Annotated in this window: 80 protein-coding genes and 3 pseudogenes; 39 read left to right on the top strand and 44 right to left on the bottom strand. The window is 74.2% G+C overall.

Annotated features, from left to right (window positions below; translation table 11 throughout):
* The first annotated feature begins 306 nt into the window (after nt 1–306).
* The 3 genes from ABZ117_RS29110 (at nt 307) to ABZ117_RS29100 (ending at nt 3692) form a co-directional block, all read left to right on the top strand.
* Nucleotides 307–2163, top strand: a complete 1857-nt coding sequence (locus tag ABZ117_RS29110) for a M1 family aminopeptidase (RefSeq protein ID WP_356824827.1) — start codon at nt 307–309, stop codon at nt 2161–2163.
* Nucleotides 2164–2248: 85 nt separating this feature from the next.
* A complete protein-coding gene (locus tag ABZ117_RS29105) occupies nt 2249–3088 on the top strand; it encodes a lysozyme (RefSeq protein ID WP_356824825.1) in 840 nt (279 codons plus the stop codon).
* 115 nt (nt 3089–3203) lie between these two features.
* Nucleotides 3204–3692 (top strand): molybdenum cofactor biosysynthesis protein, encoded by a 489-nt coding sequence (locus ABZ117_RS29100; protein ID WP_356824823.1) that lies wholly within the window; start codon nt 3204–3206, stop codon nt 3690–3692.
* Between the two features lie 169 nt (nt 3693–3861).
* On the opposite strand, the gene ABZ117_RS29095 is transcribed toward ABZ117_RS29100, so the two are convergent.
* The 4 genes from ABZ117_RS29095 to ABZ117_RS29080 form a co-directional block, all read right to left on the bottom strand.
* Complete coding sequence (locus tag ABZ117_RS29095) at nt 3862–4908, bottom strand: aromatic acid exporter family protein (protein WP_356824821.1); 1047 nt, start codon at nt 4906–4908, stop codon at nt 3862–3864.
* A 196-nt stretch (nt 4909–5104) separates the two neighbouring features.
* Nucleotides 5105–6304 carry an AI-2E family transporter gene (locus tag ABZ117_RS29090; protein ID WP_356824819.1) on the bottom strand — a complete coding sequence of 400 codons (1200 nt, stop codon included), beginning with the start codon at nt 6302–6304 and terminating at the stop codon, nt 5105–5107.
* A gap of 396 nt (nt 6305–6700) precedes the next feature.
* A complete protein-coding gene (locus tag ABZ117_RS29085) occupies nt 6701–7153 on the bottom strand; it encodes an ANTAR domain-containing protein (protein ID WP_356824817.1) in 453 nt (150 codons plus the stop codon).
* Between the two features lie 112 nt (nt 7154–7265).
* A complete protein-coding gene (locus ABZ117_RS29080) occupies nt 7266–7679 on the bottom strand; it encodes a DUF2267 domain-containing protein (protein ID WP_356824815.1) in 414 nt (137 codons plus the stop codon).
* Between the two features lie 180 nt (nt 7680–7859).
* Between ABZ117_RS29080 and ABZ117_RS29075 the strand changes: the two genes are divergently transcribed.
* On the top strand, nt 7860–8594 hold the full coding sequence (locus ABZ117_RS29075) for an MgtC/SapB family protein (protein ID WP_356824813.1): 735 nt from the start codon (nt 7860–7862) through the stop codon (nt 8592–8594).
* 142 nt (nt 8595–8736) lie between these two features.
* On the opposite strand, the gene ABZ117_RS29070 is transcribed toward ABZ117_RS29075, so the two are convergent.
* Nucleotides 8737–9003: a DUF1360 domain-containing protein gene (locus ABZ117_RS29070; protein ID WP_356824835.1), complete on the bottom strand. Its 267-nt coding sequence runs from the start codon at nt 9001–9003 to the stop codon at nt 8737–8739.
* A 446-nt stretch (nt 9004–9449) separates the two neighbouring features.
* Between ABZ117_RS29070 and ABZ117_RS29065 the strand changes: the two genes are divergently transcribed.
* The 8 genes from ABZ117_RS29065 (at nt 9450) to hypE (ending at nt 18403) form a co-directional block, all read left to right on the top strand.
* Nucleotides 9450–9977, top strand: a complete 528-nt coding sequence (locus ABZ117_RS29065) for a hypothetical protein (protein WP_356824811.1) — start codon at nt 9450–9452, stop codon at nt 9975–9977.
* A 481-nt stretch (nt 9978–10458) separates the two neighbouring features.
* Nucleotides 10459–12168, top strand: a complete 1710-nt coding sequence (locus ABZ117_RS29060; protein ID WP_356824809.1) for a hydrogenase maturation protein — start codon at nt 10459–10461, stop codon at nt 12166–12168.
* Nucleotides 12165–12743, top strand: a complete 579-nt coding sequence (locus ABZ117_RS29055) for a hydrogenase maturation protease (protein WP_356824807.1) — start codon at nt 12165–12167, stop codon at nt 12741–12743. The genes ABZ117_RS29060 and ABZ117_RS29055 overlap by 4 nt, the downstream gene beginning before the upstream one ends.
* A 60-nt stretch (nt 12744–12803) precedes the next feature.
* Nucleotides 12804–13526, top strand: coding sequence for a hydrogenase nickel incorporation protein HypB (gene hypB / locus ABZ117_RS29050; RefSeq protein WP_356824805.1), 723 nt, complete (start codon nt 12804–12806; stop codon nt 13524–13526).
* Nucleotides 13523–15877: a carbamoyltransferase HypF gene (gene hypF, locus ABZ117_RS29045; protein ID WP_356824803.1), complete on the top strand. Its 2355-nt coding sequence runs from the start codon at nt 13523–13525 to the stop codon at nt 15875–15877. Before hypB ends, hypF begins: the two co-directional genes overlap by 4 nt.
* Before the next feature lie 3 nt (nt 15878–15880).
* Nucleotides 15881–16171 (top strand): HypC/HybG/HupF family hydrogenase formation chaperone, encoded by a 291-nt coding sequence (locus ABZ117_RS29040; RefSeq protein WP_356824801.1) that lies wholly within the window; start codon nt 15881–15883, stop codon nt 16169–16171.
* Nucleotides 16168–17310, top strand: a complete 1143-nt coding sequence (hypD, locus tag ABZ117_RS29035) for a hydrogenase formation protein HypD (RefSeq protein ID WP_356824799.1) — start codon at nt 16168–16170, stop codon at nt 17308–17310. Before ABZ117_RS29040 ends, hypD begins: the two co-directional genes overlap by 4 nt.
* A 103-nt stretch (nt 17311–17413) precedes the next feature.
* Entirely contained in the window at nt 17414–18403 is a 990-nt protein-coding gene (gene hypE / locus ABZ117_RS29030) for a hydrogenase expression/formation protein HypE (protein WP_356824833.1), read from the top strand.
* A gap of 26 nt (nt 18404–18429) precedes the next feature.
* On the opposite strand, the gene hypA is transcribed toward hypE, so the two are convergent.
* The 14 genes and pseudogenes from hypA to ABZ117_RS28960 form a co-directional block, all read right to left on the bottom strand.
* A complete protein-coding gene (hypA, locus tag ABZ117_RS29025) occupies nt 18430–18786 on the bottom strand; it encodes a hydrogenase maturation nickel metallochaperone HypA (RefSeq protein ID WP_356824797.1) in 357 nt (118 codons plus the stop codon).
* A gap of 7 nt (nt 18787–18793) precedes the next feature.
* Nucleotides 18794–19006, bottom strand: a complete 213-nt coding sequence (locus ABZ117_RS29020; RefSeq protein ID WP_356824795.1) for a hypothetical protein — start codon at nt 19004–19006, stop codon at nt 18794–18796.
* Nucleotides 19007–19014: 8 nt separating this feature from the next.
* Nucleotides 19015–19221: a hypothetical protein gene (locus ABZ117_RS29015; RefSeq protein WP_356824793.1), complete on the bottom strand. Its 207-nt coding sequence runs from the start codon at nt 19219–19221 to the stop codon at nt 19015–19017.
* Between the two features lie 23 nt (nt 19222–19244).
* Nucleotides 19245–19841: a DUF5947 family protein gene (locus tag ABZ117_RS29010; RefSeq protein ID WP_356824791.1), complete on the bottom strand. Its 597-nt coding sequence runs from the start codon at nt 19839–19841 to the stop codon at nt 19245–19247.
* On the bottom strand, nt 19838–20410 hold the full coding sequence (locus tag ABZ117_RS29005) for a NifU family protein (RefSeq protein WP_356824790.1): 573 nt from the start codon (nt 20408–20410) through the stop codon (nt 19838–19840). The genes ABZ117_RS29010 and ABZ117_RS29005 overlap by 4 nt, the downstream gene beginning before the upstream one ends.
* The gene (locus ABZ117_RS29000; RefSeq protein ID WP_356824788.1) at nt 20403–22196 is read right to left on the bottom strand and encodes a nickel-dependent hydrogenase large subunit; all 1794 of its coding nucleotides are present in this window, start codon (nt 22194–22196) and stop codon (nt 20403–20405) included. Before ABZ117_RS29000 ends, ABZ117_RS29005 begins: the two co-directional genes overlap by 8 nt.
* Before the next feature lie 76 nt (nt 22197–22272).
* Nucleotides 22273–23361: a hydrogenase expression protein HypE gene (locus tag ABZ117_RS28995; protein ID WP_356824786.1), complete on the bottom strand. Its 1089-nt coding sequence runs from the start codon at nt 23359–23361 to the stop codon at nt 22273–22275.
* Between the two features lie 120 nt (nt 23362–23481).
* A complete protein-coding gene (locus tag ABZ117_RS28990; protein WP_356824784.1) occupies nt 23482–24978 on the bottom strand; it encodes a hypothetical protein in 1497 nt (498 codons plus the stop codon).
* A 183-nt stretch (nt 24979–25161) separates the two neighbouring features.
* On the bottom strand, nt 25162–25740 hold the full coding sequence (locus ABZ117_RS28985; RefSeq protein ID WP_356824782.1) for a hypothetical protein: 579 nt from the start codon (nt 25738–25740) through the stop codon (nt 25162–25164).
* 301 nt (nt 25741–26041) lie between these two features.
* Nucleotides 26042–26194: pseudogene (locus ABZ117_RS28980) on the bottom strand (SpoIIE family protein phosphatase); the annotation flags it as partial.
* An 85-nt stretch (nt 26195–26279) separates the two neighbouring features.
* Nucleotides 26280–27353: a type I phosphomannose isomerase catalytic subunit gene (locus ABZ117_RS28975; protein ID WP_356824780.1), complete on the bottom strand. Its 1074-nt coding sequence runs from the start codon at nt 27351–27353 to the stop codon at nt 26280–26282.
* 1 nt (nt 27354) lies between these two features.
* On the bottom strand, nt 27355–27768 hold the full coding sequence (locus tag ABZ117_RS28970) for an SRPBCC family protein (protein ID WP_356824778.1): 414 nt from the start codon (nt 27766–27768) through the stop codon (nt 27355–27357).
* Between the two features lie 128 nt (nt 27769–27896).
* The gene (locus tag ABZ117_RS28965) at nt 27897–28127 is read right to left on the bottom strand and encodes a helix-turn-helix transcriptional regulator (protein ID WP_356824776.1); all 231 of its coding nucleotides are present in this window, start codon (nt 28125–28127) and stop codon (nt 27897–27899) included.
* Between the two features lie 176 nt (nt 28128–28303).
* Nucleotides 28304–29107: a serine hydrolase gene (locus ABZ117_RS28960; RefSeq protein WP_356824774.1), complete on the bottom strand. Its 804-nt coding sequence runs from the start codon at nt 29105–29107 to the stop codon at nt 28304–28306.
* 242 nt (nt 29108–29349) lie between these two features.
* Between ABZ117_RS28960 and ABZ117_RS28955 the strand changes: the two genes are divergently transcribed.
* From ABZ117_RS28955 to ABZ117_RS28935, 5 genes are all read left to right on the top strand, one after another.
* Entirely contained in the window at nt 29350–30372 is a 1023-nt protein-coding gene (locus tag ABZ117_RS28955) for a permease (protein WP_356824772.1), read from the top strand.
* Nucleotides 30373–30386: 14 nt separating this feature from the next.
* Nucleotides 30387–31199, top strand: coding sequence for a TIGR03943 family protein (locus ABZ117_RS28950; RefSeq protein WP_356824770.1), 813 nt, complete (start codon nt 30387–30389; stop codon nt 31197–31199).
* 131 nt (nt 31200–31330) lie between these two features.
* Nucleotides 31331–31933 (top strand): hypothetical protein, encoded by a 603-nt coding sequence (locus tag ABZ117_RS28945; protein WP_356824768.1) that lies wholly within the window; start codon nt 31331–31333, stop codon nt 31931–31933.
* A gap of 107 nt (nt 31934–32040) precedes the next feature.
* On the top strand, nt 32041–33105 hold the full coding sequence (locus tag ABZ117_RS28940) for a YihY/virulence factor BrkB family protein (RefSeq protein WP_356824766.1): 1065 nt from the start codon (nt 32041–32043) through the stop codon (nt 33103–33105).
* Nucleotides 33106–33167: 62 nt separating this feature from the next.
* Nucleotides 33168–33551, top strand: a complete 384-nt coding sequence (locus ABZ117_RS28935; RefSeq protein ID WP_356824764.1) for a VOC family protein — start codon at nt 33168–33170, stop codon at nt 33549–33551.
* Nucleotides 33552–33579: 28 nt separating this feature from the next.
* Here ABZ117_RS28935 and ABZ117_RS28930 read toward each other — a convergent pair whose 3' ends face one another.
* Nucleotides 33580–34551, bottom strand: a complete 972-nt coding sequence (locus ABZ117_RS28930; protein ID WP_356824762.1) for an alpha/beta hydrolase — start codon at nt 34549–34551, stop codon at nt 33580–33582.
* A 400-nt stretch (nt 34552–34951) separates the two neighbouring features.
* Between ABZ117_RS28930 and ABZ117_RS28925 the strand changes: the two genes are divergently transcribed.
* On the top strand, nt 34952–35848 hold the full coding sequence (locus tag ABZ117_RS28925; RefSeq protein WP_356824760.1) for an NAD(P)-dependent oxidoreductase: 897 nt from the start codon (nt 34952–34954) through the stop codon (nt 35846–35848).
* Nucleotides 35849–35971: 123 nt separating this feature from the next.
* Here the strand turns inward: ABZ117_RS28925 and ABZ117_RS28920 are convergent, their stop codons facing one another.
* Together ABZ117_RS28920 and ABZ117_RS28915 are read right to left on the bottom strand one after the other, a co-directional pair.
* Nucleotides 35972–36961 (bottom strand): EamA family transporter, encoded by a 990-nt coding sequence (locus ABZ117_RS28920; protein WP_356824758.1) that lies wholly within the window; start codon nt 36959–36961, stop codon nt 35972–35974.
* 1 nt (nt 36962) lies between these two features.
* A complete protein-coding gene (locus ABZ117_RS28915) occupies nt 36963–37940 on the bottom strand; it encodes a zinc-binding dehydrogenase (RefSeq protein ID WP_356824831.1) in 978 nt (325 codons plus the stop codon).
* A gap of 135 nt (nt 37941–38075) precedes the next feature.
* Here ABZ117_RS28915 and ABZ117_RS28910 point away from each other — a divergent pair, with 135 nt between their 5' ends.
* Nucleotides 38076–38423 carry a transcriptional regulator gene (locus tag ABZ117_RS28910; RefSeq protein ID WP_356824756.1) on the top strand — a complete coding sequence of 116 codons (348 nt, stop codon included), beginning with the start codon at nt 38076–38078 and terminating at the stop codon, nt 38421–38423.
* A 67-nt stretch (nt 38424–38490) separates the two neighbouring features.
* On the opposite strand, the gene ABZ117_RS28905 is transcribed toward ABZ117_RS28910, so the two are convergent.
* The 4 genes and pseudogenes from ABZ117_RS28905 to ABZ117_RS28890 form a co-directional block, all read right to left on the bottom strand.
* Nucleotides 38491–38865 (bottom strand): hypothetical protein, encoded by a 375-nt coding sequence (locus ABZ117_RS28905; RefSeq protein WP_356824837.1) that lies wholly within the window; start codon nt 38863–38865, stop codon nt 38491–38493.
* Nucleotide 38866: 1 nt separating this feature from the next.
* A pseudogene (locus ABZ117_RS28900) lies at nt 38867–39007 on the bottom strand (FMN-binding negative transcriptional regulator); the annotation flags it as partial.
* A gap of 80 nt (nt 39008–39087) precedes the next feature.
* Entirely contained in the window at nt 39088–39354 is a 267-nt protein-coding gene (locus ABZ117_RS28895) for a hypothetical protein (RefSeq protein ID WP_356824754.1), read from the bottom strand.
* 585 nt (nt 39355–39939) lie between these two features.
* Nucleotides 39940–40089 (bottom strand): annotated as a pseudogene (locus ABZ117_RS28890) (carbohydrate-binding protein); the annotation flags it as partial.
* A gap of 194 nt (nt 40090–40283) precedes the next feature.
* On the opposite strand from ABZ117_RS28890, the gene ABZ117_RS28885 reads away from it, so the two are divergent.
* Both ABZ117_RS28885 and ABZ117_RS28880 read left to right on the top strand, forming a co-directional pair.
* Nucleotides 40284–41222, top strand: coding sequence for an AraC family transcriptional regulator (locus ABZ117_RS28885; RefSeq protein ID WP_356824752.1), 939 nt, complete (start codon nt 40284–40286; stop codon nt 41220–41222).
* A 37-nt stretch (nt 41223–41259) separates the two neighbouring features.
* Nucleotides 41260–42159: a carbohydrate-binding protein gene (locus ABZ117_RS28880; RefSeq protein ID WP_356824750.1), complete on the top strand. Its 900-nt coding sequence runs from the start codon at nt 41260–41262 to the stop codon at nt 42157–42159.
* A gap of 70 nt (nt 42160–42229) precedes the next feature.
* Here the strand turns inward: ABZ117_RS28880 and ABZ117_RS28875 are convergent, their stop codons facing one another.
* A complete protein-coding gene (locus ABZ117_RS28875; protein WP_356824748.1) occupies nt 42230–43519 on the bottom strand; it encodes a helix-turn-helix domain-containing protein in 1290 nt (429 codons plus the stop codon).
* Between the two features lie 65 nt (nt 43520–43584).
* Nucleotides 43585–46782, bottom strand: coding sequence for a LuxR C-terminal-related transcriptional regulator (locus ABZ117_RS28870; protein ID WP_356824746.1), 3198 nt, complete (start codon nt 46780–46782; stop codon nt 43585–43587).
* A 467-nt stretch (nt 46783–47249) separates the two neighbouring features.
* Between ABZ117_RS28870 and ABZ117_RS28865 the strand changes: the two genes are divergently transcribed.
* Nucleotides 47250–48026, top strand: a complete 777-nt coding sequence (locus ABZ117_RS28865; protein WP_356824744.1) for a polysaccharide lyase family 7 protein — start codon at nt 47250–47252, stop codon at nt 48024–48026.
* An 18-nt stretch (nt 48027–48044) separates the two neighbouring features.
* Here the strand turns inward: ABZ117_RS28865 and ABZ117_RS28860 are convergent, their stop codons facing one another.
* The 3 genes from ABZ117_RS28860 to ABZ117_RS28850 form a co-directional block, all read right to left on the bottom strand.
* The gene (locus tag ABZ117_RS28860) at nt 48045–48842 is read right to left on the bottom strand and encodes a beta-glucanase (protein ID WP_356824742.1); all 798 of its coding nucleotides are present in this window, start codon (nt 48840–48842) and stop codon (nt 48045–48047) included.
* Between the two features lie 166 nt (nt 48843–49008).
* Nucleotides 49009–49803 (bottom strand): SDR family oxidoreductase, encoded by a 795-nt coding sequence (locus tag ABZ117_RS28855; protein ID WP_356824740.1) that lies wholly within the window; start codon nt 49801–49803, stop codon nt 49009–49011.
* Between the two features lie 878 nt (nt 49804–50681).
* Nucleotides 50682–51281, bottom strand: coding sequence for a DUF4232 domain-containing protein (locus ABZ117_RS28850; protein WP_356824738.1), 600 nt, complete (start codon nt 51279–51281; stop codon nt 50682–50684).
* Between the two features lie 240 nt (nt 51282–51521).
* On the opposite strand from ABZ117_RS28850, the gene ABZ117_RS28845 reads away from it, so the two are divergent.
* Nucleotides 51522–52031, top strand: a complete 510-nt coding sequence (locus tag ABZ117_RS28845) for an SRPBCC family protein (RefSeq protein WP_356824736.1) — start codon at nt 51522–51524, stop codon at nt 52029–52031.
* Between the two features lie 212 nt (nt 52032–52243).
* A complete protein-coding gene (locus tag ABZ117_RS28840) occupies nt 52244–52627 on the top strand; it encodes an ACT domain-containing protein (protein WP_356824734.1) in 384 nt (127 codons plus the stop codon).
* Between the two features lie 97 nt (nt 52628–52724).
* Here the strand turns inward: ABZ117_RS28840 and ABZ117_RS28835 are convergent, their stop codons facing one another.
* Complete coding sequence (locus tag ABZ117_RS28835; RefSeq protein WP_356824732.1) at nt 52725–53201, bottom strand: SRPBCC family protein; 477 nt, start codon at nt 53199–53201, stop codon at nt 52725–52727.
* A gap of 212 nt (nt 53202–53413) precedes the next feature.
* On the opposite strand from ABZ117_RS28835, the gene htpG reads away from it, so the two are divergent.
* Complete coding sequence (htpG, locus tag ABZ117_RS28830) at nt 53414–55324, top strand: molecular chaperone HtpG (RefSeq protein ID WP_356824730.1); 1911 nt, start codon at nt 53414–53416, stop codon at nt 55322–55324.
* 156 nt (nt 55325–55480) lie between these two features.
* Here htpG and ABZ117_RS28825 read toward each other — a convergent pair whose 3' ends face one another.
* Nucleotides 55481–56998: an MFS transporter gene (locus tag ABZ117_RS28825; protein WP_356824728.1), complete on the bottom strand. Its 1518-nt coding sequence runs from the start codon at nt 56996–56998 to the stop codon at nt 55481–55483.
* 142 nt (nt 56999–57140) lie between these two features.
* Nucleotides 57141–58262, bottom strand: a complete 1122-nt coding sequence (locus tag ABZ117_RS28820; protein ID WP_356824727.1) for a PP2C family protein-serine/threonine phosphatase — start codon at nt 58260–58262, stop codon at nt 57141–57143.
* 460 nt (nt 58263–58722) lie between these two features.
* Between ABZ117_RS28820 and ABZ117_RS28815 the strand changes: the two genes are divergently transcribed.
* Nucleotides 58723–61335: a SpoIIE family protein phosphatase gene (locus tag ABZ117_RS28815; protein WP_356824829.1), complete on the top strand. Its 2613-nt coding sequence runs from the start codon at nt 58723–58725 to the stop codon at nt 61333–61335.
* 78 nt (nt 61336–61413) lie between these two features.
* Here ABZ117_RS28815 and ABZ117_RS28810 read toward each other — a convergent pair whose 3' ends face one another.
* Nucleotides 61414–61986, bottom strand: coding sequence for a hypothetical protein (locus tag ABZ117_RS28810; protein ID WP_356824726.1), 573 nt, complete (start codon nt 61984–61986; stop codon nt 61414–61416).
* Nucleotides 61987–62206: 220 nt separating this feature from the next.
* Here ABZ117_RS28810 and ABZ117_RS28805 point away from each other — a divergent pair, with 220 nt between their 5' ends.
* On the top strand, nt 62207–62824 hold the full coding sequence (locus ABZ117_RS28805; protein ID WP_356824725.1) for a hypothetical protein: 618 nt from the start codon (nt 62207–62209) through the stop codon (nt 62822–62824).
* Between the two features lie 154 nt (nt 62825–62978).
* Here ABZ117_RS28805 and ABZ117_RS28800 read toward each other — a convergent pair whose 3' ends face one another.
* Nucleotides 62979–63371: a hypothetical protein gene (locus tag ABZ117_RS28800; protein WP_356824724.1), complete on the bottom strand. Its 393-nt coding sequence runs from the start codon at nt 63369–63371 to the stop codon at nt 62979–62981.
* A 65-nt stretch (nt 63372–63436) separates the two neighbouring features.
* Here ABZ117_RS28800 and ABZ117_RS28795 point away from each other — a divergent pair, with 65 nt between their 5' ends.
* Together ABZ117_RS28795 and ABZ117_RS28790 are read left to right on the top strand one after the other, a co-directional pair.
* Nucleotides 63437–63817 (top strand): hypothetical protein, encoded by a 381-nt coding sequence (locus ABZ117_RS28795; protein ID WP_356824723.1) that lies wholly within the window; start codon nt 63437–63439, stop codon nt 63815–63817.
* 112 nt (nt 63818–63929) lie between these two features.
* Complete coding sequence (locus ABZ117_RS28790; protein WP_356824722.1) at nt 63930–64358, top strand: hypothetical protein; 429 nt, start codon at nt 63930–63932, stop codon at nt 64356–64358.
* Between the two features lie 260 nt (nt 64359–64618).
* On the opposite strand, the gene snpA is transcribed toward ABZ117_RS28790, so the two are convergent.
* Nucleotides 64619–65305 (bottom strand): snapalysin, encoded by a 687-nt coding sequence (gene snpA, locus ABZ117_RS28785; RefSeq protein WP_356824721.1) that lies wholly within the window; start codon nt 65303–65305, stop codon nt 64619–64621.
* 181 nt (nt 65306–65486) lie between these two features.
* On the opposite strand from snpA, the gene ABZ117_RS28780 reads away from it, so the two are divergent.
* Nucleotides 65487–66500, top strand: a complete 1014-nt coding sequence (locus ABZ117_RS28780; RefSeq protein ID WP_356824720.1) for a LysR family transcriptional regulator — start codon at nt 65487–65489, stop codon at nt 66498–66500.
* Between the two features lie 130 nt (nt 66501–66630).
* Here the strand turns inward: ABZ117_RS28780 and ABZ117_RS28775 are convergent, their stop codons facing one another.
* The gene (locus ABZ117_RS28775; protein WP_356824719.1) at nt 66631–67446 is read right to left on the bottom strand and encodes a class I SAM-dependent methyltransferase; all 816 of its coding nucleotides are present in this window, start codon (nt 67444–67446) and stop codon (nt 66631–66633) included.
* A 320-nt stretch (nt 67447–67766) separates the two neighbouring features.
* Between ABZ117_RS28775 and ABZ117_RS28770 the strand changes: the two genes are divergently transcribed.
* Both ABZ117_RS28770 and ABZ117_RS28765 read left to right on the top strand, forming a co-directional pair.
* Nucleotides 67767–68537: a DUF4097 family beta strand repeat-containing protein gene (locus ABZ117_RS28770; RefSeq protein ID WP_356824718.1), complete on the top strand. Its 771-nt coding sequence runs from the start codon at nt 67767–67769 to the stop codon at nt 68535–68537.
* A gap of 114 nt (nt 68538–68651) precedes the next feature.
* Complete coding sequence (locus tag ABZ117_RS28765; protein ID WP_356824717.1) at nt 68652–68828, top strand: hypothetical protein; 177 nt, start codon at nt 68652–68654, stop codon at nt 68826–68828.
* A 204-nt stretch (nt 68829–69032) separates the two neighbouring features.
* Here ABZ117_RS28765 and ABZ117_RS28760 read toward each other — a convergent pair whose 3' ends face one another.
* Both ABZ117_RS28760 and ABZ117_RS28755 read right to left on the bottom strand, forming a co-directional pair.
* On the bottom strand, nt 69033–69626 hold the full coding sequence (locus tag ABZ117_RS28760; protein ID WP_356824716.1) for an acyl-CoA dehydrogenase family protein: 594 nt from the start codon (nt 69624–69626) through the stop codon (nt 69033–69035).
* A 75-nt stretch (nt 69627–69701) separates the two neighbouring features.
* Nucleotides 69702–69953 (bottom strand): hypothetical protein, encoded by a 252-nt coding sequence (locus ABZ117_RS28755; protein WP_356824715.1) that lies wholly within the window; start codon nt 69951–69953, stop codon nt 69702–69704.
* Between the two features lie 767 nt (nt 69954–70720).
* On the opposite strand from ABZ117_RS28755, the gene ABZ117_RS28750 reads away from it, so the two are divergent.
* Nucleotides 70721–71044, top strand: coding sequence for an STAS domain-containing protein (locus ABZ117_RS28750; RefSeq protein ID WP_356824714.1), 324 nt, complete (start codon nt 70721–70723; stop codon nt 71042–71044).
* 63 nt (nt 71045–71107) lie between these two features.
* Here the strand turns inward: ABZ117_RS28750 and ABZ117_RS28745 are convergent, their stop codons facing one another.
* Both ABZ117_RS28745 and ABZ117_RS28740 read right to left on the bottom strand, forming a co-directional pair.
* Complete coding sequence (locus ABZ117_RS28745; protein WP_356824713.1) at nt 71108–71425, bottom strand: STAS domain-containing protein; 318 nt, start codon at nt 71423–71425, stop codon at nt 71108–71110.
* Entirely contained in the window at nt 71425–75576 is a 4152-nt protein-coding gene (locus tag ABZ117_RS28740; protein WP_356824712.1) for a SpoIIE family protein phosphatase, read from the bottom strand. Before ABZ117_RS28740 ends, ABZ117_RS28745 begins: the two co-directional genes overlap by 1 nt.
* A gap of 473 nt (nt 75577–76049) precedes the next feature.
* Here ABZ117_RS28740 and ABZ117_RS28735 point away from each other — a divergent pair, with 473 nt between their 5' ends.
* From ABZ117_RS28735 to ABZ117_RS28715, 5 genes are all read left to right on the top strand, one after another.
* A complete protein-coding gene (locus tag ABZ117_RS28735; protein ID WP_356824711.1) occupies nt 76050–78266 on the top strand; it encodes a SpoIIE family protein phosphatase in 2217 nt (738 codons plus the stop codon).
* A gap of 126 nt (nt 78267–78392) precedes the next feature.
* On the top strand, nt 78393–78563 hold the full coding sequence (locus ABZ117_RS28730; protein ID WP_356824710.1) for a hydrophobic protein: 171 nt from the start codon (nt 78393–78395) through the stop codon (nt 78561–78563).
* Nucleotides 78564–79045: 482 nt separating this feature from the next.
* Complete coding sequence (locus tag ABZ117_RS28725) at nt 79046–79693, top strand: CatB-related O-acetyltransferase (protein ID WP_356824709.1); 648 nt, start codon at nt 79046–79048, stop codon at nt 79691–79693.
* Nucleotides 79694–79867: 174 nt separating this feature from the next.
* Nucleotides 79868–80095 carry a DUF5133 domain-containing protein gene (locus tag ABZ117_RS28720; protein WP_356824708.1) on the top strand — a complete coding sequence of 76 codons (228 nt, stop codon included), beginning with the start codon at nt 79868–79870 and terminating at the stop codon, nt 80093–80095.
* 28 nt (nt 80096–80123) lie between these two features.
* Complete coding sequence (locus tag ABZ117_RS28715; RefSeq protein WP_356824707.1) at nt 80124–80585, top strand: DUF6098 family protein; 462 nt, start codon at nt 80124–80126, stop codon at nt 80583–80585.
* 66 nt (nt 80586–80651) lie between these two features.
* On the opposite strand, the gene ABZ117_RS28710 is transcribed toward ABZ117_RS28715, so the two are convergent.
* Both ABZ117_RS28710 and ABZ117_RS28705 read right to left on the bottom strand, forming a co-directional pair.
* The gene (locus ABZ117_RS28710) at nt 80652–82067 is read right to left on the bottom strand and encodes an FAD-binding oxidoreductase (RefSeq protein WP_356824706.1); all 1416 of its coding nucleotides are present in this window, start codon (nt 82065–82067) and stop codon (nt 80652–80654) included.
* Between the two features lie 87 nt (nt 82068–82154).
* Nucleotides 82155–85364, bottom strand: a complete 3210-nt coding sequence (locus tag ABZ117_RS28705) for a BTAD domain-containing putative transcriptional regulator (RefSeq protein WP_356824705.1) — start codon at nt 85362–85364, stop codon at nt 82155–82157.
* A gap of 183 nt (nt 85365–85547) precedes the next feature.
* Between ABZ117_RS28705 and ABZ117_RS28700 the strand changes: the two genes are divergently transcribed.
* Nucleotides 85548–86288 carry an alpha/beta fold hydrolase gene (locus ABZ117_RS28700; protein WP_356824704.1) on the top strand — a complete coding sequence of 247 codons (741 nt, stop codon included), beginning with the start codon at nt 85548–85550 and terminating at the stop codon, nt 86286–86288.
* Nucleotides 86289–86404 lie beyond the last annotated feature (116 nt).

The raw sequence follows: 86404 nt of genomic DNA, 5'->3' as shown, positions 1-86404 counted from the left end.
GGCGAGCTGCGCCGGCCAGCCACCCGCATCCCCCGGGCCCCCCCCGGGGGGCGGGGGGGCGGCGCCGAAGGGGGGTGGCGCGCACGGCGCCGGGGGAGGGGCGCCCGCTTTATCCATCTGGCATGGACCGGTCAAATCTGTCACTCTTTCGGCAGTCGTCCGGCAGTCGTCGCCCCGACCCCGAGGGGCGCGACGGGCTCTTCGGCACAAGCGATCGCGCAAGCCCCGTACGCGGCCGCCCCGGCGAACCCCGGCCGGGCGGCCTTCGAGCAGGCCGGAACCCCGGCCGCCACGAAGGAGTAGCGTGTGAGAACGACCCCCCACAAGGCCCTCGGCGCCGGTGCGCTCACCGTCGCAGCGGTGGCCGCCCTCGTACTCCCCGGCACCCCCGCAGCCGCCGGCCCGGCCTCCGCCCCCGCCGCCTGCGCCCCCGCCCAGGTCATCACCGACCCGGGCTTCGAGAACGGCACTTCACCGTGGACGCAGTCCCCGTCCACCGTGATCACCAGTCGTTCCGGACAGAGCGCCCACGGCGGCAGCTCCTACGCCTGGCTGGACGGCGCGGGCAGCACCCGCACCGACACCCTCGGCCAGAGCGTGACGATCCCCTCCGGGTGCGCCACCGCCACCCTCGGCTTCTGGCTGCACACCGACACCGCCGAGACCACCACGTCCGTCGCGTACGACAAACTGACGGCCAAGATCGGCAGCACGACGCTGGCCACCTACTCGAACCTGGACGAGAACACCGGCTACGTCCACAAGACCATCGACGTGTCGTCGTTCGCGGGCCAGACGGTGAACCTGTCCTTCACCGGCACCGAGGACTCCAGCCTCCAGACGAGCTTCGTCCTGGACGACATCACCCTCGATACCTCCGGCGGCACCACGCCACCATCGGCCGACTCCACCCGCACCCCCGCGGCACCCGCGTACACCGTGAACCTCAGCAGCGACACGAGCGGCACCGTCTGGACCGGGCACGAGAGCGCAACCTTCACCAACGCCTCCGCCACCGCGCTCGGCGAGGTCTACCTGCGGCTGTGGGACAACTACCACGGCACCTGCGACGCGATGCCGGTCAAGGTCAGCAACGTCACCGGCGGCAGCGCCGGCGCCCTCTCCGTGGCCTGCACCGCCCTCAAGATCGACCTGCCGTCCCCGCTCGCCCAGGGCCAGTCCGCCACCATCGGCTTCGACCTCGGCATCACCGTGCCCAGCGGCGCCGACCGGTTCGGCCACGACGGCGCGTTCAGCTTCGTCGGCAACGCCCTGCCCGTCCTCGCCGTCCGCGACAGCGCCGGCTGGCACCTGGCCCCGTACACCGACAACGGCGAGTCGTTCTACTCCCTGGCCGCCGACTTCAAGGTCACCCTGGACCACCCGACCAGCCTGCTGGTCCCGGCCACCGGCACCTCCACGGAGACGCCCGGCTCCAGCGGCCGTACGGTCACCACGGCGACCGCGGCCAAGGTCCGCGACTTCGCCTGGGCCGCCGGACCGTTCACCAAGATCTCCGGCACCTCGGCCGCCGGCGTCCCGGTGAACGTGTACTCCGTCTCGGGCATCAGCTCCTCCAGCGCCCAGTCGATGCTCAGCACCGCCAAGACCGCGGTCGACGCCCACGCGGCCCGGTTCGGCGCCTACCCCTACGGGGAACTGGACGCCGTCATCGACAACAACTACTGGTTCGGCGGCATGGAGTACCCCGGGTTCGTCCTGGACCTGGTCAGCACCACCGCCCTCACCCACGAGATCGCCCACCAGTGGTGGTACGGCATCGTCGGCGACGACGAGTACACCAGCCCCTGGCTGGACGAGGCGTTCACCGACTACGCCACCGACCTCGCCCAGGGCAAGACCGGCAGCAACTGCTGGAGCAGCGTCTCCTGGGCCTCCAGCACCGAGAAGATCAGCAACTCGATGGCCTACTGGGACGCCCACTCCTCCCGGTACTCCACCGTCGTCTACGGCTACGGCAAGTGCGCCCTGCACGACCTGCGGCGCGTCCTCGGTGACACCGCCATGGCCAAGCTGCTGAAGGACTACGCGAGCGCGCACTGGTACGGCGTGTCCACCACGGCCGAGTTCAAGGCGGCGGCCCAGGCCGCCACGAGCACGGACCTGACCTCCTTCTGGACCCAGCACCGCATCGACGGCTGACGGCCACCCGAACGGCTCAAGGACCGGCCGCGGAAGGCATCGTTGGGCGGTACCCGGGGTGCGGGACGACCCGACCCCGGGTCAGATGGAGTGCGTGCGAAACTCCGTAGCCCCCCTCCGCGGCCGGTATCCCCTGTGCCTCACCGGCACCCTGACCGGCCTCCTCCTGTTCCTGTCCAGCGTCCCGGCCGTGCCCCTGCCGGCCGGCGGCGCTCCCGTACGCGGCAACGCCTACATGGGCATCGGCGTACTCGCCCACGACGGCTCCGACGGCACCCCGCCCCCCGCCCCCCGCGCCTCCCAGGCCGAGGGCGTCGACGTCTCCAGCTATCAGGGAGCCGTCGACTGGAAGGCGCTGTGGGGCGACGGCACCACGTGGGCCTACACGAAGGCCACCGAGGGCACCTCCTACACCAACCCCTACTTCAGCTCGCAGTACACCGGTTCGTACAACACCGGCCTGATCCGCGGCGCCTACCACTTCGCGACGCCGGACACCTCCGGCGGCGCCGCCCAGGCCGACTACTTCGTGCAGCACGGCGGCGGCTGGTCCAACGACGCCAAGACCCTGCCCGGAGCCCTCGACATCGAGTGGAACCCCTACGGCGACGACTGCTTCGGCAAGTCCAAGAGCGGCATGGTCAGCTGGATCCGCGACTTCCTCAACCGGTACAAGTCCCGCACCGGCCGGGACGCGGTCATCTACACGGCCACCAGCTGGTGGACCCAGTGCACCGGCGACTACGCCGGCTTCGGCGCGACCAACCCGCTGTGGATCGCGCGCTACGCCTCCACGGTCGGAGCACTGCCGTCGGGCTGGAAGACACACACCATGTGGCAGTACACCTCCACCGGCAAGACGGTCGGCGACCACGACCGTTTCAACGGCCCCCAGGACTCGCTGCGGGACTTCGCCACCGGCTGAGGGAGATCCGGCGGCCGGGATCGGGCCGTGCCGCCGGCCCGGGCCCGGGCCGGCGGCCGGAGGGGCCAGGAGCAGCAGGCCCACCGCGGTGAGCAGGAGTGACTAGGCTCGGTGCGTGCCGCACGTCGAGATACTTCAGCTGCTGGTCTCCCCGGTCCACCGGCTCTCCGGCCGGCCCGGCGACGGTCCGCCCGAACTGCCGCCCGGGGAACTGGTGACGACGGCCGAGGTCCGCGCGGGTCTCGGCATCGTCGGCGACCGCTACTTCAACCGCCCCGCCCACCGCGACGCGTCGGTCACCCTCATGGCGGCCGAGCGGCTGCCGCAGCCGGGACCCCACCCGGCCGGGCTGCTGCGCACCCGGCGCAACGTACTGCTGCGCGGCGTCGACATCGACGCGTACACCGGGTCGACGGTCTACCTCGACTGCGGTGCCGGACCGGTGGAACTGGAGGTGCGCCGGGCCGCCCGGCCGTGCGCCTGGATGGACACCACCCTGGGTCCCGGTGCCCAGCGCGCGCTGCGCGGCGGCGGAGGAGTGCGCTGCCGGCCGCTGACCGACGGCGTCCTCAAGCTGGGCCCGGCGGTGTTCGGAGTGCGGTAACCCGGACGGACGGCGGCGGCAGGCGGCGCGTGAGTCACGAGGGCCCGAGCGTCCCGTCCCGCGGACCGGGCGCCGGGCCACGGCACCGGCGTTCCGCCCGGCCCGGCGGCGACCCCGAGGGGGGCCCACCGGTCTCGTGGACGACGGTGACCCCCGGCGGCCGAAGCGCTCAGGCATTCGAGGCGGCCAGTTGCCCGGCCAGCCGGTGGGCCTGGGCGAGCAGCGCGCCGTAGGTGGCGACCTCGTCGGGGTCCTCCCTGACGGAGCGGGCCAGGTCCCGGCGCAGTTCGCTGAGCGTGCCGCGCAGCCGGGCCACGGACTCGCCCAGCTCGTCCTCGCACGCGTCGCCGAACCGGCTGTGGCTGTACAGCCGCAGCGCGTGGGCGGTCTGGCGCAGGAACTCGGCGTAGCGCCGGGCCGGACCGGGCCGCGGCCGGGGCGGCGGGCGGTCCTCGGCGGCTGCCTCCATGACCGTGCGGGTCACCCCCGCGGTGTGGACGGACGCGTAGTCCAGGACCAGGAGGGCGTCGTCGTACTCCTTGCCGGGCGGCGGCACGGCGCCGGCGCGCCGGCGGCGCAGGTTGACCCGCAGGCTTTCGCGGCTCCACTCGACCGCCGAGCGGGCCTCCTCCACCAGCCGGCCCAGCCGCAGGGCCCGCTCGTGCCAGGCCCCGGCCTCCTCGGCGTCCCAGCGTCCCCCGGCCAGCCCGTCGGCCACGTCCCGCAGGATGTCGTGGGCCTCCTCGGTCGCGTCCTGGAGCACGGAGCGGGTGTCGCGCAGATACAGCGGCGGCCGTACCAGCGCGTTGACGGCGATGCCGACGACCGCCCCGAACAGGGCCTCGGTGAGCCGGGCCGTGGAGGTGGCGACGCTCACGGGTGGGTTGGTGAGGACGAACAGGGCGCCGGTGGCCGCGTTGATGCCCTGGCTGCCCAGCCGTCGCCACCGGCCGAGCAGCATCGCCGGGGGGAGGACGACCGCCATCGCGGCCACCGTGCTGTGCAGCAGCAGCCCGGCCGCGGTGGCGGCGATCGTGCCAACCCCGATCGCCGCGAGCTGTTGCAGCCCGTGGGCGATCGACCGGTAGACGGTCGACTCCACCAGGACGACCGCCACCCAGGGCGCGACGAACGCCACCGGCGCGTGCAGCCACCACCCGGCCACCACCCAGGCCAGCCACGCGGCCAGCGCGGCCTTCACCGCCTGGAGGGCCATGTCCCGTTCCCGGCCCGGTCCCGTCCAGGCCCGTCGTACCGTCTGTACCGCGTCCGACACATCACGCCGTACACCCTGCAAGGTCACTCCTGTCCCACGCACGGTGACCCGGGTGCCACCGGTCGGCCCCCGTCATGCCGCCCAGCAGTGCCCCGGCATTGTGACGACGCGCACCACCGCGCGGCGCGGCGGGCCGTCAGGGGGGTACCGCGCGCAGGGCGCGCAGCACCGACCAGACCACCGAGACCAGCGGGACCGCCACGATGGCACCGATCACCCCCGCGACGATGCTGCCCGCGATGACGGACAGGGCGACGACCAGCGGGTGCAGCCGTACCGCCCAGCTCATCACCAGCGGATGCAGCACATGCCCCTCGAGCTGGCCGATCACGACGATCAGGACCAGCACGCACGCCGCCGTGAAAGGTCCGCGCCCGGCGAGCGCGACGACCGTGGCGACCGCGAGGGCGACCGGCGAGCCCACCAGCGGCACGAACGCCGCGAAGAACTCCAGCAGGGCCAGCGGCAGCGCCAGCGGTACCCGCAGCACCAGCAGGGCGACACCGACCAGTACGGCGTTGGTGGCGGCCACGATGATGATGCCCCGCGTGTACCCGGCGAAGCTGTGCCAGGCCGCCCGCCCCGCCCGGTCCCAGGCCGCACGGGCACCGGCGGGCATCAGCTGGTCGCGTGCCCAGCCCCACAGGTGCTCGCCGGAGTGGATGAAGAACACCGACGCGAACAGCGCGAGCGCGCCGCCCGCGACCACCTCCACCACCCGGCCGAACTCGTTGACCGCGCTGCTGAGCAGAGCCGCCCGGTGTGCCGAGAGATAACCCGTCAGCTGGTCCTGGAGCGCGGAGAGCCGGGCCGGACTGAGCCGGAACGGCGGCCGTTGCAGCCACTCCTGGATGCGGTGCGTACCGCCGCGCAAGTCGCCCACCAGCCGGCCCGACTCGTCCGCCACCGCGCTGCCCACGAGGGCCAGCAGGGCCAGCAGGAGCAGCAGGCTGCCGATCAGCGCCAGGGCCACGGCGACGGGCCGCGGCAGGATCCGGCCGAGCTGGTCGACGAGCGGGCGCAGGACGGACGTCACGACCAGCGCGAGGAACAGGGCCACGGCGATCAGCTGGAAGCTGCCGAGGACGCTGAAGACGCCGTAGACGACGACGCCGACGAGGATCAGCCGCCAGGAGAAGGCCGCGGCGACCCGCAGCCACGGCACCGTCCGCTCGGCCGGCGGCGCGGGCGGCTCCGGCCGGGGCGGTGCCGGCAGCCGCACCGAGTGCGCCGGCCGGCTGCCGAGCACCCGCCCGCCCGCCCGCCGCCCGCCGCCTCGCCCGGTCACCCGCCCGCGCTCCTCACCCACCACGGCTCGCACCTCCTCGCCACCCATGACGGACGGTCACCTTCACAGCACCGTAAGCACAGGGCGGCGAGGGGGCGCGCCGAGCGCACCCGCCGGACCCGCCACCCGGCGACCGCCGCCACCCGCGCGCACGCCACGGCGCACAGGCGGCACCCGCCGGGTGTGGCCGAACAGGTGCCGGGAGGCGGGCTGGGTCGAACGGGCGGCGCCGCCGAAGAGGCGGTACGGCCGAACGGGCGCCGGTCAGGGCGGGCGGCCGTCGGCCGGCCCGCTCCGTGCCGAGGGGCGGGCCGGTTCCGCGCGGTCACAGAACCTTCACAGCGGGCGAGGGTGGGCACGCCGCGGGAGGGCACTCGCGTCGGTGTCCCCGGCAGGAGGGGGAGCCTCCAGTGATCATCGTCGCGGTTCTGCTGTTCCCGGTCCTCAGCCTCCTGCTGTACGGGCTGGATCAGGTTGAGGACCGGTGGGTGCTGCGGCCTCCGTCCCGTCGCTCCCGTCACCGCCGGGGGAGCCGGGCGGGCCGGCGGTGACCGGCGTCCCGCCGCACCGGCGGTGACGGACGATCGCCTTCCCGAGTTCGGCCCGCTCGGACTCGGGAAGCGCGCCGCCCTGGGCGTAGTCCAGGACGTGCTGGGCGACCGTCCGCAGTTTGGTGTTGGTGTGCTGGGAGACCTCCCGCAGCGCCCGCCAGGCCCCTTCCGGCGTCAGCCGCCCCAGGACGACCACGACACCGATGGCCTGGTCGATCACGGCGTGCGAGGTGATCGCACGCCGCAGCTGCTGGTTCTCCTCGTACATCCGGTGGTGTTCGGTCACCAGGTCGGTGGTCGAGAGTAGGACGAGCGGCTGGTTCCGGGAGACGGCGAAGAAGGCCATTGGAGCACCTTTTCGAAGTGGGGGCGTCACTGCTCCGCCTGCCCCCGGTGAGCGTATGCATACGAATTCAACCAGTACCACCGGTTACGGGCGCGCCGTACCGGTCCGCGTCCTACACGGCCCGGCCCGTCGGCAGCAGCTCACGGATGTCGGCGGGCAGCGCCCCGGCCATCCGTTCGGTCAGTTCCGGGGCGAGGGCGGCGTCCAGCACCTCCAGGACGGCGGCGGCCTCCCGCAGTGCCGTGTCCTCGTCGGTCCCGGCCCGGACGGCGATGCGTCCGGCGAACGCGGTCAGTCCGAACCGTTCGCCCGACGTGCCGGAGTCCGGCCCGGCCGAGGCGTCGGCCGCCTCCCGCATGGCCGCCGCCATGTCGTGCGGCAGCTGGGCCGCCACATGCCGGGCCAGTCCCGACGGCAGCCGTTCCGACAGCGTGGTCACCACCGCGTGCGCGGCCCGCTCGGCCGTTCCCCGGTCGGGCAGCTGGGCCAGCGCCTGCACCTTTCCGATCAACTCGTCGTGCCGCATGATGCCGGTCCCTTCGCGCGAAGTCCTGACGGCAGCGCCGTCCCGCGGGCGTGGCGGCCCCGCACGGGTACCCCCGCACCCGCGCCGCGTCACCGTCACCGGACGCCCGGTGGTGTCGTCGCCGTGGCGCGGGGCGGGCGTCGGCGGCGTAGGATCGGCTGATCATCGTGCGAGGTGCGCATGACAGGAGTGGGACTGGCCGCACCGCTGTGGGACATCCACAACGGGCAGGGGCCGCGGCAGCTGGCCGAACTCGGACTGGCGCTCGTGCTGTCCAGCCTGATCGGCTGGGAGCGCGCGGCCCAGCAGAAGAGCGCGGGCCTGCGCACCCACACACTGGTCGGCATCGCCAGCGCGCTGATGATGGAGGTCTCCCAGCACGGGTTCAGCGCGGTGCTGGGCCTGGAGAACGTCTCCTTCGACCCCTCCCGCGTCGCGGCGCAGATCGTCTCCGGGATCGGCTTCATCGGCGGCGGCCTGATCTTCGTACGACGTGACGCCGTACGGGGCCTGACGACCGCCGCCACCGTCTGGCTGACCTGCGCGGTCGGCATGGCCTGCGGCGGCGGGCTGCCCCTTCTGGCGGTGGTGGTGACGGCCCTGCACTTCCTGGTGGTGCGGGGCTACCCGCGGCTCTCGCGCCGTCTGGTCCCCGGCACGGCCGCCACCTTCGAGGCGCGCCTGACCTACCGGACCGGCTCGGCGCTGCTGCCGCGCCTGATGGAGGCCTGCACCCGGCGCGGCTTCCGGATCGTCCAGGTCAAGGTCGAACGGCTGCCCGACCGCGCCGACGCCGCCGCCCGGGTCCTGCTGCGGCTGGAGGGCACCGCGGACCCCTCCCGGCTGGCGTCGGAACTGTTCCAGGACGACGGCGTCCTCGACATCGAGCTGACCACCGCGGCGGACGACGAATAGCCGGCAGCCGGCACGGGGAGGTCCCGGACCTTTCCGCGCGCGGGACGGACGGCGACGGCCGACCGCCCGCGGCGGACCGTCCACGATGGCCGACCGCCCGCGCGGACGGCGGACCGGCCACGCGGGCGGTGCCGCGGCCGGCTCAGTCCTCGGTCGCCTGCTGGGTCCACGTCCAGGCGTAGTGGAGCCAGTCCGACACGGTCAGCGCGCCCAGGCCCCCGCACACCAGCCGGGTGAACCGGGGCGCCACCGCGTAGGAGCAGACCAGGGCGCCGGCGGCCCGGGCGGCGGTGCAGAACGGGCAGGACAGCAGGTCACCGACGGCCCGCCGGGAGCCGGTGCCCCGGGGTTCGCCCATGACCTCGCCGGCCCCGCCCCGGCCCGTGCGGCGGGTGAACGGCGCCCGCAGAAAGCTGGTGACCCTTGTCTCGGGTCAGCACCCTCGACGCCTTGTACGTCGCCGCGCCGAGCAGGGCGACGTCCCACGGCGGCACCTCCTCCGGCAGCCGGACTCCCCGCTGCCGGGCCACCACCGCGAAAGTGCCGACGCCCGCCGCGAAGACGGAGGCGAGAGCCGCGTATCCCGCGAGGGGAACCTCGCCCTGGTCGTCGTAGCCTGCGGCGTCCGTCGTCATGGGACCTCCCGAACGTGATCACGTGCCCTTCCCGGAGCGCGCACCGAGTGCCCTCGCCCGCGAGGGCGACACGTGGCCTTCCGGCGCGTCACCCGGCACACCGCCTCCGACGTGGGCCAGGACACATATGACCTGGTTCGCACCCCCTCCCCCAGGTGCCCGGTGCCGGGCTACCGTGACGTGGAGCCCCTTTCCCCTGCGTACCTCGGACGGCCCGGCTGTGCTCACCGACCTGTCTCCCCTGATAGCCGCGACGGCACGCTGGCTGACCGTCGCCTACCCGCCGTGCGGCGGAGCGCTGGCCGCCGCGCTGTGCGAGGCGCAGGCCCGGCAGGCCGTGACCGTGGCCGCCTGGCTGCGGTATCCCACCGAGATCGACGCGGCCCTGGTCGCCCTGGCCGGCCCCGGGGGCGCGACCCGCCTCGACTGGCTCAGCGGCGCGGAGCCAGCCGACGGCCACCCGGCCGACGAGCGGGCGTGGCGTACCTGGGTGGACGAGATCGTGGCCAGCTGGGCCGCCGCGCTGCTCACCGACGCCGCACTGGCGGGGGCGGCCGTCGCCGCGCTCGCCGGGGGTGAGCACACCGCGTCCGCGCCGGTCGAGTTCCGCCGGCTGCTCGCCCCGGACGCCGGCGACCGTCGCGCCGCCGCCCTGCTCCGCCACCCCGACCTGCTCGCCCCGGTGGCCGAGCTCCACCAGGACGAGCTCCTCGACCGCCTCGCCCCCGGCCGGCCCCTCGCGGCCTGACCGCCTCCCCGCCGATCCCGACGGACGGCGGCCACCCCCCTGCTCCCGACCCTGCCCGGCGTCGGCGAGCGGTCACCCCAGGCCGTCGAGGTGGCGGGCGGCCGGCACCCGCAGTTCCTCCAGCGCCCGCTCGGCGGACCGCAGGCGCCCGGCGGGGAACAGCAACACGCCCTGCACGCCACGCCACGACGAGCCGGACAGCGCCGTACGGCACCCGCGCGGCTCCGCCGTACGCCGGCGCTGTGCGACCGCCGTACGCCCGCGCCGTAGGACCGCCGTACGCCGGCGCGGTACGACCGCCCTACGACCGCGCCGTACGGCACCTGCGCCGCCCCGCCGTAGGACACCCGCCCGCCTCCGCCGTACAACCGCCGCCCGCCCCCGCCGTGCGCTCCGGATGGCGGAAGCGACCCGGGTGAGGCCGGCGAAACGCCGCGGCGGTTCTTCGCGGCACCGCGGCGAACGGCGAGCATGCCGTGCCATGGACATCCTGCTGGTCGCCAGCGCGTTCAACAGCCTCTCCCAGCGCGTGTACGCCGAACTGTCGGACGTCGGGCACCGGGTGGACGTGGTGCTCGCCGCACACGGCCCCGACCCGGTCCGCGCCGCCGTGCGCGAGCTGCGGCCGGAGCTGATCGTCGCGCCGATGCTCAGGACGGCCCTGCCCGAGGACGTGTGGCGCGACCACACCTGCCTGATCGTGCACCCCGGCCCGCCGGGCGACCGCGGCCCGTCCGCGCTGGACTGGGCCGTCGCCGACCGGGCGGAGCAGTGGGGCGTGACCGTGCTGCGGGCCGAGGCGGCGATGGACGCGGGCGCGATCTGGGCGGCCGAGCCGTTCCCCGTGCCGCCCGTCGGCAAGAGCGACCTCTACCGCAACGAGGCCTCCGACGCCGCCGTCACCGCCGTGCTGACGGCCGTACGGCGCTACGCCGACGGCTCGTACAAGCCCCTCCCGCAGACCGACGCGTCGGTCACGGTCGTCTGGCGCGACTTCTTCCGGCAGGAGCAGCGGCGGATCGACTGGGAGCGGGACGACACCCAGACGGTCCTGCGCAAACTCCGCGGCGCCGACTCCCAGCCGGGCGTCCTGGACGAACTCCTCGGCCGGGAGGTGTTCCTGCACGGCGGGCACCCCGAGGACCGGCTGCGCGGCCGTCCGGGCGCCCTGCTGGCCCAGCGCGCCGGAGCCGTCTGCCGGGCCACCCGGGACGGCGCGGTCTGGATCCCGGAACTGCGTCCCCGCCGCGACTCCGGCGACCCGGCGCCCTTCCGCCGCCCGGCCGCCTCGGTGCTCGCCTCCCACCAGCCCGGCCTGCGCCTCCCGGACGACCCCGCCCCCCTGGAACTCCCGCCCGGCCGGCGCACCTGGACCGACATCCGCTACCACCAGCACGGTGACACCGGCTTCCTCGCCTTCTCCTTCCCGGGCGGCGCCATGAGCACCGACCAGTGCCGCAGACTGCTCGCGGCCTACCGGGAGGCCCTGACCCGTCCCACCCGCGTCCTCGTCCTCGGCGGGGCACGCGACTTCTTCTCCAACGGCATCCATCTGAACGTCATCGAGGCCGCTCCCGACCCGGCAGAGGAGTCCTGGACCAACCTCAACGCCATGGACGACCTCGTGGAGGCCGTGCTGCGCACCACCGACCGGCTGGTGGTGGCCGCCCTCGCCGGCAACGCCGCGGCCGGCGGGGCCATGCTGGCCCTCGCCGCCGACCAGGTGTGGTGCCGCACGGGCGTCGTCCTCAACCCGCACTACCGGCGCATGGGCCTGTACGGCTCCGAGTTCTGGACCTACTCCCTGCCGCGCCGCGTCGGCCCCGGCCACGCCCGCCGGCTGACCACGCAGGCACTGCCGGTCAGCGCCGCGTCCGCCGAACGGCTGGGCCTCGTGGACCGGCTGGTGCCCGCCGTGCCGGGGGACTTCGCGGCCGCGGTGCGGCGGCTGGCGACCGCGCTCGCCGCCGCCCCGGACCTCGACGCGCGGATCGCCGCCAAGGCGGCGGCCCGCGCGGCGGACGAGCGGGAACGTCCCCTGGCCGACCACCGGCAGGCGGAACTGGCCCGCATGCACGCCGTCTTCTTCGACCCCTCGGCCCCCTACCACGCCCTGCGCTCGGCCTTCGTCCGCAAGACACCCGCCGGCTCACCCCGGCCCCTGGACCCGGCCGCCGGAGACGCCCGGTGACGCCCCGGATCCTGGTGGCCGGCGTCGGCAACATCTTCCTCGCCGACGACGCCTTCGGCCCCGAGGTGATCCGCGCACTCGGACGGCGCCCGCTGCCGCCCGGGGTACGGGTGCGCGACTACGGCATCCGCGGCCTGGACCTCGCCTACGACCTGCTGGCCGGCTGTGCCACCGCCGTCCTGGTCGACGCGGCCCCGCGCGGGCACCGCCCCGGCACCCTGTCGCTGATCGAGGCCGAACCCCCCGACGGGACCGTCGCGCCCGAGGCCCACGGCATGGACCCGGCGACGGTACTGGCCCTGGCCAGGCACCTGGGCGACGAGCCGCTGCCCAGGGTCCTCGTCCTGGCCTGCGAACCCGGTGTCCTGCCGGACGGCGACGACCTCCTCGGCTCACTGAGCGCACCGGTGCGCGAGGCGGTCAGCCGGGCCGTGGACGCGCTGCACACGCTCGTCCCCGCCCTGCTCGACGATCCGGCCGTACCCCTGCCTCCGTTGGGCCGCCCGGTGGAATCCGGCACCCCGCCCCCGGCAGCGCTGCCCGTTACGGCGCGCGGCGGCACCCAGAATCGGTGAGATGCCGGGCCGCACGCGATGCGGCCCGCGTCCCGTCACCCCACCCGAGGAGCAGCGCCCATGTGCCGGTCCGACGTCAGACAGGCCGTCCTGGCGAAGAACGACGACCTGGCCGCGAGCCTGCGCGGCGACCTCGCCCGGCAGGGCGTGACCGTGGTCAACCTGCTGTCCAGCCCCGGCAGCGGCAAGACCGAACTCCTCGGCCGGGTCCTGGCCCGCGCGGTGGAGCGCGGCGTCCCGGTGGCCGCGCTCACCGCGGACCTGGCCACCGAGAACGACGCCGTCCGGCTGGCCCGTTCCGGCGCCCCCGTCCAGCAGCTGCTCACCGACGGACTGTGCCACCTGGAGGCCCGTCAGGTCCGGGCCCGGCTGGCGGGCTGGCTGCCGCCGGACACCTCCGTGCTCTTCGTGGAGAACGTCGGCAACCTGGTCTGCCCGGCCGCCTACGACCTCGGTGAGACCCTGCGCGTCGTGCTGATGGCCGTCACCGAGGGCGAGGACAAGCCGCTGAAGTACCCGACCGCGTTCGGCTCCGCCCACCTCGTGGTGATCACCAAGACCGACCTCGCCGGGCCGGCCGGCTTCGACGAGAGCCTCTTCCACGAGAACGTGCACCAGGTCAACCCGGGCGTGGAGATCGTACGATCCTGCGCCCGGACCGGTTCCGGCGTCGGCACCCTGCTCGACCGCGCCCTCGCCGCCCGCGGCGGAACCCCGCCGCACCGCCCGCCGCTCGCCCCCCACCCGCACGTCCACCACCCCGATTCCGCTCCCGTCGCGTGACGGCGCCCGCCGCCGGCCCGGTCCGCCGCCGCATCACCGTGCGCGGCACGGTGCAGGGGGTCGGCTTCCGGCCGTACGTCCACCGGCTGGCCGCCGCCCTCGCCCTGCCCGGGTTCGTGAGCAACACCGCCGACGGCGTGCTCATCGAGGTCGAGGGCCCACCGGACGAGGTGGACCTGTTCGTCCGCCGGCTGGCCGAGCGGCCGCCCCCGCTGGCGACCGTCACCGGCGTCGGCTGGGAGGACGTCCCCGCCACCGGCGCCACCGGACCCTTCGGCATCCGCTCCACCGAGCGCTCCCCGGGCCGCACCCACCTCCCGCCCGACACCGCGACCTGCGCCGACTGCCTGCGCGAACTGGCCGACCCGGGCGACCGCCGCCACCGCCACCCCTTCCTCACCTGCACCCACTGCGGCCCCCGCTTCACCGTCGCCACCGGCATGCCCTACGACCGCGTCGCCACCACCATGGCCGGCTTCCCGATGTGCCCCGCGTGTGCCCGGGAGTACGCGGACCCGGCCGACCGGCGCTTCCACGCCCAGCCCGTCGCCTGCCCCGACTGCGGCCCACGGCTCGCCCTGGTCCCGGCCGACGGGACCGGCGTCCGCCCGGCCCGGGACGCGGCGGCACTCGCGGCGGCCCGCGCGCTGCTCGCCGCCGGGCGGATCGTCGCCGTCAAGGGCGTCGGCGGCTACCACCTGGCCTGCGACGCCACCGACGCCCGGGCCGTCACCGCGCTGCGGGACCGCAAGGAGCGCGGCGGCAAGGCCTTCGCGGTGATGTGCGCGGACCTGTCCACGGCCGAACGGATCGCGGTCCTCTCCGACGCGGAACGCGACGCCCTCACCGGCGCGCACCGCCCCGTCGTCCTGCTGCGCCCCCGCACACCCCCCGACGGCCTCCGCCTCGCCGGCCAGGTCTGCCCCGGCAGCCCGCACGTCGGCGTGATGCTGCCCTACACCCCCGTCCACACCCTGCTGTTCGGGCTGCCCGGCGATCCCCCGGGCCCCCGCGTCCTGGTCATGACCAGCGGCAACCGCTCGGGCGAGCCCATCGTCACCGACGACGCCCAGGCGCTGACCCGGCTGGCCGGCCTCGCCGACGCCTGGCTCACCCACGACCGGCCCATCGCCTCCCCGTGCGACGACTCCCTCCTGCGTGTCCGCCCCGACGGCACCGCCCAGGTCCTGCGGCGCTCCCGCGGCTACGTCCCCCGCCCGGTGCGCCTGCCGGTCCCGGTGCGGCCCACACTCGCCGTCGGCGGTGACCTCAAGAACGTCCTCTGCCTGGGCGAGGGCGATCACGCCTGGCTCGGGCCGCACATCGGCGACATGGGCGAGCTGGCCACGCTGGACGCCGCCGAACGGGCCGAGCGGCACCTCACCCGGCTCACCGGAGTCACCCCCCGGCGGGTGGCCGCCGACCGGCACCCCGGCTACCACTCGACCCGCCGGGCGCACACCCGGGCCGCCCGGCTCGGCCTGCCCGGGCCGGTGCTGGTCCAGCACCACCACGCCCATGTCGCCGCCACCATGGCCGAGCACGGTCTGGACGGCACCGCACCCGTCATCGGCGTCGCCTTCGACGGCACCGGCTACGGCGACGACGGCACGGTGTGGGGCGGCGAGGTCCTGCTCGCCGACTACACCGGCTACCGGCGCTTCGCGCACCTGGCCCCCGCCCCGCTGCCCGGTGGCGACGCCGGCGTGGCCAACCCCTGCCGGACGGCCCTGGCCCGGCTGTGGGCGGCGGGACTGCCGTGGACGCCGGAGCTGCCGAGCGTCGCCGCCTGCTCGGACACCGAACGCGCGGTGCTGCTGCGCCAGCTGGAACGCCAGGTGGCCTGTGTGCCGTCCTCCGGCATGGGGCGGCTCTTCGACGCCGTCTCCTCGCTCGTCGGCGTGTGCCACCGGGCCGGCTACGAGGCGCAGGCCGCACTGGAACTGGAGGCGGCGGCGCTGGAGGCCGCCGGCGCGGACGCCGTGGCCTACCCCTTCGGGCTCAGCGGTACGGACCGCCTCACATGCAGCCCCACACCGATGCTGCGGGCGCTCCTGCACGACCGGGCCCGTGGCACCCCCGCCCCCGTGCTCGCCGCCCGCTTCCACCGCGGCGTCGCGCGGGCCGTCACCGAGATCTGCCGCCGCGCCCGCACGGCCACCGGCCTGGCCACCGTCGCCCTCACCGGCGGCGTCTTCGCCAACGCCCTGCTGGAGGAGGAGTGCGCCGCCCTGCTCGGCCGGGACGGCTTCAGGCTCCTGCGGCACGGCGAAGTCCCCCCGAACGACGGCGGTCTCGCGCTCGGCCAGCTGATGGTCGCGGGAACAGCCGTCCACCACGAGACGGAGTGACCCATGTGTCTGGCAGTGCCCGGCAAGGTCGTGTCCATCGACCATCGCGCCGACCCGCTCACCGGGCTGATCGACTTCGGCGGAGTGCAGAAACAGGCGTGCCTCGAATATCTCCCCGATGTGCGGGTGGGGGAGTACGTCATCGTCCACGTCGGCTTCGCGCTCCAGCGCCTGGACGAGGAGTCGGCCCGGGCGTCCCTGGAACTGTTCGAGCAACTCGGGCTGCTGGAAGAGGAGTTCGGTGACGCCTGGGAGCAGGCGGCCCGGCAGGAGAGCGGAAGTGAGACCCGGTGAAGTACCTCGACGAGTTCAACGACCCCGCCCTGGCGCGCCGGCTGCTGGACGAGATCCGCGCCACCGCCACCCGCCCCTGGGCGCTCATGGAGGTCTGCGGCGGCCAGACCCACTCCATCATCCGCCACGGCATCGACCAACTCCTGCCGGAGAAGGTGGAGTTGATCCACGGCCCCGGCTGCCCGGTGTGCGTCACGCCTCTCGATGTCATCGACAAGGCACTGGAGATCGCCGCCCGCCCCGGCGTGATCTTCTGTTCCTTCGGCGACATGCTCCGCGTGCCGGGCACCGACCGGGACCTGTTCCGCGTCAAGGGCGAGGGCGGTGACGTACGCGTGGTGTACTCCCCGCTCGACGCCCTCGACCTGGCCCGCGCGAACCCGGACCGCCAGGTCGTGTTCTTCGCGATCGGCTTCGAGACGACGGCCCCCGCCAACGCCATGGCCGTGCACCAGGCCCGCAGGCTCGGCCTCGACAACTTCAGCCTGCTGGTGTCCCACGTCCGGGTCCCCCCGGCGATCGAGGCCATCATGACCTCGCCCAGCTGCCGGGTGCAGGGCTTCCTCGCCGCCGGTCACGTGTGCAGCGTGATGGGCACCGCCGAGTACCCCGAGCTGGCCGCGAAGCACCGGGTGCCGATCGTCGTCACCGGCTTCGAGCCCCTGGACATCCTCGAAGGCATCCGCCGCGCCGTCCACCAGCTGGAGCGCGGACAGTACGGGGTGGACAACGCCTACGCGCGCGCCGTGCGCGACCAGGGCAACCCGGCGGCCATGCGCATGATCGAGGAGGTCTTCGAGGTCACCGACCGCAACTGGCGCGGCATCGGACGCATCCCGGCCAGCGGCTGGCGGCTGACCGACGCCTTCCGCGCCTACGACGCCGAACACCGCTTCGACGTCACCGGCATCCGCACGGAGGAACCCGCCGTGTGCCGGGCCGGTGAGGTCCTGCAAGGGCTGATCAAGCCGACCGAGTGCGAGGCGTTCGGCACGGCCTGCACCCCGCGCACCCCGCTCGGCGCCACCATGGTCTCCAGCGAGGGCGCCTGCGCCGCCTACTACCTGTACCGCCGGATGAACGCCCCGGCACAGCAGGGATCCCGTATCCCGCAGGAGGAGATGAACTCCGTTGGCTGACCTCGCCACCGAAGCCACCGAAGCCGCCGCGGCGGGCGCGTCGGCCGTCGACCCCGCGAACTGGACCTGCCCGGCGCCCCTGCGCGATCAGCCGGTCGTCGTCATGGGCCACGGCGGGGGCGGCACCCTGTCCGCCGAACTGATCGAGCAGATCTTCGCCCCCGCCTACGGCAACCCCATCCTGGCCGCCCTCGCCGACTCGGCGGTCCTCGACCTGGGAGGCGCGCGGCTGGCCTTCTCCACCGACTCCTACGTCGTACGCCCCCTGTTCTTCCCCGGCGGCAGCCTCGGCGACCTGGCCGTCAACGGCACCGTCAACGACCTCGCCATGAGCGGCGCCCGGCCCGCGTACCTGTCCACCGCCTTCATCCTCGAGGAGGGCGTGGAACTGGCCGTGGTGGAGCGCGTCGCACGTGCCGTCGGCGCGGCGGCCCGGACGGCGGGCGTGACCGTCGCCACCGGTGACACCAAGGTCGTGGAGTCCGGGCACGGCGACGGTGTCTACGTCACCACCGCCGGCGTCGGCCTCGTGCCCGACGGCGTCGACATCCGCCCGCAGCGCGCCCGGCCGGGTGACGCCGTCATCGTCAGCGGCCCCATCGGCCTGCACGGTGTGGCCATCATGAGCGTGCGCGAAGGCCTGGAGTTCGGGACCGAGATCGCCTCCGACACCGCGCCCCTGGCCGACCTCGTCGCGGCCATGCTGGCGGTCACCCCGGACATCCACGTCCTGCGCGACCCCACCCGGGGCGGCCTCGGCGCGTCCCTCAACGAGATCGCCCGCGCCTCCGGCACCGGGGTCCGGCTGCGGGAACGGGCCGTCCCCGTCCCGGACGAGGTCGCCAACGCCTGCGGCTTCCTCGGCCTGGACCCCTTGTACGTCGCCAACGAGGGCCGGCTCGTCGCCTTCGTACCCCCCGAACACGCCGAGGGCGTGCTGGCGGCCATGCGCGCCCACCCGCAGGGCACCGGCGCGGCCCTCATCGGCGAGTGCGTGGCCGACCACCCGGGCATGGTGGTCGTCGCCACCGGCCTCGGCGGCACCCGTGTGGTGGACCTGCCGCTGGGAGAGCAGCTGCCCCGCATCTGCTGAGCGGCCGGGCGGTGCCGGCCCCGCCGTCAGGGCGGGACCGGCACCGCTTCGACCCCCGTGATCTCCAGCTCCCGCCCGCTGCGCAGCTCCCGCGACGGCCGGTCGCAGCACGGGCACCAGAAGAACGGCGGCATGCCCACCGCGAACTCCTCGGCGCACTCCCCGCACCAGGCCCGGGCGGGCACCCGCTCCACGACGAGCCGGGCCGCCGCGAGGGCCGTACCGTCACGGGCCACCTCGAAGGCGAAGTGCAGCGCGTCCGGCACCACACCCGCCAGCTCACCGACCCGCACGGTCACCGACGAGACGCCGCCGGCGCCGTCCGCCCGGGCGATCTCCCCGGCCCGCTCCACGATCGCGGTCGCGATCGACAGCTCGTGCACGCCGCCCTCACGGATACCGGCGGCGGGCGCGCAGGCCCCCGGTCATCCGGTAGATCCGCACCTCGCGCACGAGACCCGGGAACTCCTTGACGACCAGCGCCGCGACCAGGCCGCCGACCAGCGCGGCCTGGACCAGCAGCAGCCGGCGTCCCGACATCTCCGCGCGCGCGGTGCCTCTTCGCCTGCGGACGTCCATGACGGTCCCTTCCCTCTCTCTCATCCCGGGTCTCATCCCGGCGAGATGTTCGGCATGTCCTTCACCAGGGCGTCGTGCCGCTTCCAGTGGATACCGGTGGAGCGGCGCGCGTCGGAGGTGCCGTCCTCGTGGTGTCCGGTCTGACGGTGGTACGGGCCCCAGTTGCCCTGGTGCAGTCCACGCACGTGGGTGGGTGTGTCGGGCTTCGCCTGGGGGCGGCCCACTCGGATGCTGCCCATGTCCGATCTCCTTTTTCGGGTGTTCACGACCGCTCGGTCAGCTCCTTGAAGAACTGTTCTACGGCCGGCCACACCCGGCCGCCACCGGACAGGCCCCGCCACTCGCGGCGGATCACGGCCGTCATCCGGAAGCAGTCGTCGACCGGCACGATCCAGTGCTCGTCCAGGCCGCGCACGCTGTTCACCAGCAGCGCCTCGACATCGGGTGCCATGGAGGCGAGCTGCGGCACCTCGGCCGCCAGCCGCTGCCAGGCCGCCGCGTCCACCTCCCACCGCATGGCCCCGGCCGGACTCGGCCCCTGCGCGGTGACCGTGCCGTCGGAGCGCGGCACGAAGAACACCAGCCCCACCGGGACGCCCAGCACCGCCGTGTCGACCGGCGGCAGCCGCAGCCGGCGCCGGGGCACGAGCCGGTAGCGGCCCTCGCCGGCCCCGTCGGCGGCGAACAGCACCGAGCAGGGACGGCACACGCAGCGCACCTCGGCGGGACCGGTCTCGTACAGATGGGCGTGTTCGGGGCCCACCGGGGCGGCGCACAGCTCGCAGGACTCGGCCCCGGCCCGCTCCACGCGGTCGGCGGCGGAGCGGATCACCCGCGCGAGCGCCCCGTCCACGCTCACGGCGCCTCCTGGGCCACGGGCCGGCGTCGGATGCTGGTCAGCGGCACGAAAGCGGGCGCCGCGACGCGTTCGGGGGTGGCCTCCACCGTCTCCACCGAGGTCAGCTCGGGAGCGACGGCCAGCACCGCCGCCCGGACCGCCTCGGTGACGTCCGAGGAGCCGCCACCGCCACCGCTGCCGCAGCCGGAGCCGCAGCCGCCGCCACCGGACTTCAGCCGCACCCGCGCCACCTGCCCCTCCAGGCCGGCCCACTCCAGCTCACCGCCGCGCTCGCGCACCGCCGGCCGTAGTTTCTCCACCGCGCGGGCGGCCCGGCGCTCGGGCGGCTCGGGGTGGATGTCGTGCAGGACCAGCAGGTGACCGAGCAGCTCGTCCTCGGCGAGCCGCTCCCGCAGCGGACCCTCCGCGTGGTCCAGCACCCGGGCGAGGGCCTCGCCGTAGACCTCGGTCAGCAGCGCCACCGCCTCCAGCGCCGGGCCGGGCATGGCCTCGAGCCCGGCCAGCGCCTCGTCCAGGCGGGCGAGCCGTGCCTCCACCGCCGGGTCCGCGAGCCGCGCGGCGTCAGCCATGGTCGGCTCCGTACGTCGGCGAGTGCACGGTGGTCAGGGTCTTGCCCTTGCCCATGTACATGTGGACGCCGCACGGCAGACAGGGGTCGAAGCTGCGCACGGTGCGCATGATGTCGACGCCCTTGAAGTCGTCGGGCCCGTTCTCCTCGAAGATCGGCTGGCCCTGCACGGCGTCCTCGTACGGGCCAGGGGTGCCGTAGATGTCGCGGGGGCTGGCGTTCCACGGGGTCGGCGGGTACGGGTGGTAGTTGGCGATCTTCTTGTCGCGGATCACCAGGTGGTGGGAGAGGACCCCGCGCACCGCCTCGTGGAAACCGCAGCCGATGGCCTCGTCCGGCACCTCGAAGTTCTCGTACACCTTCGTGTCGCCGCTGCGGAGCATCTGCATCGCCTCCTCCAGGAACTGGAGGGCCATGGCGGCGGCGTAGGCGATGAAGTACGGCCGGGCGCGGTCCCGTTCCAGGGTGTTGCTCCACTTCGGGATGCGCCACTCCAGGGTCGTCTCCGGCAGCTTCTCGCCCTTGGGCAGGGTGATGCGGATGCCGCCGCCGGTCGCCTTGACGTACGGGGTGTCGACCAGGCCGCTCAGCGCGGTCGACCAGAGCCGGGCGAGGGGCCCGCCGCCGGTGTCCAGGGCGAGGTGCTCACCGGTCTGCTGGTGGTACCAGCGCGGGCTCATCACCCAGCTGTAGTTGCCGTCGAACTTCCGCTTCTGCGGCACCGGGACGGTGGTCTGGTTCCACGGGTGGCGCATGTCGACGGGGTTGCCGAGCGGGTCGTGGGTGACGAAGGGCTCCTCGTTGACCCAGTCCTCGTAGAACGAGCTGCCCAGCATGATGCGCAGGCCGAGGTTGATGTCGACCAGGTTGTTGGTGACGAGTTCGCCGTCCACGATGATGCCCGGGGTGACGTACATCGCCTTGCCCCACTCGTTCATCGTCGCGTAGCGGTAGTCGACGACGTCCGGGTTCTGGAAGGCACCCCAGCAGCCGAGCATGATGCGGCGTCTGCCGACCTCCTCGTAGCCGGGCAGGGCCTCGTAGAAGAAGTCGAAGACGTCGTCGTTCATCGCCACCGCCTTCTTGATGAAGTCGATGACGCGCATCAGCCGGCTGAGGTAGTCGGTGAAGGTGCTGGGCTGCGGCATCGTGCCGACCCCGCCCGGGTACAGCGTGGAGGGGTGCACGTGCCGGCCCTCCATCAGGCAGAACATCTCCCGGGTGATCCGGCTGACCTTCAGCGCCTCTTTGTAGACCTCGCCCTCGAAGGGGTTGAAGGCCTTCATGATGTCGGCGATGGTCCGGTAGCCGTGGATGTCCCCGCGGGGCGCGTCGGTACGCTCGGCGCGGGCCAGGACACCGGGGTTGGTGGCCTTGACCATGGCCTCGCAGAAGTCCACGAAGACCAGGTTGTCCTGGAAGATCGTGTGGTCGAAGATGTACTCCGCGGCCTCGCCCAGGTTGGTGATGTGCTCGGCCAGCTTGGGCGGCTTGACGCCGTACGCCATCTGCTGGGCGTAGTTGGAGCAGGTGGTGTGGTTGTCACCGCAGATGCCGCAGATCCGCGAGGTGATGAAGCCGGCGTCACGCGGGTCCTTGCCCTTCATGAACACCGAGTAGCCGCGGAACAGCGACGAGGTGCTGTGGCACTCCACGACTTCCTGGTTGGCGAAGTCGATCTTCGTGTAGATCCCCAGGTTGCCGATGATCCGGGTGATCGGATCCCAGGACATGTCCACGATCTGGGCGGGTTTGCGTCCTGTGGGCCGGGACTCGGTGGTGGTCATCTGCGGTGCTGCCCCTCGCTGTTCGGATGCGGCGGATAGGTGACGGACTGCGGGACGGTCGCGGCGGCCGGCCGGGTCACGCGCGCCAGTACGGGTCGTAGCCGCTGGTCAGCTTCTGCTTGTTGTGTCGCCACCTGGGCTCGTGGTTCACCATGTCGTTGGTCAGGCCGCGCAGCCGGCGGATGACCGCCCCGTACGGCCTGATCACCATCGACGACAGGGCGCCGCCCGGCGGTTCGTCCATGAACGGCATGAAGGCGTCGGGGAAGCCCGGCATGGTGCAGCCGATGCAGATGCCGCCGACGTTGGGGCAGCCGCCGAGGCCGCCCATCCAGCCGCGCTTGGGCACGTTGCAGTTGACGACCGGGCCCCAGCAGCCGATCTTCACCTGGCACTTGGGGGAGTTGTAGTCCTTGGAGAAGTCGGCCTGCTCGTAGTAGGCGGCCCGGTCGCAGCCCTCGTGCACGGTCTTGCCGAACAGCCACTGCGGTCGCAGCATGTGGTCCAGCGGCGGCGGGGGAGCGGCACCGGCCGCGTGCTGGAGCGTCCAGATCAGGGTCTCCATGAAGTTCTCCGGCTGGATCGGACAGCCGGGCACGTTGACGATCGGCAGTCCCGACAGTGCCGTGAAGTCCCAGCCCAGGTAGTCCGCGAGGCCCATGCAGCCGGTCGGGTTGCCGGCCATGGCGTGGATGCCGCCGAACGTCGCACAGGTACCGGCGGCGACCACCGCCCAGGCCTTCGGCGCCAGTTGGTCGATCCACCAGTTCAGCGTCTGCGGCTCACCGGTGTCCGGGTCGTTGCCGAACGAGGTCCAGTAGCCGTCGCCCTCGATGATGTTCTGGTTGGGGATCGAGCCCTCGATGACGAGGATGAACGGTGCCAGTTCGCCGCGGGCCGCCGCCCGGTACGGGGCCAGGAAGTCCTCCCCGCCCAGGCTGGGCGAGAGGACCTTGTTGACGAGGTTCACCTTCGGCAGACCCGGGATCAGCCCGAGCACCACGTCCTCGATGGACGGCTGTCCCGCCGCGGTCAGCGACACGGTGTCGCCGTCGCAGCTCATCCCCTCCGAGATCCACAGGATCGTGATCTCGTCGAAGCCCTCCCGCGCCTCGGCCCTGCTGGGCTCACCACGCACTTCGGTCGTACCGCTCTGTGTGGTCATGTGTGCGGCCTCCGTTGCAGCCGGTTGCGGAATGGATTGCGGGCCGCGGCCGAGGGGGCCGCGAGGGTCGGTCCGGGGGGTTCTCCGGGGGCGGCCGTCCGGTGGCCGCCCGCCGGTGTCTCACGTGCGGGCATCGGACCGGCCCCTCTCCGGCCGGTCGGCGGGCCGCGCGGGCCGTGGGGCCTGCGGCCGGGGCGGCCCGGGAGGGTGCGGTGCGCCGGCGGTGCCGAGCGGCTCCAGCTCCTCGGGCCGGAAGTAGTGGAACCGGCCGTACCAGCCGTGCAGTTCGGCGGCGGGATCGTCGTCCACGGTGACGGCCAGGTGGACGCTGCCGTCCACGTCGTGGAAGACGGCGGCGACCTGCGCGGTCCGCCCCTCCAGGAACATGTCCTGTGCGTCGGCGCCCCGCCCGCGCGGGCGCAGCCGCACCCGGCTGCCGCCGCCCACCAGCACCCCGCCCACCGGCACGGTGTCCGTCGTCGGGGACAGTCCGTCGTCACCGTGCTCCTGCCACCAGGCGGGCCGCCCGGAGTCCGGTGCCTGCGCGGGGGCCATGGAGCGGATGGTGCCGTGCAGCCGGGCGAAGACCTCCTGGGGCATGGTCTCCACGCGGTCCACGATCCGGGCGGCCCGTGGGTCGGTGGCCCGGGCCTCGGCCTTCTCCTCGTCGGTCAGCAGCATCGTGCGCAGCGTGAGGATCTCGTCGATCTCCGCCGCGTCGTGCAGGTCGCCCGGGCTCTCGGGCGCCACCTGCGGATGGTCGGGGAGGATGATCGGCGCGGACAGCAGGAACGCGCTCGTCGCCCCGTCACCGTCCGCCGACCCCGGCGGCGCGCCGCCGAGCACGGGGAACGTGAAGGCGTTCCGGCAGCCGGCCACGTGCTCCGCGAGCGCGGCGGGCGGATCGATCAGCGACACGAACTCCACCGCCTCCCCGGCGAGGAGCGTGTGGGTGGCGAGCAGCGCCTGCCCCAGCACCGCACCCCGCAGGGCCTGCGGATCCGTGGCCTCGCCGGTGTTCTCGGTGCGCACCCGCAGCCGGTACAGACCCGGCCCGAGCGGTTCGGCCGCGACCGTCGTCGCGGCCCGCACCTCCCGGCGCCGCCGCACCGTGCGTCCGGCTCCCGACGGCAACGGCTCGTACTCCGCCCCGGCCGGCGCGCTCAGGGGCACGGTCCGCCCGCCGCGCAGCAGCTCCGCCAGCGGCAGCACCAGCTCCGTCTCGCGGGGCACCGCCTCCTCGAACGACAGACGGGTCACCCCGTCGGCCGTCCGCAGCGACTCGACCGGGCGGTGCCGCCCGTCGCCGTCGGCGGCCTCCACCTGCTTGTGCTGCATCTGGAGGTAGCGCACCCGCACCCGTAGGGCCGCGGCGTCGCCGTGGACCCGCAGCAGGCACTCGGTCTGCTGGTACCACGAGTCGGCGGAGCCGGAGATCCCCGGCGTGACCGGTCCGTCCCGCTCCACCCAGTTGCGGGGCAGCAGCACCCCGAACTGCCAGCGGACCCGGTTCTTCGCCGAGGACCGGCGATAGGGATAGAGCAGATAGCCCTCGTAGAGCACGGCGTCCGCCACGGCACTCAGCTGTTCACAGCTCTCGCCGATCCTGTTGGCCATGCCCTCTCCTCACCGGAGCGTCCGCGGTTCTTCCCCCACGGTCACACCCGGCGCGCCGGTCCGCCCCTCAGGCGCACCGCCATTGCGCCGGACAGGGGAGGACACGCGTCGTGACCGCCGTACGGCGGCGGGTGAGCGGAACTCCGCCGGCGCGGCAGGGCGCGGCACGGACGGAGGGCTGGTTCAGCGGAGCAGCAGATAGTGGGTGACGAGGGACTGTGCCCGGTCCGCGCCGACGCCCAGGGCCCTGCCGAGGGCCTCCCACCGCCGGTCGGGGTCCTCCTCGATCACGCAGGCCGCCTCCCGGCCGGCGCGCCGGGTCAGCCGGTCCAGCGCGGCGACGGCCCGCAGGGCGGCGGCCGGCGCGTCCTCGGCCAGCGCGAACAGCCTGTCCTCCACGGCGCCGAGCAGCTGGGCCAGCTCCTGGGGCAGCGGCACGGTCTGCCGCTCGACCGCGCGGATGTGCTCGCTCCAGTCCCGGCGCGCACGTGAGACGTCCAGGTCCTCCAGACCGTCCTCGGCCAGTTCCTCCCACGGGACGGGCACGCTGGGGCCGCGCCAGCCGCAGCTGCACGAGGCCCGCACCGCCGCCGCCTTCGGCCGGGTCATGCCGCCGTCGTACGCCCACCACTCGCTGGTCGCGTACATCTCGGCGCCGCTGCCGATGTCGAAACAGGCGGGCTTCGGTTCGCTGCCGTCGGCCAGGACGGCACCCACGATGCCCTCGTGCGACTCCCCGAACTCCTCGGTCGTCCACCCCACGGCCGTCTCCCTCCCCTCGCCGGGCTACGTCCTGCCCATCATCGGTGACACCATGCCCCGCCGGGCCGCGGACGGGAAAAAGGGGCCGAAAGGGGGCCGTACACGGGCCGGGACGGCGGACGTCACCTCCCGTGCGGCGTTCCGGGCAGCCGCTCCGGCGCGACCGGCGCCGCGTCGTCGCCGAGGTCACCGCGCACATGCCGGACGAGGTCCCGGCGCAGGGCCGCCACCAGCGCCGCCGGCGGCCGGCATGGGCCTCGGCACGGGCGGCCAGGCCGAGGAACCGGCCGCGCCGGTCACGGGCCTCGATGAACCCGTCCGTGTACAGCAGCAGGCGGTCGCCCGGGCCGAACGGCACGGTCTGCGCGTCCGGCGCGACGTCCAGCGGGTCACCGAGACCCGGCGGAGCGCCGGGCCGGCCGGGGAGCAGAGCGCGGACCCGGCCGGCGCGCACGAGCAACGGCTCGGGGTGGCCGCAGTGCACGACGCGGGCGACGGCCGCAACGGGCGGGAATCCGATGCCGGCCGGTGCCGGTGCGTCAGAGGCCCTCGCCGAGCGCGGCGATCGCTGCGGGCCCGTGTCCTGCGGCCGTCAACGGGGCCCGGATGTCGGCCTCCAGGTCGGGGAGGAAGCCGAACAGCACGTCGGCGGGTCCGTCCACCCGCACCTGGCCGAGCGCGGCCGGCAGCAGCAGTGTCCGCGCCCGGCCGAGCCGCCCGGTCCGGTCACCGGAGGTGACGGTCACCGGGGCGCCCGCGTTGCTGAGGATCTGCGCCGTGGAGAACGTCCGGCTGACCGGCGCCGCCGTGCCCGCGGTCCACCGCTCCAGCGCGAAGTACGGCCCCGCGCACAGCACCGTGCGCACGACCGCGTCATCGACCGTGACGCTCAGCCCGGGCTGGAACTCCGGCCGCGGCCCGGGCCGCCACTCGTCGAGCAGCCGCGCGATGTTCGCCTCGCGTTCCCGCTCGCCCAGCGGCGCCCCGTCCTCCATCCGCCAGGGCATGGCGTGCTGCTGGATGTCGGAGGTCTGCTCGATCTCGTAGACCAGGGTGTCCGGCCCGAAACTGTGCAGGGTCCCGCCCGGTACGTAGACGGTCTGCCCGGCGCGCACCGGCAGACGGCGCATGACCGCGTCGAAGTCCTGCGCGAGCAGCGCCCGGCGCAGCCGTTCCCGGCCGACCCCGGGCCGGACCCCGACCAGGGCGGTGGCCCCGGGCGCCGCGTCCAGGACGTGCCACGCCTCCGTCTTGCCGTTCGGCTCCCCCTCCAGGCGGCGGGCCGTCTCGTCGTCGGCGTGCAGATGCACCGGCAGCGGTCGCCTGCCGTCGATGAACTTCGTCAGGAGCGGGAAGCGCGGCCCGTGCGGGCGGTCGCCCAGCAGGCCGCCGGGGTCCTGTGCCATCAGCTCGCGCAGGGTCCGGCCGCGCAGCGGCCCCTCGGTGACGGCCGCACCCTCCCCGTCGACATCGCTGACCTCCCAGGTCTCGGCGACCGGGCCGGACGGCAGCCCGGAGCGGCCCAGCCGGTCGGCGAGGGCACGGCCGCCGAAGACGTGCTGCTTGACGGGCGTGGTCAGGGGCAGCGGATACCAGTGCGCCGGCCCCGCCATGTCAGCCGGCCGGGTTGTCGACCCGCATCCGGACCTGTTCCTCCAGTCGTTGCAGACTGCCGTCCAGGGCCTCGTACACGGCCTGCTCGCCCGGGTCGTGGCCCCCGGCGAAGAAGGACAGGTGCACGGTGACCTCGCTTGCACCGCTGCCGATGCCCGCCACCTGGAGCCAGCCGGTGTAGCTGCCCTGTCCGCGGGTGCCCCACTCCAGACGCATCTGGTCCGGCTGGGACCGCAGCAGGGCGGGAGTGTCCTGTCCGGTGCCGTCCTCGTGCACGGTCACGGCCGGCGGGTCCCCGGCATCCACGTGGAGGCGTTCCGGGAGCCAGGCGTCGAGCTGGGCGACGTTCGCGGCCTGGTCGAAGACGTGCTCGGGCTGCGCGGGCATCGTGCGGGAACGTTCGTACTCGGCCATCGTGGTACAGCTCCTCCGGTTCGGAAGTCGTACCCGGACCGCGTGCCCCGTCCACGCCGGCCGAAAAGCCCCGGCCGCGCCACGGCCTGCGGGTCGCGCCACGGCGTGCCGTCACCGGCCCATGACGGTCACAGACCCATGGCGATGGCCGTGCGGGTCAGCTGGGCCGTGTTGGTGATGTCGAGCTTGGCCCGGATGCGGCGCAGGTAGGCGTCGACGGTGTGGGTGGAGAGCCCCATGTGGCGGGCCGTTTGCAGGTAGGTGCGGCCGGCGGCGATGTGCCGGAGCGTCTCCCGCTCCCGCGGAGCCAGCGTGGGGGCGGGGGCTTCGGTGGGCGACGGGGCGAGAGTGGCGCTCATGGTGGTTCCTCCGGCAGAACGGCGGGGGGTTCCGATTAGGGCGTTTTGCCCTTGTTCCACCAGATTGGTTGCCGGACTTCATCGGGGTGTCCGCCGACTGTCACAGGCGTGTCACAGGGGTCCGGGCGTGGGTGGGAACCACTTGGGCGGGCGGCCCCCGCCGGCCGGCGGGGGCCTCAGGCCACGGCCGCCCGCGCCGTCCGCTCCACCAGAGACACCCCGTCGCTCATGGACGCGCTGCCGTCCGTCAGGACCGCGACGAGACACCGGTGGCCCCCGACGGTGACCTCGCCGACGCTGTTGACGTCCCACCGGCCGGTCGTGGTGCGCTCCAGCCAGCCGTTCTTCAGGATCCGCCCGGCGCCCTCGGCCCCGGCCGCGGAGACGCCCCAGGACTGCTCGGGCAGGACCTGGCTCATCAGGGTGCGGACGTAGGCGCGGGAGTCCGCGTCCAGCGCGGTGGGTGCCGGGCCGCCCGCGTCGAAGATGTTCCGCAGCAGTCGTACCTGGTCGCTCGCGGTCGTCCGGGTCAGCCCCCACCTGACTCCGGGCCCGCCCGTCGTGGCGGTGAGCCCCAGCCGCCTGTTGGCCGCCGCCAGCCCGGAGGCCCGGCCGATCTGCCGCCACAGCGTGCCGGCCGCCGCGTTGTCGCTGCGCCGGATCATCGGCTCGGCCAGTGCCCGCTCCCGCGCGGTGAGCTGCCGTCCCGCGTCCTGCGCCTGGAGCAGCAGCGCCGCGAGGATGTCGACCTTGACGATGCTGGCCGTGTCGTACGCCCGGTCCTCGCCGTGGATGACGGGCGTGCGGCCGGTGCCGTCCAGGTCGAGGACGGCGGCCGTGGCGTGCGCCGCGTCCGTGGCGGGGGACGACGCGGCGGCGGCCGTCGCCGGCTGGAGGAGGCCGGCGGACAGGAGGGCCGCCGCCGAGGCCAGGAGGGCGCCGGTGCGGACACGTGCGGTGGGGGAGAGGAGGGACGGCATGGGTCACGAACGTAGCCATCCCGCGCGTCCGGCGACGTGGCAGCCGTCACTCCCGGGCCCTTTCGCGCCGGATTGTGAGAAGAGCCACCGACGCGCGCATCATGCCGTTCGGTCACCTCCCGGCGGCGTGTACGCGCGCCCGGGCGGCCCTCGCGCGGCGTGTACGCGCATCTGAGCGGCCTCGCTCGCCTATCGTCGGCCGGACACCGACATCCGGAGCGATCATGGAAAAAACGGATGAAATGGTTGTCGTGACGGAACGTCCGGCGGTCGTATCCGCCGGCCCGCCCGTGCGCCGCGTCCGGCCCCGGCCGCCCGGCGCCGCCGTCCTCGCGCTCGCCGCCGGCGCCGCGGCCGTACTCCTGGCGGCGGGCACGCGGTGGCTGGACCAGCCGGCCGTCCAGGCCTGGCGCACCGTCTGCCTGGCCATCACCGTCCAGGCGCTGCCGTTCCTGCTCCTCGGCACCGCCCTGTCCGGCGCGATCAACGCCTTCGTCCCGGCCGAGCTGTTCACCCGGGTGCTGCCGAGGCGGGCGGCTCTCGCCGTACCGGTCGCCGGTGTCGCCGGCGCGGTCCTGCCGGGCTGCGAGTGCGCCTCCGTGCCCGTCGCGAGCAGCCTGATCCGCCGGGGCGTCACCCCGGCCGCCGCCTTCGCCTTCCTGCTCTCCGCGCCGGCGATCAACCCCGTCGTCCTCACGGCCACCGCCGTCGCCTTCCCCGGCAACCCGGCGATGGTCGCCGCCCGGCTGCTGGCCTCCCTCGCCACGGCGGCCGTGATGGGCTGGCTGTGGCTCTGGCTCGGCAAGGAGGAGTGGCTGCGGCCCCTCCTGCGCCCCGGGCACACCGGTCACCGGGACGGACACAGCCGCTGGACGGAGTTCCGGCTCGGCTTCCAGCACGACTTCCTGCACGCGGGCGGCTTCCTGGTGCTCGGCGCCATGGCCGCCGCCACCTTCAACGTCGCCGTGCCCCGCGCCGTCCTCGACGCCTTCTCCGGCACCCCCTGGTCGGCGGTGCTCTTCCTGGCAGCCCTCGCCGTGCTGCTGGCCGTCTGCTCGGAGGCCGACGCGTTCGTCGCCGCCTCCCTCACCGGCTTCCCGCCCACCGCCCGGCTCGCGTTCCTGGTGGTCGGCCCGATGGTCGACCTGAAGCTGATCGCCCTCCAGGCGGGCACCTTCGGCCGGGCCTTCGCCTGGCGGTTCTCCGCGGCGACCACCGTCGTCGCCGTCGTCCTGAGCGTCCTGACCGGAGGCGCGCTGCTGTGAGACGCCATGTCCCTGTGGGACGCCATGTCCAGACCCTGCTCCTGAGCCTGACCGGCGCGGGCCTCCTGCACACGGCCCTGCTCACCGACACCTACCTGCGGTACGTCAGGGCCGGACTGCGCCCCATGCTGATCACCTCGGGGGTGGTCCTGCTGCTGCTCGGCCTGGCGGCGGCGGCCACCCGGGGCGGACGCCGGCCCGCATCCCACGACGGCCACGGGCAGGCGCACGGCCACGGACAGCCGCACGGCCACGGACAGGCGCACGGGAACGGCCACAGGCACGCGCAGGGGGGCGGACACGCGCACGACCACACCGCCACCCCCCGCATCGCCTGGCTGCTGTTCCTCCCGGCCCTGAGCCTGCTCTTCTACGCGCCGCCCCCGCTCGGCGCGTACACGGCGGCCCGCGCGAACGGCAAGCCCGTCGCCGTACGGACGGGGTTCGCCCCCCTGCCCGCGACCTCGCCCCTGCCCCTGACCCTCACGGACTTCACCAGGCGCGTCCAGCAGGACCACAGCCACGCCGTCCGCGGCCGCACCGTTCGGCTGACGGGCTTCGTCACCCCGGCCGGCGAGGACGACGGCTGGTACCTGACCCGCATCGTCTTCTCGTGCTGCGCGGCCGACTCGCAGACCGTCAAGGTGCGCGTGTACGGCACCGAGGCGCCCCCCGCCGACACCTGGCTCGAGGTGACCGGCACCTGGCACCCGCGGGGCACCCTCGGCACGAGGACCGCCGAGGCGGCCCTCGACGTCATGGACGTCCACCCCGTCGCCCAGCCCGTGAACGCCTACACCGACGACCTGCCGCTCACGCCCTCCTAGGCGCCGCCGCACCCGCCGGCCGTACGGCTTCCCCGGCCGCGGACGCGCCCCGGTCCGGGCCGGGGTGCACGATGGTGTCGTGAGGTTCGGCGGCCCGGGTCCGCGAGACCGCGCGCCAGGAGGCGGTGACGATGACACAGACACCTCCCACGACGGTCACCCAGGTGCGGCTGTGGCGATGGCGGCGCAACCCGCTCCGGCGGCACAGCGATGTCGTCGAGGCCTGGATCGTCCTCGCCACCTGGGTGCTCGTGCTGGTTGCCGGCGTCCTCGCGGGCCTGGCGGCGGCCCAGACGTCCGAGTCGGTGTTCGCGGCGCGGCAGGCCCGGCTGCACGCCGTGTCCGCCGTGCTCACCGACGACGTGGCCGGGACCCCGGCGGCCGGCACCGGATACGACGACGGACGCGTGTGGACCGCGGTGCGCTGGACCGATCCGGACGGCTCGGTGCACACCGACCGGACGAAGGTCCTTCCGGGGCACCCTGCCGGGTCCCGTGTCACGGTGTGGACGAATCATGCGGACCGGATCGTGTCCGCGCCCGTCACCGGCGCGGGGGCCGACCTCCAGGCGGCCCTCACCGGAGCCCTCCTCGCCCCGTCGGCCGGGGCGGCCGTCTGGGGCGTGGGCTGGGTGATCCGGAACCGCCTCATCCGGCGGCGCATGGCGGAGTGGGACGAGGAGTGGAAGCAGATAGGCCCCCGGTGGGGGAACCTCAGCGGAGGCAGGGGCTGACCGACCGGGCTCCGGCCCGGACACCACGGAGCCTCGGCGTGCCGTGTTTCCGGGTGCGGGGGCCAGTCCGGGTGCTTGAGGCCGCGCGGCGGGGTTACCCGGGTCGTATGGCAAAGCTGCATGTCCCCTGGCGACACGACCGGCAGTCCGGAGACCGGACTCCCGAGGCGCGGATTCCGGCGCCCGAGGAGGCCGGCCCCGGCGAGGACGTCGAACGGCGGGCGCCGGACAATCCCGCGAAGCTTCCCCGGGGGGCCTGGGCCGCGGTGTTCAAGGGTGCTCTGCGCGAATTCCGCGACGACGAGCTGACCGACCGGGCGGCGGCGCTCACCTACTACGCGGTCCTGTCCCTGTTCCCGGCGCTGCTCGTGCTGGTCTCGCTGCTGGCCGTCGCCGGCAGGTCCGTCACGGACAAGGTGCTGGCCAACCTGAAGAACCTCACCCCCGGCCCCGCCCGGGACATCATCACCCAGGCCGTGCGGCAGTTGCAGAACGGCTCCGGCACCGGTTCGCTCGTGGCCGTGCTCGGCATCGTGCTGGCCGTGTGGTCGGCGTCCGGCTACGTGGCCGCCTTCATCCGCTCCGCCAACGCCGTCTACGACATGCCCGAGGGCCGTCCGGTCTGGAAGATCCTCCCGGTCCGTGTCGGCGTCACCGTCGTGCTGATGGTGCTCGCCGTGGCCAGCTCCCTCATCGTGGTCTTCACCGGCGGCCTGGCCCGCCGCGCCGGCCAGACCCTCGGGATCGGCGACACGGCCCTGACGGTCTGGACGATCGCGAAGTGGCCGGTGCTGGTCCTGCTCGTCACCGTGATGATCGCCATCCTGTACTGGGCGACCCCCAACGCCAAGGTCAAGGGCTTCAAGTGGCTCACCCCGGGCAGCGTCCTCGCCCTGCTGATCTGGATGGTCGTCTCCGCCGGTTTCGCGTTCTACGTCGCCAACTTCGCGTCGTACAACAAGACCTACGGCACCATGGCCGGCGTCATCGTCTTCCTGGTCTGGCTGTGGCTCACCAACCTGGCGATCCTGCTCGGCCTGGAGTTCGACGCGGAGACCGTACGGCAGCGGGCCATCGCGGGCGGCCACCCGCCGCAGGCCGAGCCCTACACCCAGCCCCGCGACACCCGCAAGTGGGACGAGGAGGACGTACGCCGCCTCGACGAGACCTGAGAGGTATCTCCTGACGGTGCCCGTGGCCCCGCCGAGTTCCCCGTCTCCGTACACTGACGGACATGGCATGCCGCATCAGTGAGCTGGTCGTCGAAGCCGCCGACCCGGAGAGGCTCGCCCTGTTCTGGAGCGGGGTCCTCGGCTACGTCGAACTCGGCCGGGAGGACGACGGAAGCATCGAGATCGGGCCGCCCGGCGCCGGTTTCGGCGGCCCGCAGCCCACCCTTGTGCTCAGCCCCAGCAGCGAGCCGCGGGCCGGGAAGCTGCGGCTGCACATCGACGTCAGCGCCACCGACCGCGACCAGGACGCCGAGCTGGAGCGGCTGCTCGCTCTCGGCGCCCGGCCCGCCGACGTCGGCCAGACCGGCACCGAGAGCTGGCACGTCCTCGCCGACCCCGAGGGCAACGAGTTCTGTCTCCTGAGCACCCGGCTCCAGCCGGTGTGACGCCTGGCGCCGAGCCGCCGGTCCGGGGTCAGTCCGTGTGCAGCGCGGTGCGCAGGGTGCGGACGGCCAGGTCGATGGCGGCCGTGGCGGCGTGGGTGCCGCGCAGGGCGTTGAGCATGACGAAGTCGTGGATGATGCCCTGGAAGCGCACGGCGGTGACCGCGACCCCGGCCTCGCGCAGCTTGTCGGCGTACGCCTCGCCCTCGTCGCGCAGCACGTCGGCCTCGCCGGTGATGACCAGGGCCGGGGGCAGGCCGGTGAGCTGCTCGGTGGTGGCGCGCAGCGGGGAGGCGGTGATCCGGGCGCGTTCGGCGGCGTCGGTCGTGTACTGGTCCCAGAACCACTGCATGCCGTCGCGGCGCAGGAAGTAGCCGCTGGCGAACTGGTGGTAGGACGGCGTGTCGAAGCCGGCGTCGGTGACGGGGTAGAACAGCACCTGCTGGACCAGGGGCACGCCGCCGCGTTCCTTGGCCATCAGGGTCAGGGCCGCGGCCATGTTGCCGCCGACGGAGTCACCGGCGACCGCGATGCGGGCCGCGTCCAGGCCGTGGTCGGCGCCCTGCTCCACGATCCACCGGGCGACGGTGAAGTTCTGCTCGATGGCGACGGGGTAACGGGCCTCGGGGGAGAGGTCGTACTCGGGGAAGACGACGGCGGCCCGTGCGCCGACGGCGAGTTCGCGTACCAGGCGGTCGTGGGTGTGGGCGTTGCCGAACACCCAGCCGGCGCCGTGGATGTAGAGGATGACCGGCAGGGTGCCGGTGACGCCGGCGGGCCTGACGACGCGGGTGCGGACACTGCCCGTGGGGCCGCCCGGAACGGTGATCCACTCCTCGTCGGCCGGGGGCTTGTCGACGGCGCCGGACTGCACCTCGTCGACCGCCTTGCGGCCCTCCGCCGGCGGCAGGTCGAACAGGTACGGCGGCTGGGCGGTCGCCGCCACGAAGTCGGCTGCGGCGGGTTCCAGTACCGGCTTCACCGGCGTCACGGCATCGGACATCGACGTTCTCCTCGGTTCGGGGGTGCCTCGCCACCGTAAGAACGGCGGGCGCGGGACGGTTGCCCGTCAGCGCACCGCCGGTGTAGCCACAGTGCACGGATTCGGGCGCCGGCGCATGCGGGAGGCCGTGGGGCGTGGAGGGGCTGCCCGGCGGCCGGGTCCGTATCCTCGGCCGGGAGACTCGGATCGGGCCGGGCGGCGGCGGAGCCGGTCCGGCAGACGCCGAAGCCGGTGTTCCGTGGAGCCCGGACGTGGCCGGACGGCCCCGTTCGCGCCGGCTCGGCGCGGACCGCCGCCCGAACGGTCCGTGGCGGGTTCCGGCCGGCCCGGCGACCGCGCCACCCGGGCGTCCCGCCCGGCCCCGATACGCCCCGCAAGCAACCATCAGGAGGGTGACGACATGTCCGCCAAGCTCACCGTGAGCGTCCTGGGCACCGGCATCATGGGCGCCGCGATGGCCCGCAACCTCGTCCGGGCCGGGCACAGCGTCCGGGTCTGGAACCGAACCCGCGCCAAGGCCGAGTCTCTGGCCGCCCACGGCGCGCACGTCGCCGGCACACCGGCCGAGGCCGTCGAGGGCGCCGACGCCGTCCTGACCATGCTGTACGACGGCCGCGCGGTCCTGGACGTGCTGCGTGAGGCCGCCCCCGCACTGCGCCCCGGCACCCTGTGGGCGCAGTCCACCACTGCCGGGACCGAGGCCATCGGCGAACTGGCCGCCTTCGCGCACGACCACGGCCTCGTCTTCTTCGACGCGCCCGTGCTGGGCACCCGCCAGCCCGCCGAGGCCGGCCGGCTGCTCGTCCTCGCCGCGGGGCCGAGCGAGCACCGCGACGCCGTGGCCCCGGTGTTCGACGCGGTCGGTTCCCGTACCGTGTGGACCGGCGAGGACGGCGCGGCCGGCAGTGCGACGCGGCTGAAGCTGGTCGCCAACAGCTGGGTCATCGCGGCCACCGCCGCGGCCGGCGAGGCCATGGCCCTGGCACAGGCGCTCGGTGTGGACCCGCAGAGCTTCTTCGACGCCATCGACGGCGGCCCGCTCGACATGCCGTACCTGCGCGTCAAGTCCGGGCTGATCCTCGACGGCCAGCTGTCCCCGGCCCAGTTCGCGGTGGACACGGCCGCCAAGGACGCCCGCCTCATCGTCGAGGCGGGCGCACGCGAGGGCGTGCGCCTGGACGTGGCCGCCGCGAGCGCGGAGCGTCTGGAGCGTGCCGCGGCGCAGGGTCACGGCGCTGAGGACATGGCCGCCGCCTACTTCGCCAGCTTCGGTCCCGACGGCCGTCCGTCCGCCTGAGAGCCGTGCGCCGGGGTTGCCGTCAAAGCTCGGCCGGTGCCGGGCGGCAGGGCGAGCGGCTCGTGTGTGCTTCCGCGCGGGTGACGGCGGCGGGCTGTCCGCCCGGGGAGCCGTCGCGGGATCTCAGGGCCCCGGGGTGTGCGCGGCGGGCGCGTGGGCGGCAGGCTCGTCCGCGTGCCGTGCCGGCGTGCCGCCCTCCGTGTGCCGGGTGCCGCGGCGCCCTCCCAGGAGTGTGGCGGTGACGGAGGCGCAGGCGACCGCGGCGATCCCGAGCCACTGCGCCCAGGCCAGCCGCTGCCCGAGGATCAGCAGGCCGAACAGGGCACCGGCGGCCGGCTCCAGGCTCGTCAGCACGCCGAAGACGCGCGGCGGGACACGGCGCAGTGCCTCCAGGTTGAGCGAGTACGGCAGCACACTGGAGGCCACCGCCACCACGGCGGCCACCCACAGCACATGCGGGTCCAGGAGCGCGGCGCCGGCCTGCGCGACACCGTACGGCGCGCTCAGCAGCGCGGCGCCCAGCACCGCGAGCGCCAGCCCCTGGCCGCCCCGCACGCGCCGGGCCATGCGGGCCGAGACGAGGATGTACCCGGCCCAGCAGCACGCCGCCACCGCGGCCAGAGCCAGCCCGGCCGGCGCCAGGGGAACGCCGCCCCCGCCCAGCAGGAGGACCCCGCCGGCCGCCACGCACGCGGGCAGCAGATCGACCGGTCGCCGGGAGCCCGCCAGCGCGATGACGAACGGGCCGAGGAACTCGATGGTGGCCACGGCCCCCAGCGGAAGGTGCCGCACCGCCTCGTAGAACGCGAGATGGTGTGCCGCCAGCAGGGCGCCCGCACCGGCCACGGTCCACCCGGCGCCGCGCACCGCGCTCAGGGTCCGCCGCCGGGGACGCCACACCGCGCACAGCAGGACACCCGCGATCAGCAGCCGGAGGAACACCACGCCCGCCGCGCCGACCTGGGGGTAGATCCGCGGTGCGAAGGCCGCGCCGAACTGGATGCCGCACACGCCGCCCAGCACCAGCCCGGGCGCGGGCACCCTGCCCAGGACCGCCGCGTACGTGTGCGCCGCACCGCGCCGGCGCGTGTGCGCCGCACCGCCCTGACGCATGTCAGCCGGCCGTCCGCAGCAGCAGCTTGCCCGTCGAGGTGCGCCCGCCCAGCAGCCGGTGCGCCCCGGCCGCGTCCGACAGCGGGAACTCGGCGGTCACCGGCAGGCGCACGGTGCCGTCGGTGACCGTACGGAAGGCACGCTCGGCGAGCGAGCGCAGGGCGTCGGGCGCCGTCCGGGCGAGACTCAGGACGGAGAAGCCCGCGACGGACCGGCCGTGCGGATACAGCTCGGGCTGCCCGACGTGCCACGGTTCCGCCCCGCTCGCGTTGCCGAAGGACACCAGCCGTCCGAAGACGGCCAGCGCGCCGAGGCCCTGGCGCAGCGTGTCGCCGCCGACCGGGTCGAGCACCAGGTCGACGCCCCTGCCGCCGGTGGCCCGGTGGACATCGGCGGCGAAGGTGCCGGTGGCGAACACCTCGTCGTAGCCGTGTTCCAGGGCGTGTGCCGCCTTGTCGGGCGAGGAGACCACGCCGTAGACGGCACCGGCGCCCGCCGCCCGGGCCAGCTGCCCGGCCGCCGTACCGACACCGCCGGCCGCGCCGTGCACGAGGACGGTCTCGCCCGCGCGCAGCCGCCCCACCTCGTGGAGCAGGGCGTGCGCCGTCGGCAGGACCGTGGGCAGCGCGGCGGCAGTGCGCGGGTCCAGGCCGTCCGGGAGCGGGAAGACGGTGGCGGCGCCGGCGGCCACCACCTCGGCGTAGGCACCGCTGTCGACGAGCGCGACGACGTCCTGCCCCGGACGCAGGCCCGTCACGCCCGCGCCGACGGCCCGGATCCGCCCGGAGACCTCCAGGCCGGGGCGGAAGGGCAGCCGGTCCACCCGGTACCCCTCGACACGCGCCTTGAGGTCCGCGAAGTTCACCCCTGTGTAGGTGGCGTCGATGGTCACCTGCCCCGGCCCCGGCTCGGGGACGTCGGCCTCGACGACCTTCAGCACCTCGGGACCGCCGTACTCGTGGAACTCGACCGCACGCATCAGCAGCACACGCCCTTCTGGAGTGTTCAACGGGAAGCGAACATTGATGACTGTAAGATGACGATCGAACACTCGGCAAGCGCCCGGCACACGTCGCGGTGTCCCGGCGAGGACGGACAGGGGGAGGGGCAGCCCATGCCGAAGCAGGCCGAGAGCGGCGGTCACCGAGCGGCGCCGGTCCACACGGACCCCGCGCGGGTCCCGGTCCTGACCGCGCTGTCCGCCCTCGCCGACCCCGTGCGCATCCAGTTGATCCGGGAACTGGCGTCCTGTGCCGACTGGACGCGCAGCTGCGGCAGTTTCGACGTGCCGGTCGGCAAGGCGGCGCTCAGCCACCACTTCTCCGTCCTGCGCGGTGCCGGACTGGTCGAGCAGCGGGACGAGGGCCCCCGGCGGGTCAACCGGCTGCGCCGCGCGGAGTTCGACGCGCGCTTCCCCGGCCTCCTCGACCTGCTCCTGCGCCCCGACGACGCCGCGGACTGACCGACCGCCTCGGCGAACCACGCGGCGGAGTCGGGCGGCTCGGGCGGTGAGCGACGAGATGCCGCGCTCAGGAGACGGCGGTGGCGTGCGGGTTGTGGTCGCGCACGGCTGCCGCGAGCGCCGCGTCATGGGCCCGGCCCCGGGCCTCCAGGCCCGCGGCGACTCCCTCGACGTCGGGCCGCGTCTGGTTCTGGCCCAGCTTGAACTTGGCCTCGATCCGGCTGATGACGAGCTCGACGCCGACGACCACCCGCAGCCGCGCCTCGACGAACTTCGCCGGCGCCCCGTTCGACGGACCGGGGACCGGCGGAGCCGGCCTCGTGCCGGTCGGTGAGCCGGCGCAGCTGCGCGGCCGGACGATGGCCATGGCCTCGCCCCGCACGGGCTCCCGCCACATGGTCGTCGGCGCGGGCCAGGTGCCCGGCGAGGGAGCCGTGCTCACCGGCGTCCGGGTCGTACGCGAAGGGCAGCGGTGTGGCCAGGAGGCCCCGCCCGGTCATGGTGACCAGGTCGGCCGCGCCCTGGCGGGCGAGCGGGTCACGGTCGGCGGCCTCGTCGGCCGTGAAGTGGTGCGGCAGGTACATGGTCGTCTCGGTCGGCCGGGACACGGCCCCCGCGTCGTGGCGGCGCCGCACGTCGTACAGGGGGAGTCGCGGGGAGCCGCTCACAGGGGGTTCTCGCGCCGCCAGGTGGGCACCTGGCCGGCATGTGCGTCCGGCGGGAAGACCGGAGGGAAGACGTGCTCGATCACGCCGTCGCGGACGACGAGCGTCAGCCGCCGGAACAGGCGTCTCCCGCCGGCCGTGAACGTGGGCAGGCGCAGCATGCCGGCCAGCCGGAGCCGCGGGTCGGAGAGCATGTCGAACGGCAGCCCGAGCCGCTCCACGACCTCGCCCCGGTAGCCGGAGTCCTGGCTGGACAGCCCGTACACCCGCCCGGCACCGGCGTCGAGCAGCTCCTGGAAGTGGTCGCGGAAGCCGCAGGACTTTGGGTGCAGCCGCGGGCCCCGGGGATGCTGTTCCAGCCCTCGGGCAGATCGGTGCCGGGGCGGCCGGTGAGCGGGCAGACGTGGAGCACCGTACGAAGGTGCCGCGGATCTCCCGGCCCGCCGTGGTGGGCAGGGAGATCCGCGGCACCCTCGTGCCCGGCAGATGGTCCGCGGCGCCGTCGTCCTTGGGGACGGGCAGCCCCGCGGGCAGCGACAGGTAGTGTTCCCCGCCCGGTGGTGCGGCCCCGCTGCCCCGGTGGTGCGGCCCCGCTGCCCCGGTGGGCGGCCGTGTCCAGCTGGGTGATCAGCGCCGCGCGGCGGGCGGTCAGCGCCTCGATGCGCCCGGTCGGTACGTCGATGGCCTCGCGGTAGCTCGCCAGCGAGGCCGGGCAGTCGTCGGCGTGTGCCCGCCCGGCCGCCGGGCACGGAAGGGCCCTGATCTTCATGCCGTTCACCTCGCCCCACGCTTGCCCTTGCCCCTGGGGGCAAGGGCAAGCGAGGCCCGGGAAGGCGCGGCGGCTCAGCGGGTCACCGCCGTTGCCGCAGTGCCGGGGTGTTCGGCGGTTCCCGGCCGGGCTGGGCCTGGTGCGTCTGGAGGCCGCGGTATGCGGCGCCGCCGTACGTCACCGGGTCGCCGCCCTGGCGGACGGTGCCGGCCGGCCATGCGCCGCCCGAGGGAGCTCGCGGCGCGTGGGGCCGAGGAGCAAGAGGCTGGTACGGGCCAGGGCGTGCGGACGAGTGGCGGCCCGACACCGTTTTCCGGCCTGCGCGCCCGCGGTATCGCCACACCGGCCCGATTGGTCTGTACCTACCCCGTGCCGATGGGGTACCGATGAGTGACCCGACACCGTCCACAGAGGGGACCACGGCCGATGCGCAGCACCACCGTCCTACCGGGGACCCCCGGCCTGCCGCCCCCGGCCGGGGAGGTACCCCTGCACCGGCTGGAGGTGGCCGGGCCGGCCGCCGTACCGTTCGCCGCCGGCACCTTCGAGGCGGTCGGCCCGCTGTCCCGCTGGGACCGGCCGCACCGGCACACCTTCTACGAGATCGTCCATGTGAGCGCCGGTTCCGGCACCCATGTCGTCGACCTCGCCCGCTGGCCGGTGCGGCCCCCGCACCTCGCGGTCGTCCTGCCCGGCCAGGTGCACCACTGGGAGGGCGGCCGGGGGCCGGAGGGGACGCTCGTGCTGTTCACCGACGACTTCCTGGTGGACCACCCCCGCGACCGCCAGATACTGCGCAGACTCGGCCGGCAGTGCTGGTTCGCCCTGGACGCCGAACACGACCGCTCCGTCGGGCGCCTGATGGCCGAACTCGTCACGGAACACCACCAGCGGGCCCCCGGACACGAGAGCGTTCTGCGCTCCCTGCTCCACGTGCTCCTCGTGCGCGCCGCCCGGCTTCCGGGCCGCGCCGGTGACGGCCGCGAACCGGAGGCCGGGGGGCGGCCGGCCGCCGTGGCCGAGGCGTTCACCCGGCTGCTGACCCGCCCCGAGGCGGCGGGGTGGTCCGTACGGGAGTGCGCCGGCCGGCTGGGCGTGACGCCCGGCTACCTCACGCAGGCGGTGCGGACCGCCACCGGCCGCCCGCCCGGACGGCTGCTGATCGAGGCGCGCGCGTACCAGGCGCAACGGCTGCTCGCCCACACCCAGTTGTCGGTACGGCAGGTCGCCGCCCGCACCGGCTTCGCCGACCCCGCCTACTTCAGCCGGTTCTTCCGGCGGGAGACCGGCAGCAGCCCCGGCGACTTCCGAAAACACCACAGCCGCCCTCACCAGTCCCTCGAAGCCCCGCCGGCGCGCGCCTAGGTTCGTTGCCGATCCGACCCCCACAGGAGGAGCAGCCATGGACGGAGCACGGACGGACGGAGCAGGCACGGACGGAGCGCACAGGGACGACGTGGGTGCGAACGACCCGGGCACGGCGGACGGGACGCCTTCTCCCCGGCTCGTCGGCCGCAAGACGGTGCTGCGCGCGGCGCTCGCGGCCACCGCGGCGATCCCCGTCGCCCTGATGGGCGGCCCGGCCCTCGCCCGTACCCTGACCGCGGGCGGCACGGCGCCCGGCCTCACCCCGCCGTGCGACGACGGCGACGACCCCACCCCGGAGCAGACAGAGGGCCCCTACTTCAAGCCCCGCTCGCCGGAGCGCACCAGCCTCCTGGAACCGGGCATGCCGGGAACGCCCCTCACCGTGACGGGCTACGTCTTCGGCCGGGCCTGCCGCCCCCTGACCGGTGTCCTGCTGGACTTCTGGCAGGCCGACACCAACGGCGCGTACGACAACACCGGGTTCCGGCTGAGAGGGCACCAGTACACCGACTCCCGGGGCTCGTTCGCGCTCACCACGATCGTGCCGGGGCTCTACCCGGGCCGCACCCGGCACCTCCACGTCAAGGTGCAGGCACCGGGCCGGCCGATCCTGACCACGCAGCTGTACTTCCCGAACGAGCCGCGCAACAGCACCGACACGATCTTCGACGCGCGGCTGCTGATGACCGTGCGGGACGCGGGCGGCGGCCGGGAGGAGGCCTTCGACTTCGTCCTCGACGTCCCGCAGGACCCCGGCCCGGGCCCCACCCCGACGGACCCCCCGCCGCCGGGCGGCACCTGGGCCGTGGGCGCCACCTACCGGGCGGGGGACCAGGTCACCTACGCGGGCCGCGCCTACAGCTGCCTCCAGCCGCACACGGCCCAGCCCGGCTGGGAGCCCCCTGCGGTCCCGGCACTGTGGCGGGCCGCCTGACCGGGCGGGGCGCGGCGGCCCGTGACGGCCGCCGCGCCGTCCCGCCCGGCAGACCGGGCGGGACGGGGTGTCAGGGGGCCGGGGGAGGCGGGAGGAGCCGGCGGGCGGTCAGGGCAAGGACGGTCTCGACCAGATCGGCGGGGCGGGACAGCGAACGGCCGGTCAGCTGCTCGTAGCGGCGCAGGCGGTTCAGGACGGTGTTGCGGTGGCAGTACAGCCGGCGGCTCGCCCGCTGCGCGGAACCCTCACAGGCCAGCCAGGTGGCCACCGTGTCCAGCAGCACGCCGGCGTCGGCCGGTTCCAGCCGCGCGAGCGGACCGAACGCGCGCTCGGCCAGTAAGGCGGCGAGGTCCGGACAGGACACGACGAGCGCCTCGGGCAGGTGACCGGTCAGCCGTACCGTGCCACCCGTGCCGGGGCACAGCCGCAGGGCGGTGTCCGCCAGCCGGCGCGCCTCGCCGACGGCGGCCAGTCCGTCCACGGCCGGACCGATCCCGACGCGCAGTCCGTCCGCCGGTGCGGCCGGTACGGCGGCGAGGCCGTCCCCTGCCGGGGGGAGGCCGTCCCCGGCCGCGACGATGCCGTAGTCCGTCTCCGGGCCGGAGTGCCAGTGCACCCGCACCCGCCGGGGCAGCAGGGCGCGCACGGCGTCGGCGGACCGTGCGCCCGCGACCGCCACGACGGTGTACCGGCCCCGCTCGGGCAGCCCGAGGGCCTGCGCCGTCTCGGGCAGGTCGGCGATGCGGCCGGTGCCGTCGAGCAGGGCGGCGGCCAGCAGCCGCACCCGGTTCTCCCGCCGCCGGGCGAGCTGCCGTTCGGTCTGCCGGTAGGCGTCCGCCACCAGCGTGCAGTGCTCGTCGACGAAGTCCCACACGTCGCCCGCCACATGCACCAGGAGCCGTACGTCCTCGGGAGCGGTACGGGAGGTCACGTCGAGGAGTTCCTCCCACACCAGGGCACCGCCCAGGCGGTAGGCGTGCAGCACCGCGTCCAGGGGGACGCCCTGCTCGGCGCGGGTGACACCGATGCGCCAGGAGCAGTGGCGCGCCGTCTCGCGGGTGCCGCGCGGATCGAGCAGGCAGGCGACGCTGTGCCGCAGCGAGCGGTGCACCTCCTGCCAGGTGCCGGGCCGGTCGCCGTCCAGCGCGGCCCGGTACGCCGGCTGCCGCTCCCGCAGGGCGGCGACGAGCCGGTCGGTGAGGCCGGGCAGGCCGTCCAGCAGCGTGCGGGCGGCACGGTGCAGCACCCGCAGGGCCTCGGCGTCGATCAGCGACCGGGAGCGCGGCGCGCGCGACCGGGGTGCGGGCTGGGGCCCCGGCCGGGGCACGGGCCGTGGCCGTGGCCGTACGGCAGGGTGCATCGCGGTTCTCCCCAGGGGCGGCTGACTCGTCCTGCTCGAAGAATGGCATACCGCCTGGTCGGTCCCTAGGGGTGTGCAGCGCACTTTTCCGTCCGCTCCACCAGGCGTGCCAGCTCCATCCGGGAACGGACGCCGAGAGCGGAGAAGACGTTGCGCAGGTGGTAGTCGACGGTGCGGGTGCTGACCGACAGGCTCAGGGCCACCTCCCGGTTGGTGAGGCCCTGGGCGACGCCGCGGGCGATGCGCAACTGCTGCGGGGTCAGCCGGGCCAGCGCGTCCGGCCGGGTGCCACCGCCCCGGGACACCGTTTCGCCCGCCGCCGCGGCTCCGCCCGCCCCGGCCACCCCGTTCGCCCGGAGTTCCGCCGCCGCCTGCTGCGCCCACGGGCGGGCGCCGCACCGCTCGAAACCGAGCTGGGCCGCTCGCAGTTGGGCACGCGCCTCACGCAGCCGGCGGCGTCTGCGCAACCACTTGCCGTAGAGCAGCTCCGTACGGGCCCGTTCGAAGTCACCACCGGTGACCTCCTCGTGCCGGCGCAACGCCTGCCGGTACAGCGGGTCGGCGGTCTCGGGCGGAGCCAGCAAGGCACGGCAGCGCAGCAGTTGGGCGGGGGCCTGAGGGTCCGCGTCGCACGCCGCCCAGCGCGCGAAGTCCTCGACCGCGTCCCGGGCCCGGTCCGGCTGCCCGGCGAGCGCGCACGCCTCCACATAGCACGGTACGGCGAGCATCCAGACGGCGAAGTGACCGCGCCCCGGGCCGGGCCGGACCAACGGGCCGAGCCGTTCGGCGGCCTCGCGGGGCCGGCCGTGACCCAGATCGGCGCGGGCGGTCGCCCACTGGGCCAGGGCGGCGGCCTGGGCCAGTCCGTGCCGGCGGGCGACGGCCAGCGCGGCCGTCACCTGCTCGGCGACGGTGTGCGCCTCGCCCTCGATCGACGCCGCCAGGGCCAGCACGGCGTGCAGGTGGGCGGCCGTGTTGCGCTGTCCGGTGCGGTACGCGGTGCGCAGGCCCTCCTCGGCGCGCGTACGGGCCAGCGCGTGCCGCCCGGCGCGGAGTTCGCCGTAGGCCAGGTACTCCAGGGCGCGCGCCTCGTGCACGGCGGACCGGTTCGTACGGGCCACCGCGAGCGCCCGCGCGCCGGCCCGCCGGGCGGCGGCGGTGTCCCCGAGCAGCAGTGCCGCCGCGGCCGCCCGCAGGAACCGCTCCGGATCGTCCGCCGGGCGGAGGAGGGCGGAGGGGGTGTCCGCCGCCCACGCGTGGTGCATGACCCGCCGCAACGGGGCGGCGGCCTGGTCGAAGCGGCCCAGCAGGACCGCCCGCAGGCCCGCGCGGTGGTCGCACAGGACGGCGGCCGGCGTGACGGCGACGTCGGCCGGCCGGACGAGGAGGCAAGGACCGGTGGGTGGGCGGGGGATCGCGGGTGACGGAGCCGCGGAGCGGGGACCGGTGGGTGCGAGGGGGGCATCGGACGCCGGAGTCGCGGCGCGGGAGCGCGCGGGCGGGAGCGGAAGTCCGGCCGGCGGATGCGCCCGGCCCGGGTGGGGCGGTTGTCCACCGCCGCACGTGCCGGACGAGGGGTCGGCGAGGGCCGGGCCTTCCGCCAGCGCTCGCAGGCATGCCGCGAGGTCACCCGCCGACCAGGCGGCGTCCGCGGCGCCCAGGACGGCCTCGGCGGATCGCTCGGGGTCGTGGGGGGCGGACAACGCCGCGGCGAGCAGCAGGGTCTCCCGGGCGTCGTCCACCGGGCCGTCCCAGCGCAGTACCGTCCCGCGCAGCAGCTCGGCACGCGCGTGCAGCGCCGGAGGCGCCGGGCGACCGCGGACGGTGTCGAGCAGCCGCAGCGCGCGGGCGGACTGCCCGGCCAGCACGGCGTGTTCGGCGGCGGCCGTGTACCACCGGACCTGCCGGGTGCCGTCCGGTGCGAGTTCGGCGGCGCGGGTGTGGGCGGTGCAGCGCAGCGCGGGCGGGGCTGACGGGGCCGGGTCGGACGCGGCGGCCGCCAGGTCGGCGGCGAGTGAGGGGGCGGGGGCGGTGACGGCCCACGATCGGTGCAGCAATGCCGGCAGGCCGCGCCCGTCGGGCAGCGCACGGGCCAGGGCGTCATGGGCGGCACGGCGCCGTCCGGCCGGCGCGGTCGCGTACACCGTGCGGCACAGCAGCCCACTGCGGAAGCCGAGCCGTCCGTCGGCGGCGACGAGCGACTCGGGCAACGGGACGGGACACGGAACACGCCCGCCCTCGTCGGCGCCGGGCTCCTGGGGGTGGGACGAGGGGCGGAGCGCCGGCCGGCCGCCGACATCGAACGACGCGAACGGCTCGTACGGCTCGTACGGTGGGAGGGGAACCGGCACACGCCCGCTCGCGTCGGTGGAGCGTGGCCCCGGCTGGGGGCCGGGCCATGGCGGACCTCCGGAGAGTCCCGCGGCCGCGCGGCGTACGACGTCGGCCTCGACGGATGGTTCACCGCAGACCTGTACGGCTGCCGCGGTCACCAGGAGCAGCTCCCACTGCCCCGGGAGCAGTCCGGCGAGGTGTCGACCGGCCAGCGCGGTCAGCGTCCCGGCGTCGGCAAGGGGACGCGGCAGGGGCGTGAGGCCGCGCAGCTGAGCCGGGGTCAGGCGGTGGAGGAGGCGCAGCAGGAGGGCGGGATTGCCCTCCGCCGCGGCCGAGATCTCGTCCCGTACCGCAGGGTCCAGCACGCCCTGGGCGGCGTCGTCCAGCAGGGACGCGGCGTCCGGCGGGGCGAGGGGGTCCAGGCGCAGCAGCGGCAGACCGGCGAACTCCGGGTCCACGGGCCGGTGCCCGGCGACGCTGAGCAGCAGGGCCACCCGGCCGCCCGCGGCGGGGCGGGCGGTGAGCCGGCCGAGAGCGGCCCGGGAGAGGGGGTCCCACAGATGCGCGTCGTCGACGCACAGGAGTACGGTCCGGGGCCCGGCCGTTGCCTCCAGGGCGCCGATGATCTCCCGCTCCGGGCGGGCGGCGCACACGGTGCCGGCCGGCACCCCGGCCGCGCGGCACAACGCGCGCAACCCGGCCAGCGGTCGGCGGAACCGCGCCGGGCCGGCGGGTACGGTCACGACCGGCCCGGCGGTGAACGCGCGGGCGGCCCAGCCGAGGAAGGCCGACCGGCCGCTGCCGGGCTCGCCGGTCACGACGCACGCTCCGTCGCCGCGCAACCGGTCCCACAGCGCGGCCGTCGCGTGCCGTTGCGGACCCGGGCGGTACCGCGGGGTGGCGAGGCCTGGGGGCGTCTGTCCGGTCATTCCCGCGACCTTACTCACGCGTAAGGATGGGTGGAAGCCGTCCGTCCGGACCGCCCGGCCGGCCCGGAATCGCCGCCACCTGCGCTTTTACGGGAAGTCGAAGCGGGTCGCCTTGGGACGCGGCACAACGCCGGTGCCCCCGTACGGTGCACCGGCACAACGGGTGCGCCCGCGGATCGGCGAGCAGGCGCGGGCGGGCGCCGGCCGGAGGGCGCCGCCGTCGGGCTCGGGCCGGCGGTGCCACTGCGGGCGCTGTGCGGGACGGCCGGACCGGCGGTCCCACCGGTCTTGCGCGGGCGAGCCGCAGTGGATCGCCGCGGTGGGTTCGGCGGCACCTCTTGACGTGCCTGGTCCAGACTTTTAAGTTCCGGACCTACGAGCCATCCAAGAATGCGCTCAATGTTCAGCATGCTGAACGCATGACCGTCATGATCCACCCACCGCCGTACCCGGGAGGTTCACCCCACATGACCCGTTCCAGGCTCCTCGCGACGATGACCGTCGCGGGCCTCGTCGGCACACTGGCAGCGCTCGGCAACGGCAGCGCGAGCGCCGCGGATCCGCATGTCGCGCCCGGCGGCAACTTCGACCTGTCCGTCTGGCAGCTCCAGGAACCGGTCGGCTCCCCGGGATCGCCGACCACCATCCCCTCCTCCCGGCTCCAGGGGGCCGACGGCTACCAGGACGCGTACTTCTACACCGACACGCGCGACGGTGCGATGACCTTCTGGGCACCGGAGAAGGGGGTCACGACTCCGAACTCCCACTACGCCCGTTCCGAACTGCGCGAGATGAACCGCGACGGCAGCGCCGCCGACTGGTCACTGAGCGGCTCCCACCGGATGAGCGCCACACTCCGCGTGGTGTCCGTGACGTCCAACGTCTGCGTGGGCCAGATCCACCTCGGCACCGGAGGCTCCTCCACCAAGCCGCTGGCCGAGCTGTACTACCACGCCGGCGGCGACATCGTCCTCGGCACCGAGGACTCCCCGTCCGGCGGCCAGACACCGCACACCGTGGGGCACGTGGCGACCGGCAAGACCTGGACCTACACGATCGCCGTCACCGGCGGCAACACCATCGACCTGACCGTCAACGGCAGCACCACCCACTACGCCATCCCGTCCTCCTTCAAGCCGTACAAGCAGTACTTCAAGGCCGGCTCGTACAACCAGTCGTCCTCGGACAGCACCACGAAGGGAGCACGGGTCGCCTTCTACGGGCTGACGGTCTCCCACGGCTGACCGGCCGGGCGGCGCGGTTCAGGGCGCGGCCGGCCGCTGCTCGCCGCCTCCCGCCGCGGACGCCGTCCCGGGATGCCCGGCTGCGGCTGCCGCGCCGTGACCGGTGCCGCCGGCGGAGGGGCGCCGTACGACGAGGTCGGCCACCTCGTACGACATCTCGGTCGTCCCCGGTTCGGGCGGCGGGTGGTAACGCCCGCCGCAGACCGAGAGGTTGACGATGAGGTAGGCGTACCAGTGGTGTCCCACGCCCCGTCCGTCCGAGAAGACCTGCGCGCCGTTCAGCCACCAGACCACGGAACGGGGCCCGAACTCGGTGCGCAGCTCGATCCAGGCGCCGGGGAAGACGGCCCCGTCCCGGAGGTAACGGTTGGCGCCGTGCACGTGGTTGGTGAGTTCCAGCAGGTCCGGGTTGTCCGGGTGGTACTCGAAGACATCGATCTCCTGGTCGCCGTCCCGCCACGTCCAGATGGCCGGCCAGGCGCCGATCTCCTCCGGCAGCCGTACGCGGGCCTCCAGTACGTCCCCCGGCCGGACGGTGAACCCCTCCTCACTGCCCTCGGTGGTGAGCAGGCCCGTGTTCCATCTCCCGTCCGGCCGGCGGCCGGCCCGGAAGACGCCCGAGCGGCTGTAGTCGGCGTAGGGCACCAGGTAGTCCAGTTTGTCGTCGCCCGGATTGACCGGGCCTCCTCCCGGATAGGCCCACGAGCGGCCCGCGACCCACTGCGCCGCCGAGGTGAAGTCCGCCCGGAACACTACGTCGTACACGGCCGGGCGGCGCGGCGCCGGAAATTGGCCGCCCAGTGCAGGTTCGTCCATGTCCGATATCTCACCGACGGCGGGCCGGTCATGCGCCCGGGCCCCGAGCCGGCCGCGAGATTGGCCCTTACGGGTGAACGGCACGGTCGCGCGCGCCCCGTCGGCGGACGCCGCCGCGCGGGAGGCGACAGCCCGTCCGCAGCCCCCCGGCGGGCGGTCCGCGTGCTCAGGGCAGAATCGAGTCGACGTACCCGCCGTCGACGCGCAGCGCTCCGCCGGTCGTGGCCGACGCCTGTTCCGAGCTGAGGTACACCACCATGTGGGCGATCTCCTCCGGCTCGATCAGCCGCTGGATCAGGGACTGCGGGCGGTGCTCGCGCATGAACGTACGCTGCGCCTCGTCCCAGGGCACGTCCCGGTCGACGAGTTCGTACACGAAGTCCTCGACGCCCCCGGTGTGCGTGGGCCCGGCGATGACGGAGTTGACCGTCACCCCCGTGCCCGCCGCCTTCTTGGCGAACCCACGGCTCACCGCCAGCAGCGCGGTCTTCGACATCCCGTAGTGGATCATCTCCGCGGGGATCGCGACCGCCGAGTCACTGGCGACGTACTGGACGCGCCCCCAGCCGCGCTCGGTCATACCGGGCAGGTACAGCCGGGTCAGCCGTACGGCGGCCAGCACGTTCACCTCGAAGTAGCGCCGCCACTCCGCGTCGCTGATCTCCAGCGGGTCGGCCGTGCCGAAGATCCCCAGGTTGTTGACGAGGATGTCCACCCGCGGCAGCAACTCCGCCACCCGGGCCGCGCCCTCCTCGCCGGACACGTCGGCGGCCACCGGCACCAGCTGTGCGCCGGGCGCCTGGCCGGCCAGCGACTCGACGCTGTCGGCCACCCGCCGCTCGTCGCGGCCGTTGACGCCCACGCGGGCGCCGGCCCGGGCGAGAGCGAGGGCGATGGCCGCGCCGATGCCCTGCGTGGAGCCGGTGACCAGGGCGGTGCGTCCTGTCAGGTCGATGTGCATGGGCGGACGGGTTCCCTGCGTACGCGCGTGCATGCCACGGTCCGCCGAGTGCGGCGCTCGCGGCGCGCCGGGGAGCGGCAGGGGCACGAGCGTGATCGGCCGTCCGGGCCCGGCGCCTCGTGCGGGGACATTCGTCCGGGCCCGGCGCTTCGTGCGCTGACGTTCGTCCGGTCTGGCTGCGTGCGGTGACGTCCGTCCGGATCTGGCTTCGTGCGGTGATGTCCGTCCGGGTCGGGCGCTTCGTGCGGTGATGTCCGTCCCGGTCGGGCTTCGTGCGGGGACATTCGGCCGACCCGGCTTCCTGCGGGACCCGGCCGACTTCGGCCCCGGGCCGACCCCGGTCCGGCAGATCCCAGTTCGGGTCGATCCCAGTTCGGGCCGACCCCAATGCGGGCCGATCCCAGTCCGGGCCGACCTCGGCCCCGGCCGACCTGGACCGGGCCGTGGACCGGGCCGACCTCGGTCCCGGCCGTGGTGCGGAGGGGGGCGTGGCCGCCCTGGACCGCCCCGGCCGGCCCCGGCTTACCGAGGGGACATCCGGCCGACTCCGGCCTGCCCCGCCGCCCCCACCGGCCGCCCCCGCCCCGGCCGGCCCGAGGTCGGCTCGATCCCCGCCGTGGTGCGAAGGGAGCGTGCCCCGGCCCGGCCGACCCCGGTCCGGCCCGCTCCGGTCCCGCCGGCCGCCCTCGCCCCGGCCGGCCCGAGGTCGGCTCGATCCCGGCCGTGGTGCGGAGGGGGCACGGCCCCGGCTCGGCGACGGCCCGGCCCCGGCGTGGAGACGCGGGCGGCCTGGAACCGGCGCCGCCCCAGCGTGGAGACGTGGCCCCGGTCTGGAGCCGGCGCCGCCCCGGCCGGGCGGCGGCGCGGCCCTCGCGTGCTCAGTCCTCGACGTCGATCCGGTACGCGAGAGCGGTGACCTGGAGGTCGCCCTGGTCCACCCACTGCGGGAACGCGAGCGTCTTGTGGCTGCTCGCGGCCGGCGGGGTCACCTGGAGGTACGCGGCACGGACGGCGTCCGGGGTGCCGGTGTTGGCATGGGTCCAGGAGATGACCGCCTCGGCGCTCCCGCCCTTGCGGAGGGTCAGGGTGGACTTGGCGGGGCTCTTCGCGTACCAGGTGTCGCCCCAGTGGGTGGTCGACCGAAGCGTCCGGTGAGCGGCGTTCTCCAGGCCGAGGCCCGGGTAGCCCCGCAGCAGGCAGGTGCGGGCACCGGTGTTCGTCAGCTTGACGACCACGCCCTGGTGGTTCATGCCGCCGGCCAGCTGCTTGCCGAACGAGGCGCTCAGATGGGATACGGCGCAGGTGGGCGCCGCGGTCGCCGTTCCCGTCCCGGCGGCCCGCGCGGCGCCCGTGCCGGCGATGCCCAGTCCGGCGGCGGTGGTCACGGCGAGTATCGCCCGGCCGAGGTGCCTGCGGCCTCCGGACCGGGCGGCCGCCGCGGCGCGGGAGGTGTGACTCCGGTGCTGCCGAGTCGTCATGAGTCGGTTACTCCTTCGTTGTCGGCTTCGGGGTCTGCCTTCCCCCGGTGAGATGCCGTACGTCCCGGGAATGTTCGCGAACGCCGATCCGACCGAAAGGATCCGGCCGCGCCCGCGACCCGGTTTCGCAGGGGGCCGGCGCCACGGCGCGTCTCCCCGGGCTCCGGACCCCACGGTCCGCCCCAGACATGACACGATCGCTACTCGCAAGTACCAACGTGTCCCCAGGAGGGCGTCGCCGTGACCCGCGTATTCACCGTGTCCCGCAGTATCTTCATCGACGTCCCGCCGGAGACGGTCTACGAGGCGGTGTGCCGCCCCGCCGACATGGGCCGGTGGAGCCCGGAGAACCAGGGCACGGTGAGCGGCGTGCCGGGCGAACGGGCCACCGTGGGAACGACGTTCGAGGGACGCAACAAGCGGGGGACGTTCCGCTGGGTCACCCGGTGCACGGTGACGGCGGCCGATCCCGGCCGCCGCTTCGCCTTCCGCGTCCACGCGATCGGTGTCAGGCGCCCGCGTCTGCGGGGTCCCATCGCCACCTGGGAGTACACCTTCGCGCCGGAGGACACCGGCTGCCGCGTGACGGAGACCTGGACGGACGACCGGCGTGCTTGGCCCGCCCCCGTCGCCCGGATCTTCGACCGGATCGCCACCGGGGGGAAGACGTTCGCCGACTTCCAGACGGGCAACATCGACAGGACCCTGCGCAACCTGAAACGGGACATGGAGGCTGCCCACCGGGTCTGAGTGCCGCGCTCCCGTCCGGGCGGGTGCGTGTCACATACGGGTGACCACGGCCCGCCTCATGCACACGACGCAGGAGAAGGAAGCTCCGCCGAAGAGAATGAAGGACAAGCTCCGCAGCGCCGGCCCGCAAGGGCCCGCCGCCTCCGCCGAAGCAGTGGAAGCCCGCCCGAGCGGCTCGCCGGCGGGAGCAACGGCACGGCTACGCTCGCCGCATGACTCCTCCCCGGCGGAAACTCCTGACACTGCCTGCCCTCTTCCGGATCGAGCACGTCTGCGGTGGCGCGCGGCTCGCCGATGACGACTGGTACGCGGTCGTACGCGCTCCCGAGGGCCTGACCGTCGTGCGGGAGGTCACTGCCGACGCCGACGCCTCCGGCCAAGAGGAGCACTGGTCCGGCCTGTACGGCGACGACCCCCACGGCCTCGACCTGCCGGGCATGCTGGCCGCCGTGGTCGGGCCGCTGGGCGCGGCGGGGATCCCGGTGTTCGTGACCTCCACCTACCACTCCGACCTCGTCCTCGTCCCCACCGGCAGGTACGACGACGCGGCCGACGCCCTGCGCTCCGCGGGCCACGAGGTCGTCCCGGCGGCCTGACACCCTGCCGACGACCTGGACGGGGGCGAGGGGAGGCGCCGACGGTGGCCCGTGGCCCTCGGGGCGGGCGTGTCGGCGCCTGTGTCGCGTGGGACGGTCAGAGGGCGGGGCCGGGGTCGCCGGGGCGGACGCGGCCGCGCCAGGCGCCGGACTCCGTGCCGCGTTCCTCGATGTACTGCTTGAACCGCTGCATGTCGCCCTTGACCCGCCGGTCGATCGTGCCGATCATGTCCGCGACCTTCTCCGCGGCTCCGCTGGGCTCGACCTCCATCACCAGCTCGACCTTGGTGTGGGAGTCGTCGAGGCGCTCGAAGCGGACCGTGCCCTTCTGCCGGGTGTCGCCGGTCGTGGTGCGCCAGGTGATGCGCTCGTCGGCCAGCTGGTCGACGATCTCGGTGTCGAACTCCCGGCGTACTCCGGCGACCTTCGTGGTCCAGTGATTGTGCTTGGCGTCCAGCTGGGTGACCTCCTCGACGCCTTCCATGAAGTTCGGGAACTCCTCGAACTGCGTCCACTGGTTGTAGGCGGTGTGGACGGGGACGTCGACTTCCACCGCTTCCTTGACCGTGCTCATCTGTGCGCCTCCGTGGTCTGGTTCGACTGCCGGACGGCCCGTCGGCCCGCGCAGCGGACCCGGGCCGGGGCCGGTCGGGTACCCGGGAAGGCGGCGGTCATGAGCGATACGGATCCAGCCACCGCCCCTGTATTCCGGCCACCGCCGTGACGTGGTGTTTTACAGTGTCTGGCACCAGTTCCGGCAACAGGACCTGTGAGGTACACGCGAACATGCCGACCGAGACATTCGAGTTCCAGGTAGAGGCCCGTCAGCTGCTCCAGCTGATGATCCACTCGGTCTACTCGAACAAAGACGTCTTCCTGCGCGAACTCGTCTCCAACGCCTCCGACGCGCTGGACAAGCTGCGTCTGGAGAAGCTCAGGGACGACTCCCTGGACGCCGACGTGTCCGACCCGCACATCGAGATCGACGTCGACAAGGACGCCCGCACCCTCACCGTGCGGGACAACGGCATCGGGATGTCGTACGAGGAGGTCGGGCAGCTCATCGGCACGATCGCCAACTCGGGCACCGCCGAGTTCCTGAAGGAACTGCGGGAGGCGCAGGACGGGGGCGGCACCGAGGGGCTCATCGGCCAGTTCGGCGTCGGGTTCTACTCCGGCTTCATGGTGGCGGACGAGGTCACGCTGGTGACCCGGCGCGCCGGCGAGGACCGGGGCACCCGCTGGACGTCACGCGGCGAGGGCACGTACACCCTGGAGGCGGTCGACGACGCGCCGCAGGGCACCTCGGTCACGCTCCACCTCAAGCCGGCCGACCCGGAGAACCAGCTCCACGACTACACCTCCCCGTGGAAGATCAAGGAGATCATCCAGCGCTACTCGGACTTCATCACCTGGCCGATCCGGATGGTGCCCGAGGCGCCCGCCACGGCCGACGCGAACGATGAGGCACCCGAGCCCGAGACGCTCAACAGCATGAAGGCGCTGTGGGCCCGCTCGCGCGAGGAGGTGTCCGAGGACGAGTACCACGAGCTGTACAAGCACATCGCCCACGACTGGCGCGACCCGCTGGAGACCATCCGGCTCCAGGCCGAGGGCACCTTCGAGTACCAGGCGCTGCTGTTCCTTCCCGCGCACGCCCCCCACGACCTGTTCACGCGGGACGCCAAGCGGGGCGTGCAGCTGTACGTCAAGCGCGTGTTCATCATGGACGACTGCGAGGCGCTGCTGCCGCCGTACCTGCGCTTCGTCAAGGGCGTCGTGGACGCGGCGGACCTGTCACTGAACGTGTCCCGCGAGATCCTCCAGCAGGACCGCCACATCGAGATGATGCGGCGGCGGCTGACCAAGAAGGTCCTGTCCACGGTCAAGGACATGATGGCCAAGGACCAGGACCGCTACGCCACGTTCTGGCGGGAGTTCGGTACGGCGCTGAAGGAGGGCCTGGTCACCGACGCGGAGAACCGCGACGCCCTCCTCGCCGTCGCGTCGTTCGCGAGCACGCACCACGACACCGAGCCGACCACCCTCAAGCAGTACGTGGAGCGGATGCGGGACGGCCAGGACGACATCTACTACCTGACCGGCGAGTCCCGGCAGAGCATCGAGAACTCCCCGCACATGGAGGCGTTCCGGGAACGCGGCATCGAGGTGCTGCTGCTCACCGATGCCGTCGACGAGGTGTGGGCCGACGCCGTCGGCGAGTACGAGGGCAAGAAGCTGCGCTCCGTCGCCAAGGGCCGCATCGACCTCGACGCCGAGGACGACGGCACCGCCGACGGCGAGCGGGAGAAGCAGAGCGAGGAGTACGCCGGGCTGCTCGGCTGGATGAAGGAGCAGCTGGACGAGGACATCAAGGAGGTGCGCCTGTCCTCCCGGCTGACCGTGTCCCCGGCCTGCGTGGTCTCCGACGCGCACGACCTGACCCCGGCCCTGGAGAACATGTACCGCGCGATGGGCCAGGAGGTGCCCCGCGCCAAGCGCATCCTGGAGCTCAACCCGGACCACCAGCTGGTCAAGGGCCTCAACCAGGCATACAAGGAGCGCGAGGACCGTGCGGAACTGGCCGAGACCGCCGAGCTCCTGCACGGCCTCGCGGTCCTCGCCGAGGGGGGCCAGCCGACGGAACCGGCCCGCTTCGTCAAGCTGATGGCGGACCGCCTGGAACGCGCCCTGTAGCCCGGCGCGCCGGGCGCCGGCGGTCTGTTCCTCCGGACAGGAGGAGCGGACCGCCGAAGCCCGGGTCCCGCCGGTTCGCAGATGGCCCGGGGGGTCGGGCAGCGGGGTCCGGTGACGCGCGGGCCGGGTGGGGGCGGCGGTCAGGTGGCGCGACGGTCAGGTGTGCCGGGCGTGCAGCGGGTCGTCGGCGGTCTCGTCCGGACGTTTCCGGTGCGGCCGGTCCGCGCGCCGGTCGCGCCGCCAGTCGAACAGCGCGAGCGCCAGCGCGGCCATCATGCCGGCGAGGGCGCAGCACAGCGCGGTGACGACGGCGCCGCGGTAGTCGCCGCTGCCGCCGAGCACCAGGTAGAACAGGCCGGGCAGAGCGGCGGTCCCCAGCGCGGCGCCCAGGCGCTGCCCGGTCTGGAGGGCGCCGCCCGCCGCGCCCGCCATGCGCACGGGCACGTCCCGCAGGGTCATGGTGATGTTGGGGGAGACGACGAAGCCGCTGCCGATGCCGCCGAGGAACAGGACCGGGGCGGCGATCCACGGCGCGCTGTGCAGGGGCGCGAGACGCAGCAGCAGCGCCGTGCCCCCGAAGCCGGCGATCACACCCGTGAGGCCGCACACGGTGAGCAGGCGGCCGAACCGCTCCACCAGCCGGCCGGCGACCACGGCGGCGCTGGCCGAGCCGACGGCGAAGGGGGTGACGGCGAGACCGGACAGGAGCGGGGAGAAACCGAGGCCCCGCTGATAGAACAGGGCGAAGACCAGCCAGACACCACTGAAGCCGACGAAGTACAGGGTGCCGATGCCGGCGCCCACCGCGTAGCCGCGCACGGTGCTGAACAGGCGCGGGTCGAGCAGCGGCTGGGTGCCCCGGGCCACGAGACGGTGCTGCCACCGGGCGAAGCCGAAGAGGATCGCGGCGCCCACGGGGAACAGCCACCACAGGCGGTGGACGCCTCCGGAGTCCGCCTGGACCAGCGGGTACATCAGCGCGAGGACACCCAGACCGAGGAGCAGGATGCCGGGCACGTCCAGGTGCCCCCGTCCCGAGCGCCGGGTGCGGGGCAGCAGGCGGCGGCCGAGGAGGACGGCGAGGATGCCGATGGGGACGTTGACGTAGAAGATCCACCGCCAGCCCTGCTCGCCGGAGGCGAGGGCGAGGATGGTGCCGCCGGTTATCGGGCCGGCGGCGGAGGATATGCCGACGGTGGCGCCGAAGAAACCGAAGGCCCGGCCGCGTTCGGCGCCGCGGAACATCTGCTGGATGAGCGCGGAGTTCTGGGGAGCCATGAACCCGGCGGCCAGGCCCTGGGCGAGGCGGGCGGCCACGAGCAGCGTGATGTCGGGGGCGGCTCCGCAGCCCGCGCTGAAGAGGACGAAGCCGCAGAGGGCCAGCAGGAAGATACGGCGCCGGTCCAGCGCGTCGCCGAGGCGGCCGGCGGTGACGAGGGCGAGGGCGAAGGTCAGGGCGTACCCGGACACCACCCACTGCACTTGGGCGGGCGAGGCGTGCAGATCGCGCTGGACGGTGGGCAGGGCGACCGCCACGATCGTCACGTCGAGCAGGCTCATGAAGCCGGCCACCAGAGTGACCCACAGGGCACGCCACCGCTGCGGATCCGGCTCGTACCCGCTCTCCCGAGCGTCCGGGCCGCGACCGCCTGCCGCTGACGTCGACGCTGTCACCGGACTCCTCCCACCGGCTCGACACCCCGGCGAACCAGGTTCCCGTCCACCCGCCGCCTAACCGGCGGCACCGTCGCACGACTCGACGGCGGGAGACACGCGCGGGAGTCGGCCGTGACGACCCGCCGGCCGGGGCCGGTGGTCACCGGACCGGGGACGGCGGCCCCTGGGGCGGCTCCTCGGCGGGGACGCGGACGGCGAGTGCCGCGATGTCGTCCTGGAGACGGTTGCCGCTGTGGACCAGCAGGTCGCCGTGGAGCCGTTCCAGGAGTTCCCGTGGCGGCAGGGCGGCCCAGGAACGCAGGCGCGGCAGCAGGGGATAGAACGCCCCGGCCGCGTCCCGTGTCTCCGTGATGCCGTCCGTGTACAGCAGCAGCTGGTCGCCGGGCCGCAGGGCGTACGCGTCGACGTGGTACGGCTCCCCGACCAGCACACCGAGGTTCAGCGGCGGCGCCGACCGGCCCCGGTCCAGCTCCTCCACCTCGCCGGACCGGAAGAGTACCGGCGGCGGATGGCCGCAGTTGACGACGCGGACCACGGGGGAGTCGGCGGGGATCTCGGCGAAGACGGCGGTGACGAACCGTTCGCCCACCTCACCGCCGCCCAGCTGCGTCGCCCTGCGGTCCATGCTCGTCTCCACCCGGTCGGCCAGGGAGGGAAGGGCGGGTTCGTCGTGCGCCGCCTCGCGGAACGCGCCCAGCAGGGCCGCGGCGGTCTCGACCGCGAGCAGCCCCTTGCCGCGCACGTCACCGATGAGCAGCCGGACTCCGTACCGGGTGCGGAGCGCCTCGTACAGATCACCGCCGATGCGGGCCTCCGCGGCGGCGGACACGTAGAGACTCTCCAGCACGAGACCGTCGATCCGCTGTGCGACCGGTCGGAGCAGGACGCGCTGGGCGATCTCGGCCACCGACCGTACGTCGGCCAGCGTGCGTTCACGGCGGATGCGGTGCGCGGCCAGGATCGTGCCGAGGACGCCCACCACGGCGGTGCAGACGTAGTCGGCCACATAGTGACGGTCCCACAGGTAGCCGACGGGCCGGCCGGCACAGCACGGGGTACCGGCCAGCACGCCCTCCAGGACGACGGCTGACACCGTGACGACGCCGACGACGACGGGACCGTGGGCGAAAGCGGCCACCAGAGCCACACCGACCAGCAGGAAACTCACCGGCCAGTCCACCGGGGTGACGGGCTCCAGCAGCAGGACGACCGCGACGTACAGGGCCGGAAGCCACCGCAGCCACGTCGGCGGTGCCGGCACCCCCGCCCGCGTACCGGTGCCGCCCTCCGATGTCCGGCCGGTATGTCCAGGTCTCGGGATACGTGGTCCTCGCACACGGACTCCTGTCACAGGAACTCGACAAGAGTCCCACCCTGGTGCGCCGGGCTACGGCACACCGGTGATTGCTCCACCTCACGGCATGTTTCGCGGGCCCCGCACCGGCACCGGCACGGGGCCCGCGACCGCCCCGCACGCCGGCATCCCGGCCCCTCGGCCGGCGCACCGGTCGCCGATCACGGAGAGGGGGTGTTAGAACAGGGAGATGAGCGGACGTTCCCGCTGGCCATGGGCGAGAGCGGCGCCGCCGCCCGGCACCCGGTGGTCATCCGATCCGTCCCGCAGGAGAAGGCAGCCCTGGCCGCCACGCGGACGCCGCCTGTCCCCTTCCCTGAGCGTGCGCACCCTCGCCGCGCAGGTCTTCCTGCTCCAGGCGCTGATCATGCTCGTCCTGGTGGCGGTGGCCGCCTCCGCCCTGGTCGTACAGGGCCGCTACGACGCCGAACGCAACGCCAAGGAGCGGTCCCTGGCCGCTGCGGAGTCGTTCGCGCACGCGCCCGGCACGGCACTCGCGCTCCGCTCACCCGACCCCACGGCCCGGTTGCAAGGGGCGGCGGAACAGGCCCGGAAGGGCTCCGGCGTCGACTTCGTCACCGTCCTGGACGCACACGGGGTCCGGCTCACCGATCCCGACCCCGCGCTGATCGGCACCAAGGCCCAGGGCGTCGGCCGGGCCGCCGAGGGGGAGACGTTCACCGAGACGTTCCACGGCCGGCCGACCGACGCGGTGCGCGCGGTCGTACCGGTGACGGACGTGAGCAGACGTGTGGTCGGCATGGTCACCGCCGGCATCGAGTACGCCAACGTGGGCGACGTCCTGAACCAGCAGCTGCCGATGCTGCTCGGCGCGGCGGCGGGGGCGCTCGTGCTCGCCACCAGCGGCGCCGCCCTGATCAGCCGCCGGCTGCTGCGGCAGACCCACGGACTCGGCCCGGCCGAGATGACCCAGATGTACGAACACCACGACGCCGTGCTGCACGCGGTGCGCGAGGGCGTACTGATCGTCGGCGGCGACGGGCGGACCCTGCTCGCCAACGACGAGGCGAGCCGCCTGCTGGACCTCCCCGACGACGCCGACCGGCGGCACGTGCGGGAACTGGGTCTGGGGCCGGGCCTGACCCGGCTGCTGGTGGCGGGTGAGGCCGTGTCCGACGAGATCATCCCGACCGGGGACCGGCTGCTGGCGGTCAACATCCGGCCCACCGCCCCCTTCGGCGGCGATCAGGGGCTCGTCGCCACCTTCCGTGACACCACCGATCTCAGGGCCCTCAGCGGGCAGGCCGAGCTGGCGCGGGGCCGGCTGTCGTTCCTGTACGAGGCGGGGATGCGGATCGGCACCACACTCGACGTACGGCGCACGGCCGAGGAGCTGACCGAGGTGGCCGTCCCGCGCATGGCCGACATCGTCACCGTGGAGATCCTCGACTCCGTGCTGCGCGGCGAGGAACCGTCGAGCGCGGTGCACGAGATGCGCCGCACCGCGCTGCGCGCCTCACAGCCCGGACACCCCCTCCAGCCGGTCGGCGACGTGATCCGGTTCGTGATGGCCGACACCCCGATGGTGGCGGCGCTGGGCCGGGGCAGAGCCGTGCTCGTGCCGGACCTGGAGGCCGCCCGGGACTGGCGGGCACAGGACCCCGAGGGGGCACGGCGGGCGCTGGACCACGGCATCCACTCACTGATCTCGGTGCCGCTCCGGGCACGCGGAGTGGTCCTCGGCATGGTCAACTTCTGGCGCGGCGCGGGCTCCCCCCGGTTCGACGAGGAGGACGTCGCCGTGACCGAGGAACTGGTGGCCCGGGCCGCCGTCGCCATCGACAACGCACGCCGGTACTCCCGCGAACACGCCATGGCCATGACCCTCCAGCGCAACCTGCTGCCGCTGGGCCTGCCGGAACAGGACGCGCTGGAGATCGCCTCCCGCTACCTGCCGGCGCAGTCCGGCGTGGGCGGCGACTGGTTCGACGTCATCCCGCTGCCCGGCTTCCGGGTGGCGCTCGTCGTCGGTGACATCGTGGGCCACGGACTACAGGCCGCGGTGACCATGGGACGGCTGCGCACCGCCGTACTGAACTTCTCCTCCCTGGACCTGGCCCCCGACGAACTGCTCGGCCACCTGGACGAGATGGTCACCCGGCTGGACTCGCAGACCGCGACCGCCGACGACGACCGCGAACCCCTCACCGGCGCCACCTGCCTCTACGCCATCTACGACCCGGTCGGCGGGCGCTGCACCTTCTCCCGCGCCGGCCACCTCGCACCCGCCGTCGCCGATCCCCAGGGCCGGGTGACCTTCCCCGACCTGCCCCTGTCACCGCCCCTGGGCGTCGGCGGGCACCCCTTCGAGGCCGGTGAGCTGGACCTGCCCGAGGGCAGCCGGCTCGTCCTGTTCACCGACGGCCTGGTCGAGAGCCGCGGACGGGACATCGACGAGGGCCTGGAGACGCTCTCCGCGACCATCGCCCGCGCCGATCCCGCACCGGAGGAGACCTGCCGCGCCCTCGTGGAGACGATGCTGCCCGAACACCCCAGTGACGACGTGGCGCTGCTGGTCGCCCGGACCCGGCGCCTCGCCCCCTCGTGCGCCGCGACCTGGGAGGTCCCGTTCGACGTCATGGCGGTGCCCCGGGTACGCAAGGAGGTGAGCCGGAAGCTCGCCGAGTGGCAGCTGGAGGAGTCGGCGTTCACCACGGAACTGATCCTCAGCGAGCTCCTCACCAACGCGATCCGCTACGGCGCCCCGCCCATCTGCGTCCGGCTGCTGCTGGGCCGGACCCTGGTCTGCGAGGTGTCGGACGGCAGCAACACCTCACCCCGGCTGCGGCACGCGGCCACCACCGACGAGGGCGGCCGCGGCCTCTTCCTCGTCTCCCAGTTCGCGGACATCTGGGGCACCCGCTACGCGGCGCGCGGAAAGGTCATCTGGGCCGAACAGAACCTGGACCGCGCCGCGGCGCCGGACGCCTCGGCGATGTTCGACGTCCTCGACCTCTGACACCGGCTGAACGCGCCCGTACGGCACTCCACGCGGGCGGCGCCGCCTGCCGTGGCGCTCCCGGACGGCGTGGCGCCCTCAGGAGCCGTCCGCGGCGCGGCCCGCGTCCGTCCCGCGCCGGGCCGAGGCCTCCGCCCGGCCGGCGCGGTCCAGCAGCCGGGCCCGCCTGCGGGGCCACCACATCAGATCGGCGGCGAAGAGCACGACCACCAGCCACGAGGCGACGGTCTCGCCGGTGGAGCTCCTCAGGGTGTCGTACACGGCCAGCCCGACCGCGAGCACGGTGACGAGGACGACGATCCAGCGGCGCAGCCGGTCCTCCTCGGCGGCCCGGCGCAGGGCGCCGGCGTATGCGGCGACCGAGGGCGCCAGCCGGGGATCACCGGCGTCCTGCCCGCGCCGGGTGGCGCGCACCACGGCCGCGCGGTCGGCGCCGCTCAGGTGTGCGGCCTCGGGCCACAGCCTGCGCATCCGGCGCGCCACCCGGATGCCGTAGAACAGGCTGAGCACCACCAGGACCACCGCGGCCCCCGGCCACGACCCCGCCTCGACGAGCACGAAGGCCGCGGAGAAGACACCCACGCCGAGACCGGCGCCCACACCCCGGCCCACCGGCCCCCGCTGCCACAACCAGCCCGGAACGAGAATCACCCCGCCCACGGTGGCCCGCGCCCGTCACCGGCGCAACGACCATCCCGGCACGCCGGGGCCGGCCCACGCACACGGCGCACGGACACCGGCGGTCCGGTCGCGGTACGACGTGCGGCCGCCCCGGACGCGGGAGAGGGTGGGAGCCACCAGGTCACTGCCCTTGGCGCGTCCGGGACCGGGTTCGGACCCCCGGGTGTCGTGGAACCCCCAGGAGGACGCAATGACGACGACTTCGGCTCGCCGCCCCCGTTTCGCCCCGCGATGGAAGACGTCACGTGACTGGCCGCTGGCCGCGGCCGCGGTCTGCGCGCTGCTGAGTCTCGGCATGCTCTTCCTGCCCTGGCTGACCACCAGCGGGGGCGCCGGCGAGAACGCCTTCGGGGTGGACCTCCCGACCGCGGGACCGGCGATGATCGTCGCCATGGTGTTCGCCACGGTCGCCCTGCTGGTCATGGCCGCGGTGACGGCCGGCAGACGGTACCTGGAGGCGTCACTCGTGCCGTCGTCCGTCCTCCTGGCCGTCTACATCCTGAAGGCGGCGGACGTGTCCGACCTGGCCGACCTGTACAGCCGGCTGGCGGCGTCGTTCACCGGTGCCACCATCGGCACCGGTGTCGGCCTGTGGCTAGGGCTGGCGTTCGCCGCCCTGACCCTGCTGTTCCTCCTCGCGGCCGTGCTGCTCGGGTGGGGGAAGGGGGACAGTCTCACGTACCCGGCGTTCGGTACGGCACGCGAAGCCCGTCACGGCACACCGACGGACGAGGACACCACCCCCTACCCGCCCCGGCCCGCCGACCCGCCCGGCCCCGGCCCGGAACCGCACGACAGAGGCGAGTGACGGCGGCGCGGACTCCGGCACGCCCGACCGCCGGGTCCCCGCCCGGTACCGCCGGGGAGGAGGATCATCGGGGCACCTGCCGACGGGGGCCTCCCCACCCTGCCGACGCTGCCGGGCACGGTCCCGGACCGGGCCACCCGGCGGACGTGCCGGGTCAGGCGTGGGTCGTCAGGATCATGTACGCCGCGATCCGGGTCTCCGCCGGAGCTCGTCCAGGGGACCCGTCCGCGCGGAGCGTCGGCAGGTCCACGGCGGGGGAGGGGAAACCGGGGTCGACGAGCAGGGTCCGGTGGCGGTCGAGGGAGCGGTGGTGGGTGGTGGTCGTCATCGTGGTGCCGTCGCGCAGGCGCAGCAGCGTGGTCACGGTGCCGCGGTCGCCGTACACGGCGCCCGGCTCGCCGCGCCGCAGCGTGGAGAAGGCCACGCCGGTCGCCGCCCGGGTCGAGGTCGGCGAGGACGTACGGCGCGCCGGGACGCGGTAGTGCGAAGCGGCGAGGCCGGCCGTCGTCGGGGTCGGTGCAGTACAGCAGGCAGCACACGGCGGCATCGACGCTGTCGTCGGCGAGCCGGTCCAGGGTGCGGCCGTCGAACAGCCGGCAGGGAGACACGAGGGTGGGGCCGGTCGGCCCGGGCGATGTCCGGCATGCCCGCCGACGGGTCGACGGCCCGGACCGTCCGCACCCCGGTGCCCGCGCGCCGCGCCGCCACCGCGCCGGTGCCGCACCCGACGTCCAGGACCGGCCGGCCGGGGCCCGACCCGCCGCCGAGGCGTTGCAGCACGGCGGGGAAGATCAGCCGCTCGGCCAGCCGCATGTCGCGGCCGCGGTACGCGTCGGCCGCGGCGCAGGTGTCCCGGCCGAGAGCGTCTTCCCCGGCCATCATGATCACCGCTTCCTGCACTCGGCCGGCCCCGGGCGTGGTGAGGCGTACGGGGTGCTGGTCAGCCTCTTGCGTGCCGACGTGCCCAGCCTGCCGCCGGACGACGGGAACTGACGGACGGTTCGCGCGGGCCGGAGCCGTCCTTACCGCCATCTCCCTAAGCCACTGCGGCTCCTGGGTGCGCACCGGCACGTTTGCCGGTGCTGCGGCGGGCAACGCGAAGCCCATGACTGAATCGAGCAGCGGGACGAGTAGAAAGTCCGACCAGGAGCAGGGGGCCGCGGCGAAGGCCCGGCGGACGGCGGACAAGGCGACGGCGCCGGCCGGTCGCGCGGCGAAGAAGGCCGTGACGGCCTCCGACGGCGCGGCGTCGGCCGTGAAGGCCGGCACCGAGCGGACGGCGGAGGTGACGAGCGGGGCCGTCCGCACGGCGGCCCGGGGCGTCGAGACCGGGCGCCAGGCGCTGGTCACGGCGTCGGGCCAGGTCGCGGCCACCGCCAAGACGGCCTGGACGGTGGTCGCCCACCGCAAGCTGGTCGCCGCCGGCGTCAGCGCGGGCCTGACCGCGATGACCGTGGCGTCGTACGCGATGGGCCGCCGAGCCGAGCGCCACACGCACGGACCGCTCACGCGCCTCACCCAGGGCCGTTTCTGACGCATGGCCGGCACACGCGGGCGGACGCCATGCGCAATGCCGTGCCGTGGACGTGAGGGCGGGCCGCGGTGCCTGCCGGTCACGTCACACACTTCTCGACGCAGGGGCCCGGCCTTCATCGAACGAAGGCCGGGCCCCTGCCGTCCTGAACGGGGGCGGTACGGACCGCGGGGGGCGGTACGGACCGCGGACCGGTGCCGCGGTCCGTACCGCCGTGACGGGCCGGCCCGTGGGGGAGGCCGGCCCGCTCGGGCACCGGGTCAGCCGGTCTTCGCCACCTGCGAGAGGGCCTTGGTGAGGCCGTTGGCCCACAGCTGGTTGACGCGGGCGCGCTCGGTGCTGTTCGGGTACCGGTTGGTGCAGGAGGTGCCGGGGCCGCCGCCCGACATCAGCTCGCTGCACGGGCCGCTGTAGTGGTCCGGCAGGCCCAGCACATGGCCGGTCTCGTGGGCGGTGACCCGGATCGAGTCGTACTGCCGGTTCTGCGTGTAGTCCAGGAAGATGTAACCGCTGCCGTGGCCGTCGGTGGAGGCGTATGACCCGCTCGAGTCGTTGCCCTCGTAATAGGCGAAGTCAGCGCTGCCCGTCGTCGCCTGGAGCTTGACGTTGGACACCGAGCTGTTCCAGATGGAGGCGGCGCTCGATATCTGGGAGCGGAAGCTCGGCGCCTGGGCGGTGTTGTAGTAGACGGTCACCGACTGGAGGGAGGGGTGGGCGGCCTGCCTCTTGGCGACCGACTTCAGTACGGCGTCGAAGAACGCCTTGTTGCCGGTCTTCTCGCCCGAGCCGACGTAGCCGGCGGTGGCGGAGCGGGCCGGTGTCGTGGCGGTGTTCTGGGCGCTCGCCGGGCTCGCGGTGCCGAGCGCGGCGGAGGCCAGACCGACACCGAGCGCGAGGGCCAGCAGTCGTCTGTTCTTCGGCCCGGTGCTGGTGCGGAACGACGTCATGGGGGGCTCCTACTCGTCCTGTGGGGTTGAACGATCGGTTGCCAGTGAGTCTCGGGCAGGCCAACGGGACCGCGGATGATGGCAATCGGGGATTGCGCGAGGCTATCGGCGGCCGACTCGTCCACTTTCGTTGGAACTTGAACATCTGGTGCGCTGCCGCACGCCCCCTTACGCTCCCCCCATGGAGCTAGAGGTGAGGCATCTGCGCGTCCTCTGCGCCATCGCCGACACCGGCAGTCTGCACAAAGCGGCACGGCAACTCGGCCTGGCGCAACCGTCGTTGAGCACGCAGCTGGCGCGCATCGAGCGCGCGCTCGGTGCGCAGCTCTTCGTGCGGGCCCGCACCGGCTGCCGGCCGACCCCGCTGGGACTGGCCGTGCTGAGCCGGGCCAGGCCGCTGGTGGCGGAGTTCGCGGCACTCGTCACGGAGACCAGGACCGCCGCCGCCCGTGCCGCCGGGGGGTTCCAGCTGCGCATCGGGGCCACGGCGAGCCGGGCCATCCCGGGCTGGCTGCGCCTGCTGCGCGCACGGGTTCCGCGCGTGGAGCCGGCGCTGGAGATGAACGTCTCCGCCAACGCCCTGCTCGGCATGGTCGCCGCCGGCCGCCTCGACATGGCGTTCGTGCACGAGGTCGAGGGCAGTCCGCTGCGTGTCCCGTCCGGCCTGTGCCTGCGCGTGCTCGTCGAACGCGAACCGCAGTTCGTCACGCTCGCCGCGGACCATCCCGCGGCGGTGCGGACGGAGGTGAGCCTGGCCGACCTGTCCGGCGACCGCTGGATGATCGACTCCACGGTCGACGGCGAGTGGGACGCCCTGTGCCGGGTGCTGCGGGCCGCGGGCCTCGACTCAGACATCCTGCACGGGGATTACCTCACCGCCTACTCGCTGGCCGCCATCGGCGAGGTGGTCACGGTCAGCCAGCCGACGGCCTCTCCCCGCACCGATCTCGCGATCCGCCCCCTGGAGGGAGACCCGATAGGCGTACGTCTGCTCCTGGCGGCCCGCACGGAAGACGAACTGGACGACGTCTACCCCGAGTTGGAGACGGCCTACTGGGCGGTGGCCCTCGAGGCGCCGGCCTACCGGAAGTGGTTGCACCGTGCGCACCCGCCCGGCCCGGACGCCTGCCGGAAGCCGTACGGGCCACCGGTGCCGGCGCGGTTGCCGGTGGCGGCCCGTCCGCGCACGCCGTGACGGCACGGCCCGGGGCCGCTCGGCGCCCGGTCGCACGGGCCGGCCGGGCGCCCAGCGGCACCGGGCCGCGCGGGGCCGCCGGGTCAGGGCCGCGTGACCCGGCTCGCCGGCCGACGGCCGTGCCGCCGGGTCAGGGCCGCTGCCCCCAGGCCATGACCATGCCGGGGCCCAGCTCGGCCAGCCGGGGCGAGGCCAGGTAGGCGAGTGCTTCGTCGATGACCGCGGCGTCCACCAGGCCGGTCTCCTCCAGGGCGGGACGCATCCGGCTCCATGTCTCGGTCCAGAACCGGGCCAGGGGACCGCCCGCGACCAGCGGAGGGACGAAGAGTTCCGCGGCGACGTGCTGGAGGCCCTCCTCCCTGAGGAAATGCGGGTACGCCGGGACGGAGGAGGTGTCGGTGCCGATCGTCGACCGCAGCGCCTGCCACAGGGCGTCCATGGTGCGGCGGTAGGCGGAGGCCGTGTCCAGGGTGTTCGGCACCTCCAGGGCGTCGCCCAGCAGCAGCCGGCCTCCGGGAGCGAGCCATCGCACGAGCCGCGTGATGAGCCCGCGGCGCTGGGGCAGGTGCATCAGGACGAACCTGGCGTGGATGAGGTCGAAGCCGCCGAGGCGCAGGCTGTCGTCGGTCAGATCACCGGTGACCACCCGCAGCCGGGGGTTCGCGGCGGTCTCCAGCCGGCTGGTGTCCCGGTCCAGGGCGACCACCTCGTCGGCCCCCGCCTCCTCCAGCAGCCAGCGCGCCACGGTCCCCGTGCCGGCGCCCACTTCGAGGCAGCGGCTGCCCGGCCCGGCGCCCAGGGCCCGCAGACGGCGCGTGGTCACGGGGTCGTAGACGAGCGCGGCGGCGTCGATCCGCGCGGCCTCCCCGGGGCGTTCCGGTTCGAAGAGGTCCTCGCCGTAGCGGCCGTCACCGGTGCCCCCTCCCGCGGGCGGTGGCGCGCTCATGGGGCAACCTCCCGCCCCGGTGGCCGTGACGTGCCTGGCTGCTGGGAGGGGAACATCGAACCACCATGGCCGCGCACATCCGGCGTTCATGGGGATTGCGGCCGCCGGCGCACGAGTCCCATCCGTATGGCCGAGCCGGCGGCCGGGCGGTGGGGGCCGCCCCACAGTCCGGTGGCTCCGGCGGTGACACCGGCCGGTGCCCGTCCGGCCCGGGGCGCCCGGTCCTCGACGGCCGAGACACACGGCCGGAAGAACGAGGACCAGACGAGGGCCGGCACCGCACGGTCATGGCCGGGCCACCCCGGGGCACCCGAAGGCGCATGAAGGTGACCACGACAAGACGCCCGCCCCGCCTGACCGTCGCCCTGGCGCTGCTGCCCCTGGCCGTGTCCTGCGCCAGCGGACACCAGGCAACCGGCGGTGGGACGGCGGCGGCAGGACCGGCACCCGGCGCGCTGGGCGGCACCCTTGTCGTCACCAGCGAGAACGGACTGAGGTTACGTCCGGCCGACGGCCACCGGGTCACCGTGGACGACCGCGTCGACCACGCCGACCGCCGCTGGTCCCACCGCGACGGCACCTGGGTCCTCGACCTGTCCTGCGCGGACCGGAGCCCGGACGACACGCCCTGCCCCCGCATGCCCGAGGTGCGCGTCCCCGACGGCGTCAGCGTCACGGTGACCGCCCGCAACGCCGGCATCGACGCCGCGGGAGTCGCGGCCGGCCTGGACCTGACGACGGTCAACGGCGATGTCACGGTGACCCGTTCCGGCCGGAGCGGGGCCGTGACCCGGCTGGCCACCCGCAACGGCTCCGTGCGCGCCGTCGCCCTCGACGCACGCCGGCTGACGGCCGCGACCACCAACGGGGACGTGATCCTCTCCTGCGGCTCCGCGCCGACGGCCGTCACGGCGACGACCACCAATGGCTCGGTCGGCGTCACCGTTCCGCACGGCAGCCCCGCCTACCGGGTCACCGCGACCACGGCCAACGGCCGTACCACCGTGGACGTTCCCACCCGCGACGCCGGCCGCGGGCCCGCGATGAAGCTGACCACCGTCAACGGCGACGTCGACGCGCGCCGCGGCTGAACCGCCCTCGAACTGCCCCGTCCCCGTACCGGACGTCAGGGTGTGGCCGGTCCCGTCAGGGGCATCCGCAGTGCACTGAGTGCGTCACCATCCGGCATCGAAGGGATCAGCATCATGTTGGCCATCGTCTCGGCGGTCCTGTTCTTCATCGCTTTTCTGATCAACGCGGCTGGCATCTCGACCAACGACACGTTCACCTCGACGAACATCATGCTCCTCGGGCTGACCGTGCTCGCCCTGCACCTCGCGGGGGTGGGCAGCGGCTGGACGGCCCGGGGCCGCAGACACTGAGCGGCACGAGAAGGCGCCCGGCACCCCGGTCGTGTGCGCTACCGGGGTGCCCGGGCCGGCTCTGTGGCGCTCAGCGCGGTGTCCATCGTGCGCAGGCGCCGGTGCCAGCGGCCCCGACGGAGGTGACTGCCGTACGGACCACGACCTCTCCGTTGTCGACCGGGCTGTGCGCGTACCCCGCGTCCGCCCCCGCAAGCAGCTCAACTACCGTTCCGCTGACGGGAGTCTGAGTTCCGTCAGCGCGCCGGGTCGGACGAAGGCGCTCTCCCCGGTGATCGCCCTGCCGACGAGCTGCAACAGCATCCCCCAGCTCGACGTGATGTTCCCCGGGCTCTTCACCAGCAGGTCCTGCACCATCTGGAAGCCCGCGAGGGGCCGGCCGAACTGCTGTCTGTCTACGACGAACCTCTTGACCTGGTCGTCGGCGACGTCCCGGGCCCAGACGACGACGTGGTCGGCGGACGTCGCGTTGCCTATCCAGCGCTTGGCACCGTTGAGCACCCAGGTGTCGCCGTCGCGCCGGGCGGTGGTGCGTGCCCGGCAGCCAGTGGTCACGCTGGGCCCGGTCGCCGCCCAGATGGATGGCGTAGATGGCCAGTCCGTCGTGGACGCCGAAAAGAAGGTGGTGACCGACGCGTCGACGCGGCTCATCTCCGGCGCCATCATCCCGGTCAGCAGACGGCCGGCGGCGGGGCCGTGATCGCCGTACCCCTCGTAGGCCGGTCCGGCCAGCCCGCTCTCACGGAAACGGCCGACCAGCTCCTCGGGGAAGGCGCTCTCGGCCCAGGGCCCGGCCAAGTGAAGTCATGGGGCCCTTCTTCCACGGTCGCGCCGGGCGATGCCCGGGCCGGCGGGAGCGCCGTCCGCGCGCCGTCAGACCTGGTCGGCCCGCGTGGTCACCAGCACCTCCGCCCGGCTCCCGGGGCGGCGCGGCCCGGCCTCCCAGAGGCGCCAGGTCGACCACAGCAGCGCGACGAGGAAGACGGCGAGCAGCCCCAGCAGCACCACCGTCTGCCGCGCCGACCCGTCGTCCCCGACCATCTCCCACAGCAGACAGAAGGACCAGGCCGCCACACCGCCTGCGTACACGGCCCTCAACTGCCGTAGCTGACTTACCGAACCCATCGTCACCCCTCCGGGAAGTCGCGTCGCGTCGTCCTGCCGGTACCCACGTGGGGCGACTTCAGCACATGCGGAACCGGCTCTTGAAGGCCGTACCGCGCCAAGTCGGCGGACGGAAGGGGACTTTCCCGTCGTCCCGGGCGCGCGGACCGCCGGCCGCCGAGCCGCGAGGCCGCTCCCGAAAGGATGAACAGGCCGCCGGCGCGGCGTGGCGCGAGCACCGCGCCAGCACGCTGGGACTCCGAGGACCGTGGACGTCAGGGGGCGCAGGTGAGGTGGCGGCACGCTTCGTCACGGGACCGGGCGCGCTATCTCTTCGACACGAGGCCGGCCCGCAGCACGGGGACCCTGCTCAGCCGGCTCGCTCTGGCCTGCCTCGCGGTCGTCGTGCCCGTCAGCACCCTGCTGGTGTGGATGGACCCGAGCGCGCCGCGCTCCCTGTCCGGCCGGCTCACGGCCGTGTGGCGCACCGGCGCGGAGACCCTGCGCCTCGGAGTGGCGACCGGCGCGCCGCTGCGGATGCTGCTCTCCGTGCTGCCGGGGTTGATCACGCTGCTTGTGTGTCGACGCTCCGCGATCACCACGGGCCTCCCCGACGCGGATCGGCCGGCACGCGCGCGAGGCGGCAGGTCCCGGTCCCGGGGCGGCCGACGCCACGCGCTCCCGGGCCGCGGGCCGTCCGGGGCGCGCGGTGCGGAAGTCGGCCGGATGCCCGCCGGGTAGCCTGGGTACCCGACGGCGGGTACCGCACGGGACGGGGAGGTGGGACGTTGCTGCACATCACCGGGAGTCAGGGCGACCGGACGAGGGCGGAACTGCCCGAGGACGTGGATCTGTACACGACGGCCTCGCTCCGGACGGCGGTGGACGGCCTGATCGACGCCGGGTGCCGTCACCTGGTTCTGGACGCCTCGCGTACGCAGCACATGGACTCCACCGGTGTCAGCGCCCTGGTGGGCTGGTACCAGCGGCTGGACACCCTCGGTGGCTCCCTCAGCGTCACCGGACTCGATGACGGCCTGCTCCGTATGTTCACCATCCTCGGGCTCGACTCCGTCATGACCCTCACGCCCGGCAAGACCCCGTCGCTCTGACGTCCGCGCCGTCCCTCTGACGCGCGCCCCGCCGTGATCACCGCGCCCGCGCACCGGCCGTGGTCACGGCGGGGGAGCGTCCGGCGCGGAGCCCTTCGCGGCGTGCACCGGCACCAGCTCGGTCAGGCCCGAGATGCTGAGCAGCGGGGTCAGCAGGGGCGGCGCGATCAGTTCCAGCCGGGTGCTGTGGGCGAACAGCACGTTCAGGCCCGCGCTGTCGAGGTATTCCACCTCGGCGAGATCCACGACGACGGGCCCGCCGATCCCGTCGAGGGCCGCGGCCAGCGTGCCGGCGTTGCTCTGGTCGATCTCGCCGACCACCGTCAGCACGGACGTGCCATCGGCGCGCCGCGCCCGGGTCAGTGTGAGCGGGATGGTCATCAGGTGATCCTCGTCTGCATCTCGACGACGGTGCCGTTGGGGCCAGGTGTGACGGTGACGTGCTGCATCAGTGCCCGCATCAGTTGCAGTCCGCGTCCGCGGTGCCGGTTCAGCTCGGGCTGCGGAACCTTCCACCGGCCGGAGTCGGTGACGGTGACCAGCAGGTCGTGCGTGTGGGCCAGCCCGCTCAGCCGGATGGTCCCCCCGGGGCCGTCCCGGTGCCCGTGTTCGATCGCGTTGGCGCACGCCTCACCCGCCGCGACCATGATGTTCTGGACGGTGTGCCGGGGCAGTGCGCACTGGTCGAGCCAGTCACGCAGGGCCTGGCGCACCGAGGCGAGCCGCGCCGACTCTGCGGGGAACGTCACCTGGAGCGGCGCGGGATGACGGTAGAGCAGCAGCGCCACGTCGTCCTCGTATCCGCCGTCCGGTTCGAGGCGTTTCATGATCCGCGTGGCCAGTTCCTCCACCGCCGCGTCCCTGCCCTCCTGGACGGCCTGGCCGGCCTGCTCGATGCCGGCGGCCAGGGAACGGCGGCGCCGCTCCACGAGTCCGTCGGTGTACAGCAGCAGGGTGGAACGGCCCGGCATCGTCCGGACCCCCTCCGGACGCGTCCGGCCGGGGCGGACCGCCAGCGGCAGGGCACGGCCCTCCTCCAGCAGCTGGACGGTGCCGTCCGGGGAGGCGAGGACTCCTGGGGGATGTCCCGCGCTCGAGTAGACCAGCCGTCCGGTCGCCGGTTCCAGCACACCGCAGAAGACGGTGGTGCACAGGGCGCCCGGGACACCGGCGGCGAACTGGTCCAGCGCCATCAGCGTCCGCGCGGGGCTCGGCTCCTGGAGCAGCAGGGCACGGCACGCGCTGCGCAGCTGCCCCATGACGCTGGCCGCCGTCAGACCGTGACCGACGCAGTCGCCGACGACGATGCCGATGCGGCCGTCGGGCAGGGGCACCGTGTCGTACCAGTCACCGCCGACCTCGAGCGGCCGGGTCGCGGGTTCGTAGCGCACGGCGAAGCCGTCGGGGAGCAGCGCCGGGCCGAGGATGGCGCGCTGGAGGGCGATGGCCGTCTCGCGCTGCTGGTCGATCTGGTGGACGCGGACCAGCCCCTGGGCGAGATGCCCGGCCAGCAGGGTCAGCAGCAGCTGGTCCTCGCCGGTGAAGGGCCGGCGTTCGCCCAGGTCCACCCAGAGCGTCAGCGGGCCGTGCGGGTGTTCGAGGAGGATCCCGGCCCCGCCCGGGGCGGTGACCGGGGTGAGGGTGGGCTGCTGCCGCAGCCGCTCCAGGAAGCTTCTGCGGCCGGCGGACAGGGACGGCCAGGACAGGGACGGGTCGGTGCCGGTCACGGCCGGTTCGCCGTGCCGGCCGAAGATGGCGGCCAGGACGGTCCGGGCCCGCCACAGCTGCTTCAGCTCGTGCAGCGCGCCCGTGAGCGCGTCGGACAGGCTGGTGGCCCGCGAGAGCCGCGTGCTCAGGGCCGCCAGAGCGGTCTCCCGCTGGATGGCGTAGTGCTCCGCGGTCACGTCCCGGAACGTGCCCACGGTCATGCGGCGTCCGGTGTCGGGGTCCTCGGCCTGGTTGAACGTCGCGCTCACCCACAGCTGATGCCCGTCACGGTGCCGCACGGGCAGGGCGTTCGTCCTGCGCGCGCTGCTGCCCGTCAGCCGCCCGAAGGCGGCCTCGGCCCGCCGGTACCCCTCGGGGTCGGTGTCGGGGTCGGGCCACCAGGGATGCACGGGCCGGTAGGGCAGGCCCTCGGGAGGGTAGCCGAGCATGTCGGTGAACGCCGCGTTGGTCTCGATGACGGTGCCCTCCTCGTCACAGACGAAGAAGGCCTCCTGGAGGGAGTCGATCAGGGCGTTGCGCCACCGCAGGTGATGCGTGCGCAGCCGCGCCAGTTCCACGTTCGCGCGGACCCGGGCCAGCAGTTCGGCGGCGGCGAACGGCTTGACGAGATAGTCGTCGGCACCCGCTTGCAGGCCCTCGATGGAGGCCTCCTGCCCGGCGCGCGCCGACAGCAGCAGCACCGGCACCGAAGCGGTCCGCGGGTCGGACCGCAGCGCCGCCACCAGGGCCAGCCCGTCCAGGCCCGGCATCATCACGTCGCTGACCACGAGGTCGGGCGGATCGGCCCGCACGGCGTCCAGCGCGCTCATCCCGTCGGTGACGGCCGTGATCCGGTACCCGGCGCCCGACAGCAGGCGGGCCAGGTACTCCCGCATGTCGGCGTTGTCGTCGGCGACCACGACACGTCCGGCCGCGCGGTGGCCCGGGGCGCTCTCCGCTGCCTCCGTCACGGCCCTGTCCGCCCCGGAGAAGGGGGTGCCCGGCAGCCAGCGCAGCGCCTCCTGCACGTACGGGTCGGCGGCCGCCGACACCGTCGTCCCGCCGTCCACCGGGGCCACGCTGCCGGCGGGCAGGTGCGCCGTACCGAACGGCAGCCGGACGGTGAAGGCGGTGCCCTGCCCCTCGGTGCTGTCCGCGGTGATCGTCCCGCCGTTCAGGCCCACCAGCTCCCTGACGAGGGCCAGGCCGATACCACTGCCCTCGTGGGACCGGGCGCGCGCGTTCTCGATCCGGTGGAACCGCTCGAACAGCCTGGGCATCTCCTCGGCGGACACCCCTATACCGGTGTCGGAGACGGTGACCCGGGCCCCGCCGTCCTCCGTGCGTACGGTGACCCGGATGGTGCCCTCGAAGGTGAACTTCAGCGCGTTGCTCAGCAGGTTCAGTATCACCTTCTCCCACATGCCGCGGTCGACGTACACCGGCTGGTCCATGGGCGGGCAGTCCACCTCGAAGGCCAGCCCCGCCTTGTCGATGGCGGAGCGGAAGACGCTGGCCAGTTCCGCCGTGGCGGCGGCCAGGTCCACCGGCTCGTACGTCGCCTGCATCCGGCCGGCCTCGATGCGGGAGAAGTCCAGCAGCGCGTTGACGAGCTTGCCCAGGCGCAGTCCGTTGCGGCGGACGACCTCCAGCGGCTCGCGCAGCCCCGGGTCGTCGTTCTGCCGGGTGAGCAGTTCGTCGACCGGCCCCATGATCAGGGTCAGAGGGGTGCGGAACTCGTGGCTGATGTTGGAGAAGAACGCCGTCTTCGCCCGGTCCAGCTCGGCCAGTTCCTCGGCCCGGCGCTGCTGCGCCTCGTACCCGCGCGCGCTGCCGATACCGGCCGCGACGTGACCCGCGACCAGCTCGACGAAGCCCTGGTAGGTGTCGTCCAGCGGCCGGAACCGGTTGAGCCCCGCCACCAGGAAGCCGTACGGCGGCTCGCCCTGCCTCAGCAGGGGCACCACCAGGGCCTGCGCCGGCGGCTGGGGCCAGGCGCCGGGCGGCAGGCGGTCGTACGGCGGGCCGCTCAGCGGCACCCGCGCGGACTGCCCGTCGGCCGGCCGACCCGCCGGCCAGACGGCCTTGGGGTCACCGCTCGGCAGGACCACGGGCGCGGCCGGATGGCCCGCCTCGATCCCCGTGGCGGCCGCCAGCCGCGCCGAACCGTCGTCCTGGAAGAGATAGGTGCAGGTGAAGGGCAGATCCCGCGGATTGCGGGCGAGCTGGCGGGCGACGAACTCCAGCATCTCCTGCTCGGTACGGACCACGCTCGGATCCGAGCCCAGGTCACGCAGGGTGGCCATGCGCCGCTCCCCGACGACCCGCGTGGTCTCCTCGCTGACCACGCATAGCATGCCCACCACGGCGCCGCAGTCGTCCCGCAGCGGGCTGTAGGAGAACGTGTGATACGTCTCCTCGGGATATCCCGACCGTTCGAGGAACAGCATCAGGGCTTCGTCCCAGGTGGCCTCGCCCGTGGTCATCACGGAGCGGACACGCGGGTCGAGGTCGTCCCAGACCTCGGCCCACACCTCGGGGGCCGGGCGGCCGAGCGCCCAGGGGTACTTGTGGCCGAGCGTGGCGCGGCGGTAGGCGTCGTTGCAGAAGAACGTCAGTTCCGGCCCCCACGCCATCCACATCGAGAAGCGGGACGACAGCAGGATGCTCACGGCCGTCCGCAGGCTCTGCGGCCATTCCTCCGGGGGCCCCAGAGGCGTGGCGGCCCAGTCCACGGCGGCCAGATCCGCGCCGATGACCTCGTCGGCGGAGAAGACGCCGGCACGGGCCGAGGGCCCCCGCTCCGTGTCGTCCCGTCCAGCCATCAGCCGCTCCCTCACTCCCGTACCCGCCAGATCGTGGTGTGGTCATTCGTACGTCGTACCCGAGCGGGCCCGCCACCCCCTCGTGCCCCGATCGGCCCCCGGGCACCTGCCCGGACGGCCGGTTCGCGGCGGCTGCCCCCGACTCTCCCACGGTCCGGGCCGCCGCTGGACCGGTCCGGGCGAGCGGCGGTCGCCGCGGCCGTCGGCGCAGGTCAGGGCGGTGGCCGTGCGGGTCCGCCTCACGTACGGTACTTCCTCGGCATCGGCTCCTCGACCGGTCGGTGCCGCCCCGCCGCGGTGGCGGCGGGGCGGGCGGCCGAACCCGGCACCGGTGGGACGGCGCACGAGCCGGTGCCGCCCGGGAGGCGTGGATCGGGGCATCGGGCGCATATGACACTGGGTGAGGCATCGACCGATGCCGCGCGCGGAGACGGCCGTCCGGGACCTGGGGCCGACGCTGACGAGGGGGCGGGATGACGACTGACCGTGATCGGCGGGCGGCGTTCGAAGCGCACGACCTCGGCGCTGGGGGCGGGACGGACGAGGACCTGTCGCTGCTGTTCGGCACGTCGACCGCGCTCTTCGCCTCCATGGCCGGTCCCGCCCACGTGCTGGAGACCGCGAACCCGGCCTTCTTCGCGGCGATCGGCGGCGGACAGCGGGAACGCACCGGTGTGGCCCTGGCGGAACTCATGCCGGAGCTGACCACCCAGGGCTTCATCGAGCTGCTGGACCGGGTCTACCGGTCGGGGGAACGCCATGTCGGCCGCGGCGCCCGCGTCGTCATCGGCGTCGGCCCGGGCGCCCGCGAGGCCTACTTCGACTTCACCTACGAGGCGCGCCGCGACGCCGCCGGCAACGTCATCGGCGTCCGGATGATCGGCGTGGAGACGACCCAGGTCAGACAGGCCCGCAGACTCGCCGCCGAGCAGCGCGCGCTGCTCGAGCAGATCGCCCGCCAGGCGCCGCTGCCGGAGGTCCTGGACGGCATGTGCCGCACGATCGAGGAACTGTCCCCCGAGGTGCTCGTCTCGGTACTGCTGGCCGACGCGGACGGCCGTCACCTGCGCCACGGCGCGGCCCCGAGCCTGCCCGGCTTCTACAACCGGGCCATCGACGGCATCGCCACCGGTGAGGGAGCCGGCTCCTGCGGCACCGCCGCCCACCGGCGCCGGCACGTGATAGTCAGCGACATAGCCACCGACCCCCTGTGGGACGACTTCCGCGATCTGGCCCGCCGGGCGGGACTGGCCGCCTGCTGGTCGACGCCGATCCTCGCCCGTGACGGCCGGCTGCTGGGTACCTTCGCCATGTACCTGCGCACCCCGAGAGCCCCGCAGGACACCGACCTCGCCCTGGCCCGTGTCTTCGCCCACACCGCCGCCCTGGCCATCGAGCGTCACCAGGCCGAACAGGCCCGGCGGGCGTCGGACGCGCGGGAGAAGGCCGCCCGCGACGACCTCGCCTTCCTGCTGGCCGCCGGCACCGCCCTGGCGGGCCGGCTGGACGAGACGCAGACCCTGCAACGGCTGGCCTCCCTGTCCACCCCGGCCCTCGCGCCCCTGGCGGCGGTCGACGTGGTCGAGGCCGGGCGCGTACGGCGGGTCGCGGCCGCCGCCGCCGACGCGGGCGCACGCGATCTGCTCCTGTCCCACACACCGGTCCACGACGCCGAGGACGACGCCGTCGCCCGCGTGCTCGCCTCCGGCGTGGCCGAGGTGTCACGCCGGGCCCCCGGCGGCCCCGGCCCCTGGCGCGCCCTCGGTGTCACCGGCTACGTCTGCGTGCCCCTCCTGGACCGGGGGCGCCCCTTCGGTGTTTTCACCCTGCTGTTCACCCGGGGGCACTCCTTCGACGGCCACCGGGTCACCCTGGCGGAGGAACTCGCCCGCCGGGCCGCCTCCGCCGCCCGCAACGCCCGTCAGCACGCGCAACGTGCCGCCCTCGTCCGCGACCTCCAGTCCGGTCTGCTGCTGCCCGACCTGCCGGACATCCCCGGCGCCCAGCTCGCCGCCTTCTACCACCCGGCCGGCGAGGGACTGGACATCGGCGGCGACTTCTACGACGTCTTCCCCCGCGGCGACGGCAGCTGGGCGTTCATCCTGGGCGACGTCTGCGGGCGCGGGGCCCTCGCCGCCACCACGACCGCCCTGGTGCGCCACACCGCCCGCGCCGTCGCCGGGCTGCTCGAGGACCCCGTCGATGTCGTCGAGGCCGTCGACAAGGCCCTGAACGAGCGCTTCGCGCACCAGAACAACGGCTTCGTGACCCTCGTCCACGGGCATCTGACACCGGGCGCCGACGGCCTCGACATCCAGCTCGTCCGCGCCGGGCACACCCCTCCGCTGCTGCTGGACGCCGACCACGTGGTGGACGATGTCGAGGCGCCGGGCGGGCTCCTCGGCATCGGCATCCCGCCCAGGCTCACGGCCCGCCGTCTCACCCTCCGGCCCGGCGAGAGCCTGCTGCTCTACACCGACGGCATCACCGAATGCCGGGCCATGGGCGCCGAGCAGTACGGCGAGAACCGCCTGGTCAAGGCCCTGGCCGCCGCCCCGCACCGGCCGGCCGCGGCCGACATCGTCCGGATCCTGGCCGAGGACGTGCGCGCGTTCGTGGGCGGCAGAGAGGTGGAGGACGACCAGGCGGCGCTCGTCATCACCGCCGTGGGACCGGCGCCGGCCGGCTGAGATCCGGAGGACGGTCACGGGAGGCGCGAACCTCCGCGCATGCCCCGTACCGGAGGAAAGAAACGCGTGATTTGCGGGCTTGTAGGGGTGAAGTAAGGGCACTAGGTGGCCAGGAGGTTGATAACAATGGTTCCCCTGCTTCTGGTTCTTCTTCTGGCTCTGATCCTCTTCGGCGCGGGTTTCGCACTGAAGGCGCTGTGGTGGATCGCGGTGATCGTCCTGATCGTGTGGCTGCTGGGCTTCGTGGTCCGCTCCGCGGACGGTGGTGGCCGCAAGGGCCGCTGGTACCGCTGGTAACCGCCGGCTTACCGGCGCGCGGACGTACCGCGTGGGGTGTGTGGAGCGAGTGGGGCCCGGCCGGAAACGGCCGGGCCCCACTCGTGCTGTCGCGGCCCCGCCGGTGCGGGCGGGGCCGCGAAGGAGGACGGGGAGAGATCGGGCGTATCGGGCGCATCCGGGGGTATGCGAGCAGAGCGCCGGTCTCCGCAGAATCCGCAGTGGAACCTGCACCTCCTATTACTGCGGGGGCCGGCGCGCCCCCATGCCGGTCCGGAGGGCCCCTCATTCCGGTGCGGAGGTCTCCTGGCCGCCGTACAGGGCCTCCCGGCCTGATGCGCGCCGGACTCGCCCTCACCACCTGGAGCTGCTCGACACATGACCCGGCCCGGTCCGCGCAGCCGGGCAGCGGGCCGCGGACGGGGTAAATGCCTGTACCGGGACGGCACGCTCCTGCGATCATGGGCCGGACAAGGACCGCCGGCGACGAGGAACCCTGCCGCATGCCCGTGCCCGACCCCACGCTCCTCCACCCGATGCCCGGGCAGCCGCGGGTGGTGCTGCTGAAACCCCTGGTGACGTCCCCGCTGATCGAGGTCGGCGAGTACTCCTACTACGACGACCCGGACGATCCCACCGCGTTCGAGACGCGCAACGTGCTCTACCACTACGGGCCGGAGAAGCTGGTCATCGGCAGGTTCTGCGCACTGGGCACCGGCGTGCGGTTCCTCATGAACGGCGCCAACCACCGGATGGACGGTCCCTCGACCTTCCCCTTCCCCACCATGGGCGGCTCCTGGTCGGAACACTTCGACCTGCTCACGGGACTGCCCGGCCGGGGGGACACCGTCGTCGGCAACGACGTCTGGTTCGGCCACGGCGCGACGGTCCTGCCCGGCGTACGGATCGGACACGGCGCCATCATCGCCGCCGGTGCCGTGGTCACCGGCGACGTACCCGACTACGGCATCGTCGGCGGCAACCCGGCCCGCCTCGTGCGTACCCGCTACGACGCCCGGGACGTCGAGCGGCTGCTGGCGGTGGCCTGGTGGGACTGGCCGGCGGAGCACCTCACGGAGCACGTGCGGACGATCATGTCGGGCAGCATCGCCGATCTGGAAGCCGCGGCCCCGGACACGGCGCGCGGGTGACACCGTACGGAAGGGGCGCGGCGGCAGTTCGCTGTCCACCGGCCCCCTCCTCCTCGTGTCCGGGTCGCCGACTCCGGCGTGCCGGGACGGAATCCGGGGGGAGTGGCGGCCGGAACTCCGGGAACACGGATCGATGTAGACACCAAGTGAATGACGGCGCTCAGGAGACCCTCGATGCTCATGGCCCACCCCGCGGTACTGACCAACCTGATCGAACAGTACGAGACGCTGCGGATCCTGCACGCCGAAGAGGGCAGCCCCGAGGTGCGCCGGCGGATGGACGACGTCGCCTACACGCTGTGCGTGTCGACCGGCACCCGTGACATCGACGCCGCCGTCGTCGCCGCCCGCCACCGGCTGCCCGGCGCCCGCACCGAGGACGACTCGCTCCTCACCGCCTGACCGTCCGTCACCCCGACCCGCCGGCGCCATGAGTACGACCGCCGAACTCCCCACCCTCACCAGCCTCGATGAACTGACCCGGCTCGTCACCGGCCGCCGCGGCCTCTACGTCCGCTGGTCCCGCGGCCCGGAACGCGACCTGCCGCGCATGAGCAGCAAGGACGACCTGACCGGCATCAGACTGCCGGGTCTGTCCGCCAGCTGCCTGGACATCGAGGACTGGTGGGGCGGCCGGCCCCCGGCCGTCTGGGTCGCCCGCCGGCTGTACGACTACTGCCACCTTCCCCGTGTCAAGGACGCCCGTACCCGGCCCTGGGTCCTGCACGGCTCCGAAGCGGCCCGCGGCCCGGACAACGAGCCCCTGGTGACGGACGTCGAACCGCTCGGGTGGATCGCCGAGCCCGTCATCACGGAGGCCTGCCGCATCATCACCGCGCAGCCCGGCCGCTGGGGCACGCTCGACCGCGACGGAGCGGACGGAACGGTCTGAGACCACCGCGCGCGCCATGAGCGGCGGGAGCGGCCCGGGCTCCCGGGCCGCTCAGGTCACGGTCGGTCAGCCTGCCGCCGCCGAGGGCCGGATGTTCTGGTTCAGCCGGAACAGGTTCGTGGGATCGTAGGCGTCCTTGACCCGCACCAGCCGTTCGTGGACCTCCCCGGGGTAGGAGAGGCGCGCCTTGTCCTCACCGGCGTCGCCCGTGAAGTTGACGTACATGCTGCCACCGCCGTACCCGGCGATCTCCTCCCGGGCGCCGCGGGCCCAGGCGACGTGATCCTCGAAGCCCGCCGCCTCCGGAGAGCGTGCGATGACGTTGCACAGCACGCTCGCCTGCCGTTGGCCGAAGGCCGTGGCCCCGGCGGGGACACGGGCGAAGGCGCCGCCCAGCTGGTGCAGGTGCAGCTCGCTGAACGGCGTCGGGGTGGCCAGATGCTGGCGCAGCAGCGCGTCGATGGCCGCGTCGCTGGGCTCGATGAACGCCGACGTGAAGTAGTTGTGCGCGCCGGCCGTCCACAGCGGGTCCAGCAGCGACTGCATGCCCGTGTAGGGCATGGGGCCCAGGACGTCGGCGATCGGGGTGCCCAGGGCGCGCAGCGCGGCGACGGCCGTCTCACCGGCCGCCGGGGCGCCCGCGTACATGGCGGCCAGCACGACGACCCGGGTGCCGTGGACCTCCTCGGGCAGGAACGGCACCGGAGGGGCCGTCGTCAGGTTGATCAGGGTCGTCAGCTCGTCGGGCATGTCCGCGATCAGCTCGCGCCAGCGGGTGACGACCTGCCTGGCCTCATCGAGCGGGTAGACGATCAGACCGGCCAGGACCTGCGGGCCGACGGGGTGCAGCGCGTACTCGAACGAGGTGACGACCCCGAAGTTGCCGCCGCCGCCCCGCAGCGCCCAGAACAGCTCGGGGTGCTCCCGCTCGTCGGCCCGCACCACCCGGCCGTCGGCGGTGACCACCTCGGCCGCCGTCAGGTTGTCGGAGGCAAGCCCGTGGCGGCGCAGCAGCCAGCCCACCCCGCCGCCGAGCGTGAACCCGGCGATACCGGTGGAGGAGACCAGGCCGCCGGTCACGGCCAGGCCGAAGGCCTGCGTCTCGTGGTCGAGGTCGCCCCAGGTCATCCCGGCCTGGGCGACGGCCCGGCGCCGCACCGGATCGACCACGGCACCCCGCATGCCCGACAGGTCGATGACGATGCCGCCGTCGCAGGTCGAGAACCCGGCGATGCTGTGCGCCCCGCCGCGCACCGCGACGAGCAGGTCCTGACTGCGCGCGAACTCCACCGCGCGCAGCACGTCCGCGGTCCCGGCGCAGCGCACCACCAGAGCCGGGCGCTTGTCGTGGGCCGCGTTCCAGATCGTGCGGGCCTCGTCGTAGGAGGCGTCGCCGGGACGGACGACCGTACCGCGCAGCCCCGCCTCCAGCTCGCCCATGGTGGCGTCACCCAGGACGCCCTTCGTCGTGTCGACCGGCATGATGGCCTCCGTGCGTGTGTGCCTGCTGGACATTCCGGACCCTAGGCGCCGCCGCTCAGCAGTCACTCAACAGTTCTCAGCGACCACTCAGCGGCCGCCGCGCGCCCAGGGCGCTGTACGCCCGAGGACGGCCGTGCCCCGCAGGTCACCCAGGCGGTCGAAGAGCACCCGCGCGTTGTCCGCCGACGCCCGGGCCGCGTCGCGGTCGCCGGCCTGCCACGCCAGCCGGGCCAGCATCAGGGCGACCCAGCCCGCGGCGCACGGCGAGCCGGCTATGTGCTCCAGCCGCAGGGCGCGGGTGAGCAGGGCGCGCGCCCGGGACGTCTCCCCGGCGGCCCGCGCCACCAGGGCGAGGTGCAGCAGGCTGTTGGTGGTGCCCGGGATGTCGTCGGTCTCCTCGAAGTGCGCGAGGGCGCCGGCGATGGACACCCGTGCGCCCTCGGTGTCGCCGCGGGCCAGGCGCAGCAGGCCGAGACAGCCCAGGGTGATGTCCTCCTCCCGGCGGTCGCCGAGCGTGCGCCTGATCGCCAGGGCAGCGTCGAGATGCTCCTGGGCGGCGGCGTGATCGCCCCGGCTCCGGCAGATGTTGCCCAGGACGTTGAGGGCCAGGGACCGTCCGTACGGGTCGGCGAGTGCCCGGAAGCAGTCGGCGCTGCGCTCGGCCGCCGCCACGGCGGCGCCGGCATCACCCTCCAGGCGGGCCGCCCAGGCCAGACCGGCCAGGACGTACCCGCGTGCCCGGGCCGCGCCCACCGCCCGGCCCGTGAGGACCGTCTCCTCGAAGTACAGCGACACCTGCCCCGCCGCGTCCTCCTCGGTCACGTAGCCGGGCGTCATGACCACCAGGAACGGACCGGTGTCCGCCCGCACCTCCGCCAGCAGCCGCAGACCGCTCTCGCAGGCCGCGCGGGCTCCCGCCCCGTCACCCCGGCACACGGCCCACACCCCCTCGGTGTGCGCGGCGGCGGCGAGGACCGAGGGGGCACCCACGGCACGGGCCAGCTCGCACGCCCGGTCCAGGGCCTCCCGGGCCCGCTCCCACGCCCCGCGCATCCACAGGAGAACGGCCTGCTGGTAGAGGGCGTACGCGAGCTCCGCCGGAGCCGACCGCCCGTCGTGGTCACGGACGATCCGCGCGCCGATGTCCGCCAGGGGGGACCCGTCGCCGAGCCGGACCGCGAGCACCCCCTGCCCCATCAACGCCCGCGCGCGCTGCGGGCTCGGACCCGGTGCGGCGGCCAGCGCGGCGTCCAGCCAGCGCCGCCCCTCGGCGAGCCGCCCGCGCTCGGACCAGAACAGCCACAGCGCGACCGCCAGACGCAGCGCGGCCTGCGGATCACTGCGCAGCAGCGACGACAGGGCGGCGCGCAGATTGCCGTAGTCGGCCTCCAGCTCCAGCGAGGTCGCCCCGGACAGTCCGGTGGCCGGCTCGCGGTCCCGCCGCTCGGCGAGCGCCAGGTAGAAACACCGGTGCCGGGCCTCCGTGGCCGCCAGCTCACCGGCCGCGCGCAGCCGCCCGGCCGCGTACTGCCTGACCGTCTCCAGCAGCCGGTAGCGCACCTCGTCCTGCTGCGGCTCCACCCCCACCAGCGACTTGTCGACCAGCCTGCCCAGAAGGTCCAGCACCCGTTCGCGGCCCTCGCCCTCGGCACCCACCTCCTGCGCCGCGGCCAGCGAGAAACCTCCCGCGAAGACGGCGAGCCGGCGCAGCAGACACCGCTCGTCCCCGTCGAGCAGCCGGTGACTCCACTCCAGGGCCGCCAGCAGGGTCTCCTGCCGGGTCACGGCGCGCCGGCTGCCCCGGCCGAGCAGCGACACGGCGTCGTCGAGCCGTTCGACGATCTGGCCGGGGGCCAGCACCCGCACCCGGGCCGCGGCCAGCTCCAGAGCGAGGGGTATCCCGTCGAGCCGGAAACAGATCTGGGCGACGGCCGCCGCGTTGGCCGCCGTCAGCGCGAACCCCGGGCAGGCCTCGCCGGCCCGCTCCACGAACAGCCGCACGGAGGCGAACCGGCCCAGTTCCGCCAGGGGCGGCAGCCGGCCCGGGTCCGGCAGGCTCAGCGACGGCACGCGGAAGGTCCGTTCCCCGTAACTGCGCAGCAGCTCCCTGCTGGTCGCGAGCACCGTGACCCCCGGACAGCGGGCCATGACCTCCGAGACCACCGCGGCACACGCCTCGATCAGGTGTTCGCAGTTGTCCAGCACCAGCAGCAGTTCCCGGCCGCCCAGCTGGGAGACCAGGGCCTCCTGCGCGGGACCGGACGGGGGAAGCTGTAGTCCGAGGACGGCGGCGACCGCGTCGGGCACGAGGTGCGGTTCCGTCAGCGCGGCGAGGTCCACGAACCACACCCCGTCCCGGAACGCGCCGGTGCGCCGGGCGGCCACCGCCAGCGCCAGCCGGGTCTTGCCGCAGCCACCGGTGCCGGTGAGGGTCAGCAGCCTGGACCGCCCGAGCAGTGCCTCGACCTCGGCCGTCTCACGCTGCCGGCCGATGAGGGCGCCCGCCTGCGCCGGCAGATTGTGCCGCGGTACGGGCCGTTCCTCCTCCCGCTGCTGGACGGAGCCGGCCAGCAGCGTGCGGTAGAGGCGGCGCGTCCGCGGATCCGGATCGGCGCCACCGTCGCGGCGCAGTGCGTCCCGCAGCCCCTCGTACACGGCGAGCGCTTCCCGGCGCCGTCCGCCGGCGGCCAGCCCCGTCATCAGCGCCCGGGACCCGGGCTCGTGCAGCGGGTCCGCGCCGAGCAGCGTCCGCAGCACCTCGATCGCCTCGGCCGTGCGGTCCTCGCGCCGGAGCGCCTCGGCGAGCCCCCAGCGGATCGCCGCGCACCGCGCCCCCAGGGCGTCGGCGGCCTCCCGTGCCCACGGCTCGTAGCGGTCCTCGGGCAGCAGTCCGGGCTCGGCCAGGGCGAGCGCGGCCGCGAGCGGCGCGGCGGCGCCGTCGCGGGAGGCCCGCCGGGCCGCCTCCTCGAACTCGTCGACGTCGATCGCCACGTCGGGGCCCAGCAGCACCAGGTCGTCACGGAGTACGACGACATCGCCGGCCGCCCCCGTACCGGTCAGCGCGCGCCGCGCGGCGTACAGCACCTGGTGCAGGTTGTTCGCGGCGGCCCGGCGCTCGAGGTCCGGCCACAGCAGGTCGTAGAGGCGCTCCCGGTGCATCTGGTGCCCCGGCGCCAGGCACAGCACCTTCAGCAGGCTCCGCGCCTTGCGCAGCCGCCATGCCCCGGCGGCGACCGGGCGGTCCCCGACCGCCACGTCGAAACCGCCCAGGAGTCGGATGCGCACGTCACCGGCCATGGCTGCCTCACCCAGCAGACTACGCCCGGCCGGTCCCGGGGGCCCGGGAGCACCTTCGCGCCTGCCCGGCCGGCCCCGGCGGTCCGCGATGACTGGTGATTTCGCCGATGGCCGCCGCGCCTGGCCTCACGACTCTGGTCGGGTCAGCCACCCGCATCCCCACATCCTCATCAGGAGGACCCCATGCGTCGCCGCTCCCCGCGCCGGCTTCTCGGCGTTCTCGCGACCGCCACGGTCGCGTTCACCCTGTTCTCCCCGGCGACCCCGGCCGGCGCCGCCGGCACCGCGACCCCGGCCGCCGCCCGGCCGGCCGGCGTGGCCGCGCGTCCGCTGTCAACCGCCACACCGGTCGTCTTCGTCCACGGGTACACCGGCAACGCGTCCAACTGGACGACCGCCATGAGCGTCTTCCGGCTCAACGGCTGGCCGGCCTCGGACCTCTTCGCCTACGAGTACGACTCCTACGGCGACAACGTCACCAACGCCCGGGGGCTCGCCGCCTTCGTCGACAACGTCAAGGCACGCACCGGCGCGAGCAAGGTCGCGATCGTCAACCACTCGATGGGCGGCCTCGTCAGCCAGTACTACCTGAAGGTGCTGGGCGGAAACACCAGCGTCAGCCACCTCGCCTCGATCGCCGGCGCCAACCACGGGACCACGTCCGCCGGTGCCTGCCTGGTCTACACGACCTGTCAGCAGATGTACCCGGGCTCCTCGTTCATCGCCCAGATCTCCTCGGGCGACGAGACGCCGGGAACCACCCGGTACGCCACCTGGTACTCGGCGTGCGACGGCGTCATCCTGCCGTACACCAGCACCCGGCTGGACGGTGCCACGAACAACAACGTGCCCTGCCAGACCCACATCGGGTACCTCACGGACACGGCCGTACTGGGGCAGATAGCGCACTTCGTCGCCTCCTGACCCCGGCCGGCCGCCGTCCGGCAAGGACTCGTTGCCTTGCTGACCTGCGGCGATAGAGCAGAGGCTCCTGACGGCTCGCCGTATTAGTCCCCGGTGTTCCCCGTCGCTCCCCGTTG

Source organism: Streptomyces sp. NPDC006309 (assembly GCF_040613095.1).
Taxonomy (GTDB): domain Bacteria; phylum Actinomycetota; class Actinomycetes; order Streptomycetales; family Streptomycetaceae; genus Streptomyces.
This window is presented reverse-complemented; position numbering and strand designations above follow the sequence as displayed.

Coding starts and splice junctions, on each gene's coding strand:
- ABZ117_RS29105 (WP_356824825.1), top strand. CDS start 2,249: ATGGAGTGCGTGCGAAACTCCGTAGCCCCCCTCCGCGGCCGGTATCCC.
- ABZ117_RS29095 (WP_356824821.1), bottom strand. CDS start 4,908: ATGGCCCTCCAGGCGGTGAAGGCCGCGCTGGCCGCGTGGCTGGCCTGG.
- ABZ117_RS29090 (WP_356824819.1), bottom strand. CDS start 6,304: ATGGGTGGCGAGGAGGTGCGAGCCGTGGTGGGTGAGGAGCGCGGGCGG.
- ABZ117_RS29085 (WP_356824817.1), bottom strand. CDS start 7,153: ATGGCCTTCTTCGCCGTCTCCCGGAACCAGCCGCTCGTCCTACTCTCG.
- ABZ117_RS29080 (WP_356824815.1), bottom strand. CDS start 7,679: ATGCGGCACGACGAGTTGATCGGAAAGGTGCAGGCGCTGGCCCAGCTG.
- ABZ117_RS29075 (WP_356824813.1), top strand. CDS start 7,860: ATGACAGGAGTGGGACTGGCCGCACCGCTGTGGGACATCCACAACGGG.
- ABZ117_RS29060 (WP_356824809.1), top strand. CDS start 10,459: ATGGACATCCTGCTGGTCGCCAGCGCGTTCAACAGCCTCTCCCAGCGC.
- hypB (WP_356824805.1), top strand. CDS start 12,804: ATGTGCCGGTCCGACGTCAGACAGGCCGTCCTGGCGAAGAACGACGAC.
- ABZ117_RS29040 (WP_356824801.1), top strand. CDS start 15,881: ATGTGTCTGGCAGTGCCCGGCAAGGTCGTGTCCATCGACCATCGCGCC.
- hypE (WP_356824833.1), top strand. CDS start 17,414: ATGGGCCACGGCGGGGGCGGCACCCTGTCCGCCGAACTGATCGAGCAG.
- ABZ117_RS29020 (WP_356824795.1), bottom strand. CDS start 19,006: ATGAGAGAGAGGGAAGGGACCGTCATGGACGTCCGCAGGCGAAGAGGC.
- ABZ117_RS29015 (WP_356824793.1), bottom strand. CDS start 19,221: ATGGGCAGCATCCGAGTGGGCCGCCCCCAGGCGAAGCCCGACACACCC.
- ABZ117_RS29005 (WP_356824790.1), bottom strand. CDS start 20,410: ATGGCTGACGCCGCGCGGCTCGCGGACCCGGCGGTGGAGGCACGGCTC.
- ABZ117_RS29000 (WP_356824788.1), bottom strand. CDS start 22,196: ATGACCACCACCGAGTCCCGGCCCACAGGACGCAAACCCGCCCAGATC.
- ABZ117_RS28995 (WP_356824786.1), bottom strand. CDS start 23,361: ATGACCACACAGAGCGGTACGACCGAAGTGCGTGGTGAGCCCAGCAGG.
- ABZ117_RS28990 (WP_356824784.1), bottom strand. CDS start 24,978: ATGGCCAACAGGATCGGCGAGAGCTGTGAACAGCTGAGTGCCGTGGCG.
- ABZ117_RS28975 (WP_356824780.1), bottom strand. CDS start 27,353: ATGGCGGGGCCGGCGCACTGGTATCCGCTGCCCCTGACCACGCCCGTC.
- ABZ117_RS28970 (WP_356824778.1), bottom strand. CDS start 27,768: ATGGCCGAGTACGAACGTTCCCGCACGATGCCCGCGCAGCCCGAGCAC.
- ABZ117_RS28965 (WP_356824776.1), bottom strand. CDS start 28,127: ATGAGCGCCACTCTCGCCCCGTCGCCCACCGAAGCCCCCGCCCCCACG.
- ABZ117_RS28960 (WP_356824774.1), bottom strand. CDS start 29,107: ATGCCGTCCCTCCTCTCCCCCACCGCACGTGTCCGCACCGGCGCCCTC.
- ABZ117_RS28955 (WP_356824772.1), top strand. CDS start 29,350: ATGGTTGTCGTGACGGAACGTCCGGCGGTCGTATCCGCCGGCCCGCCC.
- ABZ117_RS28945 (WP_356824768.1), top strand. CDS start 31,331: ATGACACAGACACCTCCCACGACGGTCACCCAGGTGCGGCTGTGGCGA.
- ABZ117_RS28940 (WP_356824766.1), top strand. CDS start 32,041: ATGGCAAAGCTGCATGTCCCCTGGCGACACGACCGGCAGTCCGGAGAC.
- ABZ117_RS28935 (WP_356824764.1), top strand. CDS start 33,168: ATGGCATGCCGCATCAGTGAGCTGGTCGTCGAAGCCGCCGACCCGGAG.
- ABZ117_RS28930 (WP_356824762.1), bottom strand. CDS start 34,551: ATGTCCGATGCCGTGACGCCGGTGAAGCCGGTACTGGAACCCGCCGCA.
- ABZ117_RS28925 (WP_356824760.1), top strand. CDS start 34,952: ATGTCCGCCAAGCTCACCGTGAGCGTCCTGGGCACCGGCATCATGGGC.
- ABZ117_RS28920 (WP_356824758.1), bottom strand. CDS start 36,961: ATGCGTCAGGGCGGTGCGGCGCACACGCGCCGGCGCGGTGCGGCGCAC.
- ABZ117_RS28915 (WP_356824831.1), bottom strand. CDS start 37,940: ATGCGTGCGGTCGAGTTCCACGAGTACGGCGGTCCCGAGGTGCTGAAG.
- ABZ117_RS28910 (WP_356824756.1), top strand. CDS start 38,076: ATGCCGAAGCAGGCCGAGAGCGGCGGTCACCGAGCGGCGCCGGTCCAC.
- ABZ117_RS28885 (WP_356824752.1), top strand. CDS start 40,284: ATGCGCAGCACCACCGTCCTACCGGGGACCCCCGGCCTGCCGCCCCCG.
- ABZ117_RS28880 (WP_356824750.1), top strand. CDS start 41,260: ATGGACGGAGCACGGACGGACGGAGCAGGCACGGACGGAGCGCACAGG.
- ABZ117_RS28875 (WP_356824748.1), bottom strand. CDS start 43,519: ATGCACCCTGCCGTACGGCCACGGCCACGGCCCGTGCCCCGGCCGGGG.
- ABZ117_RS28870 (WP_356824746.1), bottom strand. CDS start 46,782: ATGACCGGACAGACGCCCCCAGGCCTCGCCACCCCGCGGTACCGCCCG.
- ABZ117_RS28865 (WP_356824744.1), top strand. CDS start 47,250: ATGACCCGTTCCAGGCTCCTCGCGACGATGACCGTCGCGGGCCTCGTC.
- ABZ117_RS28860 (WP_356824742.1), bottom strand. CDS start 48,842: ATGGACGAACCTGCACTGGGCGGCCAATTTCCGGCGCCGCGCCGCCCG.
- ABZ117_RS28855 (WP_356824740.1), bottom strand. CDS start 49,803: ATGCACATCGACCTGACAGGACGCACCGCCCTGGTCACCGGCTCCACG.
- ABZ117_RS28850 (WP_356824738.1), bottom strand. CDS start 51,281: ATGACGACTCGGCAGCACCGGAGTCACACCTCCCGCGCCGCGGCGGCC.
- ABZ117_RS28840 (WP_356824734.1), top strand. CDS start 52,244: ATGACTCCTCCCCGGCGGAAACTCCTGACACTGCCTGCCCTCTTCCGG.
- ABZ117_RS28835 (WP_356824732.1), bottom strand. CDS start 53,201: ATGAGCACGGTCAAGGAAGCGGTGGAAGTCGACGTCCCCGTCCACACC.
- htpG (WP_356824730.1), top strand. CDS start 53,414: ATGCCGACCGAGACATTCGAGTTCCAGGTAGAGGCCCGTCAGCTGCTC.
- ABZ117_RS28815 (WP_356824829.1), top strand. CDS start 58,723: ATGCTCGTCCTGGTGGCGGTGGCCGCCTCCGCCCTGGTCGTACAGGGC.
- ABZ117_RS28805 (WP_356824725.1), top strand. CDS start 62,207: ATGACGACGACTTCGGCTCGCCGCCCCCGTTTCGCCCCGCGATGGAAG.
- ABZ117_RS28800 (WP_356824724.1), bottom strand. CDS start 63,371: ATGCCGCCGTGTGCTGCCTGCTGTACTGCACCGACCCCGACGACGGCC.
- ABZ117_RS28790 (WP_356824722.1), top strand. CDS start 63,930: ATGACTGAATCGAGCAGCGGGACGAGTAGAAAGTCCGACCAGGAGCAG.
- snpA (WP_356824721.1), bottom strand. CDS start 65,305: ATGACGTCGTTCCGCACCAGCACCGGGCCGAAGAACAGACGACTGCTG.
- ABZ117_RS28780 (WP_356824720.1), top strand. CDS start 65,487: ATGGAGCTAGAGGTGAGGCATCTGCGCGTCCTCTGCGCCATCGCCGAC.
- ABZ117_RS28775 (WP_356824719.1), bottom strand. CDS start 67,446: ATGAGCGCGCCACCGCCCGCGGGAGGGGGCACCGGTGACGGCCGCTAC.
- ABZ117_RS28770 (WP_356824718.1), top strand. CDS start 67,767: ATGAAGGTGACCACGACAAGACGCCCGCCCCGCCTGACCGTCGCCCTG.
- ABZ117_RS28765 (WP_356824717.1), top strand. CDS start 68,652: ATGTTGGCCATCGTCTCGGCGGTCCTGTTCTTCATCGCTTTTCTGATC.
- ABZ117_RS28755 (WP_356824715.1), bottom strand. CDS start 69,953: ATGGGTTCGGTAAGTCAGCTACGGCAGTTGAGGGCCGTGTACGCAGGC.
- ABZ117_RS28745 (WP_356824713.1), bottom strand. CDS start 71,425: ATGACCATCCCGCTCACACTGACCCGGGCGCGGCGCGCCGATGGCACG.
- ABZ117_RS28740 (WP_356824712.1), bottom strand. CDS start 75,576: ATGGCTGGACGGGACGACACGGAGCGGGGGCCCTCGGCCCGTGCCGGC.
- ABZ117_RS28735 (WP_356824711.1), top strand. CDS start 76,050: ATGACGACTGACCGTGATCGGCGGGCGGCGTTCGAAGCGCACGACCTC.
- ABZ117_RS28730 (WP_356824710.1), top strand. CDS start 78,393: ATGGTTCCCCTGCTTCTGGTTCTTCTTCTGGCTCTGATCCTCTTCGGC.
- ABZ117_RS28725 (WP_356824709.1), top strand. CDS start 79,046: ATGCCCGTGCCCGACCCCACGCTCCTCCACCCGATGCCCGGGCAGCCG.
- ABZ117_RS28720 (WP_356824708.1), top strand. CDS start 79,868: ATGCTCATGGCCCACCCCGCGGTACTGACCAACCTGATCGAACAGTAC.
- ABZ117_RS28715 (WP_356824707.1), top strand. CDS start 80,124: ATGAGTACGACCGCCGAACTCCCCACCCTCACCAGCCTCGATGAACTG.
- ABZ117_RS28710 (WP_356824706.1), bottom strand. CDS start 82,067: ATGCCGGTCGACACGACGAAGGGCGTCCTGGGTGACGCCACCATGGGC.
- ABZ117_RS28705 (WP_356824705.1), bottom strand. CDS start 85,364: ATGGCCGGTGACGTGCGCATCCGACTCCTGGGCGGTTTCGACGTGGCG.
- ABZ117_RS28700 (WP_356824704.1), top strand. CDS start 85,548: ATGCGTCGCCGCTCCCCGCGCCGGCTTCTCGGCGTTCTCGCGACCGCC.